Below are 110,034 nucleotides of genomic sequence, written 5' to 3'. Positions count from 1 at the left end.
GTGCCTTCGATGATGTTATCATTTTTAACTAGTACCGGAACGTTCACATTGTTTTGACCTGCTAAGATTACAGCTGATCCGCTCAATGCGGTATAGTCTGTTCCTGCAGTTGCCGTTCCGCTCACAGTATAAGCTACCGTGATATCTTCTGTAGCCGTTACACCGGTTGGTAAACTGATGCTGAATGCACCGTTGCTTGCTGGTTCTGCTGCATCTGCTGTTTTGCTGATGCTGATCGCCAGGTTAGCAGCCGTGTTATCATCATCGGCAATGTTTACGCTCGCATTACCACTTGCGGTAAAGCTGAAGTTAGCCGAAGTAGCGCCGGTTAAGGTAGCAATTACGGTTTCTGTGCCTTCGATGATGTTATCGTTTTTAACCAGTACCGGAACGTTCACATTGTTTTGACCTGCCAGGATCACAGCCGATCCGCTTAATGCGGTATAGTCTGTACCAGCAGTTGCCGTTCCACTCACAGTATAAGCTACTGTGATATCTTCTGTAGCAGTTACACCTGTTGGTAAACTCATACTGAATGCACCGTTGCTTACTGGCTCTGCAGCATCGGTTGTTTTGCTGATGCTTACAGCCAGGTTAGCTGGAATATTGTCATCATCGGCAATATTTAAGCTTGCATTACCCGTTGCAGTAAAGCTGAAGTTAGCCGAAGTAGCACCGGTTAAGGTAGCCACTACGGTTTCAGTACCTTCGATGATGTTATCGTTTTTAACCAACACCGGAACCGACACACTGGTCTGACCTGCTAAGATCACAGCCGATCCGCTCAATGCGGTATAGTCTGTACCAGGAGTTGCTGTTCCGCTTACGTTGTAAGCTACCGTGATATCTTCCGTAGCGGTTACACCTGTTGGTAAGCTAATGCTGAAAGCACCGTTGCTTGCTGGTTCTGCTGCATCTGCAGTTTTGCTGATGCTTACAGCCAGGTTAGCTGGGGTGTTATCGTCATCTGCAATGTTTAAGCTCGCATTACCTGTTGCGGTAAAGCTGAAGTTAGCCGAAGTAGCGCCGCTTAAAGTAGCCACTACGGTTTCTGTACCTTCGATGATGTTATCGTTTTTAACCAGTACAGGAACGTTCACGCTGGTCTGACCTGCTAAGATCACAGCCGATCCGCTTAAGGCGGTATAATCTGTTCCTGCTGTTGCAGTTCCGCTCACGGTATAAGCTACCGTGATATCCTCGTTCGCCGTTACACCAGTTGGTAAACTGATACTGAATGCGCCATTAGTCGCTGGTTCTGCAGCATCGGTTGTTTTGCTGATGCTTACAGCCAGATTAGTAGCCGTGTTATCATCATCGGCAATGTTTAGGCTCGCATTACCTGTTGCGGTAAAGCTGAAGTTAGCCGAAGTAGCGCCGCTTAAAGTAGCCACTACGGTTTCAGTACCTTCGATGATGTTATCGTTTTTAACCAATACCGGAACGTTCACACTGGTCTGACCTGCCAGGATCACAGCCGATCCACTCAGGGCGGTATAGTCTGTGCCTGCGGTTGCCGTTCCGCTCATAGTATAAGCTACGGTGATATCTTCTGTCGCCGTTACGCCTGTAGGTAAGCTAATGCTGAATGCACCGTTGCTTGCTGGTTCTGCTGCATCGGCTGTTTTGCTGATGCTTACAGCCAGATTAGCCGGGGTATTGTCATTATCGGCAATAGTAGCAGTAGCCGGGCCACTAAACGCATACGTAAAATTGGTTGAAGTTGCACTTGTTATGGTAACTACTACGTTTTCTGTACCTTCTATAATCTGATCATCAACTGTAGTACTTGCAGTCGCTACAAGGTTCTGACCAGCAGGAATCTTAATGGTTCCGGTGAAGTGCGTTCCATTTAATGGCATAAAATCCGTACCCAGTGTGGCTGTACCACCAATGGTATAATTTACAGTGATGTCCTCTGCAGCAGTTATACCTGCAGGCAGTTTGAAATCAAATCTTACCCCACCTGTGGCACCCGCTACACCTTCAGCCCCATTTCTGTTCACCGAAAGTTGTATTTCGCGGTTAGCTGCCGTGTTATCATCATCGGCAATATTCACTGTTGCGTTTCCGGCAGCAGTAAGGGTGAAACTGGTAGCAGTAGCTCCGGTTAAAGTAGCTGTTACGGTTTCGGTTCGCTCGATGATGTTATCGTTAATCACCAATACCGGAACCGATACACTGTTTTGACCAGCCAGAATTACCGCTGATCCTGTTAAGGTAGTGTAATCTGTACCTGCGGTTGCTGTTCCGGCTACGGTATAAGTTACCGTAATATCTTCCGTTAAAGTAACGCCTGCTGGTAAGCTGATGTTAAAGCTTCCGTTTGTTCCCGGTTCTGCTGCATCATTTGTTTTCTGAATGCTGATAGCGAGATTTTCCGGAATATTATCGTCGTCGGCAAGGTCTATCGTAGCCGCGGTTCCACCAGTAAAGGCTAAACCGGTTGCTGTACCCGAAGTTACCGTTAAGGTTACGTTTTCGGTACCTTCAACCTGCTGATCGTCGGTTACGGTTAATGGTAAATCTACACTGTTGGTTCCTGCCGGGATGGTCAGTACACCAGAAAGTGAAGCATAATCCAATCCCGCAGTTGCGGTACCTGTTACGGTATAATTTACCGTAATATCGGTTGGTACAGTTAAGCCTGCTGGCAATGCAATATTGAAATTACCATTGGTTGCAGGTTCTGCCGCATCCTGGGTTTTGGTAACATTAAGTACCAGATTAGCAGGGATGTTGTCATCATCGGCAAGGTTAACCGTTACATTACCGGTAGCAGTGTAAGTGAAGTTGGTACTGCTGGCGCCCGCAAGTGTAAGCACAACCGTTTCGGTTTGTTCAATCAACTGATCGTCAATTACCGAAATTGGAACGGTCACACTGTTTTGGCCAGCCAGGATAGTTGCCGTACCTGAAAGCGTGGCGTAATCTGTACCTGGCGTTGCTGTACCCGAAATCGTGTAATTCACGGTGATATTTTCCTTGCTGCTGATACCTGCAGGCAAGGCCATGTTTACACGACCTGAAGTGCCTGGCTCGGCAGCATCATTTAATTTAGTGATGCTCAACGTAGTGTTTGCTGGCGTATTGGTAGCATCGGTGATGTTTACCGTAGCACTGGCGTTAGCAGTACTTGGCGTAAAGGCAAAGCTGGTTGAGTTACCTCCTGTGATGGTTAAAATCACCGTTTCCAATCCTTCAATGATCTGATCGCTTAGGGCATTCACTGGGATTTTCACTTCGTGATCACCCGCTGGGATCACTACCGAACCGCCTAAAGCCGTATAATCGGTACCATTGGTTGCCGTTCCGGAAAGCGTATAGTTTACTGTGATGGCTTCTGTAGCCGTCGCAGTTGTACCCGGCAGACTAATGGTAAATTCGCCGTTTGCTCCGCCTTCTGTCGCATCGGCTGTTTTAGTTACAGCCAGTACTAAATTGGCTGGTAAATTATCATTATCTGCAATATGGCCTGTAGCCTTACCCATTACGGCATCAGGGGTAAAGGTGAAACTGGTTGAAGAGGCATTGTCGATAGTTAATACTACGTCTTCTAAACCTTCTATAATGTCATCATCTACCACAGTACTTGCCATTTCAAAAGCTTGATTGCCTGGCAAGAGTTTAAATACACCACTAAAATGTGTCGGTGTTGGGAAAAGAGGGTTATAATCGGTACCCAATATGGCTTTACCACTAATAGTATAGTTAATAGTGATCTCTTCCGAACTGGTAGCAGTTCCCATTAATTTGAAACGTGCTCTTACGCCACCTGGTTCACCAGCAATCGCCTCATTTCCATTATGTACAATCTCCACACCCACCACACGGTTCGCCGGGGTATTGTCATTATCGAGAATATTCATGGAAACAGGCGCTGTACTGCCCCATACGAAATTAGAGCCCACAGGCAAACCGGTATAACTATAACTGGTTACAGGCGTCATCACTACCGTTTCAGTATTTTCAATGAAATTGTCATCTACTGCTTTAATTGGCAGGTCTATATAGTTTTGTCCAGATGGAATACTGATTACTCCAGGATTAAAAAAGTCTGGATTGGTTGCATTTGGCAAATTAGCGGTGCTAGCTGTAAAGTTATAGTTTGTGTTAAGCGTTCCTTGAAGGGTGATTCCTGGAGGCAAGCTTACACGGAAATAACCGATATCCCCTGATTCAGAGGCATCGCCAATTTTGGTAAGGGTCAATACCCTATTGGCTGGGATATTATCATCATCGGTAATATTTACGGTTGCCGTACTAAAGGTTGGGCTCGCTGTTGCCGGGAAAGTAAAGCTGGCAGAAGTACCTCCGGTAATTTTTACAATTACCGTTTCCGTTGATTCCATTGCCTTATCATCAATCACTTCCACTGGTAACGCTACCGCATTTTGTCCAGCTGGTAGCACAATAGAACCACTTAATGTTTTATAGTCTACTCCTGCAGCGGCCGTACCTGTTACGGTATAGTTTACGGTGATATCTTCTGAAGATACCGGAAGACTGCCATCCTGTAATTGGATACTGAACGCACCATTGGTGGTTGGCTCTGCTCCATGTGTCGTTCTTGTAATCCTTAGTGTTCTTTTCGCAGCAGTATCGTCATTATCCACAATATCCATTGAAGCAGTTTCGCTACCTGTTAAAGCTGCATAGGTATTGCCGCCGCCTGTACCATCAGTAATGGTAAGGGTCACGGTTTCGGTAGGCTCAATGATGTTGTCATTTACTGGTGTAACGGTTACTGCTACACTGTTTTGACCTGCTAAAATGGTGGCCGTTCCTGACAATGCGGCGTAATCAAGTACGCTGGTTGCCGTACCACCTACGGTATAGTTTACCGTAATGTTGCTGGCTGCCGTAATGTTGTTTGGTAATTTAAGGGTAAAAGTACCTGCTGTACTGCCTTCAGCAGTATGGGTAGTGGTTACCGCACTCAACATCCTGTTGGCAGCAGTATTGTCATCGTCTGCGATATTAACTGTGGCTGCAGCTGCTGCGCCAACGGTATAGTTAAAACCGTTTCCATCAACTCCGCTGTTTAGTGTAAGTGTGGCGGTTTCTGTAGCTTCTACAATCTTATCGTCGATTACCAAAACCGGAATAGACACGCTATTGGCATAAGCCGGAAGCGTAACCGTAGAAACGGTATAATCTGTATTGCGTGTAGCGCTACCGCTCATGGTATAATTAAGCGTTAAGTTCGCGCTCGATGAATAACCGGCAGGTAAACTTACTGTAAAGCTGCCCGGTACATTCGGTTCTGCTGCGTCGGTAGTTTTAACCACCTGCAATACCTGATTAGCTGGGATTACATCATTATCCGCAATATTTACGGTAATGGTTTCTTTGGCCGGATCGGCCGGGAAGATATAGGCATTACCCGATCCATCCTTGGCACTACCCGAAAGTACTTTGAAATTAATGGTTTCAGTTGGTTCAAAAATCTGATCGTCTAACACATTCACATCAACCGCAACACTGTTTTGTCCGGCCGGAATGGTGATGGTGCCAAAGCTCTGGTAATCTAAACCGGAAACAGCGGTACCCGATACGGTATAACCAACAGTAACCGGCCATGCCGAAGTAGCTGCACCAGCCAGCTTAATGCTGAAAGCACCGTTAGTTGCCGGCTCTGCTGCGTTGGTACCTGCTATCACTTCTAAAGCAGTAGTGCTTGCTGCATTTACATCGATAATGGTAACTGCTGCACCGTTTCCAGTCGGATCGATGCTATAGGTTGTTGAGGCCGATGTGGCACTGTTAAGGGTTAAGGTTACCGTTTCAGGGCCTTCTACCTGACTATCGTCAATAGCATCAACGCCAACAAATACTTCGTTGGTACCTGCCGGGATAACCAGGTTAGCGCCTGTAAGTCCGGTAAGTGAATAATCTGCAGGGCGCGTTGCCGTTCCTCCTGTAGATAGAGTAATGGTAATGTCTTCTGCACTGGTAATACCCGGAGGCAATGAAACGCGGTATTGGCCTTTTGTTCCGCCTTCTACCGCATCTGATACTTTGGTTAACAGTACTACAGTAGTATTGCTCGCCGCATCGTCATCCGCAATATCAGCAGTAGCGCTGTTGGTCGTTCCGGGGGTATAGTCGAAATTGGCAGAAGTTCCACCGGTAAGGGTTAAAATAACTGTTTCGGTATTTTCAATTACTTTATTGTCGATCACAATTAATGGAACGGTTACGCTGTTGGCTCCTGCTGGAATTACTGTAGTACCCGGTAAAGCAGCATAATCTGTTCCTGGGGTTGCAGTTCCCGATATAGTATAATTTACCGTTACATTTTCAGAAGCCAGTACACCTGCAGGTAAACTAATGGTAAATGCACCATTGGTTGAAGGCTCTGCCCCGTTCTGGGCAGTTACTGTTAGTGTTTTGTTTGCTGTGGTATTGTCGTCGTCGGCAATGCTCAGGCTTGCGCTGGTCGCTGCAGGGTCAGGCGTTAAAGTAAATACCGTAGTGGCGCCTTGTTTGGCCACCCCATTGGTAATCGTTAAAATAACCGGTTCAGTGGTTTCGATCAAATTATCGTTGATAACATTAACCGGAACCTGTACACTGTTTTGTCCTGCAGGCAGGGTAACCGTAGTAGCCGAAGTGCTGCTATAATCAGCACCGTAAGTGGCTGCACCTGTAAAGGCATAGGTAATGGTAATTGGCAAAGCACTTACATAACCTGTTGGCAGGCTAATGGTAAAGCTGCTGTTGGTAGCAGGTTCTGCTGCATTGCCATTGCTGGTTACTGCGAGCTGTTTAATGGCTGCAGTATTATCATTGTCGGCCTGTAATAAAGTGGCCGTATTTTTAGCTGCATCGGCAGGATAGGTAACAGCCGAAACTGATGTACCTCCTGTTAAGTTTAATATAATGGTTTCCGTTGGTTCAATAATCTGATCATCCAGTGCTTTCACATTAATGACCACACTATTCTGACCAGCCAATAAGATTGCCGTTCCCGAAAGCGTTTCATAATCAACACCATTGGTTGATGTTCCGCTCATGGTGTAGGCCACCGTGATATTTTCTGCAGCAGAAATGCCGGCAGGTAATGCAATGGTAAACGTACCGGTATTGGTTGGTTCGTTGGCATTGAGCTGAGCCGTAACGCCCAATAAATGGTTCGCCGGGGTATCGTCATCATCTGCAATGGTTACGGTAGCATTGCCCGCAGCACCATTAACGGTATAAGTGTATTTAGCAGAGGTACCTGAAGTTAAAGTAACAATAACGCTTTCAGCACCTTCGATAATACTATCATCTGTTACATCAACCGGAACTGAAACGCTGTTCTGACCGGTAGCAATGGTTGCAGTGCCTGTTAATGCGGTATAATCGCTGCCCGAAGTAGCGGTACCGCTAACCGTATAATTTACTGTAACCGGTTCTATGGCGTTAATGCCTGTTGGTAAACTAATGGCAAAAGCACCGTTAGTTGCCGGTTCGGCTGCATCGGTTGTTTTGGTAATGCTCAGTACGCGTTTAGCCGGGTCGAATGCATCAACCGTTATGGCTGTTGTACTGCTTACCGAGCAACCGCCTGTGCCGGTAACGGTATATAAAATATTGGCCGTTCCTGCTGCAACACCGGTTACCACACCCGCAGCGCTTACGGTAGCTACAGCTGTGTTGCTGCTGCTCCAAACGCCCGAAGGGGTAGTGTTGCTTAAAGTAATGTTATCACCTGCAAATAAAGTGTTCGGACCGGTTGTGGCATTAACCGTTGGCATAGCATTTACCGTAACCGTTTGTGTTAAAGCACCTACACAGCCGTTGCTGTTGGTTACCGTGTAAATGATATCGGCAGTACCTGCAGTAACACCGGTTACCACGCCTGTAGCGCTCACGGTAGCTACAGCCGTGTTGCTGCTGCTCCAAACACCTCCTGTAGTTGTAGTAGTCAGGTTAGTTGCTGCTCCAACACATACATTAGGTGTTCCGGTTATCGGGTTAATTACTACATCGCTTCTGGTAATTACGATATTATCGGTACGCGAACAACCGTCAGGATAGCTCACCGTTACCGTGTAAGTACCCGGGCCTGCAACAGCTAAACTCGAATTCGTGCTACCATCGCCCCAGGTATAAGTAGCCATTGGCGACGCAAAGAAACCATCGGTTTTAATGGTATATGGGAAATCGCCGGCACAAAGTGTTTTATCCGGACCAAGGCCAAGTATTGGTGTACTGTTGTTATATGGAGAAATGCTCCAGTTGGTATTGCCACCCAGATCTTCTGAGTGCTCTAAAGCTTTAAATGGCGTAATACCTGTTGCGGTAATGTTGCGTAAACGCACATAATCAAACTCTACAGCACCAGCGGTTTTATTAATCGTAAAGGCACCCGCAGCCGAACTGTTGATTTCGGTGAGGTTACAAGGAGTACCACTTCCAAACCAATCTTTGGTAATGGTATTGGTAGAACCGCTTAAGAAAGTATATACTTTCCCAGGCGAGAAGATCAAGGTTTCGATGGTGTTGCCTGTACCTGCAATATTTCCTTTTCCTTTAAACTCTAAACGTCCAATCGTGTTACCTCCATTGATAAACACTGCTGATGTTGCTGAAGGGTTACTGAAAAGTAAGTCGTTTACTGTAGTGTTATTCACGTAAGAATCGCTCGCCGTTCCACCAGTGGCATCTACAATATTGTAAGTACCACCGTCTACTAAAAAGCGGCGTGCTTTGATTACCGAATTCGTAGCCGTTAAGGTTTTAATACCACCCTGGTAACGCCAGGCACCGGTAATGTTTGCACCCGTAATATTAATATTTGTAGCTACTGTTGATCCTGAATTATCAAAACCGTTTAAAACAACTGTGCGGTTAGTCAAATCAACTCCTCCACTGCGTGGGAAAAAGTAGGCAACCGGATTACTGAAATTATCGAGTAAAGTAACGGTATAACCTACTGGCTTTAAGAAAATGAACTGTGTTGCACCCGTACCACCACCATTAGAAGTAATATTGGTACTAGAAGAACCTGTAAAAGTAAGGGCTGCATCCATTCTCACGTTATTGTTCATTACCAAATCACCCCAGATTTCTAAATCCAATGTGGCGGGCTTTGTGAAAGTCGGACTAAAGTTTGCACCTGTCCAGTTCATGTTACGGCAATAGGCTTGCGTACTGTTAATGGTTACAGCACTGCTACCACTGGTAAAACTGCTGGCATTAAAAAACACATCGTTAGCTGCGGTTGGTACACAGGCACCTCCGGCACCTCCACTGGTATTGCTCCAATGCGCCGAATCGCTCCAATCGCCAGAACCGCCTACCCAGTACCTTGCACCCGCACCAGATGTGGTAATCGTAAAGCCACTGTTGCCACCTGCATCTGCACCTGTTACCGTTACCGGCACCCCACTACCTGTAGCAGTCATGTTCTGTAAATATATATTGTTAAGATCGCGCGTAGCTGCTGGTCCGAAATTAATCGTTGCCGAAGTTCCTTCCGCCCCTCTTAACTCCCCCAAACCATTACAATCCGGACTGTTAAAGCGAAACAGGCCAGTAACTGTTTGGGTATTCCAAATGGCGTATGGTTTAGATGGTGCCAACAATAAATTATTGATGGTGTTGTTACCCCGTAACAAACCGCCTGATTTAAACTCCAGGGTGCCAACGGTGTTTCCACCTAACAGCCCTCTTAAACCATTTGCAGGAGCAGTATTGGTGAACGTCAATTCGCCAATAGTTGTATTTTGAATATTAACCTCATCCAATACCGTATTACAGTATACTTTTGGATAGGCTAAACCATTTGCAGTAAAAGCTCTGTTGGCGGTAATAAAAGATCCCGCAGCATTGTTAACCCAGGTTACATTGGTTAAGCCCAGGTTCCAATTATTTACGGTAATGGTTGCATTGCTAATATCAATTGTACGACCTACTCCTGTAGTACTGTTGAATAACAATATGTTGACGGTTTTACCTGCCATTGACAAACCTCCCCTTGCGTGTGTGAGGCTAAGGTTTGGAAAGTTAATGTCGTCCATCAAGGTAATTCCACCGCCACTTGTTTTATCTATATTGAATAAAGGATTTCCTAAACTTGCTCCTTTGGTTAAAAAAGTAGAGGCTTCTGTACCTTTTAACTGTATATTACCCCTAACATATTGCGTGTTGGCGGCAGCTAGTGTTAAGGTAGGATCCAATTCAACCGAACCCCAGATTTCCATCGTATACCCACCAATATCAAAAACAGGCGAGCCTGTTACGTTTGTCCAGGTCATGTTATGGCACCGAACTGTACTGGTCACTGAAATCGTATTATTGCCACTGGTAAAACCACTATTGGCATCAAATATTACATTGTCTGATGTAAAAGGTACGCAGGCTCCACCCGAGCCGCCACTCGTTGCACTCCAATGGCTTTTATCGTTCCAATCGCCTGCGCCACCCACCCAGTATAAAGTGGCATTACCCGAAGTACGGGGGGTGATATTAAATCCGAGATTACTACCGCCATCAACACCCACAACAGGTATTGGAGCAATATTGCCTAAGGCAGTAAGACTGGTAATGAAAACATTTTTAATATTTGCAGTAGCTCCTGCACCAAAACTCAATTTCGCATTCGCATCTATCCCTCTCAACTCACCCAAAGCATCACAGTCTTCGGTGTTCAACTGCATCAATGTATTTATTGTATTGGTACCATGAAAAATATAGCCTTTTCCAGGTGCCAGAATTAGTTGCCCGATTATGTTGCCTCCACCTGCTATACGTCCGCCGCTTTTAAATTCAAGCTTGCCTATCGTATTGTTGGAGCCAATTCGTTGCGTTCCTATTTGTGAAACTGTACTTGCAAGTGTCAGCTCTGAGAAAGTATTGTTATTGATATCCATGTCCGGATTATCCCGCATGGCAAATACTTTATCAAAGGTAAGGCCTGCAGAATGAAACATATCGGCAGTAACGGTCGACCCAGTTGCGGTAAGCGTCATATTCGATCCGCGGGTATCCCAGGTTGAGCCCAGTGTAAGCGAAGCATTAGTAATATTCATACTTCTAACTGTGCTACCTCCTGCAACAAGGTTAACAAACCCATGGGTTTGCCCTGATAAATTCAAAGTTCCGGCAGTAAGCGTCAGATTTTGAACAGCCAAATCATTTGGAATCCCATCCAATAAGGTAAGCGACCCACTTGGTTTGTTTACAATAAAGGAATTATAAAGCCCTGCAGTATTTACCCTCACCGCTCCATTTGTCCGGAAAGTAGCATTGCTGCTGCCTGTAAAATTGATGGTCATAATGGCGTAGCGTACAGTGGCTGCAAGTTCCAGATTACCATTGATCTGCAGCTGAAAACTGCCTGTGTTTCTGAAAATGGCATTGGTGGTTACACCATTCCACGACATGTTACGACAGTAAGCATGCCCGGTGGTAGGTAGCGTAACCAAAGTATTATTGGCCAGGCCGCTATTGGCGTCGAAATAAACATCATCACCTGTTCCAGGGATAATAGATCTGTTGGCCACGCCACCAGAAGTGGATGCCCAATGGCTTAGATCTGTCCAGTTACCCGCGCCACCTACCCAATAGTAGTCGGCCGCGAAAACACTTGACATGATCAGCATTAAAAAACTGAGTAGTAGTAGTTTTTTCATGTTATTTAGGGATAGAATTTAAAAAAGGGGTGCTATAATCAGGTGAGAACTTATTTCGAAAGGGCAGTTTATACTGCTCAGCTTAGCCGGCAAGCCGATTGAAGCAGCAGGCCAATGGCTTATACCTGCCCCACAGGGCTTGGCATAGCAGGTACCGGATGCAGCTTGCGCATAAAGGCTCCGGAATCGTAGTCTTTTCATGATAATAGGGATGGGGATAGATTTTAAACAGGGATTTGACTGATTAGCTCAGCCATACGCACTGAATCGTATTTTTTTAACTTACAGCTTGATTTGATTATCAATCAATCAAATCAACAAAGTATGACTTAAGAAATAGTAAGCAGCAACCCTGGATAAAGGTCGCATAAAACGGTTTAGTAAAAGTATATTCATACAAGAGGGATAGATGGATTTAACGACGAGAGTTGGGATGATTTTTTAAAATTAAGCTTAGCGCTTCCTGTTAGCCATGATGCTAATTTCTAATACAAAACTTTAAAGTTGCGGGAATAATTGGGTGTTGTGTTTGGATGGATAGCGCATAGGACATGCACCAATTGCTGTACTCAATTGTTCGGGAGCTCATATTAATATTTTAGACGGCTAACACTTAACTTATTCGCTGCCAGCAGCCAATAAGCGTTGTGGCCACGAATATAATGAGCTTTTGCAGAAAAAATCCATATTTAATTCTAAAAACAATGTTACAAATGTCAATAAGAAAAACAATATTCTGATTTTCAACCACATATAATTAATACTACAACACAATTCTTTTAAAATCTGAACGTTGCAGTAACGGTAAGCTGGAAAATAGAAGATGGAAATAAGCAATCTTATGTTTGCTTAAATGTCTGAGGTGGTGAAAAAAAGTCCGGGGTCTGAGGTCCGAAGTTGGAAGAGTATGTGGGAGATGGAATAAGCAATCTCATACCTGCTTAAATACCTAATAGATATGAGATTACATAAACCTGCAGCTCAAATTCTTAATTGTCTTATATGGTAAAAATGTAAACGTTAACCGTTAATCACCTTATACCGCAAAGATACCAAGCCCGTTTCGTAAGTTTTGCTTTCGAGCAGTTGTAGGCTTACCCGGTTGCTGTGCTGATGAAAAAGCGGTTTACCACTTCCCAATAAAACCGGATGAACCGACAACCACAACTCATCAACCAGGCCGGCCTGCATCATGCTTTCGCTGAGCGATGCGCCGCCAAATAACCAGATATCTTTACCAGGTTCAGCTTTTATTCTTCTCGCTTCGGTTATCGCATCTTCAGCAATGAGTATGGCGCCTGCTTTTACCGATTTTAATGTTTCAGAAAATACATATTCAGTCAGTACCGGCATGCCTGGTATCGCAGCATCGCTGCTGTTCTCGTGCTGCTGCATCATTTCGTAACTCTTTCTGCCAATAAACATGGCATCAATGCGATCGAAAAAAGCTTTAAGACCATAATCCTGATCGGTAAAGCACCAATCGTATTCACCTTTTGCTCCTTCAATGTAACCATCCAGGCTAATGGCCAGGCCCAGTATTAACTTTCTCATGTTTTTTATATTTAGGATACAAATATGAGCAAAGCTACGCCCGCTCAATTGTACAGAACGGACAAAAATTAAGAAAGCGTTTAGTATTGAATATTATTGTTACGCAACACTTCGCCTGGTGTAAAACCAGTGTATTGCTTATAATCACGGATAAAATGGGCCTGATCGTAATAACCACTGCGGTAAGCTACTTGAGTAAGGGAATCCGCAGCATGATTGCTCAGATGCTCAAGCGAATAAATAAATCTGGAAACCCGCAGGTATTCTCGTGGCGATAAACCCACAAATTGCTGAAACTGTCTCGCAAGGTGCCGCTGACTGATACCGATATTTTTGGTGAGTGTGATTAAAGAAATTAATCCTTTTGATAACTGAACCTGTTGAAGACAATATTTGATCTGCGGATTATCATCAACTTTACCCAGCTGCTGCAACAAATACTGCTGCAATAAAGCCACACGGCTCTTATTATTACCTGCATGTACCACAAGATCTTCCAAAGCTGCAGCGCTTGTACTCCAGAGATCGGTCAGCGATGTGGTAGTATTGGATAATAAATGAAATGGAATTTTAAAAAAACGATAAGCCATACCCGGATGGAAACAAATGGCGATACAACCAGCTCCCTTCCTCATCTGCACATCAACAGGCTTATTTGTTCTAAAACTAACAATGCTGCCTTTATACAATTCGTTACCGATTATGGCAACCGGAGCAGGTGTATAATTGATAAAAATTTCTGCGCAGGTATCGGGCAAAACGCGGATGTGGCTGGTATCAGCATCGCCCCCGCAATCCATTGTACAAATGGAACGAATATAAGGTTTCAGTACGGGCAGTATATCGTAGTATTGAATTTGCATCTTTTGCAAAGATGCGGGTTTTAGCCTAAAATTACATTTTCCATGCGCATTTCGGTTACGCGGCATTATTATTGTTACTACAGGCGGTATGAAAACGAAAGATATAATCAGTGCGCTCTTAGGTTTATTGATTATGGTGATTACCTATTGGGTACTGTTCTACCAGCTTGCGCCTACCGTACATAAAAAGGCAAGAACATTTTCGTCATTACCTCATTACAAAAGCCTTGAATAACAATTGCCTCATGTAGTTGTGTAACCCAACACTTTTTTTGTAGACAGGCCATTCAACAAATATCCAATTTTCAGGACACAGCGAATATACTTTAATTAATTAGTTGACAAATTCAACAAAATTAATTTACTTTGCATATAGTTGAACAAGTCAACTATATCGTGATATGGAACAAATTAAATTATCGGATATACAGATCAGAAATCATCTTGCACCAGGCGACCTGGGCTACCTGGCCTATATCCATGGCGATTTATACGCAAAAGAATGTAACTACGGACTGAAATTTGAGGCCTATGTACTGGAAGGCTTAAAGGAGTTTGCCCTGGCATACGATCCAGAAAAAGATAAAATATGGATTTGTGAACATCAGGAAAAAATGATTGGCTGTTTAGTAGCCCAGCACCGTAAAGAACAACTGCAGTTCAGGTATTTTATATTGCAACCTGAGTACCGCGGTATTGGCTTAGGCAAATTGCTGATGCAGGAATTTATCGATTTTATGCATTCCAGAAATGTTAAACATGCTTACCTCTGGACAACCGCCGATCAGGATACCGCAACAGCACTTTATGAAAGGTTTGGATTCAAACTGACAGCAGAAAACCCATCCGATCATTTTGGTAAAGCAATACTGGAAAGGCGTTTTGACTTAAAAATACCTGAACAATCAACAACATAAGGGATGAAAAACGAAACCCCGCTTATTCAGGCTATCAGATCATTTAACCGCAATTACACCAAACTAATTGGTCTGCTTGATAGTCATTTGCTGGCCAGCGGTTACTCTTTAGCCGAAGCCAGAATCCTTTACGAAATACATGCAAATATGCCCGTAAGTGCTTCTGACATTATCTTGCAGATTGATATCGACAAAGGCTATCTGAGTAAAGTTTTAAAACGTTTTGAAGTAAACGGCCTGATTGCCAAAGAGCCTTCGCCTGTTGATGCAAGAATGAGTTTGTTAACGCTCACAGCTGCTGGCCATACTGTTTTTAACAGCCTCGATGCGGCCTCTAATCAACAGGTAAAAGAAATGATTGGCAAACTTACTGACGAAGAACAGGACAAATTAAGCAACAATATAGCGGCCATTAGCGCATTGCTCTTTAAATAATTAAGTATAAAAAAAGAGGACAGCCGCAAATACAACTGTCCTCTTTTTGATATGCATCCTATCAGTTACCCTTTCTCATCCAAAAGATACAAACCAAACTCGGCTAATGTAGGGTTTAACCGCGAAGCCAATATTTTAAACCTCACCTGCTTAGTGGTAACGGTATTAAACTTCAGCAAACGTTTGTAGCCTACTGTAGTGCCCATTGCAAAATTCTTCCACTGCTTACCATCAAAATACTCAGCTTCAAACTTTTCAATACGTTGCCCCACGGCTATGTTTTCTTGTAAAGCAAGTACATTAAAAGTTGCATTATTGGTCCAGTTTAACTCGATAGTAGCAGTAGTATCTTTACCTGTAGTAGTAAAATAGGTATTTAATTTACCATCAAACATGGCTTTTAAACCTTTGCCAGTTGTTGATGTAGCGGTTGCCGTCTGAGCAATATTGTGGCTAAACGTACTTTTCATTTTGCGTCCAAAAGCAGCCAGGTTTTTAACATCACTTTCGGCAATAAGCCCTTTTTTATCTGGCGGAATATTTAAAAGTAAAACACCGTTTCTGCCTACCGAGGTAAAATAGATATCCATTAGTTTAGCGGGCGTTTTTACTTTTGCATCTTCATTGCTGTGGTAAAACCATCCCGGACGAATACTCACATCGGTTTCGGCCGGATACCACACCAAACCTGTTGCATTGGCCAGTTTACTGCGGCTGCCACGGTCCTGGTCTTTGTAAGAACCCGTTAAGGTTGGGATCACGTTAACATCTTTTTGAGATAAAGCCGCTATTTTTTCCTGGCTCTGCTCGCCCATAGGCAAAACACTCCATTCGGTTTCGCGCCCAACACCAGTTTCGGTACCAACCCAGCGTACATCCGGACCCTGCACAGCAATAACCGCCTGGGGTTGTAGCTTTCTGATTAAGGTATACCAGCTGTTAAAATCATATACCTGCTTCTTGCCGTTAGGGCCTTCGCCATTTGCGCCGTCAAACCAAACCTCATCTACCTTACCATATTGAGTTAACAATTCGGTTAACTGGTTTACAAAATAAGTATTGTATGCATCGGTTCCGTACGAAGCGTTATTGCGGTCCCAGGGCGATAAATAAACACCAAAACCAATATTATATTTTCTGCAGGCATCGGCTACTTCTTTTACAATATCGCCTTTACCTTGTTTGTATGGGGTATTTTTGATGCTGTGTTCGGTAAATTTACTTGGCCATAAACAAAAACCATCATGGTGTTTGGCGGTAATAATAGCCTGTTTAAAACCAGCTTCCTTTATGGCCTTAACCCATTGTTCGGCGTCTAATTGCGCGGGATTAAAAGCGCTGATATCTTCCTTACCATCGCCCCATTCCCTATCGGTAAAAGTATTAATGCCAAAGTGAAAAAATGCCGTTAATTCGAGCATTTGCCAGCGCAACTGCCGTGGCGAGGGGGTTATATTGGCAGCCTTGGCAATGATGGTACTTTCACTATCGCCAGGCGAAAGGCTAACGATGCTTTTCTGAGCGTAGGCCTGTGTGCAGAGCAGGGAAATTAAAAAAATAATCTTTTTCATTTGTGTTGTTGGTTGTATTGGATAAACTCAATTTGAGGTGATAAATTTAGGTATAAAAGCAACAGCAATTATGCTGCTGCCTTTAAAGAGCGCATATTTTAAAGATTGTTATAGCAGGCTTTAAAGCCTGCCCTGGTTTACCATCCGGGGTTCTGAATCAGTTTGGTGCTTTTCTGAATTTCTGCCAGTGGAATAGGCCATAAATAGTAGGCACGGGTAAACACCCTGGTTTCGTACTGTGTGCGTTTAAGAAAATCGGCATCGGTTTCGGCCCCTACGTTCATACCATAGAAAGGGCCTCCCTGTGCGCCCTGCCCGGAAGCATTTTCGGCAATCATCCACCTGCGCACATCAAAATACCGCTGTCCTTCAAAACAAAGCTCTACGCGGCTTTCTTTTCTGATCGCCTCGCGTTGCAAAGTCTGGTTGCCTATTATAGCCGGGTTACTTACACTCCATTTTGGAATACCTGCACGTTCGCGTACCAGATCTACATACTGTGCAATTTTAGGGTCGGCCGGATTAACTTCGTTTAATGCCTCGGCATATAAAAGGTAAAACTCTGCTAAGCGAAAGATAAAAGAAGGGCGGTAAAAAGTTTTCGGTGCCGTGGTTACCGACTGGCTTACTGTTCTGTTTAAACGTTTGTACATGTTGTAGCCGGTGATCGAATAGTTAGAAGCAATGTCATTACCATTTCCCTTGGTGAACTTAATGAGCGCATTGGTTACCGGCCATCTTTTTCCATGATAAACAATCGAAGCATAAAAACGGGGTTCGCGGTTTACATACATGTTAAAAGTTCCGGCTTCCGATCTTCCTGCAGGCACCTCGGTTACAGTAGAAAAACCTACCTCGCTGTAGCCCGATCCGGGATCGTTAATGGATTTACCGTTTTTCATAAAAAAAGCATCTACCAATTCCTGGGTAGGGCCAACATTTCCGTAGCCACCCTGACTGCGTGGGGTTGCCCGGCGCACCATACCATCTCCGGAAGAAATACTCCCGTAAGCTTCGTTGCCACTTGCCCAGATTACTTCACTGTTCATGGCCTGAAACAACTGATAAATCGATTTATCGGGATCTAAAACGCCAGCCGTAAATTCGCGGTACAAATCATATTTACCCACCGAGAAATTAATAAAATCCTGAAGCGCACTAACTGCCTTTTGCCATTTATTATCATCTTTTGCCGGGAACAGCTTTTTACCACTCTTATTGGTTAAGGCCATGGCTTCAGCAAAACCTCCGTTGTACAATGGGCTTGCGGCCAGAACCAGTATTTTGGCCTTTACCGCCAGCGCAACACCCTTGGTTGGCAATGCGAGGTTATTGATATCGGTTAAGGGAATATACTCATCCAGATCAGGTGCTACCGCATCCATCTCTTTAGTCACAAAATTAACTACTTCGTCTACACTGTTGCGTTCAAAATCCAGATCGGCATCGTTCGGGTTAACGGTCTTATCCATAATCGGAACCGGCCCGTACAGCTCGAACAACAAATAGTGATAATAGGCCCTTAAAAACCTGGCCTGTGCCATGAGCTTTTTGTATTCAGGCTCTTCAATGGCATCGGCAACTGTACCACCTGATGAAGTGCCACCAACACGAGGTATAATTTTAGCGTTAGCCATAAAAACATTGGCCTGGCGGATATACAGGTATAAATCCCAACGGCTAAAGGGCGCACTTGAGGCATTAAAACCAGCAGGTGGTTCTACCCTGAAAGCGCCTTGCTGGTTTCTGTTTTCATCGGTAAAAGCTGGCCAGGGATTGTCTACTCCCCTAACGGCTGTAGTAGATAACTGAAAAACCATTGCCGATGAAGTACCAATACCTGCAAAAATATTGCGGTGAAAGGCACGTGCATTAGCCGGGGTAGAAAAAATCTGGTCGAGTGTAAGCTGACCGGCTAATTCATCAGATACATTTAAATAGTTTTTACTGCAAGAACCCATACTGATGATTATGCAGCATAGCAACAGGGCTTTATATATTTTTGATTTCATCATTTCTTCTTTGGATATTATAAATTAAACTCAATGCCAATGGTGTACGAACGTGGAATAGGATAATTTAGCCCTTCATTGGCATTGCCGATCTCAGGATCCCACATTTTAATGCTATCCCAAACGGCGATATTGTTACCCATTAAGTATATCCTGCCGGTTTCGAAACCAATTTTCCGCAGCATTTTTTTAGGGAAACGGTACCCCAGTTCAATATTTTTTAAACGTATAAAACTGGCATCACGCAGCCACCAGGTACTTGCTACCTGATTGTTTGCAAAACTGATAGAATGTAACCTTGGGAACATTACATTTTGGCTGGGATTAGCTTCTGTCCACCTGTCTGCCGCTTCAGCCCTTAAATTTGATTCTTCTACACCAAAAGCAAATGGGAAAAAGTTACCTGCAGCGTTTTGGCCAAATACAGTTGAGGTTTTGGCTACGCCCTGAAAAAAGATACTTCCATAAAAGCCTTTATACTCGGCATTGAGGCCGAAGCCATACACAATACCCGGGTTTGCAGGATTGCTGCCTGTATAGTAACTGCGGTCGAAATTATCGATCTTCCCATCTCCGTTTAAATCCTTGTATTTAATATCACCGGGCCTGACTACTCCCCCCAGGGTGCTTACCGGCAATCCTGGTTTTAAAGTATAGGTGCGTTTTCCGGCAGCATCGGTAGTCAGGGTAAAATCGTTATCGGTATATAAACCATCAGCGGTATAGAGGTTCCACTCCCCTATGCTGGTACCGGTTTGGTTCATCCAGGGGTAAGGCTGTGGCAGCTCATCAATCTCAAGTATTTTATTTTTGGCAATAGTTAAGTTACCCCGGGCCGTTAATTTCAACTCGCCAATATTTTGTTTAATGTTAACTGATCCATCCATCCCTTTGTTAGCTACGGAACCAAAATTTTGCCATGGCGACTGCCTGAATCCGGTAACGCCCGAAACGGTGCGGCGTTGCAATAAAATACTGGAGCGCAGGTTATCGAAATAATCGACAGAAAAATCGACAGCGCCTTTAAAAAATTCGATATCTATTCCGTAGTTCCGTTTGTTTTCAATCTCCCAGGTTAAATCGGGTGCTTCAAAACGTCCTTCTACAATACCATTTAGACCATTCAGTGAGCCGGTGCCACCAATTCCGATCGGATACCCGGTTGTGCCAGTGGTGTAGGTACCGCGGTAAAGGAACCTTGCCCCACCTGTATTATCGTTACCCGTTTTACCCACAGATGCCCTGAATTTTAACGATGATACTACTTTGCGTAGTGCTTCAGGATAAAAAGGTTCATTGCTGGCAAACCAGGCACCACCTACTGCAGGGAAAAACCCAAACCGGTTTTCGGGTGAAAAGGCTTCACTACCGGTAATACCAAAATTCCCTTCTATTGAATATCGGTTGGCATAGTTGTAAGTTACCCGGCCTACATAGGCTTGCTTTTTAAAGGCCAGGGCTTCGCCTTGTTGCTGCGCCTCTTTTTGATAGGTTAACAACATGGCGCCAACGGTGTGGTCGTTTGCGAAAACCCGGTTATAATTTAATGAACTTTCTAGATAGATATTTTTCTGGCCATTACTTGTTTCTACAGGCTCGCCCAAAGTGGTTTCAGGATTTCCAACCTGAACATAGATTAGTTTACCATTGGCATCGCGCGAGGTTGCGTTGAATTGTTTAGGCGATTTTAGCCTGTTCATGTAATAGTTCATGGTAGCATCGAAACTAACAATCCCTTTAAAGCTCAATCCTTTGGTTATAAAATCTAATTTCTGATCTAATGATAATTTGGATTGCAAACTTGTTCTCCACTCTTTGGCATAACCAGACTCCATTAATAAATTATATGGGTTTACCCTGTTACTACTTGGAATACCAGGGTGACCGGCTATGGTGCCATCAGAATAAACGGCCGGAAAGAGATAACCGGGCACGCCCATCATCCGCGAAAATATGGCTGCAGTTCCGGTACCGGGGTAATTGGTTAAAAGATACTGTCCGCTCAAATCTACCCCCAAAATGGTTGTTTTGGTCACATTTAAATCGATATTGCTGCGCAGGTTATAACGCTTAAGACCCAAATTATTATCGTAAATATTGTTGGGATTGGATTTAAAAATTCCGTTTTCCTGATAATAGGCCCCGGAAACAAAAAACTTAGCGATATCGCCTCCCCCCCTGAAATTTAAAGTATGGCGGGTATTAAAGGTATTATCCCTAAGCATAACATCCAGAAATTTGGTATTCGGATATAAATCAGGATCTGTTCCGTTTTTATACAAAGCCAGCTGTTCATCTGTTTTAAACACCGGACTATCTTCATTCCTCAAAGCCTCATTGTAGGCAAAAGGGTAATCGTACGAGTCCATAAATTCGGGAAGCCTGGTGGGTTTATTCTGTGTATACTCGCCGCGGTAGGTAATTTTTGTTTTTTGCACTATACCACGTTTAGAAGTAATTAAAATTACACCATTAGCGCCCTCAGCCCCATATACCGCAGTAGCAGCGGCATCTTTCAATACGTTAAAGGTTTCAATTTCATCTGGCTCAATATCAGTCATGGCGCGGGGTATCCCGTCAACCAATACGAGCGGATTGGTTCCGCCGGCAAAAGAGCTTACCCCCCTGATCCAGAACTCGGCATTATCATAACCCGGTTCTCCAGATCGTTGAATGGCAATAATACCAGGCACCTGGCCTGCAATGGCATTGGTTAAACTACGCGTGGGTATGCGCAACGCATCGCCCTTTACCGAAGCTACTGAACTGACCAGGCTACTCTTTTTTTGCTTACCAAAGCCAACTACCACTACATCACTCAGGTTGGCTTCATCGTTTTTAAGCACCACATTGATCACTGTACGGCCATTTAGCGGTTGTTCCTGACTTTTGTAGCTTAACAAACTAAAAACAAGTACCGCTCCCTCCGGCACTCCTTTTAACACAAAGGCGCCATTTCCATCAGTAGCAGTACCGATAGTGGGCTTGTTTTTAACCTGTACGGTAACACCCGGTAATGCAAGCCCCGAGGTATCTTTTACTGTTCCGGTAATGGTTAAGACCTTTAGGGCAACAGGATTTATTTTAGCCGTTTCTAAAATGGTGATGGTTTCGCCATGAATCCTGAACCCTAAACCCGAGCCTTGCAGGGCTTTACTTAAGGCAGTATTGATATCCGCATTGCTTACTTTAAAGGTAACCGGCAAAGCCTTTCGGATGGTTTCTTCGTTATAAAGAAACCGGTAGCTGGTTTGTTTATTCAACTCGGTAAAAACGGTTTTTAGTTCCGCATTTTTTACCGAAATATTAACCTGCTGAGCCCTTCCGTTGGCGAATACACCAATCTGAAGCACAAAGATTAAAAGGGTAACAAGTTTCATAATTCTGATCACTATGGGTATACCGGAAATTGCTTCCCGATGGGCAATATTTTGTCTGTGACAAAAGAAATTCATACTTTCGTTTGATTTAGGTTAGAGAAATAAGTTCGGTTTATACTGTTTTTTCGTGTCTGAATTACTTACCGGAGGTGGTGGTACACTTCCGGTATTCATTTTTTCCAGACATGTGTGGTTCGGTCTGTTTTTACATCATATTTTTTCGGTTTGGTTTATATTTGGTTGATTGATAATCAGGTTGCGGCCTTCTATACCGAAAGAAAGGTTACTTACGTCTTTAAGCATATCGAGCACTTCGCTTAACTTAGCCTTTCTGCTTACATGTCCTGTAATATGGATTTCGGGTATTTTCCTTTTGTAAACGAGTTTTAAATCGTACCACCTGCTTATTTCAGTCAAAACGGGCTCTATTGCATCATTACTGAAATAGAAATCGCCTTTACACCAGGCCACGGCTTTGTCTACATCGCCTTTTGTAACTGCAATATTTTGCTGATCGGATAACGCCTGTTTACCGGGAATAAGCATGTTGCTGCTTTTAGCATTACTCACCCTAACCGATCCTTCTAAGAGTGTGGTTTTTGCGGTTTGGTTATAGGCCGAGATGTTAAAATGGGTACCTAAAACCTCAACTTCCGATTCGTTAAGTTTAACTTTGAACGGACGGGCAGCATCTTTGGCCACTTCGAAATAGGCTTCGCCCTTTAAACTCACTATTCGTTCATTGCTGGTAAAACTAACCGGGAATTCCAGTTCAGACATGGCGTTCAACATTACTTTTGAACCGTCAGGTAAGGTTACTTTGTATGTTCCGGCTTTAGGTACAATAAGTGTATTGTATTTTGCAGCTGCAAGTGCATTGGTGGCCGACTGTCCGTAACTGATTTCACCCTGATTACTCACAATGGTGGTTCCTTTTTCGTCGCCAATTACCTGCTTTTCTTTATCCAATGCTATTTGAGTACCATCCGAAAGAATCAGCTTAGCAGTTTGCGTACCCGGTAAAACGTCATTTTTATAGGTTTTGGTGATATCAGGAATAATCCCAGGGTCAGGCTTATTTAAATTGAAATAGAAAATAGAAACGCCAATAACTGCAATTAAAATAGCCGCATATTTGAGCCATGCATACCGGTTTTTACGCTGAACAACCTGGGTTGCCTGAAAACGGCTATTAACCTTGCGCCAGGCCTGATCTACATCCACACTATCCATATTGGCCAGACGCGCTGCCGTGGGGCCGGCAGCACGGTAAGCTTCCAATAATTTATACCTTTTTTCATCTGCTGCCAAAAGCGACTTTAACCGCTCCTCCTCTTCCGGGGTTAAGGTACAGCGCAGGTATCCTGAAATTAATTCGGCTAATTCAAAGTCTTCTTCTTTCATCGTTTATATTGGCTATAGAACTAAGAAACCTGAAGCGTAAAAAAGGATGGAAAATATTTTAAAAAAATTAATGATGGAGATACATGGCCACAAAAAGGGCCATTGCAGCCTTGCCAAGGTGTATTTTCATTAAAGATAAGGCACGTTTTTTCTGGCTTTTAACCGTGTTGATGCTAATATTCATCAGTTTGGCAATTTCGCTGTTGCTCAATCCTTCTAAATAACCATACCTGATTACCATGGCACATCCGGGCGGGAGGGCATTGATCTGGTCATAAATCTCAGCAATAATCTCGGTATGGATAATGCCCTCCAGAATCTGGGGATCGGAATAAATATCCAGCGGATTGTTTTTATGATAAACATCAACCACATTATTGTGCCTGATTTTATTTAAACAGGCATTTTTTACGGTGGTGTATAAAAATGATTTTATCGCGTTGAAATTAGCGGCGATACTTTCCTGCTGCTCTAAATAAACCACGAAAGCATCCTGTGCCACATCTTCAGCCAGTTCTTTATCCTTTAAGAGGTAATACGCAAAATCGTATAAACGCCGGTAAAGCTTTTTAAAAAGCTGCTCTGGTTGCAAAACATCAACAACATCTTCGCCGTTTTTACTGAACATGCTTATCTATTATGGGATAGTTAAATTGGTTGATACAAAAAATGGAATGGGATATAAATAAGGGATTTCCGCCGGTATGGTATTTAGTTAATGCATTTGGTCACAGCAAATTTATAAGAATTACGGTAAGATCAAAATGAACGGAAGGATTTAAGTTAAAGACCGGGGGCGGGAGGTTAAGCGGAAAGACTAAAGCAGAAAGCTGAAAGACCAAAGCTTGGATGCCCTTAAATGTCTGAGGTGGTAAAAAGACCGAAGTCGGAAAGTCGGAGGTCCGAAGATTAAGCGCAAAGACCAAAGCTGAAAGCTTGAATGTTCTTAAATGTCTGAGGTGGTTAAAAAGACCGAAGTCGGAAAGTCGGAGATCCGAAGATTAAGCGGAAAGACTAAAGCGAAAAGCTGAGATGCTCTTAAATGTCTTAGGTGGTAAAAAGACTAAAGTGGAAAGACCAAAGCTTAGATGCCCTTAAATGTCTGAGGTGGTGAAAAAGACCGAAGTCGGAAAGTCGGAGATCCAAAGACTAAAGCTGAAAGACCAAAGCTGAAAGCTTAGATGCCCTTAAATGTCTGTGGTGGTGAAAAAGACTACGGTAAATAAGAGACCCTGAAACGAGTTCAGGGTGACGATCGGTGTTAAAGCCACAGATAAACAGATTTTGCTTAATTGCCTTCAATTAATCTGTAAACCTGTGGCTAAAAATATTATTTACTATTGCGGGTAACTTTAATGTTTCTTTTACTAATAAAAGGTACTATTTCTTTACCCGGAGCAATAGCACTTTGTTCAACATAATTTAACTGTGCAGGCGAAGCCCCTACCCAATTGCTTTTTCGGCCTTCAATGTGTATGGTGCCTGATGCAGGGTTAATGGTTAACATGGTAAATAAGGCATCCTGGTAAGGGCAGGTGTAGGCTATCCATTCGTGTTTTTTGTGAATTTCTTCCGGATAGCTATTGTGCTTATATTTTCCACCAACCCAGAAATACGAGGCTGAGTTAATGTGCACATAGTTGATGTTTTTAATCAAAACGTGGCTATCTATGTGCGTATGCCCGTTTATAGCCACTAAAATCTTATCGGCAGCAGCACTTAATATTTCCTGTATCTCCGCAGCATTATCTACTGCCAGTTCGCCGGCCAATGGCTGGTGACTCACCACAACGATGGGTTTATTGATTTCTTTTAATTGCTGCTGCAACCAGAGTTTCTGCTCATCATTAATGTACGATGGGTAGCCGCTTTTACGTGTAGGCGATCCTTTATCGTTACCATCTAAAACAATAAAACGCACACCATTAACCTCTTTGGTGTAATATCTGGCCGGCATTTTATAATATTCGAGACATTGGGCTTTGGTATGACCGTTATCGGTATCGTGATTGCCAATAACGTGTAAAGCTGTTGGGTGAGCATTGTTAAAACGATCTATCAGCGGCTTATTTTTATCGTTGGGGTAGGCAAAATCACCCATTTGCATAATAAAATCGGGATTACTTTTCCTGACATCTGCTAAAAAGGCTTCGAGACGCTCTGCACCATCGTGCATGATATCGTGGTGCAAATCGGTAATCAGGCCTGCCTTAACCGTTTTCGCTTTAGCGGGGAACATCCCCAAAACGGTATCGGGAATCTGCAAAACAATGCCTGTGGCCACAATGCCGTTAATAAAGCTTCTTCTGTTGATCTTCTTCATAATTGATAAAGCTGAAATTTAGCAAAAGGCCAAATCCGGTATGGGTTCTGACCTTTTACTGTTAATTAAGGTGCTACTGATAATATAATTGTCCAGTCGCGCACAACTCCGTTGGCTGATGTTACGCGGTATATAAATTTCCCTTTCGAAAAATCGGCAATTACGCCAGCAGCCGGTGCACCATCTACCGGTTCTATTTTCTGGGCAAAATGGGTAAACCTGATACCCATTTTGGTTAGATCAGTTCCTTTGGCTGCCACGATGGTAACCATTGCATTGTTTTTATCTACCACATTGGTGGGGGTGGTAATTCCGGTATTCTGATAACCCGATACCGGATCGGCATAGCCGAGCTGATTGGTTACTACGGTATATTTAAAAAGTACCACACCGGTAATATAGGCCTGATCGCCCCAAACCGTATCATCAAGTCCTACTCTTGGTTTTAAACAGGCTGTTGTGCTTATCGAAAAGATAAACAGCAATATGATTATCCATTTATTAGCTTTCATAATTTTGAATTTTTTCGTAATCATTAAATGTTTTTATCTCCAGCCAGGGTTTTGATCGAGTTTTGCCCCTTTGGTCTGGTATAACCTGATCTCCTGCAGCGGAACCCCGGCCAGGTAATCTCTCGTTGGTTCGATAAAGAACCCTCGGCCACCCGGTCTGAAATCGGCTATTTTGAATAGAGGATTAATCCGGCCATCAGGGAAACGATCTACGTTACTGCCCGGGGTTAAATTCAGCACCGTTTCGCTTAACGTATACCCGTCAGCGCGGATCTGGCTATATTTACTGGCGTCGCTCCCCATATCCAAGGCTACCTGGGCTGGTGTGCGGTTATAATAATCTAAAAACTCTTGTAATAAAGCACCTTTGGGCTGATACCCGTTAATCACCTTCTCAAATACGGCCCATCTCTTCAGGTCGTCCAAACGGAAGCCCTCCAGAGCGAACTCTACACTGCGCTCCCTCCTGATTTCATTAACCAGTGGCGTTTCGCTCAGATCAAATCCCAGGTCCTCACGATATACAAATCCCGAGCCTGCATTAATGGTCATCGGAATCATCCCTACCCTGCTCCTGATTACGTTCACAGTTTTATCCAGATCAGCCTGATTAAGCGTACCTAAAATGGCTTTTGCCTCAGCCAGTGCCAATAAAGGTTCTTCATAACGCATTAATACATCATCGGTTTCCCCTTTTCTGTATTCCTGGGCAAGAACAGCACCTTTAAAATTCCGGTAACCGGTTGAGGTAAAGCCCTCGGTATAGGAACCTGCAGGCGCAATAATGGGGTACCTGAAAGGTGTACCATCGCCGCCACGTCCAGGCAGCTTGTTAAACGGCCCCCGGTCTGAAGTCCATACTGTTTGTTTAAAGCGGGGGTCGAGGGTGTTGCTTAAGGTACTGAGTGTACCGGTTGCACCCTGCTGGCTACCATCGGTTTTCAGGTACATATCTACCAGGTGGTCGGTAATGGAAGGGCCAAGATCGATGATCTTCCAGAAAAAGTTATGACTTTCTGTAAGTTTGGAAGCATCATATACTTTATAAAGGATTACGCCATCAGTAGCAGCTGCATCCTTTTGGGCAAACAGCTGATTATAAGCCAAAGATTTATCGCCCTGATTGGTAAATATCTTATTGCCATAGCGGCTGATTAACATATTTGCCGCCGGCTCAACCATGGCCAGAAATTCGGCCCCGTTTTTACCCTGCACGGCAAAGGGTGAGTTTTTTCTGCCATGATAGCGTTCCCAGGTACCTTCGTAAAGGGCTACCCTGGTTTTTAACACCAATGCAGCATCTTTGGTAACCCTTCCGGCTATGCCGCCCTCAGCTTCGCCTTTCCAGTTGAGTTTGGCAATGGCGGAATCGAGATCTTTAATAATCTGACTGGCCACTTCATAACGCGAAGCCCGCGGTTTATAAAGTTCTGCCGCATCGGTTTCCTTTAAAATATCGGTAACAATAGGTACTCCTCCAAAATTTCTTAACAGGGCAAAATAATCCCAGGCCCTGAAAAAATAGCCTTCACCAATGTAATGTCTGGTTGAAGCATTTTTCTGTGCATTTAACAAGGCATAATGCAGGAAATAATTATCGCTCCTAATTGCCGTATAACCATTATTCCAGGTGGTACTGGTTTCGGGCGCAACTGAGTTTGAGGTTAACATGTTTAAACCTGCGGTTACGGTTGTCTGATTAATCATAACATCAGAATTGGCATCTAAACTGGTATTGGCAATATTGCCCAATGCCGTATACTGGGGAGCCAGTTTGGGGTAAAAACCATTTGCATAGGTTTGTAGGTCGGCAGCCGTACGAAAAAGATTATCGGGCCCGGTAGAAATTAAAGGTTCTTTATTTAAAAAATCCTTTTTACAGGAACTGAGTGCCAAAAGCAGTATCATGCCTGTGTACGCAAAGCATTTTATTTTATTGATGAACAGTTTCATGTGTTTAATTTTTAAATACATTTTATGAGCTTTATTAGCGGGTTACAGCCCTACCTTAATACCAAATGAATAATAGCGCAAAGGCGGATAGCCACTTGTGCTGTTACTAAACAGACCAGAGAGGTTACTCAAAAATTCGGGGTCGTATTTGATAAAGGATTTCGAATAAATGAATCCGAGGTTCTCACCACTGGCATAAATATTTACATTCTTTAAACGGGCTTTGGCTACCCATTTCTGAGGCAGGTCATAACCAATGGTGATATTCCTGATGCGCAGGTGCGAAAGATCAAGTGAGTACCTGTCTGTAGCCAAACCACTACCTGTATTTAGTGCAGGGAAAAAAGCATCGCGATTATTTGTATTCCAGTAGCCCAGCTGACTGCTTTCTTTAAATACCGGTGTTCCGAAATAGGCAATACTGCTACCTGCGTTTGTACCCCATACGTATAACGAGCTGGTGTATATTTTCCATTGCATTACCCCTTCAAACACGGCCGACACACTAAAATTGTTCCAGGTAAAAGATGGTACAATAGAATAGCTTTTGCGTGGATAGTTAAAGCCATCTCTCACCACATCGCCCATGCTGTACCAAAAATTTCCGTTACCGGCATTGATATACCCATCGCCGTTAAGGTCCTGATACTGCAGGTAACCCGGATAATTGTACGTTCCGGTAAGCGTTCGACCGTTTAAATCGTTGATATTTTGTGCAATACCTGCTGATTTATATACAAAGTTCTGCCCAAAAAGCTCTCCCGGTGTCCATGCGCCGCTTCTTAAACCCGAAGCGTTACTGCTATACTGGGTAACATAGCCAATATAATCGCTCATATTCAGTCTGATATCGTAGGTAAATGGTTTCGATGCCAGGGTAAATTTATCGTTCCAGCCAATACTCAACTCCCAGCCACGGGTTTCTGAAACAGAATTGTTTTGCGCCGGAGCTCCGGTTCCCAATACGGCTGATACCGGATCTGGCGGGCCAATCTGATCTTTCACCCTGCGCTGATACCAATCGTAGCTGATGTTAAGTCTTTGTTTTAACGCCGTAATATCGATACCAAAATCGAGCACGGTTGGCTTAGCCCAGGTTTGTGTAGCACTTATTAAGCCGGGTGGGGTAAATACGTTTGAATAATTTCCGCCCAAAAGTGTGGTTTTGCTTACTGATGCACCAAGTACAGCTACAGGGTAGTAATTGCTTGCACCTACTGAAGTAAGATCGCCTGAGCTAGACCATGATACCCTTGGTTTAAATTCGCTAACCCAGTTTTTCAGGGGCCAAAAGTTTTCTTTGGCTGCATTCCAGGCTCCGGAAACCGAAGGAAAAAATCCCCAGCGGGCATCGGCGGCAAAGCGCGAACTGGCATCTCTCCTGCCTGCAAATTTAACCAGGTATTTCTCTTTAAAATCGTAGGTAAATACGCCATAGTAGCCTAAGGTTGCCCATTCATACAAATTATCATCGGCCAGTGGGTTATTGGCTGCAAACCTGAGCGCTTCAACCTCGTTTGGCGCATATAAATCTGTTTTGCTACCTGTAAGCGATTCGAACGCATTTTTTTCAATTTGCATACCAACCTGTGCCAAAAGATTATGACCACCTTCGAAACTTCTTTTATACTGGCCGCTAAACTTGGCAAACTGGTAATTAAGCATGCTGCTCGATTTAGTAATGGCACTCGAATTGGCCGAACGGTTATTTTGAACCATCGTTCCATCCGGCAATTCGGTATAGGCAATCTTATCCACTTTTGAATAAAAAGAATTACTTAAACGCAGGCTATAATCGCCGTTCAGCTCGAAATACTTAAACGGACGTACGGTAGCCCCCCCGGTAAGTACCACATCGTTTCTTCTGTTTTTAATTAAACCACCTTCGCCCAGTATGCCCGATGCACCTAAAATCCAGGAATAGGCATTGCCTGAGGGCACCCTTAAAGGTGTAGCAAAATACTGGGTCATGCTGCCAAATATGTCACCATAGTTGGCAATTAAATTTCCGCTTGGCCCATCTGTTGCGGCTCCATTGCGGTAATTTGCGCCTTGGTTTTCCTGCCGCACCAAACTTACATCTGTTCTTAGATCCAGCCATTCAGCCGCTTTATAATTTAACTTGGTTTGGAAATTCTGGCGGCTATTGTAGTTAAAATCGCCCTTAAACAAACCTTTCCCACCATTGTATCCAACACTGGTAAAATATTGTAACCGGTCTGTTCCCCCGCTTAAACTTAAGTTATGTTGCTGGCTAATGTCTGATTTGTTTAAATAAGCATCGTATAATTTGGTAGTAGCAAAAGATTGTTCCCTCGTCCAGTACTTAAAGCTGGCATCGGCAGTTGGAAACTGGCCATTTTCAATATACGACTGAGCCTTATCTCCAAACCGGGTGCGCAATTCGTCAAAAGCAGGGTTGTTCCAGTCCTTCTGCAGCCAGGCCTCCATTCTTGCAATCGTTATGGCATCTACCCCCTCTGTACCAGTTCCGGCAGGCTGACCGTTTTTTTGCGCCATGTTAATGTAGCGGGCCCATTCGGGCGATTCGGGTTGGGTGGGAAACAAGGCTATTTTTCCAATCCGGATATTATTGGAATAACTTACGGTAGCCTTTCCTGATTTACCGCTTTTGGTGGTAATTAGCAATACACCATAAGGTGCCCTTGAACCGTAAATTGCCGAGGATGCACCATCTTTCAGGAGCGAAACCGATTCTACATCATTGGGGTTAACATCCTGCATCGGTCTTTCAACCCCATCAATCAATACCAATGGCCCACCCGATGTGCCGAAGCCTGTAAAGCCCCTGATATTGATGCTGGGAACACTTTCCGGCGCGCCACTGGGCATTTTAATATTTAAGCCGGGTGCTAATCCAACCAAACCATCGGCAAGGGTCCTTAAAGGCCTGTTTTCTATTTTTTTGGCATCGATAGTAGAAATGGCATCGGTAAGGCTGTTTCTTTTTACTTTACCGTAAGCTGTTATTACTACATCATTAAGCGTTTCCTGGCTTGGGCTGAGCAAAATGGGTCCATTTATGCTCCCGGCCAAAACTTCTTTACTCTGGTATCCAATAAAGGAAATAACCAAAATGGCTTCTTTATTGGCAACATCGATGCTAAAACTGCCATTACCATTGGTTTGTGTTACATTTTTAGTGCCCTTTTCGGTAATACTTGCCCCCGGTATGGGCTGTCCTTTTTCATCAACCACTTTACCGGTAATTTTTTCGACCGGCCGGTTAAAGGAAACGGGCAAATCAGGCTTAACTGCTTTTTCTTTAAGCAATACCGTTTTATCGCTAACCTGATAATCAATCGGCTGGTCTTTAAAACAGATTTCGAGCACTTCCTGCAACGAAGCATCTTTAACATTGATGGTTACTGATTTGGCTGCCTTTAATACCTTCTTGTTATAAAAAAAATCGTAGTTACTTTGGTTTCGGATTTCATCGATAATGGACGTTAACGGAGCATTAACCTTACGCAGGGTAATTTTTTGTGCGAAAGTAGCCGCACTTACCTGCATGATGGTTATTATCAATAAAAATGTGGTTATCTTCATCACCAGCAGAATTTTATAAAATGCATGGCGGTTACCTCCATACTTCTTATGTAAGTTTAAATTCATAAATTTGAATGTTGGGTTTTGATTTAATACGAGATTTAAATTTTATTCCGGCATACCGGAATGGGTAAACTCAACGTCCGGTCGAAGGTGTTAGCGCACCTTTGACCATCCTTTTGGTTTACAGACCTGCATTTGTTATTTCATTACAATTACCCTCCTTCCTTCAATCTTAAAATGCACATCGCCATCAAATTCTATAATTTTCAATAAGGAAGATATATTTTTAGCCCGCGAAACTTTACCCGCGTAAACAACAGCCGGATCGGGTTCAAACTGGTAAACCACTTCTACATTGTACCATTTGGCTACTTTGGTCATAATGGCCTCCAGGTTTTCATCAAACTTAAAATACCCGTTTTTCCAGGCTACGACCTCTTCCACATCGATGGCTTTGGTTACCGCCATGTTGCCACCGCTAACCTGTGCCTGCTCGCCCGGCACAAGCATATTGGTTTGCTTACCTGCAGAAACTTTTACTGCTCCTTCCAGTAAGGTGGTTTTCATCAGTTTTTCGTCGGGATAGGCCGTAATATTGAAATGTGTGCCGAGTACTTCTACGGTTTGATTAAGACTATGCACCTTAAAGGGCATTTTTGGATTATGTGCAACCTCAAAATAGGCTTCACCTGAGATTTTTACATTTCTTTCTTTACCGGTAAAGTGTAAAGGATAGGTGATACTGGATAATGCGTTAAGCCAAACTTTAGACCGATCGGGTAAAATAACCTGCCATTGCCCGCCAGCCGGCACTTCTATGGTGTTAAATTCGGGCTGGCTACCCGAAACCGTTTCACTTGCAATGCTTTCATACACCAATTGTCCATCGGCTGTTTTAGAAATCCTGATGCCAGACTGACTGGCCACCTGGCCGTTGTTTAAAGCCGCCAGGTTTATTTTTTTGCCATTGGCCAATGTTAACGTTGCTGTATTGCTGCCCGGTGCTATATCGTTTGCTACCGCCAGTTGTTTTTGAACTGTTCTCTGTCGGCCTAAACCAAAATAGAGGCCGGTTGCGACCACTAAAAGCAAAGTTGCTGCAATGCCTAGTATCTTTACTTTTTGATAAGCCCTGAGTTTTACCACAGGCACTGCTTCCTGCCGGATACCTGCCTTCACATTCCGCAACATTTTTTGCATGGTTTCGCGCTGTTCATCGGCCGACAGCTGATCTGTATATCCGCTATTGGCCGACTGACTTTCGTACCACTGGTCAATTTCCCGGATTTCGGCAGCAGTGGCCTCTCCGTTTTTGAACTTAGTCAGAAGATCAAGCAGGTGCTTGTCGAACGCTTTTTGATTGTTGCTCATATAAATGTATTCGAAGCAAAAGCAAAAAGGTTCTACTGTGCGTGTTATTTTTTTAAAAAAAATTTTAAATAAGGGGTTACAAGCCCATCAGCTTCACACAAAAGAAGAGAAAGATCAGTATTAAAAAGGTTTTGCTGCCCTTAAGTTCTTCGCGCAGGAAAAACATGGCCTTGTGCAGGTGTTTTTTTACTGTACTAACTGAAATCGCGCTACGGTGGGCAATTTCCTTGTGTGAGAGTTCTTCGAAGCGGAACATGATAAATACTTCGCGGCATTTTTGCGGTAATTTCTGGCAGGCTGAGAGCACGCTCAGTTTAAATTCCTTAATGGCCAGTTCCTCATCAACAGCTTGTGGATCAACCTGCGTTTCGGCAATAAGATTATCGATATGTTTATAATGCAATTGCTGCAAGCGGTACATATCAATCACTTTATATTTTAGTGCGGTTTTAAGATAGGCTGCTAAAGAAGATTTAGGTTCAATTTCGTTGCGCCGAAGGTACAGGTTTACAAATACTTCCTGCACTACTTCTTCTGCATCTTCCCGCGAGCGTAAACGCTGGTAAGCAGCATTTAATAAACATTCCCAATACCGGTGGTAAATTGCAACAAATGCTTCTTCATTACCGTGTTTTAACAGGGCAAGTAAATCTGCATCCATAAGTTTATTAAGCTGTTCCATTAATTATTACTACTATTTCTTACCGGGTTATCCAAATTAAAGGGTAAAGCATATATTTGTTTAGTAAAATTAAACTTTGTTTATTAATAAGCAAATAACTTCATGTTAATTTTTAGTTATTAAAATTGATTCACAGGTTTCGACCTTTATACAAAGCCTTAATAAACAAAAAACAATTAAATCCAATCCAGATGAACAACATCTCTACCCTTCCCTTTACCGCCAATAGCAAAACCTATATACCTGAAGCAAAACCAATTGTGGTAATTTGCATGGATGGCTCTGCTGATGAATACCTTGATGCAGCGATGGCCCGCAACCGCATGCCCAACCTGAAAAAAATGATTGTGCAAGGTTATAAAGGAATGGTTAGGGGGGCTTTACCTTCGTTTACCAATGTGAATAATGCATCTATTGTTACGGGGCTTAGTCCGGCAGGGCATGGCATATGCGGCAACTATTTTTTTGATGCTGCCCTGCAGCAGGAAGTGATGATGAATGCAGCAAGCTACCTGAAAGCCGAAACCATATTGGCAGCAGCAGCTGTTGCCGGACGCAAAGTGGCTGTAGTTACCGCCAAGGAAAAACTAAGGGATATACTTTCGCACCAGCTAAAAGGGATTGCTTTTTCCGCTGAAAAAGCTGCAGAGGCCAGGCTTAAAACTCACGGCATTGAACAGGTAGAACAGCTTGTTGGTGAGCCAAGCCCACCCATTTACAGTGCAAAAGCCAGTTTATTTGTATTGCGTGCCGGGGTTGCCCTGCTAGCGCGCGGTATGGCCGATTTTTTATACCTCTCCTTAACCGATTATATGCAGCATACTTATGCCCCTGATACCGAAGAATCGCTTGCCTTTTACGAGGCTCAGGATATAGAATTGGGTAAAATGCTCGATTTAGGTGCAATAGTGGCAGCAACTGCCGATCATGGAATGAATGCAAAAGTTAAGGCTGACGGATCTCCGAATATATTGTTTATTGAAACGCTGCTAAACGAAAGGTTTGGTGCCGGTTTCAGGGTAATATGCCCCATTACCGATCCTTATGTGAAACACCATGGTGCCTTAGGTTCTTATGCGGTTGTTTATGTAAACGATGGCACTCAAATTAACGAAGTTAAAAACTGGCTCTCACTTCAAGATGGGATAACTGAAGTTTACGACAAAGCAACAGGCTGCCGCCTGCTCGAACAACCCACCGACCGTTCAGGAGATCTTTTCATCCTGTCGGCACGTGATGTAGTTTTAGGTAAAACAGCTGCAGATCACGATTTAAGTGCACTCGATGGAACCCTGCGCTCGCACGGCGGCCGCTACGAAGAAATGGTACCGATGCTTATTTCACATCCACTCAATGCGGCTTATAAAATGAAAGTACAAGGCGATCCCCGTAATTTCGATATTTTCGATTTTGCAATTAACGGGACAATTAAAGACTAAAGCTCAAAGCTGAAAGACTAAAGCTCAAAGCTGAAAGACTAAAGCTAAAAGCTGAAAGCTTAGATGCCCTTAAATGTCTTAGGTGGTGAAAAGACCGAAGTCGGAAAGTCGGAGGTCCGGGGATTGGGAAGTTAAAGACCAAAGCTGAAAGCTTAGATGCCCCTAAATGCCGTATACAATGAAAGCATGACGGTAAATAAGAGAACCTGAAACATGTTCAGGGTGACGTCTGAATGCCACTAAATGTCTTATATGGTGAAAAAGCCTAAAGCGGAAAGACCAAAGCTGAAAGCTTAGATGTACTTAAATGTCTTAGGTGGTGAAAAAGACTAAAGCGGAAAGACCAAAGCTGAAAGCTTAGATGTACTTAAATGCTTTATACAAATGAAAACATGGCGGTAATTAAGAGACCCTGAAACATGTTCAGGGTGACGTCTGAATGCCACTAAATGTCTTATATGGTGAAAAAGCCTAAAGCGGAAAGCTTAGATGCCCTTAAATGTCTTAGGTGGTGAAAAGACTAAAGCGGAAAGACCAAAGCTGAAAGCTTGGATGTACTTAAATGTCTTAGGTGGTGAAAAGACTAAAGCGGAAAGACCAAAGCTGAAAGCTTGGATGTACTTAAATGCCGTATACAATGAAAGCATGGCGGTAAATAAGAGACCCTGAAACACGTTCAGGGTGACGTCGAAATGCCACTAAATGTATTAAATGGTGAAAAAAGCTAAAGCGGAAAGGCCAAAGCGGAAAGCTTAGATGTTAAGAACAAAAATAAAGGCAGGTGGTCACTTCAGCTCCCACCTACCTCTTATTCAAATTTATCCTTCTGCCATTTTATGGTGAAACGGACACTTACTGATGTCTCCTTCTTTCTTTTCCATCACTTCTGGTGTAGAAACCGGTCTTCTGCGGTGCTGATCCTGTGTAAGCGGGAACACCGAAGTAAAGAAGTTAGACCAGCCACCTGTCCTTACCCTAAGCAGGTTAAACTGTTCTGGTGAACCTACAGCCTGGCTATAGGTATCAGGGCTGGCCACTGTAATCGTTAAAATGTTGGATGAATGACCTTGCGCAAACTGCTGCATAACCCGTACGATTCTTTCTGCCGGAAAATCTTCATTCACATTATAATCGGTTGGGGCACCATCGGTCATCAGATCAGTGCCTTCTCCTTCAAAACCCGCTAACGAAGCTTCGAAACCTGCATATTGGTGCTCTACCGGTAAATCCATCGGACTTGGTGCCGCGCTCAAATCGGAAGCTACAGCAGTACCCAATCTACGACCATCGGCACTGGCACCATTCCAGGCGCCCATTTCCACATGGTTTTCGAATGTACCTACGCCTGGTTGGATCTGAATACCAAATGGATGTTCTTCTGTACCGTAACGTGCAGCGAGGTTTTGCAAAGCACTGTACATTTGTGGCAGTGGTTTAGTAAAAGTCTCTACTGAGATTTTAGCAATTCCACCCACAATGGTATCGCCAAAGGCATCAATTTCGTGGTGCCCGCGGCCATAGCGCGGCAGGCTTAAAGCAATTTCGCGCAGGCGTTTAAAACGATCGGAACGGCTGGTAATGCGCGATTCGCCCGCCAGTGTACTGATAAAAGGCTCCGTCATTTTATATCCCCAGTCGCAGCACAAGCATTCCAACAGTTCGGGCAGCGTGGTTACCGCATTTTTATCATCAAATACCATTACTTTAATGGCGTACAACGAGTTAATGGCCGAACTTAGCGAAATGTAACAAGGTCCGTAAATATTGTATTTGGTACCCCCGCTATAAAAATCAAGTCCACGGGCCAGACAGTCGTCCATCAATACGTTTAATATTGGCGAAGGGCAGAATTTGGTGTTGGCACCAAAGCCCATAAGCTGCCCGTTAAAGGCTTTACGGTTTAACAGCTCAAAATGCTGAAAATAAATTCTTACCAGCTCATCAAAACTCTTAATCTGATCGGCTGGTTTGGAATTAAGCGATACATTTTGCCCGAACAGGTAAGCTTGCCCGGCTGATGAATAGGTACGCCCCTGGTTTAAAGCACACTCCAATGGCTGTAAGGTAGAAAAACCACCCAGCGAAAACCAGTTCTCGCCCGGAAACTGTGGTTCGTAGCAACCATCGCAGGCATAATTCTGTGCCGATTGCATGGAAACTGCCGAATTCCAGTTTTTGTTGTTATGTCCTAATTCACCACCTACATGATCGCCACTGCGGTAAAGCCCTTCAATAATTTTCTCGTCATTAAGCAAAATCGGATGTGCACCGCCCGAGAGGACAGCATGAGCGGCTTCTTCAAGTATTTCTTTGGGAATATCTTTACGGGTGCGCAAAGACAGACAAGGTGCATTTAAAGGCAACCTACCCGAGGCGCGAATAAACAGTTTGGTTATATCGTTATAAGCGGGTTTGCTGGCAGCAAAATCTGTAGTGCCATCGGCAATGGTTCCGCCTACGGTAATTTGCTGAATCCATTGGCCTAAAGAAGCGCCCTGCGGGTACGGTCCAGAGGCACCACCCATGGCCAGGTTGCCAAAAGGCTGATGATCTTCCATAAAAATACGGTTCTGCTGTACTTTCTCATCCAGTTTAATGTAAAAAGCATCGATAATTTCCTGTGCTTCATCTTCTGAAATGCCATCTTTTTCATAAAAAGGCTGCAACAACTGATCCATACGGCCAATTGCAGTGGGCTCGCCATTTAAGTGTAAACAGGTGTGCAGGGTAAAAATAAACTGTACCGCTTCTACAAAAGTATCGGGCTTATCGTTAGCCAGTTTTTTCATCCTTGCGGCAATAGCCAGCAGGTTGGCTTTTTCCCAGGCCTGCCCTTCGGCCATTTTTGCAGCAGTTTCGCGTGCCAGCTTTTCGTAGTTCTGAATGTATTCGGTAATGCCTTGCAGCGATAAATAAGAAGAGCGGTAAAAGTCTTTCAATTCAGCAGTTGTGGCCTTATGTTCGTAAGCCAATACCTCAGTCTTCATTTGCTGTAAGCCTTTTTGTAAGGCTTTTTCGTAATGTGGAATTACGTGCCCTACCCCCGATGCTTCACTCAGGTTGCTTAAAAAGCCATCCATGCGTTCGGTTTCTGAAAGGTATTTCATTACATAGCGCCCCTCGCCCAACGATAGGTTTGGCATAGCGCCTACAATAATCTCTTCGGGCGAAATGCGGTAGGTATCAGATCCGTACACACACTCTCCTTTAGCTTCGATAAAAGCGGAATAAGGATGTAGCGAACCATCAGGGAACCTGATTTTACGGCCCCTGAAACCGTAATCGGCCGAGCTGAATAGCTGTAGGCTCATGCGCACTGCCCAGCCTTTCCTGATCATGATCGATTCTTTCATGATGTCGGCCGGTTTATCGCTGCCTTCGTAAGCTTTGATATAATGTGCCAGGTCTTCTTTAATTTCTTCCTGCTTGCGGTTAAAATACCAGTTATCCTGCCATAAAGAAAAAATATTTTCGAGCAGGCTCAGTATACGGTTGCTAGGTGTTTTAAAATAGTGGTTATGGCGGTTAATACCAGTCGACATAGCGAACAGGTAATTCTGATGGTTGTAATACATCAACCCGTTTTTAGAGGCATCCTGGTAGTGGCGGTCTAAACGTGTCCAATCCACCCCCGGAAATTTAGACCAGTCGCCTTTTTCCATAAACGAGAAATTGTTGCTGTAATCGGGATGTTCATCAAGCCCCAGATCATCTACACTTGGAATGTAAAAAATACCACCCAGATCAGATTTCAGGTGGTTGAACAAACGGTCGTTCATAAAACCTTTATCGCCACCAACCTGGTTGCTCATGATGTTTTCGAGAATACCTGCTTCTTTAGCAAAACCGGCAAAGTAAATGCCTTCTTCATCAGAAACGGTAACCGATTTAGGCGCCCTAAAACCAACTGATGATTGTTTGGCCCTGCCAAAAGGTAAGCCTAAACGTAGGATTGGCGTGGTATTGCCATGTTCATCCTGTATGCGAGCCGATTTAATGTGGCTGCGCGAATCGCGGTCGGGAATAATGGTATCGTCTGTTTTTCGGCCAATCAGGTCTTCAATCTGGTCTTCCGTCATCATGTTGATCTGGTTCCAGTTAATAATAAACCGCTGTGCCAGCACAAACGATCCGCCCAGGTGACTAATGTCTTCGCCACCAATTAAAGTATGTTTGGCGATGGTAATCGGATCAGACGGATTGTTGAGGTTTTCAGAAAAACGACAGCCCAGCACCTTACCTTTATTGCCATCCTTTTGGTTGGATTTAGAAGCTGCATCTTGTGCGAAATAATGTTTGGTAACGCCTTTAAGTCCGTTAGTTAGAAAATCGAGTACTACCTCGCAGGCCTGCTTGCTATCGCTTTTAATGTGGAACCAAAGATCGCCTTCAGTATCATCGAAAACCCCTTTCGAGGCATCGAAAACATCAGAGGTAAAAGGATCATGTTTGGTTGGGAAATTAAGGCGCATGCCCAGCGGTAAGGTTAGGCCTTCCTTTTTACAGATGTTGGCCCAGTTTTTAAAAGAAATACCCAGTACTACCGAAGTATTTCGGTTGGCCAATACTTCGTTCGTATTAATTTCTTTCCGTACCGCAGCCATCAGTTCGGTTAATTGCGGCCGGCTTATCGGTGCATTAGTCCAGAAGGTAGTAAAAATGGCAAATGGTGATGGGTACACTAATCCACGCTGACAGTGTTTCCACACTTCGTCGAGCCTTTCTTCGAGTTTTAGGGACTTCATTTTAAGAGGTGTTTATGTTTATAGATGGTTAATTTAGCCTGCTCTTTTACTTAAGATTTGGCGATCTACTAAGTAACCATATTTTGATGTATTTTTACACCGTATAATCACCCTATTTTTAACTACACATCTACTATCACGACCCTTACATCTACTTCTGCAGAACCGCACTTAAAACCGGCGAGATAAATCACTAATTACCAACGAAATCCATTTTTAATCCACGGGCTCAGCTGCCGGAAAACCGACGGAAATTTCGATAATGAAAGCAACATTAGTTATTTAATAAATTGATCAAACGTTTGCGTTGTTTTACGTTAAACATTTAGCTTATCTTAGAACAAAACAGCTATTAATTAATACGTTAACTGACTAACCAAATTGAAACGAACCCTTAAAATAAGCGTGCTTTCGATGCAGCGATTGGCCTTTATACTCTTGCTTTTAACTGGTTTAAACACCTTTGCGCAACAAAAAAAAAGCAGGCCGAATATCATTTTATTTTTAGTAGATGATATGGGTATCATGGATACTTCTGTTCCTTTTTGCGGCGAGGTAATGCCTTTAAACAAGCGATATCATACCCCCAACATGGAGCGATTGGCCAAACAAGGGATGAAATTTACCAATGCTTATGCACAACCGGTTTGTACGCCCACACGAACGAGCCTGCTTACAGGAATGAACACAGCACGTACCCACATCACCAACTGGACATCGCCCAATAAAAACGAACCTACTGATGCGAAAGACGAGCAGTTTGGTCCTTTAAACTGGAATATTAACGGATTAAGCAACACTCCGCAAACAGAAAACACAGTTTATGCTACAACTTTTCCGCAATTGTTAAAAAATGCAGGCTACTATACCATACATGTTGGCAAAGCACACTGGGGCTCGATGGGTACACCAGGATCAAACCCTTACAACCTGGGCTTTATGGTTAATATTGCCGGTCACTCGGCAGGGCATCCACAAAGTTATCTTTCCGAACAACGCTATGGAAATTTACCCGGCAAAGCACAGGCGCAGGCAGTGCCCGATTTACAGGAATACTATAACACCGGTACTTTTTTAACTGAAGCACTGACTTTAGAAGCTAAAAAAGCGATGGAAACACCCATTGCCAGAAAAGAACCTTTTTATCTCAATCTGGCACATTATGCTGTACATGTACCCCTAATGGCCGATAAACGTTTTGTACAACGATATTATGATGCTGGTTTAGATAGTGCTGAAGCAAAGTATGCCAGTATGATCGAAGGCATGGACAAAAGTTTGGGCGATATTATGAATTTCCTGACCACAAAGGGCGTAGCAGAAAATACCATTATAATTTTTATGAGCGATAATGGTGGTTTAGATGCACATGGCCGTGGTGGACCTGTTAATACCCACAATTACCCCTTCCGTTCGGGAAAAGGATCGGTATATGAAGGCGGTATCCGCGAGCCGATGCTGGTAAAATGGCCGGGGGTAACCAAGCCGCAAAGTATAAATACCAACCCGGTAATTATCGACGATTTTTTCCCAACTATACTCGATTGGGCAGGCATAAGCAATAAAAAAACGATTCAAAAGCTGGATGGTTTAAGCCTGATACCCACTTTAAAAAATCCTGCTGTGAAACTTACCGAACGCCCCCTCGTTTTTCATTATCCAAAGAAATGGACCAATGAAAAAGAAAAAGACGAGCGGCTTCTGGGTATTAATTACTATAGTGCGCTCAGATACGGTCAATGGAAACTGATTTACCGCATGCGGAGCCAGGAATTGGAGCTGTACGATTTAAGTAAGGATATTTCGGAAAAAAATAACCTGGCAGCAGCAAATCCTGCCGAGACTAAAAAACTGGCTGGCATTTTAGGTAAAACCTTAAAAGAACGTGGTGCACAAATGCCGGTAGCAAGTAGTACGTCAAAGCCAGTTCCTTTCCCTGATGAAGTGACTATCCGGTAAAACATGGAGATATTTAAATATCCCAAAGGCTTAAAAGCGTTGGGATATTTTTCAATGCCATAGTAAAACAATAACCATTACCAGAAGCATAACCAGCAATAAGATAAAAATAAATGGTTTTGTAACCTGGTTACCGAATATTCCTTCCGGATTTGTAAACCAGGAAGTTAACGTTTTCCGGGCCCCATGTAGCGAGGCAACCTCACTTGATTTAAATTCGTTCCAATTGAGATAACCCACAAATATGGCCAATGCATTTAATGTTGTAATTTGGGGGTGATAGGACTCTTTGGTTTTCAGCTTTCCGAAAACCCTTTTAAGTGTATTTTTACTAATGTATATTTTCGTTTCCTGCATTACCGCTTCCGATAATACGATATAATTAGCGTCTGACCACTTGTTTATTATGGGCATATTTAATTTTTGAGCAATTAAATTGCCACAAACCGTCAGATATGAATTTAGATTAACCAGTTTTCTGTGCATTTTCAGTGCAGTTGTAAATTATTTTCCTTTGTTTTAATGCCCCGGGTTCCGGCATGAAACCGCTATTTATTAATGAAGGGCAGATATGGTGACAAAGACAACAATTACACCAATAGCCACACACGCACAGTTTTACGCAGTAATTATCTCATTTATTAACTGAATAATGCAAATAACAGCTGTTTCGGGCCTTTATTTTTTTCAGGCTCCGTTATTTGTCTAAAATCAGGAATTAAAAAAGTGTGGAAATAATTCCACGCTTTTCCACAATTCTAAAATATTTAATTCCACACTACAAACCCGGCTATAAGCAGTGAAAAAAATACGTCCATGATTTTGGATGAACAATGGGCAAGAAAAAAATAGACTGCATCTTGATTTTACAATAGTTTTGGAACAATGATTCTGGCATTGAGCCGAATTCAGAAAAATAACAAGCCCAATGCAATTTAAAATAGACAGCACCTGGATATTGGTTATAGCAGGAGCGCTATTAGGTTATTACCAATTAAAAAACAAAGGGAAGATTTAGCAGCAATGCCAACAAAAAATATCTAAGATTCTTCGCTCTGGAGATAGTTTACCTCGGGATGGGTAAACGATCAGGGTACAGCGTTGCCCTGAATAGCTTATAGCTACGGATGCAGTTTCTCATCAACTGCATCCTTTTTTATTTGCGCTGCTAAGTTATCGTAAGCTTAAATAACATCGATTTAAAAGAAGATTTGTTTAAACCTGTTTGGTACCAATGTGCTGCAAGAATATATTAAGATCGTCTTCCTTACTTAAGCCCAGTTTTTGTTTTATGCGGTACCGGCTCATGCGCACACTTTTGGCTTCGATGTGCAGAATCTGTGCTATTTTTTTGGTATCCATATTCAGGTGCAGGTAGGCACAAAGCTTTAAATCGAGCGTAGTGAGTTTTTGTTGTGCCTGCTGAATAAGCAATGTAAAGAAATCGGGATGAACTTCCTGTATTTGAAATTTAGCCTGCTCAAAATCATGATCAAGCAACAGTTCCTCGTTCCAGATTTTATTAATGTTAAGTGTACTGTTTGTGCCCAGCCGCTCTTTGATCTGAAAAAGCATTTCTTTTTTATGCGCCAGCTGCAGTTTACTGGCCATCATTTCTTTCTGCAATTGCTGTTGCTGGCTTTCCAACAACTGCTGCTCGGCTTTTAACCGCGATTGTTCTTCTTTCTCCAGTCTGGCCTGTAGTTCTGCTTCTTGTTTTTCTAAATCCAGTTCACGCTCGCGCTGAATGGAATACCGTAACCTGAAATGATAGGATCGAAACATAAATACCAGGCCCAGCAAGGAAGCGATGGCAATGCCAATGTACAGATATTGTTGCTGACGGGCGTATTTTTCGCTTTGCTTTAATAATTTAACCTCATTGTTTTTTTTTTCAGACTCGTATTGTATTTCCAGTTTCTGTGCATTTAATACCTGTTTCTGATCAAACAGCTTCTTATTGTATTCGGTTATTTTTTGCTGAAATACCAAAGCTTTCTGAAAATCTCCCTGTTGTTCGTACAAGCCGGCCAGACCTGTTGCAACGGTAATCAGTGTAGGATAATATGGCGTTTCCTGGCTTTTCATGATACTATAAGCTTGTTGTAAATAAGCTTCCACCATAGGCATATTCTTGTCCCTTTTGGCAAACTCGCTTAAAATACCTAAACTATTGGCCCTTATTTCTTCGCCGTTAACAGCATTGCGCATTACTTCTTCGGCCATACCAGCATAGCGGATAGCATGGTTTTTCGCTTGCTTATCAGTTTCAGGGAAAAACCTTACGTAATAGTCGGCACTGTTAATACACACAATAGCATAGGTTTTATGGGCCACATCTTGCCCATGTTGCTGATAAAGTTGCTCAGCCCGGTTTAAATAATAAATGATACTATCACGCATTACCTCATTTTTGGTAGCAGTATAATTATAATCAGCTGCAACCGAGAGCGCAACATAACAGTTGCTTAACAAATTATAATCACTTGCCTGAAGTGCATTTGCAGTGGCTGCTTTGGCATAACGGTTTACATTAGCCACATTGTCCCAACGTGTATTTAAAGCATATAACTGATAATAAATTTTAGCCGAAAGATACGGATCGGCTGTTTTCTCCAAAGCTTTAAGTCCCTGCTGGCAATATTTGGTTACCAGTTCGGTATTATCAATCGCATTGTACAATAAGGCTTGCGCATAACAGGCATAAGCCATAGCAAGTGGCTGGTGTGCAAGTTGCCCCATAACCAATGTGGTATCGGTCATTTTTTTAGCCAAAGCCAGTTGTTTGGTATTGGCATAAACATTTGCCAACATTAAATAAGCCTTTGTGGCTTCCAGATAATTCTTGTGTTTCAAAGCAAGGCCAGCACTTTGTTGGGCCTTAACTAAAGCTGCTGCGTAATTGCCTCCTGTACGGTCCTTTTCGGCCAGTTTGGTAAGTAATGCAGGGCGGTCTTTCTCGCTAAGCCGAAACAAAGTGCTGCTATCGGCCGGTGTTTGTGCCCTCGCCAGACTTAAACAGCACATAAAGCTGCCTACATAAAAGGGTATGTTTTTAAAAACGGTAGGTTTCATATCGTAAAAATAACCATATAGATGATAGCTTAAGCAAACATCTGGCCGAAAAGCAAAAACAAAACACCATCAAAAACAACTAATAATCAATACGTTAAACAAAACTGTAGATATATTGTAGACGCGCTTTTTTAAGTTGTAGATGCTCTGTAGCCAGTTAAACTTTGCAAAAAAAGGCCATTTACCCCAGCTTTGCCTTAAACATTTTTAAACTTAAAAACATCAGACCATGGACAACAAGACCTTATCCATCATTTCTTACATTACCATCATCGGATGGTTAGTCGCTTATTTTATTGGGAAAGATAAAGCCGACAGTTTACTCAAATACCATTTAAGACAAGCGCTGGGGCTGGGTATAGTGAGTATCATTTTTAATATTGTGTTTACTGCTGTAGCCATGGCAGTACCTGCATTATCCTTTTTGGGTTTAGTGGGTTATATATTTATCGTCCTGTGGATTATCGGTATTATTAATGCAGCCAACAGCGTTGAAAAACCTTTACCCCTTATTGGTAAGGCTTTTGAAAATAAATTTGCTTTTGTAGGCTAATAAAAGAAGTATGACTCTCCAATCTATCAGAATTTATGTGCTTATGGTGGCGGTACTAACTGCCACCGCATGTAAATTTCAGCAAAACAGCCCTGAAGAATATTTCGACCAGGCAGCATTAAATACCAATGACATATCGCGCTTTGGTACGTACTACTTTGAAGGCTACCAGAAATATCTTAAAAGTACCAGTGGCTCCGGCAAAGTGACCAGCTGCGAAGAATATTTGAAAAATTCTATTTCAAGGGCTGAAACTAATTTAGAAAAAGTAAAACAGCTTAAGCAAACTACCGAAACAAGGCAAATGCTGGAGGCCTCAATTACGTTATACTCCTATGTTTTAACAAGTTATAAATCAGAACATCTTGAAATAGCGAAAATGATTGATATGCATGAGCCTGAAGCACAAATTAACCAGGCGCTTACAAGTCTGGACAATAAGCCCTACAATGCTTTTATTGACAAATACAACAAGCTTTGGAAACTTGCCTCCAAATATGCTAAAGACAATAAAATTGAAGTAGAAGAGATGCCTTTTTAACCATTGTTATTTCAACCATGTAAGATTTGATCATTAACTGAACAATCATGATAAACATAACAAATTTTAAAGAAAACCTGGGGCTGAAGGAAATCCCTGTTGAACTCGAAAAACTAATTTATTTCCAAAATAACATCTCTTCCTTCGAAAATTATGCGCAGGGTTTTGGTGTTTTGATCGATAACAAATGGGGATTGAAAAGCTGGAGCGAAGATGAAGATTTTTTAACCCGGTTATTTCCCTTTGCCCAGGCAAACGGTACAGGTTCTTTTTATACTATCTGGAACGACGGGAGCGATAAACCTTTAAACCAGATGCCCGTTGTGGTTTTTGGAGATGAAGGCGGCGTACATGTAGTGGCAGAAAACATCTTACAATTGCTGCATCTGCTTACCTACGATACCGAAATCATGGTGGATTTTGATGAAGCCTATTGCTATAAAGATGAAGAAGACGACTATCAAAGTGAAGATCTGGATCGGTATTTAGAATGGATAAAAGCAGATTACAAGCTCAATAAAATTGAAGTACCCAATGAACTCATTAAAAATGCACAGGAAAAGTATAAAGAAAATTTCGACAGGTGGTTCCAACAATATTTTAAGAACTAAGGGCAGCAGCTATGGTCATTAGCGAGGTTGAAGCAGGCATTTTAGCAGAAGAAACATAAATATGTGGAGCGACAGATATAATTACTATCAGATAAAAAGCGATATCGCTTATAGCAAAAACATACATCCCGTTGCTGCAATAAATTTGTTTTTACAAACCGGATACTTTGTTAAGACAAAAAATAATGAATTGAAAAATGCAAGTCATTTTCCCTGGATAAATGTCGCGCTGGTAAATAGCAAAAACGGAAATTTTAATGATAAGGAAACAGATTTCCTCACTATTAACTTAATTGCTATTGTTTGTGCAAAAGGTCAGGAAATTGATCAGGGGATTTACCTCAGCCCCTTAATGCAAATAGCACGGGCACTGAATTGGAAGCTTTATCTGGAAGAGGATGATGAAGGAAATACTGAAATAGAATTTTAAAAGCCAACACTATGACGGGCCGCATATTTTCGATATTCTGGATGGTGTTTATGTTATTTTTCGCCATCCCTTTTCCGATGTTGCTGTATTACAACATCAGGAGCGAAAGCATGCCCAATCCGATCGAAAATGATCCATTGATTTCGCTGGCCCTGGTAACTTTATCTATTTTACTTTGGGTAACGCTGTTAATTGGCTATTACTACAAATGGGTGCTGGTAAACTTTGCAATAAAACGCAATATTGAGCGCCTCAACACTACAGGTATACCGCGTGAAGCTAAAATTTTGGCAGCTACAAAAATACCAGATACCTATCCTGGCTGCGATACTTACAACCTCAAAATTCAATTTAAAAATCTGGTCGATAGTGAAATTACCCATCAAACAGCTGTAAACGATGCCAAACCTTACGAACGTCGCTATGAGGCGGGTAAACGCGTCAGCATCCTGATTGATCCGGAAGTTAAACGGATTCCTTATTTCATTTTTGCGTCTACCGAAGTCAGTATCCGTAAAATGACTATCCTACTCGCCTCTCTTGGCTGGCTCGTGCTCTTAAGTGCGGTTGCGGCTTATTATATTTACGCTTATCAGACCGAAAGCGAAGGTATGGGCTGGCGTTTTATGAGTATTGGCCATCCTTTACTCATCTGCCCTGCAGTACTTTTGTTTTACCGGTTTTTACTGGCGTTTATTGCAGGAAAATTATCAGGCAAACCCAGCGAGAAATTTCTGATTAAATTTAAAGGCATAGCTACCGAGGCGAAACTCCTTGCTGCAAGACAAACCGGAACCTACATTAACGAGCAGCCGATGATTGAATTTGAACTGGAATTTCGCGATAACCACTACCAGAAACACCAGGTGAGTATAAAAAAGGTAATCGACTTGTTAGCACTCGATATTACGAAGCAGGAATATATTTCAATTTTTTACCTGAAAGATAATCCGCAGCGTGTGGCATTTGCACAGGATTTAAATGAAATTAACGGAGAATTCTGATGAAAAACTTAAAACATATTTCTCTGATTATACTGTTAGCTTTACTGTGCCTGGGCTGTCAACATATCAGTAAAAGCATTGATGAAACTTTTCATCCCAACGATTCGCTGGTGAAGGCCTACTACCAGAAACACAACTTTGCAAGCAATGGAGCGTATACCAGCACAATTAAAACAAACATTACTACCGATACGCTACGTCATCAGGAGAAAATTGTAATTATAAATGGTGATACAATTACTACAACTAACATGGAAAGTAAAGCAAAATTACTTTTCGAGGATATTGAGAAACTCAAACAAAAACAATCGCCTAAGGCTGCAAAGGCCATGCAAAACCGGGTAAATGACTTTTTAAAAGAAATGAATCTGCCGCACATCGGACTAAAAAATCAGCCCGAAGAAAAAACTTCAAAAAAAGGCAGAAAAGGGATACTAACTGCAAGCGAACTAGCCGCGGCACAAGAAAAATTGAAACAGCTTCCGCAATACCAAGGTAAAGAGATATTTTTATATGAGTCTGTACACTTTTACCAGGATGGATCTGTTAACCTTGCACTTCAGCAGCCTGCCAACCCAGCATATGTAGATGCATACCGGTATCAGCATGGAAAGTGGTCGGCACCTAAAGCTGTATTAGCCAGAAATATACCGCGGAGGATCTTTCCTTTAAGTAAAATCAATTTTGCCGATGCGCTTAAAGTAGTTAGCACCTACAATGAGAAAGCAGCTCAGGTTGAAGGTGCAGCGCCCACGGCTACCGTCTATATTTCCATTTGGGATGGTGGTATGCGTTGGTTTCCTGGTACCATAACCGGTAACCGGGTGCGTTATGATATACAGTTTAACAACGATGGATCGCTTAAAAGTTTTAGGCAGGAGTTGTAATTCACAATTCCATTTTTTTCTTCTACCCCAGGTTATCTTACCAAACTCATGGCCTTTTTCAAATCCAGATCATTATTACTCACCACATCCTGCGGAGTGTAATTAATGATGTAATCAGGTATTATGCCTCGCCCACGACTTGCTTGTTTAGCTACCGAAACAACACGCATCCACGGAAAATCGACTATAATTTTACTATTTGGCAACGTTAAGCGCTGCACGGTCATACCATTGCACCCCTCCTCTGAACCTGCTGTTTCTCTTCCAATAAACTTAACATTTTTATTTTGTGCCTTCAATGCTGCTGTAAAAAGTGCACCCGATGAAAAAGTAGCGCCATCAATCAGCACAATCAGTTTGCCATCAAAGTGATTCTTTTTAACAGGGTTAAATGGCCCGTAGAGTTGCCCAAACTCAGGCGTAACGGTTACATGATGCCACTCGCCTGACTTACCTTCTACTTTAAATCCATCCTTAAAACCTTTGGTTATTTCAGCATCAAAGTATTGGGCAAAGGGGCTGGCTGCAGGGTCGGTAAATCTCGACTTTACTTCAGCAACAATATTGAAATCACCGTCAGCCAGGTAAGCAAGCAAGCGGGTTGCCACCCTGATATCGCCACCGGTATTGTGCCGTACATCCAGCACCAGGTTTCTAATCTCTTCTTGTTTAATCAACGCAAAAGCTTTTTGATATAGAGTACTATCAGTATAGGCAAATGGAGTTACCTGAAACCAGGCCGTTGATGATTTTTTTTGAAAGCGTAAGCGTGAATTTTCAATTTCTGCAGCCACAGTCCAACCAACAAAATTATCAACGGTTTGCTGTGGTTCGGCTTGTAATTCCTTTCCATTTTCAGCTGCATCAACTTTTATTACTTTCAACTCACCTTTACTGGTACGAAGCTTAAGTTGATACGGTGGTTGCCAGTGATAGTATTTATTGCAAACATCTTCAAAGCCATCGTATTCGCTTAAAAACAACTCTTTAAAGGTTTCGTTATAGCCATCGCCACAATATAGGTTATACCCATGATCAACCATTTGGGAAACAGGAATACCGTTCATCTCCATAAGCTCATCTCCGGTATGGAGCTCAGGTGCCTGATGGGTAGTAATCCACACCTTGTGCTGCTGTATCAGTACATAAAAAGGCAAATGCGGTAGCTTTTCGTTTGCCGTCGGTTTGTAATTTGCCGAATGTTTTAACTGGGTATGCCCACACCTTAACTGGCATAAAAAGGGATAAACGGCATCCATAAACTGACTTTCTGAAAGCGGTGTTTTCAAGCCATCGTAAACATTTCGATAAGCTTGCTGTAATTGAGCTGTTGGTGTATAAAAACCGTAACCTGGGTGCAATTCCTTAATGGCAGCCCACAACACAGTCAAATCCTTTTGCATGCTATTTACTGTAAGCATATTTTTGGCTAATGTATCAGCAAACATTGAATGACTTTCCTGATGGGATGCATTACCGCCACAACCAGAGGCAATAGCGATCAATAATGGAATCAATAATTTTGATAAAGGTGCTTTCATGGCAGGGGATTACAGGCATACAATATACTGTAAGTTAGAGCTTAACCAAAATTTCGCTTGAATATGGTTACATATTTAACACTTTATATTTCACAGACAAAAAGCAATGTATTTGACCATTATAACAGAACCATTCTAAATAACGAAATGCAGTTTAGCTTAACATAAGCTTTAATTTTTCGCAACATAGCCCATGTAATTTTGCGCAAACGGAAAACAAAACTTATGAACAAAACACTCTTAAAGCAAAAGGCTTTGGCCCTTGCTGTGGCCGCATTCGTTACCTCGGCAGTTGTAATCAGTGCCTGTAAAAAGAACAATGAGCCGGAAACACCTGAAACCACTACCCCGGTTACATTAAAAGATTACTCGGTAAACCCTTCGCTGGTAAAAGCAATGCCCGGTTTCGAGAACCTGAACATTACCACCTTAATCAGTTCGGATGATGTATTACCCGAATCACCAAACTTCATTTTTGGTGCGCAACCTGATGGTGCCGGAATCATTAAAAACCCTTCTGGCGAAGGTTTCATCATGATCAACAACCATGAAATTCTTCAGTCGGTATCGCGTGTATACCTGGATAAAAACTTTAAACCGGTAAAGGGCGAATACATTGTTGATTCGGATGGCGGTATGACCCGTCTTTGCTCTGCAACGCTTGCTACCCCCGAAGAACACGGTTTTCCTAAACCAGTTTTCTTAACTGCCGGCGAAAGCGGTGCAGAATCGATGATTCACGCCATCGATCCGCTTGCAGCAGCCGATAAAAAAAACAAACAAAGAACCGTTAGTGCTTTGGGCAGATGGAGTGCAGAAAATGCAGTGCCACTTCCTAAAGGAGCGTTTGCAGGTAAAACGGTAATCATGATCGGCGAAGACGAAAGTGACGGACAATTGGCTATGTATGTATCTAATACACAAGGCGATTTGGAAAACGGCAAGTTATATGTGATGAAACGCAGCAATAACGATCCGATTGAAACCAATATGGATAAAGGACAAAGCTACGACGTAGAATTTGTAGAGCTTGATAATGTAAAAAGCAGTACCGGTGCCCAGTTACAACAGCAAACTATTGATAAAAAAGCCTTAATGTTGGCGCGCGTAGAAGATATCGACTACAGGAAAGGCAGCGCTGCAAACGGACGCGAAATATACTTTACTGCTACCGGCGTGAGCCAGGGCGATAAAATTACACCTGTAAGTGGTAAAACCATGTGGGGCCGTGTATACAAGCTGGTATTGGATGCAAGCAACCCTTTAAAAGGTAAACTGGAAGTTGCGGTTGATGGAAACGACAACCCTGGAAAAAGCATTGTAAACCCTGATAACCTTTGCGTTACCGAAAACTACGTATACATTCAGGAAGATGGCGATTCATTTTACAAAAACAATGATCACGATGGAACGATCTGGCAGTTTGCAATGGCTTCGAAATCGTTAAAGCCGATGCTGCAGATGAACCACCGCAGAACGGACGCTACGTTTAATGCAAAATACAACCCATCAAACAATACGCAATTAAGCAGCTGGGAATATGGTGCCATGTACGATATCTCTGCTTTAACCGGTATTCCGGATACTTTTGTGGTGAATTTACACCCGCACACCTGGACAAATGATAAGTACAAAAATGCCGATGGTGGTACAACCAGATTGGTTAACAACAACGAAGGTGGACAAGTAGTAATTGTTCGCGGCGTTTCTAAATAATCCAAAATGCTTTCCTATCCCTTTCAGCAACAGCTGGAAGGGATTTTTCTATTTTATTTCAACTCTACCCAAACATGCCTGCGCTTAACAAAATTGCCTTTTTTGCCTCATTAATCACCCTGACTACACTGTTGTCTATTTTCTGTAAAACAGAAACTAAAACGAGTGCAGAACAGGTTAAAGCAGATTTCGATAGGCAGCTAACTGAATTTCAAAGCATTATTGATCAAAAATTATTTAAGGCTGCTCAAAACCAAAATGAAAAAGCTATTAAACAATCTTTTTTACTGGCAAGGGCTAAGTACAAGGAACTGGAATATTATATCGAATATTTTTTTCCATCTACTGCAGTAATGCTTAACGGGGCGCCCATTGACGAAATTGAACTGGGCGAAAACCTGATCGAGAACCCAACAGGGTTTCAGGTAATGGAAGAAATTATTTACGAGAGTCCAACAAAAGAAAACCGGCTTGAATTATTAAATGAGGTAAAGAAAATGCAGCTCAACCTGCAAAGAGTTAGTCGCTTTAATGCGCAATACCAGCTTACCGACGCCCAGCTCTTTGACGCGATCCGTTTAGAAATTTTCAGGATTACCAGCCTGGGCATTACCGGCTTCGACACACCAAATGCTTTACAGTCAATTCCTGAAACCGCTGCTGCTTTAAATGGAATTGAGGGTGTACTGGAGAAATATGAGGGAAAAGTAACAGATCAAACAATTTCTTCCGCTATTACCTATCTGGATAAAAACTCCGATTTTAACACTTTTAACCGGCTAACTTTTATTACGCAATACCTCGATCCAATCAGTAAAAAAATCAACGCAGTCCGGTTGAAAAAAAATATAACAACTGCTGCAAGTGGCTCTGCATTGCGCGATGAAGCTGTAAACATGTTTGAGCCAAATGCTTTTAATGTAAATAAATTCGTGGGTAACAGCACTTTGTTTATCAGCGATGCTAAAATTGCTTTGGGCAAAACCTTATTTAACGACCCTGTACTTTCTAACGGCGGTAACCGCAGCTGTACCAGTTGTCATCACCAGGCAAAGGCCTTTACCGATGGTTTAGTAAAACCAACCGGAATTAAAACAGGGGAAACTTTGTTGAGGAACACCCCGACACTAAGCTATGCGGGTTTACAACGTGGTTTCTTTTACGATTTAAAAGCCGGCACCTTAGAAGATCAGGCCCTGGATGTGGTACACCACAAACAGGAAATGAACGGGTCGCTTACGCAAGCAGCAGAGCGCATCAACGCTTCCAAAAGTTATCAAACCTTATTTCAAAAAGCCTATCAGGATAAAACTGGCAAAGCCGACCCCTGGAAGATTCAACATGCATTAGCCTCTTATATCCGGTCGTTATCCCCTTTTAGCTCCAGATTTGACCGCTATATGCAAGGAGACCAGAAACAACTGAGTACTGACGAAAAACAAGGTTTCAACTTATTTATGGGTAAGGCTAAATGCGGCAGTTGTCATTTTGCACCGCTTTTTAACGGTACTCCGGCTCCCCTTTTCAATAAAAGCGAAGCAGAAGTTTTGGGTGTACCTGCAACTCCTGATACCATTAAGCCGCAATTAGACAGCGACCTGGGTCGTTATGCACTTTACAATTACCCGCAATACAAACATGCCTTTAAAACTTCGACTTTAAGAAACATTACCAAAACAGCACCTTACATGCACAATGGCGTTTACAAAACGCTGGAAGAGGTTATGGATTTTTATAATCGCGGCGGAGGGGCAGGAATGGGGATAAAAGTAGATAACCAAACTTTATCTGCCGATAAACTGAATTTAAGCAAAACGGAGATTAAACAGATTATTGCCTTTTTAGGTGCGCTTGAGGATTTGCCTTAGTCTGATTGTTTTTTTTACCACAGAGAAACGGAGTTTTCACAGAGTAGACAGAGCATTTTTACTTTAACCGCAAAGGACGCGAAGGTTTCGCAGAGAAACGCAAAGCTGGGTGTATAGCTCTGCTAATTATATTTATGACTCCTGATGTTGAATTTACAATCTTTATTTCAGCATGCACTCTGTGGTTAAAAAAGGCTGTGGGTTATTTTTGCCACGGGGGCACAAAACACATGGAGTATTTTATTACCACAAAGACACCAAGGCACAAAATCTTTAACACAAATACTACAGGTCTCAATGGCCTCTGTGCTTTTCTCTGTTTGCTCTGTGGTTAAACAAGCAATGTGCTCTTGCCACGGAAACACAGAACCCACGGAGTATTATTTTATAACTTAGCGTGCTTTGCGCCTCCTCTTGGTGCCCTTTGCGGTAAAAAACTGGCGGTTAAAAAATTACAGTAAATCTTTCAGCACCACCCAAACATTTTCGGCCAAAATCTTATCTCCTTCTGCTGTTGGATGAATACCATCGGCCTGGTTTAATTTAGGTATGCCGCCTACCTTATCGAGCAAAAACGGAATCAGCGCCATATTATTTTTCTTAGCCAGCTCTGGAAATATATTTTTAAAATCGGCTGCATATTTAGCACCCATATTTGGTGGCACCTGCATACCGGCCAATACCAGCTTGGCATCAGGATATTTTGCTTTTACCCGGTCTACAATATCCTGCAGATTTTTAGTGGTTTGCGCAACTGGCAATCCCCTTAAACCATCGTTAGCGCCGAGTTCGAGTACAAAGATTGATACCGGCTGTTTCAATAACCAATCAATCCTTCCCTTACCGCCTGCAGAAGTTTCACCGCTCAAGCCACCATTAATTACTTTGTAGGGTAATTTTAAAGAATCTATTCTATTCTGAATCAAAGCAGGAAAAGCTTCCGATGGATCGAGCCCCATACCGGCTGTTAAGCTGGTCCCAAAAAAGAGAATATTCTTTTCCTGCTGATTTACCACAACAGCTTTTTGGTCAGTTGAATCTAAAGTTTTATCCTTATCGCTTTTGCTTTGTCCGTTACCGCAGCCCAGTAGGACAATTCCCAAAACAAATAAGCCTATTATGCGTTTTCGTAACATATTTAACCGGTGTATATCTAATTATAAAACATTATCTTAACAGGCAAGAGCCTATTATGTTTGGCAACAATCTATACGCAAACCCTAAAAAAATCAGCTATTGGAAAGCATATTGAACATCCGAAATGTAAGCAAAATTTACCAAAGTGCCGGACGCGAATTAACAGTTCTCGATCAAATTAATTTTTCAATCACACCAGGCTCAACCGTTGCCATTACCGGTCCATCGGGAAGTGGAAAAACAACCTTACTCGGTTTATGTGCAGGGCTTGATCGGGCCAGCACCGGCACGGTAGAACTTAATGGCGTTGCCCTCGAAAAATTAGACGAAGATGAACGCGCAGCCGTAAGGAACCAATATGTTGGCTTCATTTTCCAGAATTTCCAGTTACTGCCTACACTCACAGCATTAGAAAATGTAATGGTTCCTATGGAATTAAGGGGCGCAAAAAACATAAAGGCACATGCTTTAGAGCTACTGGATAAAGTTGGATTGGCTGATCGTGCACATCACTATCCCGTACAATTATCGGGTGGAGAACAGCAAAGGGTTTCGCTGGCCAGGGCTTTTTCAAATCAACCGGCCATTCTTTTTGCCGACGAGCCTACCGGAAACCTGGATGCCGAAACGAGCGAAAAAGTAATTAAACTGCTTTTCGATTTAAATAAAGATGCTGGTACAACCTTAATCATCGTAACCCACGATCTTGAACTGGCAGCACGGACGGCAAGAACCATCAAAATTAAAGGTGGCGTAATCCTCTCAGACGAAAACCCGACTTATGCTTAACACCATCCCCAAACAGCGCATTAAACTTTCATGGCTCCTTAAAATGGCCTGGCGGGATAGCCGCAAAAACCGTTCGCGTTTGTTGCTTTTTATTTCTGCCATTGTTTTGGGCATTGCTGCATTAGTAGCCGTTTATTCCTTTAAGGATAACCTGCAAAAAGATATCGATGCGCAGGCGAAAGAACTAACCGGTGCCGATTTGGTATTGGATAGCCGAAAAGGGGTAAGTAATGTGATGAACAATATGCTCGATACCCTGGGCGATGAGCGTTCGCAGGAGAAAACGTTTGCCTCCATGATTTATTTCCTGAAAGGTGGCGGTAGCCGTTTGGTACAAATGAAAGCCCTGCAAGGAAAATATCCTTACTATGGCAGCATCGAAACTACTCCCATAGCAGCAGCTACAAACTTCCAATCAGACAGAAATGCTTTGGTCGATAAAACATTGATGCTTCAATTCAACGCAAAGGTGGGCGACTCGGTAAAGGTAGGCGACCTTAATTTTAAAATCCTGGGTACACTAAACAAGGCGCCCGGCCAAACGGGTATTTCGGCCAGCATTGCCCCCACTGTTTACATTCCGCTACAATACCTCGAAAAAACCAATCTGATTAAAACCGGAAGCCGGATTAACCATAAGTTTTACTTTAAGTTTAACGATCCATCAAAAGTTGATGAATGGGTAAAAAAACACGATAGCAAACTCGAAAAAGAAGGCTATGATGCCGAAACTGTCGAATCAAAAAAAGAACAAACCGGCAGATCATTCAAAGATGTAAACCGCTTTTTGGCTTTATCGGGTTTTATTGCCTTATTATTGGGCTGCATAGGTGTTGGTAGTGCCATACAAGTATATATTCAAGAAAAACTGGCAGCCATTGCTACCTTACGTTGCCTGGGTTTAAAAGCGCGTCATGCCTTTTTCATTTACCTGATCCAGGTCTTTTTTATTGGTTTAATTGCAGCAGTTATCGGGGCCGTGCTGGGTACGGCTATTCAATTTTTGCTTCCCTGGGTGCTGAAAGATTTTCTACCCATCGAAATTACCATGCAGGTTTCCTGGTCAGCTGTTGGTCAGGGCATTTTGCTCGGGCTGATCATATCTGTCCTGTTTGCCCTACCCTCACTTTTAGCGGTAAGGAAAATTTCGCCCCTTAATGCCATCCGGGTTTCCTTCGAAAAAAGCAGGGGTCGCCGCGATCCCCTGTTGTGGTTGATATATCTGCTCATGGCAGCCTTTATTGCAGGTTTTACACATTTACAGATGAAAACCTGGATACAAACCCTGTTTTTTACCATCAGTATCGCCATTGCCTTTATTTTACTCCTGATCTTATCTAAACTGCTGATGTTTATGGTTAGGAAGTTACTACCGGGAACAGCTAGTTATTTGTGGCGCCAGGGCTTTGCAAACCTATACCGCCCCAACAACCAAACTTTGATGTTGACGGTTTCCATTGGCCTTTCTACAACTTTTATCTGCACTTTATTTTTTGTACAAGGTATTTTAATGAATCGCGTTAGCCTGTCGTCAGGCAGTAATCAACCCAACATGGTAATGTTCGATATCCAGAATACACAAAAAGAAGGTTTAGATAGCTTAACAAAGGCCTTTAAATTACCCTTAATGAACCAGGTACCGGTAATCACCATGCGTATTGAAGAAATTAATGGCAAAAAATCGACTGCTGATACCAATAACCGCAGGGCCTACCGCAACGAAATCAGGGCTACCTATCAGGATACCCTAACTGTAGCTGAAAAAATTACTGCGGGCAAATGGACTGGAAGTGTAAAAGCTGGTAAAACAGTCTACATTTCGCTCGATCAGCGGTATGCTCAACAAATTAAGGTAGGTTTAAATGACAAAATTCTTTTCAATGTGCAGGGTATGATGATCCCGACTGTAGTGGGGAGCTTAAGAGAAGTAAACTGGAGCAGGATGCAAACCAATTTCAGGGTTGTTTTTCCGGCAGGTGTTTTAGAAGAGGCGCCACAATTTCATGTGCTGATGACCAGGGTACCATCAAGCGAAGTTTCTGCACGTTTTCAGGGCGAAGTAGTACAGCAATTCCCCAATGTTTCGGTTATTGATTTAGACCTGGTTCTAAAACTGCTCGACGAACTTTTGGGCAAGATCGGTTTCGTTATCCAGTTTATGGCAGGATTTAGTATGGTAACCGGTTGGATTGTGCTGATTTCTTCGGTTTTAACCAGTAAAAACCAGCGGATAAAAGAAAGTATTTTACTGCGCACTATGGGTGCCAGCAGTAAGCAGATCATCCGGATTAATGCGATTGAATATTTCTTTTTAGGAGCCTTTGCAGCGGGTGCCGGATTAATCCTGTCACTGGTTGGAAGCTGGACACTGGCTAAATTTAGTTTCGATGCAGCATTTATACCGCCATTCTGGCCAACGCTGTTATTATTTGGTTCGATTGTGTTATTAGTAGTAATTACAGGGGTTTTAAGCACAAGAAGCATCCTGAAACAGCCACCTTTAAAGATTTTACGAACGGGTGGGTAAGCGTAGTGCTGGTTTAACCGCAAAGCACGCAAAGGCAGGCGCTAAGGAAGCAAAGCTAATTGCATCATATTTTTCTGTGCTTTCCGTGCATCCGTGGCAAAAAGCAGGTATGTTTAACCACAGAGTGCATAGAGAAAAACACCAAGGGCACAAAGCTAATTGCATAATACTTTTCTGTGTTTTCTGTGCATCCGTGGCTAAAGTTCAGTTAGATTTAACCACAGCGTGCATAGAGAAAAACACCAAGGATACAAAGCCAGTTGCATCATATTTTTCTGTGTTTTCCTTGAATCCGTGGCTAAACTGCAAAGGGCACAAAAGATTGCATGCTTTCTGTGCGTCCGTGGCTAAAAACAGCGCGTATAATAACCCGGATTTTTGATACTTTTACCTTTATGATCAGATTAAACAGTGATACCCCAATTGATGTGCTTCAGGATGTAAAAGTTGGCAGCATGGTTACCGATACTTTCAGCAAAACCGGCCTGGTAGAAAGCATTGAAGTAAAAGATGATGGCTTGTACCGGATTTATGAATTTACGCTGGTTACCGGCCGAACCATTACAGTTAAAAAATAGCTTTTAACTATGGTGATTTAACCACAGATAAAAAGGATAAACACAGATACAGTTTTTATCCGTAGTAAAAAATAAAACATCTATCCTCAACCCTAACCAAATGTCATTATTCATTTTACTCTTCGGAATCCTGCTGCTATTTGTATTGATTTTGAAAAAAATCAACCCGATGATTGCCTTGCTGGCTGTTGCCATGATAACAGGTTTGCTCTTGGGCATGCCTATCAGCAAGGTAATGGGCGCCATAAGCAACGGCATTGGCAGTACGCTGGGTGGCATGGTAATGGTTTTAGCTCTTGGTGCCATGATGGGCAAAATGATTGAGGATAGTGGCGCAGCAAAAAAGATTGTCTTTATCCTGATCCGCGCCTTTGGTCAGCAAAATATCCAGTGGGCAGTCTTGCTAACCGGATTATTGGTTGGCATTCCGCTTTTCTATAATGCTGGTTTTGTGGTGTTAATTCCACTGGTTTTCGCTATTTCGGCAGCTACGGGTTTATCTAAATTATATATCGGATTGCCCATGGCTACTGCACTTTCGGTAACACATGGTTTCTTGCCTCCGCACCCCGGTCCGGTAGCGCTTGCGGGTATATTTCATGCCGATATTGGCAAAACCCTGATTTACGGATTGGCACTCAGTTTACCCATTGCAGTTATTGCAGGGGTATATCTACCCAGGCTCATCATTAAACGAAATCCAGCCGATACACCGCAGTTCTTTGTATGGAATGAAGATGAGCATCTTCCATCGGCAACGAGAAGTTTTATCACTGCTTTACTTCCGGTATTTTTAATTATTGCCGGAACACTGGGCAGTAGTTTTAAAATGGAATATCCAGGCAAAGCCATCTTTGTTTTTCTGGCTGATCCAACCGCAGCACTTTTGCTTTCGGTAATACTTACCCTATTGCTGCAAAAAGTTGCCATAGCCAAAGCTATGGAATCGTGCACCGAAGGAGTAAAAAGCATTGCAATGATTGTTTTAATTATCGCTGCAGGCGGTGCCTTTAAACAAATATTAATTGATAGCGGTATGGGCGAAACAGTAAAAGCGCTTACAGGAGGCTTAAACTTATCGCCATTATTGCTAGCCTGGCTTATTACTGCATCACTCAGGGTAACTTTGGGCTCGGCAACCGTTGCAGCGTTAACCGCCTCGGGCATGGTTTTGCCATTAATCGGACCAGGTACCCCACCCGAACTGATGGTATTATCAGTTGGTGCGGGCAGCCTGATGTTTTCGCACGTTAACGATACCGGTTTCTGGATGTTTAAAGAATATTTCAACCTCACGCTAAAGGAGACCTTCAGCACCTGGACAGTGATGGAAAGTTTAGTCTCGATTTTAGGTTTGGCAGGTGTGTTGCTATTGAACCAGATCGCTTAAAAGACGATTAACCCATTAGTTCTTCACCCTGTTCTTTTCTGCATCGGCACCCGATGATTCATGGCTGGAAGGTGTGTTAAATGCTTTACCAAACCGGTAGCTGTAACTCATAACTATTCTTCTCGAATCCTGCCGGTTAACCCAATTGGCTTCTGTAGCGGCCAGGTTATTAATTACACCATTAAAGATCCGGTTTCTGAAAATATCGCCAGCACTTAATTTCAGTGTGCTTTTTGGGCTAAGCTTTTTCTGTACTGCGGCGCCAAACTCATGCACCGATCCCAATAAAAACTGCACATTCGAAAACTTGCTCTGGTATTGTCCGTTCAATTCGGCGCTCCAGCTCGGGCTGATTTTAAACTGCAGATTTGGGTAAGCCCTGAAAAAAGTACCATTGGTTACCAAAAACCCGGTATAAAAATCGGTCTTCGAAACCATCCTGCCTACCTCTGTGTAAGCATTCAGTTTCAGCCATTTGGTTAAATCGATTTCTGCATTTACCGAAAGATTGGCCACCCGGGTTTTACCGACATTAGCCGGCCGGCTGTAATAGGTACCGTTTAAAATTTCGATGGTTTCATTTACCTCATCGCGCACCCAGCTGTAGCTAAAGGTAGTTGTTATTTTGTTTTTAAAGGTATGCGATAACTCTAAACTCTGCGTAAACGAGGGCTTTAAGAAAGGGTTACCCACATAATACGTAAACTTATCCAGCGGCGAAAAGAAAGGGTTCAGGTCCTGGTAATAAGGCCTGTCAATGCGGCGACCATAGTTTAACCCGAGCTGGTTATTACCGGCAGTATCGAGTTTGTAAGAAAAGTAAACTGTAGGAAACAAGCTGTTGTAGGTACGTTTAAAACTCGAATCAGGTTTGATCAGGTTACCCAGCTGATGCCCGTTGGAAACCGTATTTTCGTATCGTAAACCCACTTGCAACGAAAACCTTTTCCCTTCCCTACTCATGTTCAAATAAGCCGCATTAATATTTTCGCGGTACAAAAAGTGATTGCTCTTTTCGTAATCAGGGCTGGTTTTTGCGTTAACGGTATTGAAATAACCTGCCGTGTTATTGGTTTTGGTATAAGCTGACTTGGCACCTGCATCCAGTTTCCATTTATTGGCCAATGGATGACTGTAATCTATCTTAGCCGTATAAATATCGATATTGGAAGGTAAATCGCCCGTTAAAATATCCTGATATTTCAAAGCCATGTTGGGTAGATAACTGAAATTGTAATAAGTTTGATCAGTTTGGTTGTGATAAAGCAGATAATCCGCATCAAAAGTTAACTCCCTACCCGCTTGATTAAATTTATGCCTGTAATTTAAGTTAACCCCTGCGTTCTGGTATTTAATCTGATCAATATTTTCGGCATGGATTACCGAATCGAGTTGCATGCTGGCATTAGACAGGTTGCTGGTATTGTTATTTACCTGTTTCGAAATCCGGTTCATCCCGGTAAAAACTACACCCCAGGTTGTTTTTTCAGTTGCATAAAAATCCAGTCCTGTTTTCAGGTTAAAAGTGTTGCCATGCCTGCGGAAATAAGAATTCTGATTAAAATAGGATTTGGCACTACCATCGTCATTTTTATATTTCCTGTTCAAATCCAGATCGGTAAAACTATTATTGAGGTTATAGCTGAGCGTTCCAAAAACATTGAGCTTATCTTTGCGGTAATTAAAATTAAAACTGTCGTTCGAGCGGCTCATCTGTCCCTGGTTCAGACTCAGGTTAATCCCTCCATTAAATCCTGCCGTTTTGGTTTTCTTCGTTTTAATGTTAATCACTCCACCATTTCCAGCCGCATCATATTTGGCCGGTGGGTTAGTCATCAATTCAATCTGATCGAGTGATGAAGAGGGCAACGAGCGCAGGTAATTTTCAAGATCTGCACCAGAAAGATAAGTCGGCTTATCATCGATAAAAATAGCCACTCCATTTTTTCCTTTAAGCGAAATTGCCCCATTCTGATCGACACTTACCCCCGGCGATTTGCTCAACACATCGAGCGCTGTGGTACCTGCATTGGAAATTAATGCATCAACATTAACCACAGTACGATCTATCTTACGTTCAACAAAGGCCCTTTGCCCGGCAACCGTTACCTCTTTCAGGTTATTACCTCCGGTAGCCATTTTAATATCCGCCAGCGCGATATTGGGTTGCACCGCATCCACCATGAGTAAATCTGACTGGTAAATGGGCGCCCCCACAACTGATATTTTAATCTGGTATTTACCGTAACCCAACTGATCGAAACTAAACCGTCCGTCGGCTTCGGTAAAAGTGGTTTTTAACAGAATAGTATCTTTAAGCAATGCTACCGTGGCAAATTCTATGTTTTTGCCTTCGGCATCCAATACCCGTCCATAAATTTTAGATGATGGTGTTTGAGCTTGAGCGAAAGTAAGGGCAATATTCATCCAGATGGCCATAAAAGCCACTACAATTGTTTTCATGAGGGGTTTGGATTAGCGCTTTTTTAGAAATTGGTTTTGTGGTTCTCAATCACATAATTATACATCAGTGAATGTCCCTCGTTTTTCAGAAACTTTTGTTTGTATTTTTTCTGCACATCGGCACTTTGCTTCACACCATTCACAATCAGTTCATCTTTGTTAAGCTTGTACGAGAGTTTGTTGGTACTGCTGATAATCCCGTCTTTCATCATTTCCTGATTAATTTCACTGGTATAATCGTGGCCGTCGCCATTGGTTACTGTTTTAGAAGTAACCGTACGTTCAACACCGGTTCTGGTTGTTGTGGTACCATAAGCTGGTGGTGTAGGCGGGGTTGGCGGCGTTGCTGGTGTACCAGGTGTAGCCGGAGTTGGAGGTGTAGGAGGTGTAGGTGGCACAACATAAGAATTTATAGGTCTTGGCGCTCTCGGTGCGCGCGGTGCTCTTGCCGGACGTGCTGGTCTCGGAGGGCGTGGCGGGCGAGGCACATCATAACCTTTTCCATCAGCATGCTCTTTTGCCCATTTTGCATCTTCCTTAGCCCATTTTGCATCTTGTTTTGCCCATTCGGCATCTTGTTTAGCCCATTCAGCATCATGCTTAGCCAGCTCTTTGTCTGCTGCTGCCCGTTTAATATCTTCAGCGGCCATTTTCCTGTCTTCTCTTGCGCGCTGTTGATCTTCCTTCCGGGCTTTAATATCCTGTTCAATTGCTTGCTTAGGACCGTTTTTTTCCTGCAACAATTTTTCGCTACGATCCATTTTGGCCGCTATTTCGCGTTCCATTTGCTCAGCAGATTTACCTTGTTTGGTTTCGTCGGTTTTGCGATTTGCAGCAGCCTGCTTTTTGGTCGAATCCTGCAGTACCTGAATAGCACTTGATATGTTATTTCCGGCAACAGTTTTTGCATTGCCCACACTTTTAAACGCAGCAGTGCAAATCACTAACGAAACCAGTGCGATGGTTAATATTGTCTTTTCCATTTTGTTTAAAGTTGAATTGGTATTGAATAACATCCTGCTTGCCCTATGCAGCAGGCTACCTTTCCTGCCCGTAACCGCCATTGCATAAGCAGGTGCACGCTGCTTAAACTCCTGACAGACAACCAGGGCCTGAACGTAGTTTTTACGATCGTTAACACAGGCAATGGCCAAATCATCGCAGCAGTGTTCACGTTCTGTTTTTATTAATTGCGATACCCAAAGTACCGCCGGGTTGAAGAAGAAAACGATTTCGATAAAGCTCTGTAACAGGTTTACCAGATAATCTTTGCGTTTAATGTGCGCCAGCTCGTGGGCAAGAATGGCTTCTACCTCGATAGTTGATAATCCGTTAAGTAAACCCAGCGGAACTAACACCAAAGGTTTAAAGTGACCTACCACCATAGGCATTTGGGCAATACCCGATTGCATCAGTCTGATTTGCTGGCTGATCCCCAGTTTTTCGCCAAGTTCAGTTAGTTTTGCATCCCATTTTTTACCAGCAGCGTAAATGGCATGGTTACGCAAATGGTAAACATTATTTAAGCCCACAATCAGCTGAATGCTTTTACCACAAATGATCAAAAACCAGATCAATACAATTTGTATATCGTAGGCATTCCACAATGAAAGTGCCCGGTTCATACCGGCACTCATTTTATCCTGAACACTGGTTACCGCTTGCCCATCCGCAGGAGAAAGGTTAACGATCTTATTGTGGTTATCGCTAAACAATTGTGCGGCTATTACCGGCTTTTGCAATTCTTTATAAAAGGTAAAAGCGATGGCTATTACAAACAGGCTTAAACAAATGGTTAACAGGTTATAACGCAAAGTAGCACTTGCCTTGCGGGTGGTAAACATAACCAAACCTGCCAGCAGGGCCAGTATTACACCAAGCCAAAGCGAATGAAAAAGCGTTGCGCCTAAGGCATGCAGCCAATTTTCGGGTAAAAGGTTAACCAGTTTAAATTCCATGATTGTGGTTTTTAGCATTAATCAATTATTCCATGCTATCCAATAGCCGCTTAATCTCTTCGATCTCTTTTTTAGATGTCTTTTCATTCCCCAGAAGCTGCATCATTAGTTGCGATGCCGATCCTTTGTACAGGGTATTCACAAAACGATCTAATAATTGTACTTTGGTTTTCTCTTCTGCCTCAACCGGAATGTAAATGTGCTTCATTTGGCTTTCATCACGTTTTAAAATTCCTTTCTCGGTCAGGATTTGCATTTGTTTGAGGGTTGAAGTGTAGTTCACTTCGCGCTGCATATTCAACTGATCGTTCACAAACCGAACCGTAGATGGACCAAATTCCCACAAAACCTGTAATATTTCCAGTTCTGCTTTGGTAGGTTCGGGTAAATTATTTTCAGTCTCATTCATTTTCATATTCTAAAGGTACGATAGTTTTCGTACGACGCAAGTATTAGGTTGATTATTTTTTCATAAACAATTCCGAAAAACACCTAACAACCTCATAATCAATTAAAAATATTTTAAAAATTAACCACCACCATATGAGAGTTTATATGTAAAATATAGAAATGAGATTAAAAAGACACTAAACATCTGATGTTTAAATTAAACATCGTATGTTTGCAAAGTCATTTCAAAGCTATGGAACAGGAAGGTAAACTTTTCGAACAGGTTTCGGTTAAAATCCGCAACGATATTAAAGCAGGCAAATTTAAAACCGGCGAAAAAATACCGGCAGAGCCGGCTTTAATGGAAATTTATGGTGTAGGCCGCTCTACCATCAGGGAAGCAATCAAATCGCTCACCCTCTCGGGGATACTTACAGTTAAACAAGGTTTTGGTACTTTGGTCAATGCAGTACCTGCTGAACCGATTGAACAGCGCCTGCGCCGGTCGGATTTTGCCGAAATTAATCAGGTAAGATCGATACTGGAACTGGAGATTGTACTCCTGGCTGCACAAAACCGTACAGAGCGTGATCTGGAAACCATAGCCATCGCACTGCAAAGCAGAAAACAAGCGATTGAAAAAGACTCGCGGTCAGATTGTTCCAATGCCGACATCGAATTTCACCTGGCTATTGCACGGGCATCGGGCAATCATGTTTTAGCCGATCTTTACGAAAGCTTTACGGTAATCATCCGTGATTTCTTTGCCAAAAGAGCACCATCAGGTATTGCCCATTTTGCCATGAGCCACCACTTGCATCAGTCGCTGTTTGAAGCCATACAAAACCGAAATGCAGCTGCAGCCCGAGAAATTACCAGTACCATATTGAATAATAATCATTAATATCGTGTCAATTTTAACTTTTACCCTTATATTAATCCTGGGGGCTTATCTGGCCGGTCTGGTAGGTTCGTTAACCGGTTTGGGCGGTGGCGTAGTCGTAATTCCACTGCTTACCCTGGTGTTTCATGTCGATATCCGTTACGCCATCGGTGCCGCCCTGCTGGCTTCTATTGCCAATTCATCGGGTGCTGCAAGCGCTTATATCAAAGAAGGCATTACCAATATCCGACTGGGCATGTTCCTCGAAATTGCCACAACGCTTGGCGCAGTACTGGGTGCTTTAATTGCTATTTATACACCAACCAATACCATTGCAATTCTTTTTGGCTGTGTATTGCTTTTTTCTGCAGCTATGACACTGAGGAAAAAGAACCAGGAAGCTTTAACGGAAGGCAGCCAGCTATCGGCTGTTTTAAAACTGAACAGCAGCTACCCTACAGCAGCAGGCCCGGTAAATTATAAGCTTAGAAATGTGGGTGCGGGTTTTTCCATTATGACAGTGGCGGGCGTAATGTCGGGTTTACTGGGCATTGGCTCGGGAGCTTTAAAGGTATTGGCAATGGATACGGCCATGAAAATTCCTTTTAAAGTGAGTACAACCACAAGTAATTTTATGATTGGAGTTACAGCAGCAGCCAGTGCAGTGGTTTACCTGCAACGGGGCTACATGGACCCAGGTATTGCTTTTCCGGTAGTACTTGGCGTACTGGGTGGTGCATTTACAGGTGCGAAACTCTTAACACACATCAACCCTTCAACACTCCGCATTATCTTTTGCATTGCCATCACCTTTGTGGCCTTAGAGATGATTTATAACGGCTATCACCATCAATTTTAAACACTACCAATATGAAAAATTCGATTTCAAAACAACTGATCGGCGACCGCGATGTAGAAAAAATTGTGGGGCAGCTATTGCGCTTCGGGGTAATTACCGCGAGCTTGGTTGTACTATTGGGCGGAATTCTTTTTTTAATCCAAAACGGCGCTGGCACACGGCCCGATTATCATATTTTTAAAGGAGAGCAAGACAGCTACATCACTTTTGAAGGGATATTTATGGGGCTTTTTACCTTTAAACCTATGGCCATTATCCAGTTTGGGGTATTACTGCTAATCATCACCCCTATCATGCGGATTGTATTTTCGCTATTTGCATTTATGCTGGAAAAAGATAAACTATATGTAATTATTACGCTGATTGTTTTGGGGATTATTCTGGCGAGTACTTTTGGCGGATTGAAGGTTTAATTTTTTATTTCCATTACTGTCTGTAGAGTTAAGCGCAGCGTCTCTACGGATTGGTAAATGAAATTGAGTTTCCTAACTCAATCCATAAAAACGAGTCAAAGACTCTTTTCTATTCATAATCCGTAGAGTCCTCCGGAACTCTACGGACAGACAGGATTTTATTTCGGTTGGTGCAGACACCACCGGATAGTCCATCTTAATCAGCCTTAATCTCTTTTATCACGGCAATAATATCTTCTTCGCCATATTTAACGGCTGCAGCTTCGAAAGTTTGCAATGCCGTTTTAGCTAGTGGCGACGAAATCCCCTCTTCTTTGGCCAGATTTAAATCTTTCACAATGTGTTTCAGTGCGAAAGCAGCCTGATATTGATCAGCAATGATCGCATCACCCTTAATTTTGGTAAAGATATTTCCAATGGCGGCATTGTTGATCAGATTGAGCAGATCTTCTGTTTTGATTCCCTGTGTATTGGCAAACAATACGGTTTCGGCCAGCCCCTGAGCATACAAAGCCAAAAGTGAATTAATGGCCAGTTTTGCACTATTCCCTGCTCCTGTTTCGCCTACGTGCATGGCTAGTTTTCCAAGGCGCTCTAAAATGGGTTTTACAGCATTAAAAGCACTTTCATCGCCTCCAACCATAATAACCAGCTGGCCCGTTTCAGCTTGTTTTACACTACCAGAAACGGGGGCATCTAAATAAATATGTCCTTTAGCCCCGCAATCGGTAGCCATTTGCTTCGAGATAGCAGGTGAAACCGTACTCATGTTAACAATGGTTTTCCCAGTTGTTTCTGCACTCAAAATACCATCTGATCCCTTAAAAACAGCTTCTATTGCGGCATCGTCACTCACCATTACAAATACTACATCTGTTTGTAATGTGAGCTCTTTTGGTGTTTCGGCCAGTAAAGCCCCTGCTTCTGTCAGGGCTCCTTCTTTTGCTTTGCTCCGGTTATATACTTTAACTTCGTAGCCTGCTTCAATCAATTGTGTGGTCATCGGGATCCCCATGTTACCCAATCCGATCCAGCCTATTTTTGTTGTGTTCATTCTGTCTTTTTGTTGATAAACAAATGTGCCAAACAAAAAGCTGAAATCATTTACCACAATAGTAAAAATGATGTTGGCCAAACAAAATAAAATTTTATTGCGTTAACTTTGATCTCTATTCTACCACTATGGCCAGCCCCCTTAAAGATTTATATTCACCAGCGTTTTACAACAGGTTAAGCAGTGCATTAACCACTACTATTCCAGGTTTTGATACGCAAAAGTTTACTCAAAACATTTTTGTAGCGCAGTTCGATTCCATGGAGCTGAAAGAAAGAATGAAGCACACTTCGCAGGTATTGTATCATTTTTTACCTAAGAACTATTCGCAAACCATTACAATCCTCAAAAAAACAATAGAACAGCTAAGAATTCAGGGTATTGGTGAGGATGGATTAGCTTATATGTTTTTACCCGATTATATTGAAACTTATGGCATTGATGATTTTAAAAACTCGGTAGAAGCGTTGGAGTTTGTTACCCAGTTTGTAAGCTGCGAGTTTGCCGTGCGCCCTTTTATCTTGAAATATGGTAACGAAATGATTTTGCAGATGCAGCAATGGTCGTTACACGAGAACCATAAAGTGCGCCGGCTGGCTAGCGAGGGCAGCAGACCGCGCCTGCCATGGGCCATGGGTATTCCCTTCCTAAAAAAAGACCCGACTTCTATTTTACCGATTTTAGAAAACCTTAAAAACGATTCTTCCGAATATGTAAGGAGAAGTGTAGCCAACAGCTTAAACGATATTGCGAAAGACCATCCACATATCGTTTTGCAGGTAGCCAAAAGCTGGTCGGGCTTAAGTACTGAAACCGATGCCCTGATTAAACATGGTAGCCGCACCCTTTTAAAACAAGGCCATGCCGAAATTTTGAAACATTATGGTTTGGATGATACCGGCATTGTACTGAAAGATTTTAAGCTTTTAACCCCGAGAGTAAAAATTGGCGAAAGCCTGACTTTTTCATTTACGATTAGAAACGAAAATCCCACAGAACAAAAGGTAAGGCTTGAATATGCAGTGTACTACAAAAAGCAAAACGGGCAGAACACCAAAAAAGTTTATAAAATTTCGGAAAGGATTTATCCTTCAGGTGCCGAAATCAGCATCATCCGCAAGCAAAAATTTGTATTAATTACCACCCGGAAATTCCATTTAGGCGATCATCAGGTTTCGATGATTATCAATGGAGCAGAAAAAGATCTGGTATGTTTTGAACTGGAGGCTTAAAGTAAATTGTAGTCATTCCAAATCAGCAAAATCTGTTTGATCTGTGGGAGAAATTGGGCAATATGTGAATTATTTCCCGCCGATTTAAGAAGATTAACGCAGATACGTGATTATCATCTGAACTGAATTAAAAAAAAGCAACCAGATTTTAAAACCTGGTTGCTTTTTCTTTATGTAGAGTTTTTTTTAAATGGTGTTTTACAGCAACCCATACAAACCGTGTGCATAATTCCGTAAGGAAGCCGATACTGTTTTCATTTTATCGGGCGATGGTCCTTTAACTTTATAAGCCTCTGGATGAAGGGCTAAAGGTTGCTCATCGGTTTCTGCTGTCGTGTTTTTGTTGCTTAATGTAGCATGTTGTTCTTCGCTTAATTTTAAAGGTGCCATGATCTCGAATTTATACTACAATAACAGGGCAGATTTAAATATGTTTTCCGGTTTAGCTTAATTTTTCAAATTAATTTCCGATAGTGGAAATCCAGTTTTCAGTATCAGAAATTTTAACAGGTGTTGCACTTGCCACAATCTTTAAAACACCTCCGCCATTGATATCTTCCTGGGTAATATAATTTTTCTTAAAAGGCTTTCCGTTCAGAAAAACTTCTTTAATGTATTTGTTTTTTAAGCTAAAATTAACGGTTTCAATTTTAAAGGTTTTTCCCTGCGGCAGCTTGTAAGTAACTGTGGGGAATAAGGGCACATTTAAATAATAAACCGGCCAGCCTACACAAGCCGGAGAAAAACCACTGGCAGCAAATATATACCAGGCACTCATTGCGCCAGCATCATCATCCATCGTACGCAAATAAGCATGCGGCTGGTTGCGGTAAATTTTACCGATATAACTACCGATGCCGCGGCTGTTGTCGTTAAAGTAATTCTGGATCACTGTATCGGCAGCCAGTTGATGCATCCAGTACTGAGATTTATATCCCAATTTGGTTACATTGTACATTAGCGGCACCTGTAAATCAGGTTCGTTGGCATGGTTATACAAATCGCGGTCAAAAAATTCATCCAGTTTGGCCAGGTACGATTCTTCTCCCCCATCAAGCTCGATAAGTCCTTTAAAATCGTAAGGCACAAACCACCTGTACTGCCAGATGGTTCCCTGATATAAACCTCTTGCCTGCATGCGGTCCACATCATTCTTACTCATGTCTTTAAAATCTTTGTTCCAGTATTTTTTGTACTCCAAGGCTTTAGCGAGGTAGTAATCAGCTTTTTCCTTGTTCTTTAAGATCTTAAATATTTCGGCCAGTGCCCAGTTATCGTAACTCGATTCCAAAGCTTTATCGGGCGATTTATAATCCAGGCCATTTACTTCTTTCACCAAAGAATCGGCTATTTTATTAAAATCCACTGGATATCCTTTTCGGTAGGCATCCAGCAATACTACAATGGCATGTTCTGAACGTACCGTGTTGGAAGGCTCATTTTGACCTGCATAATCTTTTTTACCCGATTGATAGAGATCGGCAATGGAGCTAACCATACCCGCATAACGGTCTTGCGCAATTAACGAAAGTAGAGGCAACTGTGTGCGGTAATTATCCCAAATGGCCCATCCGTTGTAACGGATTTCTTTGTCTTTCTGTTCTTCTCCCTTAGTGTTCCGGTAGGTACCATCGGTTTCTGAAATAACATAAGGCGACTGCATAGTACGATACAGCAGTGAATAAAATAGCTTCGCACTTTCCAAATCGCCATTTACTGCAATTTTCGACAAATTGGCATTCCAGTCTTCTCGGCTTTGCGCCTTTACCGCAGCAAATGGATTTTTATTGATCGACGCTTTTGCAGCGGCTACACTAACCGAAGAAAGCGCAATATTGATACCAGCAGAAGTGATACCTGATTGAAGTGTAGCAATTAACTTATGCTCACCAAGTACTTTCCAGGAAACATTTTCGCCCATTTCCAGGTAGTAAAACAGTTTATATTTACCCACGCCACAGGTGGTACGGGAAGTAATCCAACCGCTAACGGTATTGCCGTTTACTTCATGTTCTTCGGCTACAAATGCACCATTAAAAGCATAACCTAAATCGAGGTAAAAACCTTTTGCACCTACCGGGAATTGATAAGCATGCTTACCGGCCTTTCCAAGCACAGTAAAACTGGCTTTAATTTTATTTTCGAAACCCACTTCATAATAACCAGGACCTGCCTTCTCCGTTGCTTTAATTAGCTCCGACTGTGCCGGATCAGTACCTAAGAAGGGTTTGATGAAGATATTTCCCCCAGAACCCTGACAGCCTACTCCTTCAAAACGGTTATGCGTAAAACCTTCAAATTTCTTAGCCAGATACTCGTAACCCGTATGGGTTTTAGGGTAAGTCTGCGGGCCGATACTTAGCATACTGAAAGGGTAAGATGCTGCCGGCGACATCTGTCCGTGATCTGCAGAAGAACCTAAAAAAACATTCACCTGATCGACAGGTTTAGCTGTACTAACGGAAAATAAGCTTGTTTTCTGCTGAGGTAAAACGTTTAACGAGAAGAGTAATAGCACTGCTATTATTGGGATTGAAAACTTCATTGCTGTTTGGTTTTAAAATTGCGCCAAAATAACATTTTAAGATGAAGTGAAGGTTATGTTTTAGCTTCTTTACAAAACAAAAAAGCCATTCCGAAAATTCGGAATGGCTTTTAATATCGTATTTGCCTTAAGCTTATTTTACCGCAACCGGAACAGAAATCTTATCCCAATCTAAAGAGAAACCGCTTTTGCCAATTTTATAAACCAAACGCTCCTGAGTAGCTTTCAAAGCTTTTGTTTTTACATCAACGCGCAAAGCATCTTTAGCTTCTTCGTATTTATAAGCCCCCCATTGTTTAGGCTCTTTGTTAAAAATAGCTGTCCAGGTTCCGCTTTCTTTAGGGATTAAGAAGAAGCTATATTTACCAGCTGGCAACGCTTTACCTTCTACCATAATGTCTTTGTCGGTTTCGAAAGTTGTGGCTTCGTTTGCACCTGCACGCCAAACTTTATCCCATGCTTCTAAACCACCCCAAATTTTACGACCTTTTACCGCAGGGCTGCTGTAGTTGATGGTAATGGTTGCATTTTTAATTTTACCTGTTGCAGTTGCCGCAGGACTTGGTTTAGGCTGCGCATCTTGTGCCATTGCACTTACAGAAACCGTAATTGCTGCAAATAACATAGCGATTGATTTGATCATCGTTTTCATAGTATTGTATTTATCTGTTTTTGTTGTTTTTGATTTTACGAATTTATGGCTTTAACACGATAAAACAATAATCCTGAATAAATTGATACCGGAATGACGATTAGGGCCACCTATCCAGATCCTGTCCGTAGAGTTAAGCGTAATGACACCAACCAGTAGGATGAATGAATTACTCCGTGCGTTCAGTGCTTCCGTGGCAAAAAATACCGACCACAATACTGAGAATAAGCTTTAAAATATTTGTGCTCCTTGTGCCTTTGTGGTTAAATATAAATGATGGTTCGTGTGGACACGAACCATGGGAAGGTAAAAGAAAAACTCAGCTGGTTGGTGGTGACACCAACCAGTAAAAAAATGGTTCGTGTGGACACGAACCATGGGGAAATAAAATTTATTGACTTACAACCGCCTTAGGTTTATGAAACAATAAGCCCAGCAGTGAAAACCCAATTACTGCAGCTGCACCAATTACGTTAAGCCACAAAAAGGAAACAATATCAAATTCGTATACCGCAACTACCACAATCTCGGCCAAAATTGCAGCAATAAAAACCAGTGGTCCATCAATTTTTTTGAAATAAAAGGCCACCAGGAAGATTCCCAGTATTGGTCCGTAAAAGAGAGATCCCAATACATTTACTGCTTCGATAAGCGACCCCATCTGTGTAGCAAACATGGCCACAGCAATTGAAAAAATGCCCCAGCCCAGCGTGTGCAGCCTGCTGTATTTCAGCTCGGTTTCATCATCTACAGCTTTGGTACCGAAAATGAGATGTACATCTTTTAAAGAGCATGCCGCAAGCGAATTAAGCGCGGCAGAGATAGATCCCCAGCTGGCCAGAAATATCACCGCAAAAAGCAATCCCACCATCCCTACCGGCAGTGTATTTTTGACAAAATATAAAAAGATATAATTGGTATCTGTTTTCTCTGCGTTATAGTTCGATTGGTTAATGGCCTCTTCTACCCGTGTATGCAAATCCTTCACCTTGCTTTGGGTAGCTTTAAAGTCAGCTATTGCGACACCTAACAAAGGTGATTGCTTATCCTTTTCGGCCAGAATAGTACGCGATTGCCGGGTAAACTGCTGTTCGAGTACGTTGTGTTCTTTCTCGAAGTCAGCTGCCTGCTGAGGCGATTTTTCCTTTAAAAATTTATAGGAACGTTCGTTAAAATAAATGGGAGCCGGTTTTAAAGAGAAAAAAGCAAAAAGTAAGGCACCGATTAAAAGAATGGCAAACTGCATGGGGATTTTAACCAGACCATTTAGCAGCAATCCCATCTTGGCATTGGTATTATCTTTTGCAGTGATATACCGCCCTACCTGACTTTGGTCGGTACCGAAATAAGAGAGCGCCAGGAAAAAGCCCCCGATGAGTCCGCTCCAGATATTGTATTTATCTTTCCAATCGAACTCAGTGGTGATTACATTCAATTTACCCGATTTGCCGGCCAGATAAAGCGCATCCTTAAATCCAATTCCATCGGGCATGTGCTGAATCAATAAGTAGCCAGCAAATGCCATAGTACCCAAAATAATTAAGAATTGCAGTTTCTGGGTATGCGCGATGGCTTTGGCTCCACCCACATAGGTATAAATCAGCAAAATACCTCCCGTAAGAATATTGGTTAAATAAATATTCCAGTTTAAAACACTCGATAAAATAATGCTTGGCGCATATATACTAATCCCGGTTGATAATCCCCTGGAGAACAGGAACAGCAATGAAGTAAGTACCCGCGTTTTTTTATCGAAACGGTTTTCCAGATACTCGTATGCCGTGTAAACATTCAGTTTTTGAAAAATGGGAATGAAAGTAATACAGATTACAATCATGGCCAGCGGCAGACCAAAATAATACTGTACAAAGCGCATTCCATCGGTATAGGCCTGGCCCGGTGCCGATAAAAAGGTAATGGCGCTGGCCTGTGTAGCCATAATGCCCAACAGCACAATGTACCAGGGCATTTTGTTATCGGCCTTCAGGTACGAGGCATTGTTTTTTTGCCCGCGACCAATAAACACACCGTATGCCACTACAGCAAAAAGGGTAAATATCAATACTGCCCAATCGATATTACTCATGCCCAGAATTTAGTAAAGAGGTAATAAAATACAATCTGAAACACCAGTGCAAGCGCCAGCAGAATGTACCAGGTATTCCAGTTTTTAAGTTGGTTTTTCATTTACTTCCCTGCTGATAAAAAATTAAAGAATAGCCTGGCAGCGCCAACATTTCCAGCAGGTAACTGTCTGAAGAAAGCAAGCGGACTATAAATAAAATTACCTTTACCATATTTGGCGTATAAGGTCGATCCCTGCAAAGGTTCCTCATCGGTATCGTGCATTTCAAAAAGCGTTTCGTATTTATCGTCCCATTTATCAGGAAAATAAGCGCCACGTTCCTGCACCCAGCCTTTAAAATCTTCGGCAGTTATTTTGTTTGGATAGTTCAACAGCTTGTGATCTGGTTTTAAGATTTTTACCTCAGCATTTTCTTCGGTTACCCTTTTGCCGCTAATACTCAACGGGTAAATGCCGAAATCCTGCAGCGCCATATCCTGAGTGGTGTTATATTGCATTACAATAGTACCTCCATTTTCTACATAACTACGTAGCGCAGCTTGCCAGTTTTTAATTCTTTTCTCGGTATTAATCACACGCACACCGGTTACCACTGCATCGTAAGTAGCCAATTTTGCAGCATTCAGGATATCTGCTTCGGTTAACACATCAACCTGCAAACCCGCCTGTCTTAAAAACTCCGGAATTAAATCCCCTGCACCTTCAATATAACCTATTTTTTTAGCCAATACCTTTACATCACCTTTTATTAACCAGGTTGTGGCAGGCACAAAATACTGTAAGGTTGGCAAATGTGGGTACTGAATCAATACCTGCCCGCGGGTGTATTCGGCACTTTCTGATGAAAACACCGCTTCAAGTTTATTCTGGCTGGTTTTAATTGCCGCCAGGTCTTCAGCAGGAATTAAGAAATTGCGGGTATTGATGGTATTCTCAGCCAGGTTAATACCTTGAAAGGTTTTGATCACCTGATTGCCGATTTTGAAGCTGATTTTACCATAATTGAGATTCTTATTGGCCCTTAAACGCAGTGTAATATTCAAACCTTCTTTCTCTTTGGCAAAGTAAACCGGTTCGGTAAAGCTCAAATCAAGCGCCGGAATAATGCGCAGGCCTTCAACCACATCGCCTTTAACGGGATCGAGCTTCTTGAACGACAAAGGCAATTGTACATCAAATTTTTCGGTTTCAATTTTTAAAGAAAGTAGTACGTTAACAGGCGATTGCACTTCTGGTAAGCCAATCAATGTATCGTTAGGCACGCTAAAAGTTGCCGCGTTTTTTGCCGGTTTAGCCAACCAGTAAGGCTCTGTTGGAGCAGCATCGGTTGGAATCTGGATTTTACGTTCGATGGTAATTAACGAATCGCCTGATAGTTTCCTGTTGAGATTATCGGTTTGATTTAACCAGTTTACGCTTTCTAAAATTACCGGGCTTGCCGACCGCGAAATGAGGTTTAAACGGAAGTTATAACTGTTACCGGCAATGGCTTCTGGTTGATTAGTTACTACCTCGCCCATAAAACCTACGCAGCTTAAAATAATATGATCTATAGTAGCAAGTTTATCTTTGCGTAAATCTGCATCAGGCAATGCGGCTATCTTTTTACGAAGCATGAGCAGGCCATGTAAACTTTTATCGGGCTGGTTGTAATTGAACGATAATAAAATAATATCGATCAGTTCATCAATGTCGCCTACACCTTTGTCAGACCAGTTCATGTTTAAGCCATCAAAAAGCCCCCTTTTAGCAGGTTCGCCAGCTACGTGGGTAAAATACTCGGTGCGCACACCAGCTACCGACTGCGTACCCGCGCCCTGGCTTTTATGCAAACTTCTGCTCAATCCGGCCAGTTCGCCATAGCCCATACCCAATTGCGCGTCGTACTGACCTACGGTAAGCTTTAACTGATTTTCGGCAGTGGTATTAACAGAACCAAACCTGAAGGTATTCCACAACAACCTTTTAGGCTGCCAAACCGAAACGTATTTCAGCTGATTGGGAAACATGTTTTTATCTGCCGCGGCCTTAAAAGCTTTTTCGGCTACCACAGCTGAAGCGGCATGTTGGCCGTGACCTGCCGCAGCAGTAGGCGGAAAGCGGCAGATAATTACATCGGGCCTGAACTTGCGGATTACCCAAACTACATCCGCGGTAATACTATCGGCATCCCATTGTTTAAAAGTATCGTTGGTATTTTTAGAGAAACCAAAATCAATAGCACGGGTAAAAAACTGCTGTGCACCATCCAGTTTCCGGGCTTCTAAAAGCTCGTGCGTTCTAATCAACCCCAAAGCAGCGCCTTGTTCAGTACCCAGAAGGTTTTGGCCGCCATCGCCCCGCGTAAGCGATAAATAGGCAGTTTCTACATTTTGATCGTTAATTAACCAGGAAAGTAAACCTGTATTTTCATCATCGGGGTGTGCAGCTAAATATAAAACCTTGGGCAAGTGCTTCAGGGTTTTCAGTTCTCTGTAAATCTCGGCCGATTTTGCCGGGCGCACTTGTTGGGCAGCACAGAACATTACCGGTAAGCATAGGGTGAATATGGCAGTTAATCTTTTGAACATACTATTTGTTTTGCAAAACTCAAATATGCTCAAAAAGCTTTTACTTTAGCGCTTTGGAAACGAAAAAGGTACAAAAAATGGCGCTTTGCAGATTTATTGCGTTTTAAAAAGCGTTTCGAGCAAATGGATGTAAAGACTTATCCCCTCCTCTATTTCTTCTATCCTGATAAACTCATCGGCCGTATGCGATCTGGCCGATTCGCCCGGCCCCATCTTAACCGAAGGCATAGTAAGCCAGCCCTGATCGGAACTGGTAGGCGAAACATAGGTTTTTCTACCCAACGCCAGTCCGGCCACTACCAATGGGTGTAGTACATCAATATTGGATGGATTGAGCACATTGGGCCGAACATTGAAACTGCATAGGGTGTGATTGATAATAACATTCAGAATCTCGCGTGGCGTATAGTTGTGATCGAAACGGATATCGACTGTAAAATGGCATTCGCCAGGTACAATGTTGTGTTGTAATCCTGCATTGATTTGCGTAGCAGTCATTTTTACCGGGCCAGGCAAATGGTCTTCTATGGGAAACTGAAAGTGCGAAAACCATTCGATATCTTTTATGGCTTTGTAAATGGCATTATCACCTTCTTCACGTGCAGCGTGCCCTGAACGACCCTTCGCCACACAATCAATCACCATCGAGCCCTTCTCGGCAATAGCCATGTGCATACCTGTTGGCTCTCCAACTATGGCAAAAGAAATGGGTTTAAGATCGTCCAAAATACTTCTGATACCGTTTATCCCCGAGGTTTCTTCTTCGCCTGTGGCTGCTAAACATAAATTAAACGGAAGATCAGTCGATTCATAAAAATAAATAAAGGCCGAAATGAGCGATACCAATGAAGCCCCTGCATCATTACTGCCTAAACCATGTATTTTTTCATCGTAAATCAGCGCACGAAACGGATCTAAGGTGTACTGCTCATTGGGTTTTACCGTATCGTGGTGTGAGTTGAGCAAAATAGTTGGTTTGGCATTGTCGAAATATTTATTGTAGCACCATACATTATTGTTTTTGCAGATGGTGTTAACGCCGTGCTTGGCCAGATGGGATGCTATTTCGCTGGCGGTACCCTGCTCTGAACCGCTAAAAGAGGGTATGGAAATTAAAGTGGATAAAAGCTCGAGTGCCTCTGTGTACAATTGGTTTAAATCGGGATGAGCGGTCTGTTGTTTTTCTGCGATGTTCATAATTAAATGCTTTTAAGGTTGAGGTTTTGTTTCAGTTGAAGCGTATTTTCTGCACTGGCAATAATTTGATCGATATGTTCTGGGCTGAACAACATGGCGGTGCATAAGCAGTTGCTTCTGTTTTTACTTTCGAGGATTGGATAGTTGATGCAACTTTTGCAGCCTTCCCAAAACGCGGGATCCCGGGTAATTTGTGCAAAGGTTACCGGTTCGAATCCCAGCTGATTGTTCATTTTCATGATGGCTGCACCCGAGGTAATGCTGAATATTTTCGCATCAGGATATATGCGGCGTGAGAGACTGAAAATTCTGTTTTTAATACTTTTGGCAACCCCCGAATTTCTAAATTTGGGCGCCACAATTAATCCCGAATTGGAGATGAAGGTATCTTTTTCCCAGCTCTCGAAATAGGAAAAGCCCACCCATTCGCCAGCAGCAGTTACCGCAATCACGGCTTTCCCTGCATTCATTTTTTCGACAATGGAGGCCGGAGTTCTTTTCGAAATACCAGAACCCCTTAACAATGCTGAGCTTTGTGTTTCAGCTACAATTTCTTCTGCATATTTTGCGTCTGCGCTGGTAGCAACCCTGACAAAAATTATTGAATTGTTCATTTTAATAAAATTTCATACTTGCCAGACATCAAATGCAATACCCACAGCACAACAAAACAATTAAAACATTGATTATCAATACAAAAATTTAAATCAAGTTTAAAGCTATCGCAGCAGCAACAAACAAAACCCTGCCATTTTGAAAAGCTTTTTACCATATTGAAAAGTTTTCAAACCAACTGGAATTAATTCAGCCCTTTGACAATTAAGCCCTGAGGCTGATTTCTAACAATCGTTAATTATTCGGTATATTTATTGTTAATATTGCAGCATAAATTGAACCTATGAATGGGATGGTGCTCATCATCGATGACGAAAAGAAAATCTGCAGTTTACTTTCCAGAATTATAGAACTGGAGGGCTTTAAAACCTTACAGGCTAACACTGGGAAAGAAGGGTTAAAACTTTTAAAAAACAACGATGTAAGTATCGTGATCAGTGATGTTAAGCTGCCTGATGTGAATGGCGTTGCATTGGTAAAGGAGCTTAAAGCCATTAAACCTTTCGTCGAAATCATTAATCTTACCGCTTATGGCACCATTGCTGATGGCGTGCTTGCCATTAAAAACGGAGCCTTCGATTACCTTGTAAAAGGAGACGACAATGATAAAATTATTCCCCTTTTATACCGCGCCATGGATAAATCCAATCTGCAACGACGTGTTGCGGACCTGGAAAACAAAATTGCTCAAAAACACAGTTTCGAAACCATTATCGGCCAATCAAAAGCTTTAAAAGAGGCAATTGATCTGGCCCGCAAAGTAAGTGTAACTGATACGACTGTTCTGCTTTTAGGAGAGACGGGCACTGGCAAAGAGGTTTTTGCACAATCTATCCACTATGCAAGCCTCCGGGCCGACAAGCCTTTTGTAGCATTGAACTGCAGTGGCTTTAGTCCGGATTTGCTGGAAAGTGAGCTTTTTGGCTACAAAGCAGGTGCCTTTACCGGAGCCAATAAAGATAAAAAAGGCTTGTTGGAAGAAGCCAACGGTGGCACCTTGTTGCTGGACGAAATTGGCGAAATGAATCTCGATCTGCAAGCCAAACTATTGCGCGTACTCGAGAGCCAGACCTTTATTAAAGTGGGCGATACGCATACCCAACAGGTAAACGTAAGGGTTTTAGCAGCCACCAATAAAGATTTGAAAGGCGACGCCGCTTCCGGTAAATTCCGTTCAGACCTTTATTACCGTCTTTCAGTTTTCACACTCACACTTCCGCCGCTACGTGAACGTAAAACAGATATCCCTGCTTTGGCCAAACACTACTTAAAGGCTTTTGCAGATAAAGTAAATCGTTCAGTGCCTAAAATTGATGATAAAATCCTTTCCATCCTCGCCGACCACAGTTGGAAAGGCAATATCCGTGAACTCAAAAATGTAATTGAACGCCTGGTAATCCTTTCAGATGGCGATACTTTAAGTGCCACTGCCCTGCCCCCTGAATTTTTCGAATTTATGCCTGCCGAAAATGAGTATAATTTACAACAGATCGAAAAACAACACATCCAGAAAGTACTCCTGCATACCAAGGGCAACAAAACAGAAACTTCGAGATTACTGGGCATTGGCTTAACTACCCTCTACCGTAAAATAGAAGAATATCAAATTAAAGAGATCTAGTGGAAAGCATAAAGACTAAAGCTAAAAGACCAAAGCTGAAAGCAGGTCTCCTATAGGCACATCGTCATTTCGAGCGCAGCCGAGAAATCTATCTTGAGCCTAAAACTCAAATGCCCATAGGTATCTTAGGTGGTAAATGAAAGTCAGGAGTCGGAGGTCCGAAGTCGGAAGACCGGACGTTAAAAGGATGGAAGGTGGAAGGCTGGAAGGTAAAATCTAAAGTCAAATAAATATCGTTTCACCCCCCCCTTAAATGCCCTTAGGTGTCTTAGGTGGTAAATAAAAAGTGTGGGATCGGCGCCTTATATGGTGAAACAGCCAGACTAAGCCCCAAAGCGAATCCACTTATCCCCTTCATGCCCAAATATAAAAGAGCCGGGGTGAAGCATTTCGGCAATATTTTCGATTAAAGAGACGGCATTTTCGGCAGTTCTTTCACGGTTTACGTCGTCATTGAGTAGGATAATGCGGTTATTTTGCACAGCTTGCCAGTCGGTGTTCAAAGCAGCCGGTACCTCACGCATTAAATCGGTAAGTGTTTTGCCTGGTTGATAATAAATAATAAATACCGCATTTAAAACATCGGCTTCTACCATTCCACCAGCCAGCGCGATCTCTTCGGTTAACAGATAATTTGGATTATTGCTGGTATCCAGACAGGCTACCGGCATTTTATCCATAAATTTAATCTTATGTTCTACTAAATCTAAACGTTCCTGTAATTCTTCCTGTTTAGTAGCATCGAGGCCAATAAATAAATCGTTTAAAAAAGACATCTGCATTAAATTTATTAATTTGTGCAAAAATAACATTCCTACCCGATGCGAGGCTCATTTAATTATATATTTTGGATTTTTTGTGCTACCCTGATTTTTAGCTGTAAAGAAAACACCAGTCACCCAGACAAAAAAGTCTTCAATATTAACCTCGATCAGGGCCTGACCTCCATAGATCCAGCCTTTGCCCGCAACCAGAATGCGATTTGGATGACCAACCAAATTTTTAATGGCCTTGTGCAGGTCGATTCCGTGTTGCAAACCATTCCCTGCATTGCCAAAAGCTGGCAAATTTCTACAGATGCTTTGACTTACACTTTCCACCTGCGTAATGATGTATACTTTCACGACGATCCTATATTTAAAAACGGCAAAGGACGAAAAGTTATAGCCAGCGATTTTGCCTATAGCTTTTACCGGTTAATTGATCCGAAGGTCGCTTCATCTGGCGGATGGATTTTTAGCGATAAAGTTAAGGACGAGCATAATTTTATGGCCTTAAACGATTCTACTTTTCAGATTAAACTCGTGCGCCCCTTCCCTCCGTTTATGAGTTTGCTTACCACGCAGTATTGCTCAGTAGTACCTAAAGAAATTGTTACCCGTTATGGTAAAGACTTCAGGAGCCACCCTATTGGCACCGGGCCATTTAAATTTAAATACTGGAAAGAAGGTGAAATTCTGGTGCTTTTAAAAAACGATCACTATTTCGAAAAAGACGCCAACGGTAAACAACTGCCTTACCTCGATGCTGTAAAAGCTACCTTTATTACCGATAAACAGAGTGGATTTATGAGTTTCTTGAAAAAAGACCTCGATTTCTATTACAATGTTGATGGTAGTTATCGCGATGATATTTTGACCAAAGGCGGAAAAATGACCACTAAATACAAGGGAAAATTCAGTTTGACCAAAAGCCCTTACTTGTGTACCGAATATGTAGGCATATTGGTCGACACCAATCTGGCTATTGTTAAAAAATCGCCTTTGCGATTAAAAAAAATCAGGCAGGCCATTAATTACGCTATCGATAAAGATAAACTCATTAAATATCTTCGCAATGGCATTGGTGTAGCGGCTACCTCCGGTTTTGTTCCTAAGGGCATGCCTGGATTTGACAGCGTTGCAGTAAAGGGATATGCCTATAACCCTAAACTGGCCGCCAAACTTTTAGCAGAAGCAGGTTTTCCGGAGGGTAAAGGTTTAGCAGAAGTTACCCTGAATACCACTACAACTTATAAAGATCTGATTGAGTTTATACAAGGCGAATTAACAGCCGTTGGAATTAAAACCAAAATTGATGTAAGCCCAAGTGCAAGCTTAAGGGATTTAATGTCTAAAAACCATGTTAATTTTTTCCGTGGCTCCTGGCTGGCCGATTATGGTGATGGCGAAAATTTCCTTTCGATGTTCTACTCCAAAAATAAGGTACCCTACGGCCCTAACTATACAGCCTTTTACAATAAGGCCTTCGATGCGTTATTTGAGCAGAGCTATTATGAACCTGATAACGAAAAGCGTTTTGCACTGTACCGTAAAATGGACCAAATTGTGATGGATTATGCCCCAGTGGTTCCGCTTTTTTACGACCAATCTGTGGTGATGTTACAAAACAATATCTCGGGTTATTCTTTTAATCCACAGAGCCTGATGATTTTAAAACGGGTTCAAAAAAAGTAAAACGTGCTACTTTTTATCCATTAATTTACGCTTCAGAAAATCGGCGGTAGCCTCGCTTACCTTTAAGCCGTTTGAAAATTTCATCCAATGGTGCGTATCATCTGGAATGACTAAATATTCAAAATCAAACTTCTTGTCTTCGAAACGTTTGGCCAAATCAACACTCTGGTTAAAGGCCACATTGCGGTCATCATCGGCATGAATAATTAGCGTTGGCGAAGTCCAGGTGTTAATGTAGCTGACCGGCGAAGATGACAAAGCAATTTTAGCTGCCAATGCAGCATCGGGTGCAGGTTCTTTACCTTCGGCAGCCTGATTGCTGAAACGGTTGTTTACCCCATGAATATCTACACCAGCAGCAAACAGTTTAGAATCTTTTCCGAGTGCCAACGCAGTTAAATAACCGCCATAAGAGCCTCCGTAAATACCTACTTTAGTTTTATCGATGTTAGGCTGGGTAGCCAGCCACTCTCCGGCGGCTTTAATGTCCTGATATTCTGATGCCCCCTGCGCCCCTGCCCCCATTGGTTTATGAAAATCGAATCCATAACCAATACCTAAACGGTAATTAACAGCTAGTACCGTAAAGCCCAAATTAACAAGGTATTGATTCAGTGCGTAATCAATTGAATAGTAATCCATGGGGTTCCAGCCCAGCAACATTTGCCTTTGCGGGCCGCCATGCACATATACAATTGCAGGCTGGTTTTTGATCGCTTTCCTGGGCGAGAAGAGCTGCCCGTAAACCGTATTACCATCGGCCGCTTTAAACTGCACATGTTTGGGCACCACCATTTCTTTAACTGGAAAATCAGCTGGAATCAGCGAATCACCAATCAGCGTCACTTTTTTCCCTGCGTTAAGTATAGCCGGTAAAAGCGGTCTTTGCGCGGTAGCGCTCAGGCAGAAAAAGGTTTGGTTATCACCCGTAATTACCGGGTAAGCCTCTATCCCTTCGCCACTGCTTAAGGGCTGCATATTGGCTTCATTTACCGAAACCTTGTAGATGTGCCTCCTATCCAAATCATCCTGATTTTTGCCTGTGTTGGCTGCAAAAACCAGGGTCTTTTTATCGTTGCTCAGTTTAATATTTTCGACACCATAATTGCCCGGAGTAAGTAACAACCTGCCCGTACCATCGGGATTGATGGCGTACAAGTGCGGCCAGCCATCTTCGTAAGAAGTAAATACAATTTTACCCTGCGCCCAGTGTAAATTGGCACCTCCATCAATAGTCGGATAGGAGCCTCTGATCGTTTCAGGCGCTTTCCAAATCTGCATGCCCTGACCAGTTGAAATATTAACTTTGCGAATGGCCCAGGGCTGGTGTTTGCGGGTTAAAACAGAATCCGTTTCGGTACCTGTACCGGGTGTACGGATAAAAGCAATTTCACTTCCATCTGGCGACCAAACCGGCATATTATCCCTGGAAAAAGATGGTGATAACCATTGTACCGGGGTTTCATCGTTGGTGTACACCCCTATAAAAGCGTGATCGCTTCGGTTGGAAACGAAAGCCACTTTTTGCCCATCTGGCGACCATTTATAACTTCCGTTTATACCTTTTGCGTAAAACAGATTTCTGGAAGGTAAAGAGCCATCAATTGCGGAAATTAAAATCTGGCCTGCTTTGCTAAAAAGTACCTGTTTACTGTTGGGAGAAATTGCCGGGTTATCACCCTCACCAAGCACAATTACCTTTCCACCGCCATAAGGAACCGCTAACACCTGTACTTTAGGTGCAATTGGAGATGAATTTGCATTAACCGGGCCGCCATCTCTGCCACCATGATCTCCACCGCGCACAAAAACAATCCAGTTCCCATCAGGCGAAACAGATAAACTGGTTAACTCCTGACCATCATCTTCATTGTAGCTGGTAATTTTAATGGCTTTATAATCGGGCGCCGTTGCTGTATAAATATTTCTCCTACCCTGTTCGTTTGCGGTCCATGCTATTTTTGAGCCGGTAGGCGCAGCTACCAACTGGCTTGGAAAAGGATAAGATAAAACAGACTTTAGGCTAAACGACTGTGCAAATATTTTTGAGGTAAAAAGGAGCACAAACAGAATAAACAGCGATTTTTTCATTCCTTCTGATTTTGGGATAAAGCAGTTAATGCATGGCGTTTGGCGGATAACATCTGGCGAAAAGCATATCAAATGCTTTCCGCCACACGCTTAACGCTTTACTGATCCCACCACAATTTGGTTGTACGTGGTACATCAACAGGTACATTTCCTCCGTTTTTACTTCTTTCGCCCTGGGTATAATCCAAACGGCGGATAAAGGAAGGAAGCGCTGCATTGGCTGGCATTCCAAAATCTTTATACTTGTAATCGAAACGGCGGGCATCGTTCCAGGCTTCAGGATTTAAGTAGGTAACAATGTACTTTTCTTTAAAAATAAGGTCTTTGGTTAAGGCCGCAGCACCAACCGCTACTAAAGGATTGGCCAGGTAAGCATCCCGGTTAGCTGCTGTAACGGTAAGTTTATCCATATTGGCACTTATACCAGCCAGATACGCGGCATAAGATTTTACCTTATCGGTACTAAAATAAGCCTCTGCCTCAATAAATTTTAGCTCGGCATAGGTAACAATCAACAAAGGAGAAGTATCGCTGGTCCAGGGCGAATTTCTGGAAATGTAACATTCATCTTTAGTGGTGTTGGCACCAGGCAAGCGGTTACCGGCACCATTTACCGTTCCGATATATACATTATTGATGGTTTTATCGGTAATCTTTTCAATACGGGGATCAAAAACAGTAAAAGTGGTGCCATTCATCGCATCAATAAGTTGCTCAGACAGCCAACCACCTAACGATTGCTGCGCGTTAGATAATGCCACATTAGCCCATGGATTACGTTCTTTAAAAGTTGCCATACCTGCATCATCAGCATTGGCAGTAAAAGAATTGCTCAGTGCAGCCAGTATTGCCGTAGGGTTGTACGAGCTGGTTTTACTCACCTTATTCAACAATCTTGCTTTCAACGCATAGGCCATTTTTAGCCAGTTTGCCCTTTCGGCAGTAGTTTTTCCATAAATTAAATCGCTGGTGGGCGCCAGTTTAACAGTCGAGTTGGTTTTAGCCAGTTCTACAATGGCTTCATCTAAAAGCGCCATGGCCTGGTTATACACATCCTGCTGTTTATCGTACTTCGGCCTTAGGTTATTGATGTCAAAAGCTTCAGAAAACGGTGCATCGCCCCAAAGGTCGTTCACTAAGGTAAGGTTATAGGCAATAATTACATCGGCCACGCCTTTATATTCGCTCGATCCCTGGGCAATGGCCAGTTTCTTCATTTCATTGGCATCGGCCATGGCAAAATAAAGGGCATCCCAGGTAGCGCTAAAATCGATGGCCTGATAAGTATCGCCTGCACCATTGGCTGTTGGATTAGCCGTATATTGCACATAGGGCGCAGTAATACTTCCGATGAAATAATTGTTGTTTCCAATTTTATAGGTTGAGGTCGCCAGCAAAGTACTGAGTGTAGCTACAGGAACCTGGTTCGGATTATCAGACAGGGCATCGAAATAGCTGTCTTTACAGCTTTGCAATCCTAAAGTTGCAATTAAAGCTGAGCATAAGGTATATTTTATAATCTTTTGCATCGTAATACTATTTAAAAACCAACATTAAGGGTAAACATTATGGTACGGGCAGAGGGGTAGGTAAAACCTGCCGACCCATCGTTGTTGCTACCTGCATCGAAAGAACTCGACTCAGGATCTACACCATAATATTTGGTCCACAACCATAAGTTATTTCCGGTAACCGAAAGTGAAGCATTTTTAATGGCTTTTGCCGGCAACCAGTTTTGTGGTACATTGTAGGTTAAACTTGCCGAACGTAAACGCACCCAGGATGCATCGCTAACAAAAGGCTCTGAAACGTTACGGTAATAAATACGGTAGTAACCCTCGCCATAATCTACACCATCCGGCCCAAAACGCTGCCCCATGTAAACCGGTTTGGTATTGGGCTGGCCATTGGCCAGTACACCATCAAACACTTTCGTTGTTCTTCTATCGGCAGTATAATCAGGTAAACCGAAAGCCGAATAGAAATCTTCGAGCCAGTTGTATTTTTCAAAACCTAAACGGGCATCGAACAAGATATTTAAACTAAAATCTTTATACCTGAAGGTGTTGCCTAAACCTACAATATAATTTGGCTGCGAATTACCCAAAAGCTTCTGCTTACCGCCCGAAATACTCGGAAAACCATTGGCACCGATTAGTAAAGGCAGATTTTTATCGAGTACAATCGGATCTTCAGTCTGGCTGCCGTAATAACGGTTAAAATAACTGCCATAAATATTACCATAAGGCTGGCCCTCGATGAGTTTCATGGTTACGCCGGCATTTCCATAACCTCTTGCCGCACCATAAACAATCTCGGTTATTCCGTTAGGCATAGTCAGCACTTTATTTCTGTTGGCCGATAGGTTCAGGTTTACATCCCACCTGAAATCTTTTGATACAATGGGTTTACCATTGATTACCAATTCTACCCCCCGGTTCCTGATATCGCCGGCATTAATAGATTTGGTTACATAACCTACTGCAGATGAAATCTGTGTCTGGATAATCTGATCCTGGCTCAACGAGTAATAATAGGTAAAATCGAATCCTAAACGATTTTTAAAGAACGACATTTCCAAACCAGCTTCGTAGGTATTGGTAAACTCGGGGCGAAGATCGGGGTTACCCAGGTTTGGTGCAATGGTCAAACCTCCGGTACCTGTTGGTAAAGGGGTATAGGGTGTATATCCGGTAAAAGTCGAATATTCGGAAGCATCTTTACCTATGCGGGCGTAAGACAGGCGTAACTTAGCCTGACTGATTACCTCTGGCAGCTTAAACTGATCAGAGAACACATAACTTAAACTTGCAGAGGGATAAAAGAACGATCTGCTTGCTTTAGGCAAGGTAGAGGTAATATCATTTCTTCCGGTGATGGTTAAGAAAAGGTAATTTTTATAATCAAAAGTAGCCTCACCAAAATAACCAACCAGCCTTTTTTGCCTTGAACTCTGGCTTGGTGTTAGCACACCCGCATTAGCGAGATTAAAGAAATCGTAAACACCCAGAATGCTACCAAGTGTACCCACTTCTTTTATCTTGCGGTCGTAAAGCTCTTGTCCGAGCCTTAAGGTTCCGGTAAGGTCGTCGGTTAATTTAGTGGTTAAGGTGGCCACAAAGGTGCTGTTAATGGTCCTGAACTTGGTATTGTACTCTCCATAATAGCCCTGTGCGTTATCGTACATGGCCTCAGTTGCATACATCGGGCCACGCGCGGTACGCACCCGGTTATCGTTATAAGTATCAAAACCCAAACGGTAAGAAAAGTTAAGCCATTTCGCGGGATCGTAGGCCAGGCTCAATCCACCAATAAAGCGGTTAACATCGCCTTTAAACCTGTTATTGGCCGTGCCCCATATAGGATTGTTGGTACCAATATATTTTTGCGAACCATCTGCATTCTGATAGTCGGAAACATCGTAACGTGGCGACCAGTAGGCCAAACTTTCGCCAAAACGATCGGCGCTGTAAGTATAGCCACCCGAATTGGTAAAATTCATGTTTACCGAGGCTTTAAATTTCGGGCTAATGGTAAAATCAGTATTTAACCTGCCTGAAAAGTTTTTGTTATCGGTATTGGGCATCATCCCTTTCTGGTACAATTGCGAAACCGACGAGAAAAACTTAACTACATCGCCACCGCCTGCAACGGAAACCGAATTTTTTATTTGCTGACCAGTACCAAAAGCCTGATCGTAGTTGTTAAACAGCTGATCGGGATGTGTTGGATCGATTAGTTTTGCCTCTGCTATGGTTGGACCCCATGCCGGGCCAATGCCGCCCGGAGGGTTAGTATAAACACCTAAAACACCCTGTGTATATTCGGTTTGCACATCAGGGCTTTTTAACACCTCATCAAACCCGTAACTGCTGTTCAGGTTAACCGTAACACCGTTTTGTTTACCTCTTTTGGTTGTAATTACGACTACCCCATTGGCACCTCTTAAACCATAAAGTGCCGTGGCTGCACCACCCTTTAAAATATTGATGGTTTCAATATCTTCCGGATTAATATCAGAAGCCCTGTTGGTTACTCCCCTTGCCCCAAAGGCAGTACCATCGGGGTTTGCACCAACGGTTGAGGTTGAGTTATCAATCTGTACGCCATCAATCACATACAAAGGATCACCCGAAATATTAGGATCGATGGAGTTTACGCCCCTGATTCTGATATTTGCCCCCTGGCCAGGCCCTCCTCCGGTACTGGAGATGGTTGCCCCTGCAATTTTGCCTTGCAAGGCATTTAACAGGTTAGGCTGATGGTTATAGTTTAAATCGCTCCCACCAACTGATTGCGCTGCATAACCTAAAGATTTGGCTTGCCGGGTAATACCCAAAGCGGTAGAAATGGTTACCTCCTGCAGTTCCTGCGCATCGGGCACCAATGTAGCATTAATGGTGGTTTTATTGCCAACTGTAATTTCCTGGGTTTTATAACCGATTAAGCTGATCACCAATATCGAACTGGAAGCTGGCGCTTTAATGGTAAAACTACCGTCGCTATTACTCGACGTTCCGGTACTTGTTCCTTTTATTTTAATGCTTGCCCCCGGCAATGGTCCGCCATCATCAGACGAGGTTATTTTTCCCGTAATTGTTTTTACCTGAGCCATTGAGGATAGCCCCAGCAGTAAAATACAAAGAAAAAAAATTGAGGTAAAGGTTTTTCTCATATCGCTGTAATTTAGGTTAATAATGTTAGCATATGCAATATAAGGTTTTAGCCTAAAAGAACACGCATAAAACGTGGTGGAATGGCCTGCATTTCAAGCAAATTTTTACACAGTAGCGGCGCATCCCTGCAAAAGCATGCAAAAAATTGATAGTAAAGCCGCAAAAACAAGCTTAAAAGACTATTCACCTTAAAAAGTGCGGAATGCACCATTCATTTTTATTTATTTACGCACAAAAAACATCCAATCGAAACAAAAAATCCTTTCCGAAATGATTCGGAAAGGATTTGAATATATGTAGATTGGGTATTTTATTGCTGAACGCCACCGCCCATTCCACCGCCTTGTTGCTGGTCTTGCTTGGTATCGTCGTTTTTAATTTTTTTCTTTTCAGTAAATTTAAGTTTACCAAAAGAGTAACTGAAATTAACACCAAACGATCTTAGCGGATAATAGATATTGGTACTTTGGTATAGAGTACTAATTCTATTGCCATCACTTGTTACCGAATTATTAACTGTTTTAATGTGTAAATCTCTGGTAAATGGATTTAAAGTGTTTATACCTATTGATCCCTTTTTGTTCAGGATATCTTTTTTAAACGATGCGCCATAAAATACCATAGCATCTGTTTTACCCTGATAGGTTCTTCTTGGCGAATTTACCACACCAAACAATTCGAAATTGTAACCTTTACCAAATCCGTATGCAGAGCGTCCAAATATATTATAGTTTAAAAAGGTGCCTGTACTTACCCCAGTTAAACTATTGCTTACTTCGTAAGTATTCACACCAAGATTGGTCATCAAAGTCCATTTTGGTTTAGGATTGTAAGATGCAAAAACATTGGCACCATAAGTTTGGGCTACACCAACGTTAATAAAGCTTGTTAAAGTTTTATCTACTCCGTTTTCTTTAAAAGAAGTTATAGAACTTTCGATAACCCCTCCGGTACGACGATAAAACACAGATGCATTAATTACCGAACCTTTAATAAAGGTTGAATAGCCAAGCTCCAGATTATCACTTAATTCAGGTGCCAAATCAGGTCTTCCTTCTCTAACGTTAAACTGATCGCTCTCGTTACGGAAAGGATTTAAGTAAGATAAACTTGGTCTTTGTACCCTGCGGTTATAGCTTAATTTCAAAGTTGCATTTCCTTTAAGCGTTTGTGAAATGATCGCACTCGGGAACAAGTTGAAGTAATCGTTTTTCTGTATACCGGCTTTTTCGGTATTAAAACTGATACTGGTATACTCTGACCTCAAACCACCTTTAAAATTTAATTTTTTGCTTAATTTAAAACTGATTACACCATAAGCAGATGCAACATCCTGGTTATAGTCGAAATCGCCCTCGCTTTCGTTGCTAAACTCACTGCTGATATTTCTGAAAATACCTTTAGCACCCACTTCTAAAATAGTCGATTTGCTAAACGGATAGGTGTAGTCGGTTTGCGCGGTATACTCTTTGTTTTTACCGGTATTGCTGTTGTTAATCGGCTTGAAGTTAGAACCCACTATTTCGTTCTGAAATTCAGTAGTATTTCTTCCGGTTGATAACTGGCCTGAAATGGTAAATTCTTCGCCTTCTTTCTTGGTGGTGTGTTTGTAATCTACGTTCCAGTCAAAATTACTGAAACCCATATCCATATCGCTTTTATTTACCAATTTAACACCATTAATCGTATAATCGGCTTCACCAGGACCACCGTTAGAAAAATTATTGTATTTTAAGTTAGAGCTCAGGTTGTTATAAGCATTAAAATCATAATCTACACCAACACTTCCGTTATAACCATTACGGCTCCATTTTGAGTATCCGTCCTGAGAGATGTTGTTAAATGTAGTTTTGGTTAAACTATCGATACGCGTATTGTTTTCGAACTGTACCCTTGATTTTTGTGCGTATGCCAGGTTAGTACCTAAGCTGGTATTAACGCTCAATCGGCCGGTTTTAGCAGTTAAGTTAAACGCACCATTATTTTGGCGGGTACCTGCCGAGGCATTAACTGTTCCGCTTACACCTTGTGCATTTGATTTTTTAGTAATGATATTGATGATACCACCAGATCCTTCTGCATCGTATTTAGCCGATGGACTGGTAATTACTTCCACACTTTTAATCTGCTCAGCAGGAATCATTTTTAAGGCATCAGCAACGCTGCTGGCCATGGTACCAGATGGTTTACCATTAATTAGTACGCGCACCGCACCTCCACGCAACTGAACATTTCCATCCACATCAACAGATAGCATGGGTACTTTACGCATTACATCGGTTGCATCGCCACCGGCATTGGTACCATCGGCTTCTGCATTGTACACCATCCGGTCGATTTTATTTTCGATAACGGCTTTGGTGCCCTGTACCTGCACATCGGCCAAAACATTTTCTGTTGAAGAAATATAAATGGTACCCATGTTGTTATCGGGCTTGGCAGGAGTAGTGGTAACCAATACTGTTTTGGTTTTATAGCCCATAAAGCCAATCATCAGCTTGTAAGCATCGGGCGATACATTTTGAAGGCTTAGTTTACCTTTTTCGTCGGTAACACCACCGTTAACCGATTTATTATCTTTTACGTTAATTAACGATACAGTTGCGTAATCAATAGGTTTTTTAGTTAATGAGTCGAGTATAACAGCGGTAATCCGACCGGTAACGGTTGTTTTTTTTGCTCCTCCACCAAAGCCACCTGGAAATTGGGCATGCGCTTTAAAAAACAGGGCAATGGTGAGGGTTAATAGTAGCAGTTTTTTCATGTTAGGAGTTAGTCTTTTGTAATTAGTCTGCGCAAATTGCATTTTGTTACAATGCTGCGCCACACTTTTTACGTGAGTAGTTTAATTTGGTCGGCAAAGATCGTTCTTTTACCGGTGAAAATAAAACTCCTGATGAATATAGGTACCAGAAAAGCAAAAAGACCGCATATAACGCAAAAAAGGATGATAAAAATCATCTTCTTATCATCCTTTTAATATTTTATGGAGCATTTAGCCCTCCCTAACCTGCTTACCTGCCAGTATTATTTGGCCTCGAATAAACCATTTGCATTACATTGATATTGCGCATGGCGAAAGCAGCTTCACAATAATTTAAATAATAGTTCCACTTGCGGATAAAGGTTTCGCTGAAACCAAGGGCTTTTACTTTATCGATATTTTTATTGAATGCTATAAACCATAAATGAAGGGTACGGGCATAATCTAATCCCATATCTTTTAAGTCGACAAGTGTTAAATCACCTGTCTCGTTAATGGCCTTATTTATGGCTGCAACCGATGGTAACAATGAGCCCGGAAAGATATGTTTCTGGATCCAGTCTACCCCATTACGCAATTTATCGTAACGGCTATCAGGCGAGGTAATTACCTGAAAAGCAAAAATGCCATCTGGTTTTAAAAGCTCCTGGCATTTTTCAAAGTAAGTTTCCAGGTATTGGTGCCCAACAGCTTCAAGCATCTCGATCGATACAATTTTATCAAAAGTTCCGGTAATCTTGCGGTAATCCTGAATAATAACTGAAACCTTATCTTCGAGTTTTTCGGCATGCACACGCTCCATGGCTAACTTTTGCTGTTCTTTAGAAATGGTTACCGATGTAACTTTGCAACCATATTTTTTGGCCAGAAAAATAGCATTACCACCCCAGCCACTGCCAATTTCCAAAACATGATCGGTAGCTTTAATTTTTAATTGTTGTGCCAGCCGATCGTATTTGGCATATTGCGACTCTTCCAGACTCGTATGTTCGTTGGCAAAATAGCCGCTTGAGTAAGTCATGGTTTTATCTAAAAAAGTAGCAAAAAAATCGTTGTTTAAGTCGTAATGTTCGGAGATATTCTTCTGCGAACCGGCCAGCGTATTGGCCCTTCTTACATGGTATATTTTATTTACCCATTTTAGCAGGCCCAGTGCGAAAGATTTAACTTTACTGCCCGTAACCGAGGGTGCATTTTCGATATTCAGGATTACCCATTTAATCACATTGGTAATGTTGGTGGTATCCCAAAGGCCTTCGGTATATGCTTCGCCAAAACCGATATCGCCATAAAGGGCAATCGATTTAAAAAAATCAGCATGGTTAACCTGTATATTGGCTGTTATAGCATGTTCTCCGTTGCCGAAAACCAAAGTTTCGCCATTTGGCAATGAAAGTTCTAACTTTCCTAAAGTCATTTTAGCCAGTGCATTAAGCACTATTCTTTCGAAAAACCCTGTTGATGTTCTGGTAGCGACAAGCGTGTTCATACGGTTATTTTTTCTATTAATTAAGGTTTATATGGCTTATATACGTTACGTTGCAGCTGAGGGTTTTTGGCCTTAGCATGAAATGGTATTTTTTTTAACCAAAGTTTCAGCGCCTGCCAGTGAATCATGCCCATTACCTGCAACGGAATTAATGGGATAGCAAAGAAACACTTTAATAAGCTGTTATTATTTAATGGCTTCTGCTCCCCTTTTAAGGTGCTGATAAAAAAACGTTTACCATTTTTATCAAGGTCATCAATTTCAATATCGAGCTTAGCGGCAGGCACCTTTAACCTGAAATCGAAAGCATCATCCAGATCAATAAAAGGTGATACATAAAAATATTTTGTGGTTATTTTTTTAAAGGTATCGCCATCCAATTCTTCTTTTCCAAAGAAAAAAAGTTTCATTTCGCGATAGGTATTACTGATTTCGGCCACACAACATACCGGATTCCCATCCTGATCGAAGCAATAATAAAAAGAAACCGGGTTAAAATTATAGCCCAGCACATTGAGGTTGGTAAGCAGTTTTATCTTGAGCCTGCTGCCATCTACACCATTCTCTTTCAAATAATCTTCTAAGTGTTGACGTGTATTCTTGGTTTTATCGGGGTTTGCTTGAGGCAACTGCAGGTGTTCGGCATCCCGGAATGAAAAAAGATTAAACCTGTTGCGACTAAACCAACGTAGTTTTTGCGCCAGCAGATCCAACTCATCCAGATCAATATAAAACATATACACGTTGTACCAAAAGGAATGTTTTTTGGGTGCCAGGCGGTGATGCATGACCTTTGCCGTGTATATACTAGATTTGAACTCCATTATTAATCAATTTACGAAATTTTTAACTTGTTGTCATTCTGAGCGCAGCGAAGAATCTTTTCTAATAGATCTTTCATTACATTCAGGATGACAGATCATAACAAAAACGCGTCATTGCGAGAAGGAACGACAGCCGGCCCCGACTTCTCGGGGAAGCAATCTTTCATGCTGGTAATTCTCACTTTAAAGATTGCCTGCCTGCTGCAGGCAGGCTTCGTCGGCTGAAAAAGCCTTCTCGCAATGACGAATTGATCACTTTAAAGAAGATTGCGGCACAAATCCACCGCACTCTTATATGCATCTTCATGAAAACCATATTTAAAATAACTGCCACAATAATATATAGGTCCGGTTTCATTTAGCTGATGTAATTGCGCCTGCGCCTGCATGGCAGGTACATCGAATAAAGGATGGTGGTAATCTATTTCTTTAATGATTTTTTTGGCATTTAAAGTACCTGTGGGATTAATCGAAACAAAATAGTTTTGTTTTTTAGATACGCCCTGTAAATTATTCATCCAGTAAATGGTGCTGGGCAATAATTTATCGCCCTGTTGCTCTACCCGGTAATTCCAGCTGCTCCAGGCCAGTTTTGCTTTTGGCATTTGTGCTTCGTCGGTATGTACAACGGCTTTATTGAGCTGATATTTAAATTTGGAAAGTAATTCAGTTTCCAAAGCTGTTTTATCTTTAACTATTTCGAATGTCTGATCGGCATGGCTGGCCATAATCACTTTGTCAAATTCGAATTTTTCACCTTTGGCCGTTTCTACTTCAACCTTTCCATTTTCCAACCTTTTTACAGCCACAATTTTAGTGTTGGTCTTAATCCGATCGCGAAAGGGAGCAATTAGTTTTTCGCGGTAAGCCTGACTTCCCTTTTGTAAGGTATACCATTGATGCTGGGTATTGAGCCCTAAAAAACCGTGATTTTTAAAAAAGCGGATTAAAGTAACCGCCGGGAAATCTAAAATCTGCTCCATGGGTGCACTCCAAACGGCCGCACTCATGGGTATGAGATATTGCCACAACATATCGTCGCTATAGCCAAATTCTTTAAAAAACCTTCCGATTGAATAATCCTGATATTGGGGTTGATCTAAAATTTCTACGCTTTGCTTATTGAACCGGTTAATTTGCATCAACATTTTCAGGTAAGCAATATTGAACAGGTTTTTGCGCTGGGCAAACAAATGGTTTAAACTCGATCCGCTGTACTCGAGCTTTTTAGGCAGAAATTGTACGCTGAAAGACATATCTGTTTTCATTACCGGCGCATCAATTTCGGCGAACATTTCGGTCAGGTTGGGATAGGTTTGATAATTGAAAACCATGAAGCCGCTATCGAGGTAAATCGGTTGTCCGTCTTCCTCGAGCGTAATGGTATTGGTATGGCCACCAATATAATCCAACTCCTCAAAAAGGGTAATGTCGTATTTATGTTGCAGTTTGTGGGCACAACCCATACCTGCTATTCCGGAACCAATGATGGCGAGTTTTTGCATTTTAAGAGATTTGAGATATTAGATGAGACAGGAGATATTAGATATGAGATTTGAGATGCTAGATATGAGACAGAAATCATTTATGTATTACCTATTCAACCTTACACCTCAACCCCTATACCTTACACCTTCTCGAACAAATAATGGCACACCATCCATTCGTTTCCTTTGTTGTAATTAAAAAGCTCGGCGCAGGCCAGGTAAAATAAACGCCAGTACACCCACCATTTTACCGCCTGGTCTTTCCCATAAGTTTCTTCGAAGATGGGCATAATCTCTTTTTTGTGCTTATCCATATTGCTTAGCCAGGCTTCTGATGTTTTAGCATAATTGGTACCGTTTACTACCCAATGTTTATCAATTTTTAAATCGTCGTTGAAGTAAAAAAACAGGTGATTGGAGGGCATAATGCCACCGGTAAAAAAGTATTTGCTCATCCAATCGGTTTCATCAACTACCTCAAACTTATAGGCGAGTGTTTTGTGTGTAAATATGTGCACAAACAGTTTCCCTTCGGGTTTGAGAAAAGAAGCCACTTTATTGAGCAGGAGTTTATAGTTGCGCATGTGCTCGAACATTTCAACCGAAACTATGCGATCAAAGGTATCGGCAATGTTAAAAGTATTCATATCGGCGGTTAACACGGTAAGGTTATCAATGCCCCGCTGTTTAGCTGTTTCATCAATAAAAATCTTCTGTGTAGCCGAATTCGAAACCACGGTAAAGGTACTCTGAGGAAATTTTGCGGCCATGTAAAGCGAAAGCGATCCCCAGCCGCAACCCAGTTCGAGCACATTTTGCCCATTTTGCAAATCAGCTCTTTTACAGGTTAAGGCCAGCATATCATCTTCTGATGTATCAATATCTTTTACCCCAGCTTTCCAATAGCCACTGCTGTATTTGAGGTTTTTACCCAAGCAATATTGAAAAAAAGCGGTAGGTAGTTCGTAATGCTGCTCATTGGCATCGGCGGTATTTACAGCAATGGGCGACTGCTTTAATTCGGCAATCAAATCCATAAATTTTTCCTGCTGCAATTCTTCATTGTTTAGCGTTTCGTCGTCTAAACGTTGCTTGCATAACTTTCTGATCCCGATCCTCAATGCCGCATCCGGAAGTTTATTATTTTCTAAAAGTTTATCGTACCACATATGTTGAGGTGTAAAATGGAATTAAAGATGGAAAATGGTTGATGTACGTAGGAAACCTGAGAACGGATTTATCAATCATCCGTTTTACTTTGCACCGCTACTATCCTTTTTGCTCCACGGGAAAAAAGCACTGGTTGTATCCTGATATTTTTTATAAGCTACCGGCTTGCTGCGCAGGTTTTGTTCTTCGTTATTGGGTACACCGGTAACCCGGGTTAAGAGGTATAAAATAATGGCGGGACTGATGATCGCCACTATGCCCCATGGCGATGCCAATGCAAAAACGAAATAAGCTATCCAGGTTAACCATTCGAAAAAATAGTTGGGATGGCGGCTGTAATACCATAATCCGGTATCGCATACTTTACCTTTATTGCCCGGGTCTTTTTTAAATTCGGCCAGTTGCCTGTCGGCAATCATTTCGCCAAAAAATGCGATTACCCAAATACCTGCGCCAATATATTCTAACCAGGACATGGATTGCGAGGTATTGGCTGTGATGATGAAAAAGGGAATGGCCAAAATGACATTGGATATGGCCTGAAACTGAAAAAACACCAAGAAATTGCGCTCGGCCTGATCGCCCCATTCTTTACGGAGTTGCTGGTACCTTCCCTCCTCTTCACTTAAATGACCAATAACACGCTGCCACAAGTGAACGCCCAAACGGAGCTCTGCAAGTAAAAACATGCCACAGCTTAAAATTTTGCGCGGTTCAAAGCCTTCCGACAGGAAAAAAGTGATGAGTGTGATTACGGGAAAGTTGAGTGCCCAGAACACATCTACCACGCCTGCATTTTTGATTTTTTTTGCCCAAAGCCAAACCAGGGCCATGATACCACAACAGGCGATAAGTGAGCAGAGGGCGATTAAGAGTAGATGTTTGTAATCCATACAAGGTTTAGGGTTTAAGGCTTAAGGTGTAGGGCGTATTTAGCCAGGTACAGCCTTTTTGTCTTATACCTTTTGCCTTCTACCTTTTTGCCAGTAGTTCTTTAACACCTTCGCCGGGTTTTAGTTTAAATAAATGTACTAAAACATAAGCCAGGGTTGCTATACTACCTAAACATACGAACAAAATGGTTATAGAGATTTTAAGAATAATGCTTTTTTCTTTGTAGAACATCCACAGGGTGATGATAAAGATATTGGCATAAAAATCCCAGAGGGTGGCACGCATCCAGGGAATGCTGCCCAGGAAATCCCACTGCTCAAATAAGTTACTTTCGAGCGAAGTACTGATCACTTTATAGCACATGAAGACCAGCAGGATAGAGAAAACGATTTTGAGAAAATTAATCATGAATGCAGGATGAATTTAAAACTTGTTGGATTAATATACGTTTAAACCTGCAATAAAGATTTGGATGTTTAAGTTTAGGCCCCCACACTTTTCATTTACCACCTAAGACACCTTAGCACATATAAGGGTATATTGAAAAGACATGCATTTGATCTCCCACCTTCCATCCTTTTAACGTTCAATCTTCCGACTTTTACCCACCACCTAAGACATTTAAGGGCATTTAAGTTTTAGGCTCAATCCGTCACCCTGATCCGATGGCTATCGGATTTATTTCAGGGTCTCTGACTTACCGCGATATCTTTTATTTACCACCTAAGACAACTAAGGGCATTTAAGGAGATATTGAAAAGACAGGTATTTGATCTTCCATCCTTTAACGTTCAATCTTCCTACCTCCGACTTTCGGACATCGGTCTTTCCCGCTTTGGTCTTTCAGCTTTAGTCTTTCTGCTCCAATTAAACCTTCCTGATCTTAATAATCCGCATCCAGTGCAATACTTTCATAACCGGATAAGTTGGATCGAATTCCCACCATTTGGTTGCAAAGTTCGGACTATTGGGTTTTTTATGATGGTTGTTTTGGAAAAGTTCGCCCATTAAGAGAAAATCCCATGGCAAAGAGTTTTTACTGTGATCTTCGTTATCGTGGTTTGAATAACCGTATTTGTGGCCACACCAGTTTACAATTGCCCCGTGCAATGGCCCCATTAAAAAATGGATTGGCAATAAGAGGAACATCCACCAGTGGTTGGCAAAAGCAACATAAAACCAGATATAAAATAATCCACAACCTATTCTCCAGAACCATGAATCGCCAATGCGGTCAACCAGCGGCCATTCGGGGTAATTCCCCTGAAATGCAGGTTCTGGTTGTATTTTAAAATGCAGGTAATTCATATACATGTTCTTTGTGGCAATCATCATCCCGAAAACATCCTTAAAAAAATGTGGTGAATGTGGATCTTTCTCGGTATCGCTATAGGCATGATGCATCCGGTGAAGAATGGCATAAGCCCTTGGATTTAAAAATGATGAACCTTGCGAGATTAATAACACCAGATAGAAAAAACGTTCCCAGAAACGCTCCATTTTAAACATCTTGTGCGATGAGTAGCGGTGCAGGAAAAAGGTTTGGCTAAATAATGATAAAAACCAGTGGCAAAGAAAGAATATAAGGATGGTCATGTAAGGTGTGTATACTTTATAAACGAAGTTTGAGGGCGTTTAGTTTTCGGGCGGAAAGATAGACAACTGGTAATGTGCGAATAAGTAAGCCGTACCAATCACTAGCAGATGGATACGGCTTAAAAAAATTTATCTTCCGAAATCGTCCTGAACGCGAACGATGTCACTTTCATCTGATGGGTTTGCAGCATCGGTATGTTGCCAGATTTCAGCCACTACACCCCAATCTTCCAAACCAATTAAACGGTGGCGTTCGCCTTGTTGTAATTTAATCTGATCTTTTGGTCCGTATTGTTTTACTTCGCCTTCTTCATCAGTTTGGCTGGTTTTGATACCAACTGTACCGGTTACCACTTGCCAGATTTCGGCACGGCGGTGGTGATATTGCCACGACAGACGTGTGTTTGGGGCAACAATTAAAATTTTCGGGCTTAATTTACCACCAATTTTAAGGTCTTCTACGTTCAATCCGTCAAAATAGGTATCGGCAAATTGTTGTGCCTGCGCTTCGTCAATTACAAAGAAACCACCCCAAGGACGGGTTTCATCGCGGTTTACTACGTTAAAACCTTCAATTTTTAAACGTTGTGCTACACTTTCGAATATTTCTTTTTTATCGTTTGTCATCGGTAAAATATTTGTTTTCTAATGATTGTCGAGGTTTACCTGCATTAACAACCAGCCAATGCGTTTTTATAATTGGCGCAAAAATAAGCCTAATAAATTAAAAAAGGCCTATCGTGCTTTTTATTTTTTAGATACAACAAAAATCATACATTTCTACTGCGATCAAAATCTGGTTGATAGCCTCCTAATAAAGAAAAAGCCTCAGGGAATAAATTAAATTCCATGAGGCGCTGAATATTGATGATTAGACTGTATTACTGAATTTTATTCACCACAAGGTCATCAAAATAGATATAACTGGTTTGGCTCGAGCCCCATACGGCCACATCTTTTCCACCCCTGAAATTGTGGAAAGATAGCCTGTTAATTAAGCGTTGAGCATCGTTGGTGGTCCAGCGGATGGCTTGATCCAATACCGTGGTATCGTTAATGATTACCTGTACCCAGCCGTTTTTGGTCGATCCGGTATTGCTTTTGGCATACAAATGAACGGTATAGGTTTCGCCTTTAACCAGGCTGCCGGTAGCCGGGTAAGATTTGCCAAAAGTATCGCCGCAAGGACCGGCCATATCGCGGTGATAGACATAAGGCTGAAAGAACACGCGGCTGCCTGTATTGTACCACATCAGGCGCAAACTACCGCCATTACCATCGGTAGCAATATCGCAACCCGTATTTCCTTCACCAATGAGAAAGCCAAAACCTACTTTACCACCCCTGCTCCAATCGAACTGGCTATGAAAACGTACCTTAAAAGTAGCTTCGTAGGCCGAACCATCAGAAATATCGGCGCCGGCTATTAATCCGTTAGAAACAGAATTTGGTGCCAGGGTAGCACGGGCCCAGTTACCCGAAATATAGGCCCTGTCTTCGTTCCAGCCGGTTAAGGTGGCACCACCAAAATCGGCACTTGCCTCGCTGTAAGCATAGGATCCATCTGCATGGTTAAAGCTGGTATTGATATTACTGGGGTAAGCTTCGGTTACCGCTCCGGATTTTGGAGCTGAAGCTACAGGTTCCTTATTTTCTGCTGTTGATGTGGCTGCATTTTTTTTACATCCTAATGTTGCCGAAAGTACAAGCAACAGACAAGCAATAAAATGTTTTAAAATCATTTTTTGACTCATGTTTTTTTAGTTAAGATTTAAATTTGGTTAGTTTTTTGGATCATAACCTCCTATCCTGGATAGTTTGTTATGGCTTGGGTAAGAAATACTTTCTGTTTTTCGGTTAGTAATTATCTGTTATACTAACTTAACCATAAAAGTAAACCCAGACAGACGACGCCCGAACCAAAAACATAAAAATGCAATTGATTTACAGTTACAACGATTGAAATTATCACATTCAACCTGTTTAAAACTAACTAAATTACAACACTTTAACTTGCCTCATGCACTTTGAGATTACAGTTTACAATTACCTTTTTGTAGGCATTTACTCCAACTTCGCCATTAATGAGTTTAACGATCAGGCTTACGGCCTGCTCGCCCAGCAATTCGGGATTTTCTTCGATAGAGGCAATTGGCGATGAGCTGAGGTAGGCAATAATCGGATCGTTGCCAAAACCAATACACTCTAAAGATTGATAAGCCGGATGATCAACAGATTTTAGAAACCTGAGCGTATCGAAAAGCAGTTTCTCTTTAAAAGCAACAAGAGCTGTAGGACTGTTTTCATAATCGTTAAACAGGTTTTTAATGGCCAGTAAATTGTTTTCCTCATCAAAATCGGTATAGGCTACATGCGCCGCATTAAAAGCAATGTGATTGTCTTTAAGGGCGTTGATATATCCGGAAAAACGATCGTGACTAAAATTAACCATTTTTGGACCGCCCAGATAAGCTACTTTCTGATGCCCTCGGTTAATGAGGTACTCGGTAGCCATGTAGCAGCCCTGATGGGTATTGCTTAGTACTTTATGGCAATTGAGGTTAAAACTAGGGTTACGGGTATAATACACCACCGGAACACCAATTTTCTCGAACTGATCCAGATGCGTAAAATCGGAAGTCTGTTTGGAAATGGCTATAATTAAACCATCAACCCGCGAGCCCAACAGTGCCGCAGCAGCCATTACCTCCATCTCGTAATTATCGTGTGATTGGCTGATGATAATGTTGTAGCCATGCGTGGTAGCCAACTGCTCCATACCGTAAATGCTCCGTGTAAAAAAATGATCGGAAAGGTTGGGCAAAATAATCCCGATAATCCGCGATTTGCGGTCTCTTAATCTTAAAGCCGAAACATCGGGTGTAAAATTTAGCCTGGCAGCCAGTTCTTTTACCCTTTGCCTGGTACTCTCTTTAATACGAGGGTAATCTTTTAAAGATTTTGAAACGGTTGATATAGACAATTTTAATTCTTTGGCGATCAGTTTTAGTGTAACCGGTTTATTTTCCATAGCTCACGCTGCGATTTCAGCTAAGATAAAAGTCGCACGGCCTGCGATAAAAGTTCAGTACCGAAATAGGCCCGAAACTGGCCTTTGCATCCATTTCCAACGATGTAATAAATTTCAGTTTTTTTGTGTCAAGGATGATTTTAGGGTTAAATGCTGAAGCTATGAAAGGGCTTCTAAATGATTTTAAATTCACCTGGTTAAAAAGCTAAATCCGGTAAATTACAATGAAACCTTCCCACCATACGCGGCGACAAATCCTTGTGGCAATGAAACCTTCCCACCATGCGCAGCGACAAATCATTGTAAAAAAGCAATAAGCCACAGAAACGCATAAAACACGGAAGTATTTGACTTTTAAACCCAGTCCATTATTCCATATGCTGAATGCCGCATTGGTTCCTTTCCTTATAAAACCGCGTTCGCGATGAAGCAGTAATATTTTTAAATTCCGTGAATGCAGTGTTTCCGTGGCAAACATTAAAATTACTTTACTCATTAGTAAGCAAAAAAAGGGCGCCCAAAAAATTTGGGACACCCTCATCTAACAAACCAAAGTATTTTGTTAATAACCCGTATTTTGAGTAAGGTTCGGGTTATTTCTGATTTCGGAAGTAGGTATTGGAAAAAGCAGGTTTTTAGTCTGCAAAGGCTGGTTCACGCTCTTATTCACATGCCCAACAAAATTATCAAAGCCATTGGTGCTTTCGTTGTAAACTTTGCGCAGACGAAGCATATCAAACCAAAGAATGCCTTCATAACACAGTTCGTGCCAGCGTTCTCTCCAAACGGCTTCTTCAAAAGTAGTCTGGGTTAAACCAGCAAGGTCGCCAAGTTGTGCTCTTTTTCTGATGGCATTTAATGCGGTATAAGCTGCCGTATTAGGCGCACCATCGGCCCTGTTTTGTGCTTCTGCATAAATTAGCAGCGTTTCGGCATAACGAATTTGCGGAATGTTAAGGTCGCTGCGGCTAGTACCTTCTGTACCCAATGTTCCATTTGCAACAATATCGAAGTGTTTAAAAATATAAGGTTTGCCACGGTTAATCAACGGCATTTTAAATCCATCGGTATAGTAATCGGTAAAGAAATAACCTTCCCTGTTTTTTGCGCGCAAATCGCCTGCCTCATACGAAGTGTAAAAATCGCCGGTAGGAATAGCAGTACCAATTCCATCAATTTTAGAAACCAATGGCTGGTGTAGTGGCAAATAAGATGATTGCAGGGGATTACCTGCGCCAGCCGCATCGTTATACTGAACACCGAACAAATGCTCCAGTTTATTGTCGTTTTTGGCATCGTGTAGGGCAGCATAAGTTGGAAACAAGCCCAGCGCAGTTGGGTTCGCAGTTGAATAATCGATTACTTCTTTGGCTTTATCGGCTGCGAGTTTATAATAAGCTGTTCCCTTGTTAAGTGGTTGCCCGGCCATGGTAAGGTATACTTTGGCGAGTTCGGTTTTAATAGCAGCGGTTGATACACGACCCGTAGCATCCATGTATGGCAATCCTGCGGCCTCGGCTAAAATCAAATCATCAACAATTTGTTTGTAAACCTGCTCCTGCGGTGTTCTGGAAGGAGCAAAATTAGGGTCGTTAGGACTGTTTATCGGTTTTACGATCAAAGGTACATCGCCCCACAAACGTACCAGGTAAAAATAAGCCCAGGCCCTAACAAAAGCTGCTTCGCCTAAAATCCGTTTTTTCTGCGCATTATCCATCGGGTTAATGCCCGGCACTTTATCTAACACCAGGTTGGCTTGTGCAATTACTTTATAAAAGCCATTCCAGTTCTGGTTAACATGCAGGTTGGTACCATCGTAAATTAACGAGTAAAGGTTATTTAAATCCGAATTTTGTGCCGTTTCGGTAGATTGTATTCCAGTCGGCGCATCCAGCATCTGCCAGTTGTTAGAGAAAATACCTGCACCATTACCAATAAACCTAAGCTCTGAGTAAACAGCTGCTATACCAGCTTCGGCATGCTCGGGCAGCGTATAAAAACTACTTGGCGAAAGATTGGTGGGGTCGGTCTCATCCAAAAATTTCTTACAGCCCACAGTACCTGCCAACACTCCACCCAGTAACAAAAGGGCGGCAATGTTTTTTATATTTAATTTCATTTTGATATCCTTTCTTTAATTAATGTTTATAATCCAATGTTTAAGCCCACGGTAAAAGTGGTTGGCTTTGGATAATCGAAAAATGTTTGCCCTTGTGCAAAGGCATTGCCATAAGTGGTTACCTCAGGGTCGTTACCGGTATATTTGGTAGCCAGGAAGAAATTCTGCACTGAAGTGTATACGCGCAGTTTGCTTAAACGCAATTTTTCTACCAACGATTTATTAAAAGTATAGCCCAGCAACAGGTTTTTGCCCCGGATAAATGATCCATCTTCTACCCAGTGGGTATCTACGTTGGTTACATAACCCGCAGCCTGATCTCTGATTGCCGCAATAGGCGTATCCTGGTTTTGAGGTGTCCAGGCGTTTAGTACACTGGCAAAACTGTTGGCTTGTACCTGTCTGTCTTCTCCCGAGTGGTGGGTCATATTCAGCACATCGTTACCGTACGAGTATTGCAGCTCGACAATCAGATCTAAGTTTTTATAGCGGAATGAGTTCGAAAATGAGCCCCAGCCTTTAGGTGCTCCGTTTCCGATAATCTGACGGTCGGCATCGGTAATGGCATGGTCGCCGTTTACATCGAGGTATTTAATATCACCCGGAAGCAAAGTTTTACCACCGCGGTAACTTACATATTTAGCAGCTTCGGCCCTTTCGGCTTCGCTCCAGGTACCTAAACGTACCAACCCCCAGAATGAGCCAACCGGCTCGCCAACCCTGATAATACCCGTTTGATTGGTAAAGTTAGGGTTACCCACACCAAAAATATCATCTGGTGTAGCCAGAGCAAGTACTTTATTCCGGTTTAAAGAAATGTTGAAACTTGTTTTCCAGGTAAAGTTATCGGTTTGGATATTTACTGTATTAATGCCCAGATCTAAACCTTTGTTCTGCATCGAACCCACATTTTTTCTGATTACGGCATAACCGGTAGTGCGTGGAACCGGGGCATCTAACAACATATCGGTTGTTTTACGATAGTATATATCGGCTTCTAAATTAATGCGGTTGTTAAACAAGCCTAACTCTAAACCTGCATCATATTGTGCGGTTTTTTCCCAAACTAAATCAGGGTTTGCCAGGCGGCCGATACCAATACCAGTTACGCGGGTATCGTTAATAATACCAAAGTTATTCACTAATGTAGCTAACGACTGGTAGGCAGGAAGCTCAGAGTTACCACTTAAACCATAACTGGTTCTGAATTTTAAATTGGAAATGGTTTTATTGCCTTTTAAAAATTCTTCATCCGAAATTTTCCAGGCCAGCGCTGCCGAAGGGAAAAAGGCAAATTTGTGGTTCTCGCCAAATTTAGATGAACCATCTACCCTACCGGTAACGGTTAACAGGTATTTATCTTTAAAGGCATAATTAATCCTTCCGAAATAAGAGTTAAAAGCCGAACGGTTTCTGCTCGAACCCACAGAAATAGATTTACTGCCTGAGCCCAGGTTATTATCGCCGTAAAAGTCGGTTACAAAATTTTCGGCATGACTGGTGTTACTGAAAAAACTTGTTGCCTGCCACGAAATACCCAATAAAGCATTAATGGCATGCGATTCGGCAAAACGTTTGTTATAGGTTAAATAATTCTCCAGCGACCAGAAAGTTTCGCGGTCATCGGTAATGTTGGCGGTTCCGTTTTGTCCGTCGGAGATACCATACAGTTGCTTGGCATTGTACTCGTTGGTATTTCTGGTAACAATATTGGCGCCCAACTGGGTACGAAACTCCAGGTCTTTGCTAAAACTGATGGAAGAATAAATACTTCCGAGGGCAGTTTGGGTAATTAAACCAAATTTTCTATCGGTTAGGATATGTACGGGATTAGAACCACCTTCAGCCCAGGGGATCAGTTTATTATCTCCCCATTTTCCATCAGGCAGTTTAACCGGCAAAAAAGGAAAGGCTTCGGTAATCATACGCACCGAGTTTAAGCCACCGGTTCCCTGGTCTATAATATTTTCGTCCTGGTTGTTGTAGCTTAAGTTACCACCTACTTTTAACCAGGGCTTTATTTTGCTATCGAAATTAAACCTGCCCGAATAGCGTTTTAAATAAGAGTTTAGTAAAAGTCCCTGATCATCGCGATAGCCTGCAAAAACACCATAGGTATTGTTTTCGTTGCCACCTGTAAAACCCAGCTGGTGGTTTTGCGACAGTTTATTTTGAGTTGATTCTTTTAACCAGTCGGTATTGTACAGTGGATTTCCGTTGCTATCGAAAAACTGTGGCAAGGCAATCCTTGCAGCTTTTGGCACAGGTGTAGAGGCATAGTTTCCTGCTGCCCAACCCACCGGATCGTACACTTTAATATTTTCGTAGGCCAGATCCTGCACTTTAACATATTCAAAGGCATCGAGCATTTCTACATGGTGGGCAGCAAGTGTATTGATACCAAATTCTGCATCGTAAGTAACGCGTTGCGCATTGGCCGTACCTTTTTTAGTTGTAATTAAAATTACCCCATTGGCACCACGCGCACCATATATGGCCGTCGACGAAGCATCTTTCAATACCTCTACCGATGCAATATCGCTAGGGTTGATGTAATCGATGGCATTACTGTTTTGCGTTTGCGAACCTACCGGAAGTGCTACCCCATCAACCACATACAAGGGGTTATTACTGGTATTGATGGAGCTAAATCCCCTGATTTTAATGCTGGTTTGTCCACCCGGACGACCCGAGTTGGTGTTTACCTGCACCCCCGAAATCCTGCCTGCCAGGGCCTGGTTTAAAGATGAAGCCGGACGCTCCTGCAATTCGGTGGCTTTTACCACGCCTACAGACCCTGTTAAATCTGTTTTTTTAACGGTACCGTATCCAATTACCACTACCTCATCAAGTTTGTTATCAGCAGCTGCGCCCAGTTTAACGGTAAGGTTGTTATCCGCACCTACTGTTACATCTTTGTTTTCGTAGCCCACGTAAGAGAAACGCAGTACTTCGCCTGGGTTTGCTTCGATGCTGAACTTACCCGTTTCGTTGGTAACAGTTGCTTTGCCCGAGGTAAGGTTTTTAATCCCCACGCCGGGTATGGGCAGGTTCTTTTCGTCCAGTACAGTACCGGTAATTACCTTCCGGTTTTGTACCTCAGCAGAAGGCATTTTACTGATGGAAAGTTTGATGGGTTTCTCGGCATCCCGATGCCTGGAGAAGGCAGGGCCATTGAGCAAAAAAAGCACAGAAAGCCCTGTAATCTTTAGTAGATTGATTTTCATTAGGTTTTAGTTTAGTAAATGATGTTTGAAAAAACGTTTTAGCTATTATCCAAAGATGATCTGATCAAGGTTATAATCAAGCTAATAAAAGGTATGGGCTAACAGTTAACCTGTGCGTTGCAGACATACAGTCATGTAAATTTATAGACAACTATTAAATCTGTTCACACCAGTTTATACTGCAAAACAAAGGCAGTTTACCCGGCTCATATCATATCTGGTTATTTTGATAAAACGATTTATCAACTCAATATTAACCATTATGATACAAATTCAAAAATTACTTTATGCAACATAAATGTTACCTAAAAGTAAACCATAAAATACAGACTGATTAGGTTTACAATGTCAGTTTATTTTGATTGAAGACAAAAAGCACATCTGGTTCAAAATCATAGTTGGTACTAAACCAAGCTAGCTTTAAACGTAAGGAGGAAATTTTCAGAAAATAAATGATAATTATTTTCTGAAAATTATTCAAAGATGGCTTAGTATAAATCTATATAGTCGTCTGCTATTTGAAATTGTGGGATTCTTTTTGTACGTGCCCCATATTTAATCAAACTCGTATGCCATGCATAGCTATACCCTCTCCCCCTGATTAAACGGTCGATACGCGGAGCCAAATCATAATTTCGAATATAACGGGCAATGTCATCCAGCTCGCGTTCAATATCACTGTCTATCATCTTTTTATGGGTGATC

Annotated in this window: 71 protein-coding genes (1 of these 71 cut by a window edge); 23 read left to right on the top strand and 48 right to left on the bottom strand. The window is 42.3% G+C overall.

All coding sequences use genetic code 11. From position 1 onward, the window contains the following. The 3 genes from OC25_RS11090 to OC25_RS11080 form a co-directional block, all read right to left on the bottom strand. Positions 1-11,627 (bottom strand): Calx-beta domain-containing protein (locus OC25_RS11090; protein ID WP_039475720.1); only part of this gene is annotated, 11,627 nt, incomplete at its 3' end. A 1,020-nt stretch (positions 11,628-12,647) separates the two neighbouring features. Beyond that, positions 12,648-13,181, bottom strand: coding sequence for a dihydrofolate reductase family protein (locus OC25_RS11085; protein ID WP_039475717.1), 534 nt, complete (start codon positions 13,179-13,181; stop codon positions 12,648-12,650). 80 nt (positions 13,182-13,261) lie between these two features. Then, positions 13,262-14,044, bottom strand: a complete 783-nt coding sequence (locus OC25_RS11080) for a helix-turn-helix domain-containing protein (RefSeq protein ID WP_039475716.1) — start codon at positions 14,042-14,044, stop codon at positions 13,262-13,264. A gap of 88 nt (positions 14,045-14,132) precedes the next feature. Between OC25_RS11080 and OC25_RS27890 the strand changes: the two genes are divergently transcribed. The 3 genes from OC25_RS27890 (at position 14,133) to OC25_RS11070 (ending at position 15,396) form a co-directional block, all read left to right on the top strand. Continuing rightward, the gene (locus OC25_RS27890; RefSeq protein WP_156131453.1) at positions 14,133-14,279 is read left to right on the top strand and encodes a hypothetical protein; all 147 of its coding nucleotides are present in this window, start codon (positions 14,133-14,135) and stop codon (positions 14,277-14,279) included. A gap of 166 nt (positions 14,280-14,445) precedes the next feature. After that, positions 14,446-14,961, top strand: coding sequence for a GNAT family N-acetyltransferase (locus OC25_RS11075; protein WP_039475714.1), 516 nt, complete (start codon positions 14,446-14,448; stop codon positions 14,959-14,961). A 3-nt stretch (positions 14,962-14,964) separates the two neighbouring features. Beyond that, positions 14,965-15,396: a MarR family winged helix-turn-helix transcriptional regulator gene (locus OC25_RS11070; RefSeq protein ID WP_039475713.1), complete on the top strand. Its 432-nt coding sequence runs from the start codon at positions 14,965-14,967 to the stop codon at positions 15,394-15,396. 65 nt (positions 15,397-15,461) lie between these two features. Here OC25_RS11070 and OC25_RS11065 read toward each other — a convergent pair whose 3' ends face one another. The 11 genes from OC25_RS11065 to OC25_RS11015 form a co-directional block, all read right to left on the bottom strand. Further along, on the bottom strand, positions 15,462-16,967 hold the full coding sequence (locus OC25_RS11065; protein WP_052266145.1) for an alpha-L-fucosidase: 1,506 nt from the start codon (positions 16,965-16,967) through the stop codon (positions 15,462-15,464). 137 nt (positions 16,968-17,104) lie between these two features. Continuing rightward, on the bottom strand, positions 17,105-18,982 hold the full coding sequence (locus OC25_RS11060) for a RagB/SusD family nutrient uptake outer membrane protein (RefSeq protein WP_245221967.1): 1,878 nt from the start codon (positions 18,980-18,982) through the stop codon (positions 17,105-17,107). Between the two features lie 14 nt (positions 18,983-18,996). After that, entirely contained in the window at positions 18,997-22,434 is a 3,438-nt protein-coding gene (locus OC25_RS11055) for a TonB-dependent receptor (RefSeq protein WP_082018580.1), read from the bottom strand. Positions 22,435-22,569: 135 nt separating this feature from the next. Then, positions 22,570-23,763 carry a FecR family protein gene (locus OC25_RS11050; RefSeq protein ID WP_039475708.1) on the bottom strand — a complete coding sequence of 398 codons (1,194 nt, stop codon included), beginning with the start codon at positions 23,761-23,763 and terminating at the stop codon, positions 22,570-22,572. Between the two features lie 67 nt (positions 23,764-23,830). After that, the gene (locus OC25_RS11045) at positions 23,831-24,391 is read right to left on the bottom strand and encodes an RNA polymerase sigma-70 factor (RefSeq protein WP_052266144.1); all 561 of its coding nucleotides are present in this window, start codon (positions 24,389-24,391) and stop codon (positions 23,831-23,833) included. Between the two features lie 702 nt (positions 24,392-25,093). Further along, complete coding sequence (locus tag OC25_RS11040) at positions 25,094-26,086, bottom strand: metallophosphoesterase family protein (protein ID WP_039475705.1); 993 nt, start codon at positions 26,084-26,086, stop codon at positions 25,094-25,096. Between the two features lie 65 nt (positions 26,087-26,151). After that, the gene (locus tag OC25_RS11035; RefSeq protein WP_039475701.1) at positions 26,152-26,598 is read right to left on the bottom strand and encodes a DUF5018-related domain-containing protein; all 447 of its coding nucleotides are present in this window, start codon (positions 26,596-26,598) and stop codon (positions 26,152-26,154) included. Between the two features lie 33 nt (positions 26,599-26,631). Further along, complete coding sequence (locus OC25_RS11030) at positions 26,632-28,551, bottom strand: RagB/SusD family nutrient uptake outer membrane protein (protein WP_167335388.1); 1,920 nt, start codon at positions 28,549-28,551, stop codon at positions 26,632-26,634. 42 nt (positions 28,552-28,593) lie between these two features. Further along, a complete protein-coding gene (locus tag OC25_RS11025) occupies positions 28,594-32,187 on the bottom strand; it encodes a SusC/RagA family TonB-linked outer membrane protein (RefSeq protein ID WP_039475694.1) in 3,594 nt (1,197 codons plus the stop codon). Between the two features lie 135 nt (positions 32,188-32,322). After that, a complete protein-coding gene (locus tag OC25_RS11020; RefSeq protein WP_039475689.1) occupies positions 32,323-33,495 on the bottom strand; it encodes a FecR family protein in 1,173 nt (390 codons plus the stop codon). 76 nt (positions 33,496-33,571) lie between these two features. Then, positions 33,572-34,156 (bottom strand): RNA polymerase sigma factor, encoded by a 585-nt coding sequence (locus OC25_RS11015; RefSeq protein ID WP_167335387.1) that lies wholly within the window; start codon positions 34,154-34,156, stop codon positions 33,572-33,574. Positions 34,157-34,368: 212 nt separating this feature from the next. Between OC25_RS11015 and phnA the strand changes: the two genes are divergently transcribed. After that, on the top strand, positions 34,369-35,616 hold the full coding sequence (gene phnA, locus OC25_RS11010; protein ID WP_052266142.1) for a phosphonoacetate hydrolase: 1,248 nt from the start codon (positions 34,369-34,371) through the stop codon (positions 35,614-35,616). 818 nt (positions 35,617-36,434) lie between these two features. Here the strand turns inward: phnA and OC25_RS11000 are convergent. Continuing rightward, a complete protein-coding gene (locus tag OC25_RS11000) occupies positions 36,435-40,361 on the bottom strand; it encodes a Dyp-type peroxidase (RefSeq protein ID WP_039475685.1) in 3,927 nt (1,308 codons plus the stop codon). A 381-nt stretch (positions 40,362-40,742) separates the two neighbouring features. Between OC25_RS11000 and OC25_RS10995 the strand changes: the two genes are divergently transcribed. Then, positions 40,743-42,320, top strand: a complete 1,578-nt coding sequence (locus tag OC25_RS10995; RefSeq protein ID WP_245221965.1) for a sulfatase — start codon at positions 40,743-40,745, stop codon at positions 42,318-42,320. A gap of 51 nt (positions 42,321-42,371) precedes the next feature. Here the strand turns inward: OC25_RS10995 and OC25_RS10990 are convergent, their stop codons facing one another. Together OC25_RS10990 and OC25_RS10985 are read right to left on the bottom strand one after the other, a co-directional pair. Then, positions 42,372-42,734: a hypothetical protein gene (locus OC25_RS10990; RefSeq protein WP_156131452.1), complete on the bottom strand. Its 363-nt coding sequence runs from the start codon at positions 42,732-42,734 to the stop codon at positions 42,372-42,374. 801 nt (positions 42,735-43,535) lie between these two features. Next, positions 43,536-45,395: a helix-turn-helix transcriptional regulator gene (locus OC25_RS10985; protein WP_052266141.1), complete on the bottom strand. Its 1,860-nt coding sequence runs from the start codon at positions 45,393-45,395 to the stop codon at positions 43,536-43,538. A gap of 229 nt (positions 45,396-45,624) precedes the next feature. On the opposite strand from OC25_RS10985, the gene OC25_RS10980 reads away from it, so the two are divergent. The 6 genes from OC25_RS10980 to OC25_RS26885 all read left to right on the top strand — a co-directional run bounded on the left by OC25_RS10980 (position 45,625) and on the right by OC25_RS26885 (position 49,421). Next, positions 45,625-45,948: a magnetosome magnetite crystal formation protein family gene (locus OC25_RS10980; RefSeq protein ID WP_039475679.1), complete on the top strand. Its 324-nt coding sequence runs from the start codon at positions 45,625-45,627 to the stop codon at positions 45,946-45,948. Between the two features lie 10 nt (positions 45,949-45,958). Beyond that, on the top strand, positions 45,959-46,489 hold the full coding sequence (locus tag OC25_RS10975) for a hypothetical protein (protein WP_039475677.1): 531 nt from the start codon (positions 45,959-45,961) through the stop codon (positions 46,487-46,489). A 47-nt stretch (positions 46,490-46,536) separates the two neighbouring features. Then, positions 46,537-47,100, top strand: coding sequence for a hypothetical protein (locus tag OC25_RS10970; protein ID WP_052266140.1), 564 nt, complete (start codon positions 46,537-46,539; stop codon positions 47,098-47,100). Positions 47,101-47,245: 145 nt separating this feature from the next. Continuing rightward, a complete protein-coding gene (locus OC25_RS10965) occupies positions 47,246-47,530 on the top strand; it encodes a hypothetical protein (RefSeq protein ID WP_156131451.1) in 285 nt (94 codons plus the stop codon). Between the two features lie 11 nt (positions 47,531-47,541). Next, positions 47,542-48,534, top strand: a complete 993-nt coding sequence (locus OC25_RS10960; RefSeq protein ID WP_039475672.1) for a hypothetical protein — start codon at positions 47,542-47,544, stop codon at positions 48,532-48,534. Continuing rightward, complete coding sequence (locus tag OC25_RS26885; RefSeq protein WP_052266139.1) at positions 48,534-49,421, top strand: hypothetical protein; 888 nt, start codon at positions 48,534-48,536, stop codon at positions 49,419-49,421. Before OC25_RS10960 ends, OC25_RS26885 begins: the two co-directional genes overlap by 1 nt. 32 nt (positions 49,422-49,453) lie before the next feature. Here OC25_RS26885 and OC25_RS10950 read toward each other — a convergent pair whose 3' ends face one another. Continuing rightward, entirely contained in the window at positions 49,454-50,962 is a 1,509-nt protein-coding gene (locus tag OC25_RS10950) for a S41 family peptidase (RefSeq protein WP_039475670.1), read from the bottom strand. Positions 50,963-51,187: 225 nt separating this feature from the next. Here OC25_RS10950 and OC25_RS10945 point away from each other — a divergent pair, with 225 nt between their 5' ends. After that, the gene (locus tag OC25_RS10945; protein ID WP_082018579.1) at positions 51,188-52,678 is read left to right on the top strand and encodes a PhoX family protein; all 1,491 of its coding nucleotides are present in this window, start codon (positions 51,188-51,190) and stop codon (positions 52,676-52,678) included. Between the two features lie 74 nt (positions 52,679-52,752). Continuing rightward, complete coding sequence (locus OC25_RS10940; protein ID WP_052266138.1) at positions 52,753-54,546, top strand: cytochrome-c peroxidase; 1,794 nt, start codon at positions 52,753-52,755, stop codon at positions 54,544-54,546. Between the two features lie 452 nt (positions 54,547-54,998). Here the strand turns inward: OC25_RS10940 and OC25_RS10935 are convergent, their stop codons facing one another. Continuing rightward, on the bottom strand, positions 54,999-55,682 hold the full coding sequence (locus OC25_RS10935; protein ID WP_039475669.1) for an arylesterase: 684 nt from the start codon (positions 55,680-55,682) through the stop codon (positions 54,999-55,001). Positions 55,683-55,782: 100 nt separating this feature from the next. Between OC25_RS10935 and OC25_RS10930 the strand changes: the two genes are divergently transcribed. The 4 genes from OC25_RS10930 (at position 55,783) to OC25_RS10910 (ending at position 60,967) form a co-directional block, all read left to right on the top strand. Then, positions 55,783-56,472, top strand: a complete 690-nt coding sequence (locus tag OC25_RS10930; RefSeq protein ID WP_039475668.1) for an ABC transporter ATP-binding protein — start codon at positions 55,783-55,785, stop codon at positions 56,470-56,472. Continuing rightward, positions 56,465-58,999 carry an ABC transporter permease gene (locus OC25_RS10925; RefSeq protein WP_039475667.1) on the top strand — a complete coding sequence of 845 codons (2,535 nt, stop codon included), beginning with the start codon at positions 56,465-56,467 and terminating at the stop codon, positions 58,997-58,999. The genes OC25_RS10930 and OC25_RS10925 overlap by 8 nt, the downstream gene beginning before the upstream one ends. 395 nt (positions 59,000-59,394) lie before the next feature. Continuing rightward, on the top strand, positions 59,395-59,577 hold the full coding sequence (locus tag OC25_RS10915) for a hypothetical protein (RefSeq protein ID WP_039475664.1): 183 nt from the start codon (positions 59,395-59,397) through the stop codon (positions 59,575-59,577). A gap of 100 nt (positions 59,578-59,677) precedes the next feature. Continuing rightward, entirely contained in the window at positions 59,678-60,967 is a 1,290-nt protein-coding gene (locus OC25_RS10910; protein WP_039475662.1) for a GntT/GntP/DsdX family permease, read from the top strand. A gap of 15 nt (positions 60,968-60,982) precedes the next feature. Here OC25_RS10910 and OC25_RS10905 read toward each other — a convergent pair whose 3' ends face one another. The 3 genes from OC25_RS10905 to OC25_RS10895 are packed head-to-tail and all read right to left on the bottom strand — an operon-like array spanning position 60,983 to position 65,797. Further along, positions 60,983-63,430, bottom strand: coding sequence for a TonB-dependent receptor (locus OC25_RS10905; RefSeq protein ID WP_039475660.1), 2,448 nt, complete (start codon positions 63,428-63,430; stop codon positions 60,983-60,985). Positions 63,431-63,453: 23 nt separating this feature from the next. After that, entirely contained in the window at positions 63,454-65,388 is a 1,935-nt protein-coding gene (locus tag OC25_RS10900; protein WP_167335386.1) for a M56 family metallopeptidase, read from the bottom strand. Positions 65,389-65,413: 25 nt separating this feature from the next. Further along, on the bottom strand, positions 65,414-65,797 hold the full coding sequence (locus tag OC25_RS10895) for a BlaI/MecI/CopY family transcriptional regulator (protein ID WP_244154722.1): 384 nt from the start codon (positions 65,795-65,797) through the stop codon (positions 65,414-65,416). 189 nt (positions 65,798-65,986) lie between these two features. On the opposite strand from OC25_RS10895, the gene OC25_RS10890 reads away from it, so the two are divergent. From OC25_RS10890 to OC25_RS10880, 3 genes are read left to right on the top strand one after another with little or no spacing between them, the layout of a single operon-like run. Further along, entirely contained in the window at positions 65,987-66,682 is a 696-nt protein-coding gene (locus OC25_RS10890; RefSeq protein ID WP_245221963.1) for a FadR/GntR family transcriptional regulator, read from the top strand. Positions 66,683-66,686: 4 nt separating this feature from the next. After that, complete coding sequence (locus OC25_RS10885) at positions 66,687-67,520, top strand: sulfite exporter TauE/SafE family protein (protein WP_039475652.1); 834 nt, start codon at positions 66,687-66,689, stop codon at positions 67,518-67,520. Positions 67,521-67,531: 11 nt separating this feature from the next. Beyond that, entirely contained in the window at positions 67,532-67,933 is a 402-nt protein-coding gene (locus OC25_RS10880) for a DUF1634 domain-containing protein (protein WP_039475650.1), read from the top strand. 196 nt (positions 67,934-68,129) lie between these two features. Here the strand turns inward: OC25_RS10880 and OC25_RS10875 are convergent, their stop codons facing one another. Next, positions 68,130-68,987: an NAD(P)-dependent oxidoreductase gene (locus OC25_RS10875; protein ID WP_039475762.1), complete on the bottom strand. Its 858-nt coding sequence runs from the start codon at positions 68,985-68,987 to the stop codon at positions 68,130-68,132. 128 nt (positions 68,988-69,115) lie between these two features. Between OC25_RS10875 and OC25_RS10870 the strand changes: the two genes are divergently transcribed. Beyond that, the gene (locus OC25_RS10870) at positions 69,116-70,219 is read left to right on the top strand and encodes a DNA alkylation repair protein (protein ID WP_039475647.1); all 1,104 of its coding nucleotides are present in this window, start codon (positions 69,116-69,118) and stop codon (positions 70,217-70,219) included. A gap of 198 nt (positions 70,220-70,417) precedes the next feature. On the opposite strand, the gene OC25_RS10865 is transcribed toward OC25_RS10870, so the two are convergent. The 7 genes from OC25_RS10865 to OC25_RS10835 all read right to left on the bottom strand — a co-directional run bounded on the left by OC25_RS10865 (position 70,418) and on the right by OC25_RS10835 (position 79,883). Beyond that, entirely contained in the window at positions 70,418-70,609 is a 192-nt protein-coding gene (locus tag OC25_RS10865; RefSeq protein WP_039475646.1) for a hypothetical protein, read from the bottom strand. 70 nt (positions 70,610-70,679) lie between these two features. Continuing rightward, positions 70,680-72,764, bottom strand: a complete 2,085-nt coding sequence (locus OC25_RS10860; RefSeq protein WP_039475643.1) for a glycoside hydrolase domain-containing protein — start codon at positions 72,762-72,764, stop codon at positions 70,680-70,682. A gap of 133 nt (positions 72,765-72,897) precedes the next feature. Next, positions 72,898-73,416 (bottom strand): DUF2911 domain-containing protein, encoded by a 519-nt coding sequence (locus tag OC25_RS10855; RefSeq protein WP_039475639.1) that lies wholly within the window; start codon positions 73,414-73,416, stop codon positions 72,898-72,900. Between the two features lie 391 nt (positions 73,417-73,807). Next, a complete protein-coding gene (locus OC25_RS10850; protein WP_039475636.1) occupies positions 73,808-75,502 on the bottom strand; it encodes a sodium:solute symporter family protein in 1,695 nt (564 codons plus the stop codon). Between the two features lie 101 nt (positions 75,503-75,603). Continuing rightward, positions 75,604-78,072, bottom strand: a complete 2,469-nt coding sequence (locus tag OC25_RS10845; protein WP_039475633.1) for a PIG-L family deacetylase — start codon at positions 78,070-78,072, stop codon at positions 75,604-75,606. A 93-nt stretch (positions 78,073-78,165) separates the two neighbouring features. Next, the gene (locus tag OC25_RS10840; RefSeq protein ID WP_052266137.1) at positions 78,166-79,269 is read right to left on the bottom strand and encodes a M20/M25/M40 family metallo-hydrolase; all 1,104 of its coding nucleotides are present in this window, start codon (positions 79,267-79,269) and stop codon (positions 78,166-78,168) included. Between the two features lie 2 nt (positions 79,270-79,271). Further along, positions 79,272-79,883, bottom strand: a complete 612-nt coding sequence (locus OC25_RS10835) for an N-acetyltransferase (RefSeq protein ID WP_052266136.1) — start codon at positions 79,881-79,883, stop codon at positions 79,272-79,274. A 284-nt stretch (positions 79,884-80,167) separates the two neighbouring features. Between OC25_RS10835 and OC25_RS10830 the strand changes: the two genes are divergently transcribed. Then, the gene (locus OC25_RS10830; protein WP_039475629.1) at positions 80,168-81,505 is read left to right on the top strand and encodes a sigma-54-dependent transcriptional regulator; all 1,338 of its coding nucleotides are present in this window, start codon (positions 80,168-80,170) and stop codon (positions 81,503-81,505) included. A gap of 323 nt (positions 81,506-81,828) precedes the next feature. Here the strand turns inward: OC25_RS10830 and OC25_RS10825 are convergent, their stop codons facing one another. Continuing rightward, positions 81,829-82,281, bottom strand: a complete 453-nt coding sequence (locus OC25_RS10825) for a substrate-binding domain-containing protein (RefSeq protein ID WP_039475753.1) — start codon at positions 82,279-82,281, stop codon at positions 81,829-81,831. Positions 82,282-82,326: 45 nt separating this feature from the next. On the opposite strand from OC25_RS10825, the gene OC25_RS10820 reads away from it, so the two are divergent. After that, positions 82,327-83,961 (top strand): ABC transporter substrate-binding protein, encoded by a 1,635-nt coding sequence (locus OC25_RS10820; RefSeq protein WP_039475627.1) that lies wholly within the window; start codon positions 82,327-82,329, stop codon positions 83,959-83,961. Between the two features lie 6 nt (positions 83,962-83,967). On the opposite strand, the gene OC25_RS10815 is transcribed toward OC25_RS10820, so the two are convergent. From OC25_RS10815 to OC25_RS10730, 17 genes are all read right to left on the bottom strand, one after another. Continuing rightward, on the bottom strand, positions 83,968-86,052 hold the full coding sequence (locus tag OC25_RS10815; RefSeq protein WP_039475624.1) for a S9 family peptidase: 2,085 nt from the start codon (positions 86,050-86,052) through the stop codon (positions 83,968-83,970). A gap of 98 nt (positions 86,053-86,150) precedes the next feature. After that, positions 86,151-87,581: a SusD/RagB family nutrient-binding outer membrane lipoprotein gene (locus OC25_RS10810; RefSeq protein WP_039475621.1), complete on the bottom strand. Its 1,431-nt coding sequence runs from the start codon at positions 87,579-87,581 to the stop codon at positions 86,151-86,153. Between the two features lie 11 nt (positions 87,582-87,592). Then, complete coding sequence (locus tag OC25_RS10805) at positions 87,593-90,727, bottom strand: SusC/RagA family TonB-linked outer membrane protein (protein WP_039475618.1); 3,135 nt, start codon at positions 90,725-90,727, stop codon at positions 87,593-87,595. A gap of 311 nt (positions 90,728-91,038) precedes the next feature. Further along, positions 91,039-93,492, bottom strand: coding sequence for a TonB-dependent receptor (locus tag OC25_RS10800; RefSeq protein ID WP_039475613.1), 2,454 nt, complete (start codon positions 93,490-93,492; stop codon positions 91,039-91,041). Positions 93,493-93,742: 250 nt separating this feature from the next. Continuing rightward, on the bottom strand, positions 93,743-94,981 hold the full coding sequence (locus OC25_RS10795; protein WP_082018578.1) for an SAM-dependent methyltransferase: 1,239 nt from the start codon (positions 94,979-94,981) through the stop codon (positions 93,743-93,745). Between the two features lie 20 nt (positions 94,982-95,001). Continuing rightward, on the bottom strand, positions 95,002-95,805 hold the full coding sequence (locus OC25_RS10790; RefSeq protein ID WP_039475606.1) for a DUF1365 domain-containing protein: 804 nt from the start codon (positions 95,803-95,805) through the stop codon (positions 95,002-95,004). 257 nt (positions 95,806-96,062) lie between these two features. Then, positions 96,063-97,310 carry an NAD(P)/FAD-dependent oxidoreductase gene (locus OC25_RS10785; protein ID WP_039475602.1) on the bottom strand — a complete coding sequence of 416 codons (1,248 nt, stop codon included), beginning with the start codon at positions 97,308-97,310 and terminating at the stop codon, positions 96,063-96,065. A gap of 122 nt (positions 97,311-97,432) precedes the next feature. After that, positions 97,433-98,461: an SAM-dependent methyltransferase gene (locus OC25_RS10780; RefSeq protein ID WP_039475598.1), complete on the bottom strand. Its 1,029-nt coding sequence runs from the start codon at positions 98,459-98,461 to the stop codon at positions 97,433-97,435. 84 nt (positions 98,462-98,545) lie between these two features. After that, positions 98,546-99,355 carry a DUF1295 domain-containing protein gene (locus tag OC25_RS10775; RefSeq protein WP_082018577.1) on the bottom strand — a complete coding sequence of 270 codons (810 nt, stop codon included), beginning with the start codon at positions 99,353-99,355 and terminating at the stop codon, positions 98,546-98,548. A gap of 79 nt (positions 99,356-99,434) precedes the next feature. Further along, complete coding sequence (locus OC25_RS10770) at positions 99,435-99,764, bottom strand: DUF1475 family protein (protein ID WP_082018576.1); 330 nt, start codon at positions 99,762-99,764, stop codon at positions 99,435-99,437. A gap of 459 nt (positions 99,765-100,223) precedes the next feature. Then, the gene (locus tag OC25_RS10765) at positions 100,224-100,952 is read right to left on the bottom strand and encodes an acyl-CoA desaturase (RefSeq protein ID WP_039475592.1); all 729 of its coding nucleotides are present in this window, start codon (positions 100,950-100,952) and stop codon (positions 100,224-100,226) included. Between the two features lie 129 nt (positions 100,953-101,081). Continuing rightward, the gene (locus OC25_RS10760) at positions 101,082-101,579 is read right to left on the bottom strand and encodes a cupin domain-containing protein (protein ID WP_039475589.1); all 498 of its coding nucleotides are present in this window, start codon (positions 101,577-101,579) and stop codon (positions 101,082-101,084) included. Positions 101,580-101,833: 254 nt separating this feature from the next. Continuing rightward, positions 101,834-102,694: a polysaccharide lyase gene (locus OC25_RS26880; RefSeq protein WP_209435587.1), complete on the bottom strand. Its 861-nt coding sequence runs from the start codon at positions 102,692-102,694 to the stop codon at positions 101,834-101,836. Between the two features lie 266 nt (positions 102,695-102,960). Beyond that, a complete protein-coding gene (locus OC25_RS10750) occupies positions 102,961-103,983 on the bottom strand; it encodes a LacI family DNA-binding transcriptional regulator (RefSeq protein WP_039475587.1) in 1,023 nt (340 codons plus the stop codon). A gap of 562 nt (positions 103,984-104,545) precedes the next feature. Further along, complete coding sequence (locus OC25_RS10740; RefSeq protein WP_039475584.1) at positions 104,546-106,102, bottom strand: RagB/SusD family nutrient uptake outer membrane protein; 1,557 nt, start codon at positions 106,100-106,102, stop codon at positions 104,546-104,548. Positions 106,103-106,128: 26 nt separating this feature from the next. Then, on the bottom strand, positions 106,129-109,329 hold the full coding sequence (locus tag OC25_RS10735; RefSeq protein ID WP_039475582.1) for a SusC/RagA family TonB-linked outer membrane protein: 3,201 nt from the start codon (positions 109,327-109,329) through the stop codon (positions 106,129-106,131). Between the two features lie 488 nt (positions 109,330-109,817). Continuing rightward, positions 109,818-110,034 carry the 3' portion of a hypothetical protein gene (locus OC25_RS10730; protein ID WP_052266131.1) on the bottom strand. It continues 368 nt past the right edge of the window, so only the last 217 of its 585 coding nucleotides appear in the window; its start codon lies off the right edge, out of view; its stop codon occupies positions 109,818-109,820.

The sequence above is a fragment of the Pedobacter kyungheensis genome, from assembly GCF_000812965.1.
Classification (GTDB): domain Bacteria; phylum Bacteroidota; class Bacteroidia; order Sphingobacteriales; family Sphingobacteriaceae; genus Pedobacter; species Pedobacter kyungheensis.
The sequence above is the reverse complement of the archived record's forward strand: the minus strand, read 5'-3'. Positions and strand labels throughout refer to the sequence as shown.

Excerpts from the sequence above, each read along its gene's own strand:
- OC25_RS11085 (WP_039475717.1), bottom strand. The coding sequence starts at position 13,181 with ATGAGAAAGTTAATACTGGGCCTGGCCATTAGCCTGGATGGTTACATT.
- OC25_RS11080 (WP_039475716.1), bottom strand. The coding sequence starts at position 14,044 with ATGCAAATTCAATACTACGATATACTGCCCGTACTGAAACCTTATATT.
- OC25_RS27890 (WP_156131453.1), top strand. The coding sequence starts at position 14,133 with ATGAAAACGAAAGATATAATCAGTGCGCTCTTAGGTTTATTGATTATG.
- OC25_RS11075 (WP_039475714.1), top strand. The coding sequence starts at position 14,446 with ATGGAACAAATTAAATTATCGGATATACAGATCAGAAATCATCTTGCA.
- OC25_RS11070 (WP_039475713.1), top strand. The coding sequence starts at position 14,965 with ATGAAAAACGAAACCCCGCTTATTCAGGCTATCAGATCATTTAACCGC.
- OC25_RS11065 (WP_052266145.1), bottom strand. The coding sequence starts at position 16,967 with ATGAAAAAGATTATTTTTTTAATTTCCCTGCTCTGCACACAGGCCTAC.
- OC25_RS11060 (WP_245221967.1), bottom strand. The coding sequence starts at position 18,982 with ATGATGAAATCAAAAATATATAAAGCCCTGTTGCTATGCTGCATAATC.
- OC25_RS11055 (WP_082018580.1), bottom strand. The coding sequence starts at position 22,434 with ATGAATTTCTTTTGTCACAGACAAAATATTGCCCATCGGGAAGCAATT.
- OC25_RS11050 (WP_039475708.1), bottom strand. The coding sequence starts at position 23,763 with ATGAAAGAAGAAGACTTTGAATTAGCCGAATTAATTTCAGGATACCTG.
- OC25_RS11045 (WP_052266144.1), bottom strand. The coding sequence starts at position 24,391 with ATGTTCAGTAAAAACGGCGAAGATGTTGTTGATGTTTTGCAACCAGAG.
- OC25_RS11040 (WP_039475705.1), bottom strand. The coding sequence starts at position 26,086 with ATGAAGAAGATCAACAGAAGAAGCTTTATTAACGGCATTGTGGCCACA.
- OC25_RS11035 (WP_039475701.1), bottom strand. The coding sequence starts at position 26,598 with ATGAAAGCTAATAAATGGATAATCATATTGCTGTTTATCTTTTCGATA.
- OC25_RS11030 (WP_167335388.1), bottom strand. The coding sequence starts at position 28,551 with ATGAAACTGTTCATCAATAAAATAAAATGCTTTGCGTACACAGGCATG.
- OC25_RS11025 (WP_039475694.1), bottom strand. The coding sequence starts at position 32,187 with ATGAATTTAAACTTACATAAGAAGTATGGAGGTAACCGCCATGCATTT.
- OC25_RS11020 (WP_039475689.1), bottom strand. The coding sequence starts at position 33,495 with ATGAGCAACAATCAAAAAGCGTTCGACAAGCACCTGCTTGATCTTCTG.
- OC25_RS11015 (WP_167335387.1), bottom strand. The coding sequence starts at position 34,156 with ATGGATGCAGATTTACTTGCCCTGTTAAAACACGGTAATGAAGAAGCA.
- phnA (WP_052266142.1), top strand. The coding sequence starts at position 34,369 with ATGAACAACATCTCTACCCTTCCCTTTACCGCCAATAGCAAAACCTAT.
- OC25_RS11000 (WP_039475685.1), bottom strand. The coding sequence starts at position 40,361 with ATGAAGTCCCTAAAACTCGAAGAAAGGCTCGACGAAGTGTGGAAACAC.
- OC25_RS10990 (WP_156131452.1), bottom strand. The coding sequence starts at position 42,734 with ATGCCCATAATAAACAAGTGGTCAGACGCTAATTATATCGTATTATCG.
- OC25_RS10985 (WP_052266141.1), bottom strand. The coding sequence starts at position 45,395 with ATGAAACCTACCGTTTTTAAAAACATACCCTTTTATGTAGGCAGCTTT.
- OC25_RS10980 (WP_039475679.1), top strand. The coding sequence starts at position 45,625 with ATGGACAACAAGACCTTATCCATCATTTCTTACATTACCATCATCGGA.
- OC25_RS10975 (WP_039475677.1), top strand. The coding sequence starts at position 45,959 with ATGACTCTCCAATCTATCAGAATTTATGTGCTTATGGTGGCGGTACTA.
- OC25_RS10970 (WP_052266140.1), top strand. The coding sequence starts at position 46,537 with ATGATAAACATAACAAATTTTAAAGAAAACCTGGGGCTGAAGGAAATC.
- OC25_RS10960 (WP_039475672.1), top strand. The coding sequence starts at position 47,542 with ATGACGGGCCGCATATTTTCGATATTCTGGATGGTGTTTATGTTATTT.
- OC25_RS26885 (WP_052266139.1), top strand. The coding sequence starts at position 48,534 with ATGAAAAACTTAAAACATATTTCTCTGATTATACTGTTAGCTTTACTG.
- OC25_RS10950 (WP_039475670.1), bottom strand. The coding sequence starts at position 50,962 with ATGAAAGCACCTTTATCAAAATTATTGATTCCATTATTGATCGCTATT.
- OC25_RS10945 (WP_082018579.1), top strand. The coding sequence starts at position 51,188 with ATGAACAAAACACTCTTAAAGCAAAAGGCTTTGGCCCTTGCTGTGGCC.
- OC25_RS10940 (WP_052266138.1), top strand. The coding sequence starts at position 52,753 with ATGCCTGCGCTTAACAAAATTGCCTTTTTTGCCTCATTAATCACCCTG.
- OC25_RS10935 (WP_039475669.1), bottom strand. The coding sequence starts at position 55,682 with ATGTTACGAAAACGCATAATAGGCTTATTTGTTTTGGGAATTGTCCTA.
- OC25_RS10925 (WP_039475667.1), top strand. The coding sequence starts at position 56,465 with ATGCTTAACACCATCCCCAAACAGCGCATTAAACTTTCATGGCTCCTT.
- OC25_RS10915 (WP_039475664.1), top strand. The coding sequence starts at position 59,395 with ATGATCAGATTAAACAGTGATACCCCAATTGATGTGCTTCAGGATGTA.
- OC25_RS10910 (WP_039475662.1), top strand. The coding sequence starts at position 59,678 with ATGTCATTATTCATTTTACTCTTCGGAATCCTGCTGCTATTTGTATTG.
- OC25_RS10905 (WP_039475660.1), bottom strand. The coding sequence starts at position 63,430 with ATGAAAACAATTGTAGTGGCTTTTATGGCCATCTGGATGAATATTGCC.
- OC25_RS10900 (WP_167335386.1), bottom strand. The coding sequence starts at position 65,388 with ATGGAATTTAAACTGGTTAACCTTTTACCCGAAAATTGGCTGCATGCC.
- OC25_RS10895 (WP_244154722.1), bottom strand. The coding sequence starts at position 65,797 with ATGAATGAGACTGAAAATAATTTACCCGAACCTACCAAAGCAGAACTG.
- OC25_RS10890 (WP_245221963.1), top strand. The coding sequence starts at position 65,987 with ATGTTTAAATTAAACATCGTATGTTTGCAAAGTCATTTCAAAGCTATG.
- OC25_RS10880 (WP_039475650.1), top strand. The coding sequence starts at position 67,532 with ATGAAAAATTCGATTTCAAAACAACTGATCGGCGACCGCGATGTAGAA.
- OC25_RS10875 (WP_039475762.1), bottom strand. The coding sequence starts at position 68,987 with ATGAACACAACAAAAATAGGCTGGATCGGATTGGGTAACATGGGGATC.
- OC25_RS10870 (WP_039475647.1), top strand. The coding sequence starts at position 69,116 with ATGGCCAGCCCCCTTAAAGATTTATATTCACCAGCGTTTTACAACAGG.
- OC25_RS10865 (WP_039475646.1), bottom strand. The coding sequence starts at position 70,609 with ATGGCACCTTTAAAATTAAGCGAAGAACAACATGCTACATTAAGCAAC.
- OC25_RS10860 (WP_039475643.1), bottom strand. The coding sequence starts at position 72,764 with ATGAAGTTTTCAATCCCAATAATAGCAGTGCTATTACTCTTCTCGTTA.
- OC25_RS10855 (WP_039475639.1), bottom strand. The coding sequence starts at position 73,416 with ATGAAAACGATGATCAAATCAATCGCTATGTTATTTGCAGCAATTACG.
- OC25_RS10850 (WP_039475636.1), bottom strand. The coding sequence starts at position 75,502 with ATGAGTAATATCGATTGGGCAGTATTGATATTTACCCTTTTTGCTGTA.
- OC25_RS10845 (WP_039475633.1), bottom strand. The coding sequence starts at position 78,072 with ATGTTCAAAAGATTAACTGCCATATTCACCCTATGCTTACCGGTAATG.
- OC25_RS10840 (WP_052266137.1), bottom strand. The coding sequence starts at position 79,269 with ATGAACATCGCAGAAAAACAACAGACCGCTCATCCCGATTTAAACCAA.
- OC25_RS10835 (WP_052266136.1), bottom strand. The coding sequence starts at position 79,883 with ATGAACAATTCAATAATTTTTGTCAGGGTTGCTACCAGCGCAGACGCA.
- OC25_RS10830 (WP_039475629.1), top strand. The coding sequence starts at position 80,168 with ATGAATGGGATGGTGCTCATCATCGATGACGAAAAGAAAATCTGCAGT.
- OC25_RS10825 (WP_039475753.1), bottom strand. The coding sequence starts at position 82,281 with ATGTCTTTTTTAAACGATTTATTTATTGGCCTCGATGCTACTAAACAG.
- OC25_RS10820 (WP_039475627.1), top strand. The coding sequence starts at position 82,327 with ATGCGAGGCTCATTTAATTATATATTTTGGATTTTTTGTGCTACCCTG.
- OC25_RS10815 (WP_039475624.1), bottom strand. The coding sequence starts at position 86,052 with ATGAAAAAATCGCTGTTTATTCTGTTTGTGCTCCTTTTTACCTCAAAA.
- OC25_RS10810 (WP_039475621.1), bottom strand. The coding sequence starts at position 87,581 with ATGCAAAAGATTATAAAATATACCTTATGCTCAGCTTTAATTGCAACT.
- OC25_RS10805 (WP_039475618.1), bottom strand. The coding sequence starts at position 90,727 with ATGAGAAAAACCTTTACCTCAATTTTTTTTCTTTGTATTTTACTGCTG.
- OC25_RS10800 (WP_039475613.1), bottom strand. The coding sequence starts at position 93,492 with ATGAAAAAACTGCTACTATTAACCCTCACCATTGCCCTGTTTTTTAAA.
- OC25_RS10795 (WP_082018578.1), bottom strand. The coding sequence starts at position 94,981 with ATGAACACGCTTGTCGCTACCAGAACATCAACAGGGTTTTTCGAAAGA.
- OC25_RS10790 (WP_039475606.1), bottom strand. The coding sequence starts at position 95,805 with ATGGAGTTCAAATCTAGTATATACACGGCAAAGGTCATGCATCACCGC.
- OC25_RS10785 (WP_039475602.1), bottom strand. The coding sequence starts at position 97,310 with ATGCAAAAACTCGCCATCATTGGTTCCGGAATAGCAGGTATGGGTTGT.
- OC25_RS10780 (WP_039475598.1), bottom strand. The coding sequence starts at position 98,461 with ATGTGGTACGATAAACTTTTAGAAAATAATAAACTTCCGGATGCGGCA.
- OC25_RS10775 (WP_082018577.1), bottom strand. The coding sequence starts at position 99,355 with ATGGATTACAAACATCTACTCTTAATCGCCCTCTGCTCACTTATCGCC.
- OC25_RS10770 (WP_082018576.1), bottom strand. The coding sequence starts at position 99,764 with ATGATTAATTTTCTCAAAATCGTTTTCTCTATCCTGCTGGTCTTCATG.
- OC25_RS10765 (WP_039475592.1), bottom strand. The coding sequence starts at position 100,952 with ATGACCATCCTTATATTCTTTCTTTGCCACTGGTTTTTATCATTATTT.
- OC25_RS10760 (WP_039475589.1), bottom strand. The coding sequence starts at position 101,579 with ATGACAAACGATAAAAAAGAAATATTCGAAAGTGTAGCACAACGTTTA.
- OC25_RS26880 (WP_209435587.1), bottom strand. The coding sequence starts at position 102,694 with ATGATTTTAAAACATTTTATTGCTTGTCTGTTGCTTGTACTTTCGGCA.
- OC25_RS10750 (WP_039475587.1), bottom strand. The coding sequence starts at position 103,983 with ATGGAAAATAAACCGGTTACACTAAAACTGATCGCCAAAGAATTAAAA.
- OC25_RS10740 (WP_039475584.1), bottom strand. The coding sequence starts at position 106,102 with ATGAAATTAAATATAAAAAACATTGCCGCCCTTTTGTTACTGGGTGGA.
- OC25_RS10735 (WP_039475582.1), bottom strand. The coding sequence starts at position 109,329 with ATGAAAATCAATCTACTAAAGATTACAGGGCTTTCTGTGCTTTTTTTG.